This window comes from Pseudactinotalea suaedae, assembly GCF_009733815.1.
In the GTDB taxonomy this organism is placed as follows: domain Bacteria; phylum Actinomycetota; class Actinomycetes; order Actinomycetales; family Beutenbergiaceae; genus Pseudactinotalea; species Pseudactinotalea suaedae.
In genome coordinates, this window is record NZ_WNXY01000007.1 from 115344 (window position 1) to 228354 (window position 113011).

A 113011-nucleotide genomic window follows, 5' to 3' on the forward strand; every position below is an offset into this window, starting at 1 on the left:
GTGAGGCATCGTTGCTCCGTTCGTCGGATGTGATCATCGTCGCACCGGGCACCGATGGCGCGCAGGGCTTCGCACCGAGCGCGACCTACCATGCTGGTCATGACTGCCAGCCCCGACCACGAGCCCGAGGAGCAGCCGACCGCTGCGCCGGCAGCTCAGGAGGACCCCGCGCGGTCAGCCGAGGACTCCGGCGTCACCTCGCCCGGCCAGCGGCCGCTCTCGCGGGCCGCGGAGCGGTTCCGGGTCCCGCTCGGCGTGCTCGTCGCGCTGCTCGGCGCAGCCCTCGCCGTCGTGTTCGCGATCCGCCCGCTCGGTATCGACACCGGCCCGCGCGGGCTGGTCACCCAGGGCGCCGGCGTGGCGCTGTGGCTCTGCGTCGTCGCGGTCGGTGTGACGTGGGCGCTCGACACCTCGCGCCGGATGACCAACCTCTTCGCACTGGGCGGCGTGGCCTGCTACGTCCTCTTCTGGCTCTCCGGCCGCTGAGCACGCCTGAACCGCACGGTCGTCCCGGGCCGCAGCTGCGCGACCGCGTCGCAGGCCGAGGGGGTCAGCACGGCCACCACCGGGTAACCACCGGTCACCGGGTGGTCGGGGCCGAGGATCACCGGCGCCCCGCCCGGCGGTACCTGCACCGAGCCGGTCACCACACCCTCCGAGGGCAGCTCACGCGTGATCGCACGCCGCAACGGCTCGCCCTCCAGCCGCAGCCCGACGCGATCGGCGAGCGTCGAGACGCGCCAGGGCCGCCGGTACAGCTCGTCGGCCTCGGCGAGCCAGTCGGCGCGAGGGCCGATCGCGGCGTCGAGCATCACGAGCGGCGTCGGGTGCACCTCCTGCGGATGCGCGTCGCTGGTGGGCACGTCGCCCTCCTCGGGCAGCGTCGCCAGCCGGTCACCGACCGCCAGCGGCGCCGGCCCCAGCCCCGACAGCACGTCCGTGGACCTGGAGCCGAGCACGGGCGGCACGTCGAGACCGCCGCGGACCACGAGATAGGTCCGCAGGCCCCACCGCGGGGTTCCGAGCGCGATCACGGTCCCGGACGAGACGGCGAGCACGCGCGCGGCGGTGGGGACGCCGTCGAGCATCAGCGGTGCGGCGGCGCCGGTGACGGCGACCAGCAGGTCGCGATGCACGCGCACCGAGAACGCGCCGATCACCTCGAGCGCGGCCGCGTCGGGCGGGTTGCCCACGGCGCGGTTCCCCGCCACGAGCGCACCGCGGTCAGCGGCACCCGAGGGCGAGACCCCCAGGTGTGAGTGGCCCGGTCGGCCGGTGTCCTGCACCAAGGCGGACCCGGCGACCTCCAGCACCTCGATCATCGGGGCTCGAACCTCACGACGGTGCCCGCGACGAGCGGTGTCAGCGGCTCCGCGTCGGGGTCGAACAGCACGGCGTCGGTATGACCGAGCAGCCGCCACCCGCCCGGCGAGGAACGCGGGTAGACCGCGGCGTAGGGACCCGCGATCGCGACCGACCCCGCCGGCAGGCTCGGGCGGGGACTTCCCAGTCGGGGCACGTGCAGCACCGGGTCGAGACCGGCGAGGTAGGCGAACCCCGGCGCGAAGCCGACGAACTCGACGACGTAGCGCGCCCCGCAGTGGCGTCGCACCACCTCGTGGACCGAGAGACCCGTCAGGCGAGCGACGTCGGCGAGGTCGGCACCGTCGTAGTCGACCTCGATGACCACCTCGGCCGCCGGGGCCGTCGCCGCCGCGCCCGCCGGCGCCGAGTCGACGACCTCCAGGACCGCAGGCAGCAGCCCTGGATCCCGGGCCACGACGAGCACGGTGCGCGCACCCGGGACGATCTCCTCGGCGATCCCCGAAGCGTGCTCGCGCAGGTGACCGGCCAGAGCGTGCGCCGCGGCAGCGTCGTCGACCTCGATCAGCGCGGCGCGCTCGCCGGAGGGCAGCACGCGGGTCATGTCACTGCGGCGATCTGCACGCCGGCGGCCACCAGTCCCGCACGGACAGCACGGGCGATCGCGACAGCGCCGGGGGTGTCGGAGTGCACGCAGATGCTGCGGGCCGTGACGGCGACCATGGTGCCGTCGACGGCCGCTACCGCCCCGTCCCGGACCAGTCCCACCATCCGCGACGCCACCAGCTCCGGGTACCGCAGCACCGCACCCGGCTGGTCGCGCGGCACGAGGCCACCATCGGGCAGGTAGCCGCGGTCGGCGAACGCCTCGGGGATCGTGACGAGCCCGGCCGCCGCCGCCCGTCGGAGCACCACGCTGCCCGGCAGGCCGACGACGGCGAGCCCCGCCGGTCGGGCGACGCTCACCACGAGGTCGGCGACCTCCGGGTCGCCAGCGACGCGGTGGTACAGCGCCCCGTGAGGCTTGACGAAGGTGACGCGACCGCCCTCGGCGAGCGCCGCCGTCGTGAGCTGATCTAGCTGATCGCGCAGGGAGGCCATGAGCACCTCCGTAGGAAGGTCCATCGCCACGCGCCCGAAGCCGACGACGTCGGGGTACGACAGGTGCGCACCGATGCGCGCTCCGCGTGCCACGGCTGCGCGGCAGACCGCACGCATCGAGGCGGCGTCCCCGGCGTGGCCCCCGCAGGCGACGTTGGCGCTGGTGACGACGTCGAGCATCGCGGCGTCGTCACCCATGCCCTCGCCGAGGTCGGCGTTGAGGTCGATCTGCACCCGGCCATTCTGGCCCGCGCGACCGAGGCCGGCACGACATCTCGTCGCACCGGCCTCGGCATCCCGGTCCCCCGGGAGTCAGAGCGTCTCCGCGCTGACGATGAACGGCGAGGCGGCCTCGAGGACGTCCGCGCGAGCCAGTGCGGTCTCGAGCGCTCCCTGGTAGACGCCGGCTTCGGCCGGCTTGTTCTGCAGCACGCCGATGATGGCGGCGTGGCGCGCCTCGACCCCGAAGATGCTGGCCGCCGCGGTGAGCAGCTCCTTCTCGGCGAACAGCGCCGGCGCCGCACCCAGGTAGGCCTGCACACCGAGGTTCTCGAAGGTGTAGGCGGTCTCGAGGTAGCTCTCCTGGCTGGCGAAGGACTCACCGAAGTCGACCATCGGTGCGGGCACAGCGTCGCCGCCCAGTGCGGCGATGGTGTCCTGCAGGGTCATCACGTGCGTCTCTTCGTCGGTCTGGATCGTGGCGAGGTACTCCGCGGCCTTGCCGCTGAGCAGGTTCGCCTCGTTGCCCTGTCGGTAGAACTCCGCCTCGAGGTACTCCAGCGTCAACGCGTAGTTGAGCACGTCGAGCGGACCCTCGAAGTCGCCGTCGTCCGCGAACGCGAACTTCGACCCGAGCATGGTCAGTGCGATGGCACCTGGGATCGCCAGGCCGGCGTCGCGGATGAGGTTCTTGCGTGTGTACACGGTGCTCTCTCCTTAGCTCTCGATGAACTGGCCGGCGGCCTCGAGGACGTCCGCCATCGGGAGGTTGGCCTCGAACGGCGCGGGGAACGGGTTGCCACCCATGAGGTCGGCGACGACCGCGGCGTGCCGGGACTCGACGCCCGCGATGGCGGCAGCCGTCCCGAGGATCTCGGCGTCGGTGATCAGCGCAACCTGGCCGTGGTAGGCCTGCACACCGAGCTCCTCGAACATCGATGCTGTCTCGAGGAACGTGTCGCGGTCCGTGAAGGTGCCGTCGGGGAACATGAAGGTCGGTGACTCGACGGGCGTACCGCCGAGGTCCGTGATCAGCTGCGTGATGCCATCGACGTGGCCCTGCTCGTGATCGCGGATCGGGGTCACCAGCTCGAGCTCACGCTCATCGGTGAGGACTCCCTCGGAGATGCCCTGCGTGTAGAACTCCGCCTCCAGGTACTCCAACGTCAAGGCGTAGTTGAGGATGTCGATGTCGCTCGCGGTGTCGGCGAAGGCCACCGGATCGCGTCGGTTGAGCGCGACGAACGTCGCACCCACCCCGACGGCCGCTGCGCCCGCGATGAAGGTGCGGCGCGTGGACTCGGTGCGGAACTTCATCACCGGCTTCCCACCGAACAGCTGGCTGGACCGACGCGCTCGCGCCGCCCGCCCAGGGTCGACCCCGAGGGGCTCGTAGTTCTCGTGCATGGTTCTCACGCCTGCTTTCTGTCGATGATGTGCTCTCTCCGCGTGACTCCCGGCCCGAGGGTCGACGACAGCGGGGTCCTGCGTTCGATCCGGACACTCCTTCCGTCTCGGATGCTGCTGGCGAAGGAGGATCAGGTGGGTGGCGCTACCGCGTGGACGACGATGCGGTGCGTGAGGCTTCCCTCCGGGTGGCAGGCGAACAACGTCAGCCCGCGAACCGCGTCGTCCTCGGGTTGGGCGAGCACCTCGTTCGCGTAGTCCTCCACCGGCACCACGAGGACCTCGGTGACGACGTACGTCGTCGAGACACCTGCCTGGGTCGTGATCCGGACCTCGTCGCCCTCGGTCAGCTCGTCGATCTCGCGGAACGGCGCCGTGTGCGTGGTCCGGTGACCGGACACCACGGCGTTGCCCAGCTGACCCGGTATCGGGGTGCCGGTCCAGTGCCCCGGACCGCGGACGAGGGTGTCCGGGTCGACGCCGTTGCCGACCTCGACGTCGAGGTCGATCGCCGGGATCTGGAGCCGGCCGAGCACCTGGTAGGGGCCGGGGGTGGTGACGACGGACGAGACCCGCTCGGGGTCGATCGGCTGGTCGCCCGAGGTGTCGCTGAGCTGAGCCGCGAGGTCCTGGACGGTCTCGAGCGTCGGTCGCTGGTCCTCAGCGGTGGCCGCCGCGCCGAGCACGCGTTCCAGCGGCGTGCTCGGGTCGTCGACGCCCCACCCGGGGACCAGGGCGAGCGCGGTCGCGCCGAGGACGGCGGCCAACCCGGCCGCGACGCGCCGGCCGATCGGGGCGCGCCCGCCGGCTGGTCCCGAAGCGCGTCGCCGCGCTCGTGGTTGTCCCATGGTCCTGATTCGGAGCCACGGTCGCGTCGGATTGGTGCGATCGGTGTCGCAATCGCGCGCCCGTCCGGCGCGTCACTGGCGGGATAGTGGGGGTCGTGCCCGCAGGTACGGCGGCTACTCCGGTCTCACCCTCGGCGAGCCGTGGTGGGGTCAGCCGACCGCCGTGCGGTCAGCCGGGGTCCGGCGTCAGGAGACGGCGAGGCCCACAAGGTCGAGGAGGGCGAGGGCGTAGGCGTCGGCAGCGTCATCGGCACGGCCCGTGATCGGCTCGTGGCCCTCGACCTGCGCGGTGACCAGGTACTGGCCGTCGTCGCGGCTGAGGGAAACGAACGCGGCGCCGAGGAGCTCGCGCATCTGGTCCTCGCGGGGCAGCCAGAGCGTGTCCGCCGTGGGCACCGAGTCCAGCGCCCACTCGGTGGTGCCGTTGAACCCGAAGAAGTTTCCCTGCTCGTGCCGGTGCTCCTCGATCACCATCTCGGAGACGGTGAAGGTCTCGTCGGTCAGGGCCTGCTTGTCGATGCGGAACCGGTCACCGGACGTCGGCTCCCACCGCACGCCGGCGTCGCGGAGGGCTCGGGCGAGCTCGTCGGAGATCATCACCCCATTATCCGCCGACGATGGCGCAACCTGGTCATGAACCCGTTCGTCCCGAGTCGTCCTGGCTGCCGGACCTCTTTGCCGTGTCCTCCACACGCGTGTGGCACGCGCAATCGACAGGGCAAGAACCGCGCGCCTGCAACTTCCGCTGGCGGGCTCGCAGGTTTGGAGGCGAGGCGCCGCCGGCCACTGCTGCGGACCTTCCGTTCCAAGGCCCGGCATCGCGCGGCGGCGAAGCTCGTGGTCAGCTTCGACCGACCGGCGCGGGCGATGCAGATGTTCCAAGTTCATTGATCCAGATCTCCTCGATCTGCGGGTCGTCGAGATACTTCTGTAACGGCATCAGGCCGACGACGACGTCATCCGGCGCCTTTGGTTGCCCCGCTCGCATCCATGAGTCGGAGCGCCGGCTGAGCTCACCACGAGCGGCCGGCCGGGAGAGGTCTGCGCGGCGATGGCTGGGGCTGGCGGGAGCGCGAGGAACGAGCGCGGATGGATCTCGCCGCGCAGACCTCTCCCGGGCGGCCGCGCCCGCAACCACAACCGCTCTAGCCAGACGAGTCCGCAACCGCCGCCGGCCCACCGTCGAGCAGCGCCTGGAAACCCTCCTCGTCGAGGATCGTCAGACCGAGCTCGCGGGCCTTGGCCTCCTTGGAGCCGGCGCCGGGTCCGACGACGACGAAGTCGGTCTTCTTCGACACCGAGCCCGAGGCCTTCCCGCCACGGGACAGGATCGCCTCCTTGGCGCCATCGCGCGAGAAGTTCTCCAGCGAGCCGGTGACCACCACCGTGACCCCCTCCAGCGTGCGCTCGATCGACTCGTCACGCTCGTCGGCCATACGGACCCCGGCCGCGGCCCAGCGATCGACGATGTCGCGGTGCCAGTCCACCGTGAACCACTCCGTGAGCGCGACCGCGATGGTGGGCCCCACGCCGTCGACCGCACTCAGCTCCTCGACGGAGGCGGCACGGATGCGCTCCAGCGAGCCGAAGTGCGCCGCGAGGGCGCGCGCGGCCGTCGGTCCGACATGGCGGATCGAGAGCGCGACCAGCACCCGCCACAGCGGCTGGGACTTCGCCTTCTCGAGCTCGGCGAACAGCACGTCGGTGGTGGTGGTGGGACGCGCGGGCACCTTGGCACTGCCCGCGGTCCAGAAGTAGGGCTGGAGCTCCATCTCGCCCTCACCGGCGCCCTTGCCGCGCTTGCGTCGCCACACCCGCACATCCCGCACCGCCTCGGGCACGAGATCGAACAGGCCGCCCTCATCGGCGAGCACCGGCGTCTGCGGCTCGGACTGCGCATCGGCAGGGCGCCCGTGCTCCGGATCGGTCAGCGCTGTCGCGGCCTCCCAGCCCAGCGCCTCGATGTCGAAGGCGCCACGGCCCGCCAGCGCGAACACCCGCTCCCGCAGCTGCGCGGGGCACGCGCGAGCGTTGGGGCAGCGGATGTCGACGTCACCCTCCTTCGCGGGCGCGAGCGTGGTCCCGCACGAGGGGCACTCGGTGGGCATCACGAACTCGCGCTCGGCACCGGTGCGCAGCTCGACGACGGGTCCCACGATCTCCGGGATCACGTCACCGGCCTTGCGCAGCACCACGGTGTCGCCGATCAGCACCCCCTTGCGCTTGACCTCGCTCGCGTTGTGGAGGGTGGCGTTCTCGACCGTCGAGCCTGCGACGACCACGGGCTTCATCACGCCGTACGGCGTGACCCGGCCGGTGCGGCCGACGTTGACCCGGATGTCGAGGAGGGTCGTGTTGACCTCCTCCGGCGGGTACTTGTAGGCCAGGGCCCACCGGGGTGCGCGGGACGTGGTGCCGAGCTGACGCTGTGCGGCGACCTCGTCGACCTTGACGACGATGCCATCGATCTCGTGCTCCGGGTCGTGCCGGTGCTCGCCGTAGTGGGCGATCATCTCCCGCACGCCGTCAAGATCGTCGACGACCCGGTTGTAGGGCGAGGTGGGGATCCCCCAGCCGCTGAGCAGCTCGTAGACCTCCGACTGCCGGGACAGGTGCGCGGTGCTCGGGACCGAGCCGCCGGGCCAGCGCATCGCGCCGATGCCGTGCGCGAACATCCGCAGGTTGCGCGAGGCCGTCACGCGAGGGTCCTTCTGCCGCAGCGACCCGGCCGCGGTGTTGCGGGGGTTCGCGAACGGCGCCTTGCCGGCGTCGATCAGCGAGGCGTTGAGAGCCTCGAAGTCGACGACGGGGAAGAAGACCTCGCCGCGCACCTCCAGCAGGTCGGGGACGTCGTCACCGGTGAGCCGCTGCGGGATCGTCGAGATCGTGCGCACGTTGAGCGTGACGTCCTCGCCCGTGCGGCCGTCGCCACGGGTGACACCGCGGACCAGCCGGCCCTTCTCGTAGACCAGCGAGATCGCGAGGCCATCGATCTTCAGCTCGCACAGGAAGTGGGTGCCGCTGCCGACCTCGCGCTGCACCCGCGCGGCCCAGGCCTCGATCTCCTCGACGCTGAAGGCGTTGTCGAGGGAGAGCATGCGCTCCACGTGGTCGACGGTGCCGAACTCGGTCGAGAACGTGCCACCCACCCGCTGGGTAGGCGACTCGGGCGTGCGCAGCTCGGGATGCGCCTCCTCCAACGCCTCCAGCTCGGCCAGGAGCGCGTCGAACTCGGCGTCCGAGACCGTGGGGGCGTCCTTGACGTAGTAGGCGAACTGATGGTCGCGGACCTCATCGGCCAGTCGCTGCCACCGCGCGGCAGCATCGACATCGACGACCTCGGGCACGGCTTCGGTGCGCTCGTTCACGCGCTCATTCTGTCGCGAACCACCGACAGCTCGCCCGCTGTGGTGGGATGTCCCCATGACACAGCCGTGGTGGCCGGGAGCAGGAGAGCCTCCAGCTCCGGCCGCCGCGCCCGGACAAGCACCGTGGATGCCCCCGCCGGCGCAGGGCCAGAACCGCCAGCAGGGCCAGAACCACCCCCAGCAGGCGACACCGTGGGCACCACCTCCCACCCTGCAGGCGGGCGCCATGCCCCCCGGCCAGCCCGTGACGGTCGTCAACACGATGACCCGTGAGTCCGACGCCGCCGCTGCGGGCGGTCAACCCGCTCAGCGGTCAAACGTGCCCGGCCTCGGTCTCCTCACCTTCGTGCTCGTGGTGGGCGCGATCGCGTTCGCCGCCTTCGTCGCCCGGGACTGGGTCGCGGACTGGGGTAGGTCGGTCGGACCCTGCCTCGACGGCGGCGGCGCGTGGGAGTGCGTCGTCAACGACGCCTCGCGCACCCAGCTGCTGCTGCCGATCGTCGCCGTGCTCGCCGCGTTCTCGCTGGCGCGCGGCGCCGGCGTCGAACGTCAGCAGGGTCGCGGCATCGGCTACCTGTACGCCCTGCTGGGATTCGCCGCCCTCGCCGTCGCGTGGTCCCTGGGAGCGGCGGCATGAGCGTCTTCGACCCGTACAGCCAGAAGCAGCAGCCGGCGATGCCTGGCCTGAACACCGGCAGCCAGACGCAGGTCTCCACGATGGTCCCGGTCGACATCGACGGCATCCGCACCAACCGCTACCGGTCCGGCGCCCTCAGCGCCCTCGCACCGTTCCTCGGCTACTGCAGCGTGGTCCTCGCGGCCGCGATGGGGCTCGCCGGCCTCGCCGGCCGCGCGCTGTGCCTCGAGGGCCGCCTCGATGCGGCCGTGTGCGAGGCCGAGCCGAGCCAGCTGGTGCTCCTGCCTGCCGCGGTGCTGTTCTTCGGTCTCGTCTTCGCCACCATCGGTGGCAGCCTGGCCAAGAAGCGGCGCGCGTCCGGCTCGCTGGTCGCCCTGGTGCTGGGCGTCGCGGCCCTCGTGCTCGCGACCCAGTGGTTCAGCACCACGCTGCTGGGCCTGCCCTTCCCCTAGGCGTGGCACGAGCGGGCCGGGCTGACTCCCGACCTCAGTCAGCGGCGGCGACCCGCTGGGTCCGTGCGGCCCGCGAGGAGCGGTGAGTTAGCGCCCACCTCCCGCAGGGAGCGGTGAGTTAGCGCCCACGTGCGGTCGTCGCGTGGGCGCTATCTCACCGCCGCTGCGGTCGGGTGGGCGCTATCTCACCGCCGCTGCGGTCGCGTGGGCGCTAACTCACCGCGGCGCCCGGGAGAGCGAACCCCCGGAGCAGCCCACGCCGCCGCTACGAGCCCGTCGGGCGCTGGTGATGCTCGCCTGACCGAGCACCCGGCTGCCGTGGTAGACCACGATCGACTGCCCGGCGGCGATGCCGCGCAACGGTGAGGCGAGCCGCGCGAGGAGAGCGCCGCCGTCGAGCTCGACATCGGCGGCGACCGGCTCCCCGTGCGCGCGCACCTGCACGGTCACGTCGGTCAGCGACGACGGGTCCTCACCGAGCCAGACCACGTCGCCCCCGACGATCTCGTCGACGCTCAGCAGCGCGGCCGGGCCCACCACGACACGGTTCGCGGCCGGGTCGGTCTCGAGCACGTAGCGCGGCGCACCGTCGGCGGCCGGCACCTGGATCCCGAGGCCCTTGCGCTGACCGACCGTGAAGCCGTAGGCACCCCGGTGGGACCCGACGACGGCGCCCGAGGTGTCGACGATCTCCCCCGGCCGCTCGCCCAGACGAGCGGACAGGAAGCCGCGCGTGTCGCCGTCGGCCACGAAGCAGATGTCGTAGGAGTCGGGCTTGGCCGAGACCGACAGGCCGCGGGCGGCCGCCTCGGCGCGCACCACGTCCTTGGACGCGACGTCGCCGAGCGGGAAGATCGAGCGCTCGAGCCGTGCACGTCCCATGACCGCGAGCACGTAGCTCTGGTCCTTGGCGAGGTCGACGGCGCGATGCAGCTCGCGCACCGTGCCAGCAGGCCCGGCGCGCTCGACGATCCGGGCGTAGTGACCGGTGCACACGGCGTCGAACCCCAGCGCCAGACCGCGGTCCAGCAGCGCCGCGAACTTGATGTGCTCGTTGCAGCGCACGCAGGGGTTGGGGGTGCGACCGGCCTCGTACTCGGACAGGAAGTCCGCGACCACGGTCTCCTCGAACTCCTCCGAGAGGTCCCAGACGTAGTAGGGGATGCCGAGCACGTCGGCCGCGCGGCGGGCGTCGGAGGCGTCCTCGATCGAGCAGCAGCCGCGCGAGCCGTTGCGGTGCTGGGCGCGGCTGCGCGAGAGCGCCATGTGCACGCCGACGACCTCGTGCCCGGCGTCGACCGCCCGTGCGGCCGCGACCGCGGAGTCGACGCCGCCGGAGAGCGCGGCCAGCACCTTCATCGCGCACCCACCCGACCCGCGGCGCGGGCGCGCTCGAGCACGGCCGGCAGGGTCGCGAGCGCGTGGTCGACGTCCGCGTCCGTCGAGGTCCACCCGAGCGTGAACCGGACGGCGGAGCGAGCCGTGCGCTGGTCCGCCCCCATCGCGAGGAGCACGTGCGAGGGCTGCGTGACGCCGGCCGTGCAGGCCGAGCCCGACGACGCGGCGATGCCCGCGGCGTCCAGCCCGAACAGCACCGCGTCGGCGTCGGTGCCGGGGAAGGTCATCAGCAGGTGCCCGGGCAGCCGGTCGGCACCGGCGGAGCGCACGACCGCGTCCGGGACGGCCGCGAGCACGCCCGCCTGCAGCCGGTCCCGGAGGGTCGTCAGCCGCGCGTGCTCGGCGGCCTGCTCGGCGACCGCGATCCGGACGGCGATCGCGAGCGCCCGGGCGCCGGCGGCATCGAGGGTCCCGGAGCGGATGCCCCGCTCCTGGCCGCCGCCGTGCAGCACCGGCTGCAGGGCCGCGTCGCGGCGAGCGAGCAGCGCACCGGTCCCGACCGGGGCACCCAGCTTGTGGCCCGACAGCGCGAGCGTGGTCAGCCCGCTCGCGGCGAAGTCGACCGGGAGGTGGCCCACGGCCTGCACGGCGTCGCTGTGCACCGGCACCCCCGCAGCCGCGCACGCCGCTGCGACCTGCGGGATCGGCTGCACGGCGCCGGTCTCGTTGTTCGCCCACATGAGCGCCACGACGGCGGTGCGCTCCCCCGCCACGGCGAGGTACGCCGTCAGGGCGTCGAGATCCAGCACGCCCTGCTCGTCGACACCGAGCTCGGTCACCTCGGCCCCCTGGGCCGAGCCGAGCCAGTGCGCGGCATCGAGCACCGCAGGGTGCTCGACGGTGGAGATCGCCACCGCCCGCCGGGTCGCCGTCCCAGCCACCGCCGCGTGGAACGTACCGACGACGGCGAGGTTGTCCGCCTCGGTCCCCCCTGCGGTGAAGATCACCTCGGTCGGATGGGCGCCGAGGTCGGCGGCGATCGACTCCCGCGACTCCTCGAGGACGCGGCGCGCCTCCCGCCCCGGCCCGTGGACCGAGGAGGGGTTGCCGAGCCTGCGCAGGTCCTCGCCGTAGGCGGCCAGCACCTCGTCGCGGACGAGCGTGGTCGCCGCGTGGTCGAGGTAGGTCGCCGTCACGACGTACGAGTGTAGGCGGGCGTGGTCCAGCGAGCCTGCGAGCGCTGCGGCCCGGCATCGGTGGCTACCCTGCCCGTGATGAGCAGCCCCGACGATGCCCGGTTCCGGCCGGGTGGCCCTACCCCCGACGACGACGACGTCGGTGCGGGGTACAGGGAGGCGCCGCTCCCGAGGAGCTCGGCTCCACCGCCGTACGGCGCGATCGAGGAGGCGCCGGCCCCACCGCCGCGCTCCACGCCGACCATCCCGTCGCCCTCCACGCCGACCATTCCGCCGCAGCCGCGCACCCCCCGTCGTCCCCGCTCCGCCCTGCTGGCCGCGGCGGTGGTCGTGCTGCTCGGGGGCGCCGCGCTGATCGCCTCGGTGACCGAGGGGAGCGACGACGACGATGCCCCGACCGGCGGCTGGACCACGACCTCGGGCATGCCCCAGACCTGGTCCGTGACACCGGCGGATCTCAGCTCCGCGCCGTCAGGGAGCACGGAGTTCGTCAGGAACCCCGACGGGGCGTTCACCGGGCCGCGGATGATCACCGGAGACACCGCCTGGGTGATCGCCTGGACCACGGGTGACTCCGTCACCTCCGGCCTCGCTGCGATCGACCCCGCCAGCGGCGCGGTGCTCTGGGATCGCCCGCTCGCCAGGGTGGTCTGCGCGGACCAGCAGGTCGACGGCGCCCTGCTGTGTCTCGCGCTCGACGGTGACACCTGGGTCTATCACCGCATCGACGCGACGACGGGTGCTGACCTGGCCACGGCCGCGACCACGCTCGAGAACGTCCAGACGGTGCACGCCGGTGGCGAGGGCCTCGTCGTCATCGGCTCTGCCGAGCCGGCGCCGCACGCTCAGCTGTCCGGTCTCGGGCCGGACGGGACGCTGCTGTGGAGCTTCGACGTCGCGACGACCGAGAACGCCGATCTGTTGTTCACCTCCGTGTACGACTCGGCGGGCGCACCCGTCCTGGAACGCCCCCGCTGGCGCGATCTCGACGGCGGCCTCGTCATGCTCTGGTCCACCCCGGGCGTCGCGATCATCGACCCCGGCACGGGCGCGACGTTCGTCCACGAGTGCCGTGCCGCGACCCCCATGGGCGACCACTACTACTGCCAGGTGGGCGAGGACCTGCACCGCTACGCCCTCGACGGCTCGCTGAGCTGGTCGAGCCCGGGCCTGCGCCCCGCGGTCCCCGAGGACGCCTCCGACTCCCGCCTGGTCGCCCTCGGCGAGCCCACGACCAACAGGTTCGAGGTGGTGGCGCTCGACCAGCAGACCGGTCAGATCGTCGGCGACCCCACCTACCGGTTCGACCAGCAGCCCGGGATGTGGACCGGGATCATCCTGCCGCCCACGGTCAGCGCCGAGCCCGACGCCACCTTCGTCGTGGGCGACTCCACGCTGATCGCGCTCGACCCCGAGACCAGCACCCTGCTGTGGACCCTGCCCCATGACCACACCTACGTGGGTGACATCGTGCAGATCGGCGATGTCGCCGTGGTCGACACCGGCGACGCCCTGGGGCTCGACCTCGCCACCGGGCGCGTCCTGTGGGAACACCCCACCATCGGCGACCTCAGCCGCGTCGGCGACGCCCTGGTGTCCACGACCAGCACAGACATCATCCTGCTCGAGATGCCCTGAGCCACGCACCCGGTCAGCTCAGAGCGGCGGCCCTCAGTAGCCCTGCTCCTTGTCGACGACGTTGAGCAACGGCAGCCCGCGGGCGAACCGGCGCAGGTTCTCCAGCATGATCTCGACGCCGCGGCGAGCCGTCCCTGGTGTCGTCGCTGCGTTGTGAGGGGTCACGATGACGTTCGGGAGGTCCCAGAACGGGCTGTCAGGAGGCAGCGGCTCGATGCTGTGGGCGTCGAGGCCGGCGCCGGCGATGCCGCCCGACCGGAGCGCCTCGAGCAGCGCGTCGTCGTCCGCCACGCCACCGCGGGAGATGCAGACGTAGAAGCAGTGGGAGGGCATGGCGGCGAACTCGGCCGCACCGAGCATGCCCAAGGTGGCGGGCGTCCTCGGTGTCGTCACCACCACGAAGTCGCTCTGCGCGAGCATCTCGTGGAGCCGGTCGTGGGTGAAGATCTCGTCCACCCCTGCCACTCCACCGGCGCGTCGGCGCAGCCCCAGCGTGCGCATCCCGAACGCCTTGGCCTTGCGCGCCAGGTCCCCGCCGGCGTTGCCCAGGCCGATGATCGCGACGGTCCGGCCCCACAGCTCCCCGTGCACGTGCCGGTCCCAACGCCGATCACGCTGCGCCTCGACCCACCGCACGGCGTCCCGGTCGAGCATCAGCATCATCATGATCGCGTGCTCGGCCAGCGGCACGCCGCCGTTGCCTGCGCTGCTGGTCAGCACCACGGGACTGGTCCGCATCGCCTCGTGCAGCTGGGTGTCCGGGCCGGCGATCCAGCTGTGCACCCACTCCAGCTCGCGGGCCGCCGCCAGGTGCCGCGGCTCGACGGGCCCGACGATCCCCCGTGCCTGCCCGAGCTCCTCGGCCGCGTCGTCGACGTGACCGACGACGCGGACGCGATACGGGGCCGCCGCCACCTCGGCGGCTGCCACGTCCTCGTCGTCGAGATCGGCGGCGATGACGACGAGGTCAGCCATCGCTCTTGTACGTCCTCACCTCGGCGTTGGAGGCCAGGATGCGGTCCCAGTCGTACGTGACACCGAGACCAGGCCCGGTCGGCACCGCGACGCACCCGTCCTCTCCGACGGCCGACAGGTCCTCGGCGTAGTCGTCGCCGGCGTAGACGTGGGGGTGGAGCGGGTTGCCCGAGGCTGGGTCCAGCAGCCCGAGCTCGTAGTAGTTCGTGTTCCGTATCGCTGCCATGCAGTGCCGCTGCGCCGGGCCCGAGGCGTGCACCTCCATGTCGATGCCGATCGCCTCGGCGGCGTGAGCGGTCTTCATGACACCGGTGATCCCCATGTCGAGCTCGGGGTCGGCACGCAGGAAGTCGGTCGCCCCCTGGATCGCGAGCTCGACCCGCTGCTCGAGGCCACGGACGAACTCGGTCAGCAGCAGCGGGGTCCGCACCCGCTGCCGGAGGATCTGGTGACCCAGCCGGGCGTCGTCCCGCATCGGGTCCTCCCACCAGAAGGCTCCCACCTCGTCGCAGGCCGCCCCCAGCTTCAGCGCGTCGGCGAGCGTGGGTAGTCCCTTGCCGGGGTCGGTCATCACGTCGCTGCGGCCGGCCGACCCTTCGGCGGCTGCCTGCAGTGCGGCGATCTCGTCCTTGACCTTGCCGGTTCCTGGACCGTGGATCTTGTAGCCCGGGATCCCGGCGGACGCACAGGCGTCCGCGTAGTCGCGGTAGCTCTCCGGCGTCCCCAGCGCACCGAGCCCGTGACCGCCGCCCACCGTCGAGACATAGGCCGGAAGTCGCTCGCGGAACTGACCCAGCAAGGCTGCGATCGGCTGCCCGCTGCAGTGACCCATCGCGTCCCACAGGGCGATGTCGATCGCGCCGTAGCCGATCCGGTCGGTCTTGGCCAGGTTCCGGTTCACCTGGTCCCAGAACCGCTCACGATGGGCGAGCGGCCTGCCCAGGATCGTCTTGACGCAGGCGTCGACCTGCCCGACCGCCATCGGCGGTGCGCTCCAGAGCGTGACGTAGGAGCCTTCGACGCCGTCGGAGGTCCGGATCCGGACGCCGAACCGCCGCGTCGTTCGGGTCGGATGGTGGGAGCCGCCGAGCTGCTCCCCTGACGCCGCGTAGCGGTAGGCGACCGTGTGGTCGAAGGAGATGACGTCGACCTCGGTGATCGTGGACATGTGGTCCTTTCCTAGCGGGACCAGGACTACTTGAGCCCGGTCGTGGCGATGCCTTGGACAAGCGTTCGCTGGGCGAACAGGAAGACGAAGAACACCGGCACCAGCGACAGGACCGACATCGCGAACAGCGCGCCGTAGTTGCGCAGCCCGGTGGAGTCCTGGAAGGCGCTGAGCCCCATCGGCACGGTGTACATGTCCGGTGAGTTCAGGTACAGCAGCGGTGTGAAGAAGTCGTTCCACGTCCATATGAAGGTGAACACCGCCGTCACACCGATCGCGGGCATGCACAGCGGCAGGATCACGCTCCAGAAGGTCCGGAACGGACCGCACCCGTCGATGGCGGCCGCGTCATCGAGCGTCGTCGGCAGGCCGCGCATGAACTGCACCATCAGGAAGACGAAGAAGGCCTCGACAGCCAGGAACTTCGGGAGGATCAGCGGCACGTAGGTGTCGATCAGACCGAGCTGATGGAAGATAATGTACTGCGGCACGATCGTGACGTGGAACGGCAGCATGATCGTCGACATCATCAGGCCGAAGAGCGGGCCTCGCAGCCTGAACTGCAGCCGCGCGAAAGCGTAGGCCGCCAGCGTGCAGGAGATCAGGTTCCCCGCGATGCAGGCGAGCGCGACGACCATCGAGTTCAGCATGAAGCGCCCGAACGTGACCCGGAGCGACCCCCAACCGGTGAGGTAGTTCTCCAGCGTGAAGGACGGCGAGGCGTCCGGGTTGAAGATGTCGGCGTTGGAGATGAAGGACCGCGTCAGCATCCACACCAACGGGTAGATCATGATCAGGCCGAACCCGATCAGCAGCAGGTGCTTCCACCCCGACGACCCGGCCCATCCCAGCGCCTGGCGCAGCAGCGACGGGTGACGCGATCGATCCGGACCGGTGGTTGTCCGGACGGCGTCGGTCTCGAGCTCAGCTCTCATAGTGGACCCAATACTTGGCGCCGACGAAGTTCAGCGCGGTGAAGAACCCGATGACGGCGAACAGCACCCAGGCGAGCGCGCTCGCGTAACCCATCTCGAACTTCTGGAAGCCCGCCTGGAACAGGTACAGGGTGTAGAAAAGCGTCGAGTTCGCGGGTCCACCGCTCCCGGAGGAGACGATGTAGGCGCCCGTGAACGCCTGGAACGACCCGATCAGCTGCAGCACCAAGTTGAAGAAGATGACGGGCGAGAGCAGCGGCACGGTGATCGAGAAGAACCGCCGCACGCGACCCGCGCCGTCGACCGCTGCCGCCTCGAGCAGCTCGGTCGGGATCTGGCGCAGCCCGGCGAGGAAGATCACCATCGGTGACCCGAAGGTCCAGACGTTGAGGATCATCAGCGTCGACAACGCGTGCTGGGGGTCGGAGATCCATGAGCCCATCTGGATGCCGAAGCGTCCGGCGAGCTCGGGAACCAGCCCGTCGGTGGCGAACAGCTGCCGCCACAGCACCGCGACCGCGACGCTGCCTCCCAGCAGGGACGGCAGGTAGTACACCGAGCGGTACAGCGGCAGTCCCCGCACCCCCCTGTTGAGCACGAGGGCGATCGCCAGCGCGAACACCAGCTGCAGCGGGACCGAGATGAAGACGTACCTGGCGGTCACCAGCGAGGCGGCGTGGAACGAGCTGTCGGTGATCATCCGCTCGTAGTTCGCGGCCCCGATCCAGGACGGTGTCCCGCCCAGCCGGTAGCTCGTGAACGAGAGGTAGAAGGAGGCGATCATCGGCACCGCGGTGATCCCGATGATGCCGATGAACCAGGGCAGCAGGAAAACGTAGGCGGCCCGAGACGGACGGCCCCGCGGCTGCGTCCGCGCTGTCCGGCGCATCCGTGTCGGTGACAGGCTCACGACGCTCCTTCCTCGATGCCTGCACGTGCCCGCGGCAGGCGGCACGTGCAGGCATCGTCACGGCGATACACGGGTTCCTCAGTCCTCGGCCAGGACCTGCCAGTAACGTTCCTGGCCCTCCCACTCGCGCATGCCCTCCCGCACGGCGTCGAGGCGCTCCATGGTGGCGCCGTCGTAGTGGCCGAGCGACAGCCCGTCGCAGCCGCTGTCGACCGCCGCCTTGACGCTGCCGCGAAGGGTCTCCGGGGTCGCGTTCGGTCGCACCCCGAGCGCGGCGATCAGCTTCTGGTCCTCCCGCAGCGCCCGCCGGCACTTCATGAGCTTCGCGCGCTTCGTCGCGACCCCCTCGGGCGTTCCCAGCTGGTCGGAGTAGTCCGACTCGCGCACGGAGTCCACGTGCTCGAAGGCGGCCTTGAAGTCCAGGCCGGCCCGCTCGGGCGAGGCCATGTAGGTGTTGTAGCGGAACTCGACGTCACGGCCGGTGCTCGCCAGCGCCTGCTTCACGGTCGCGAACAGCTCGGTGATCGAACGCTTGCGGAACTGCAGCCACGCCATGAACGCGTCGTTCTCGATCAGCAGCGTCGACTCGGTGTAGTTCGCCTCGTCCAGCAGCTGGCGCTCGTGCAGCTCTTCGAGACCGATCCGCTTCGAGAGCCGGGCGAGGTGGCCCACCTCGTCGACGATGGCATCCCAGTCCAGGCCCTCGGCGCGTGCCTTGTCGCGGCACGCGGAGCAGAAGCAGCCGCCGGTGGCGACGCTGAGCAGCTGCTGCCATGCGGACGGACCGAACGCGTGCGTCCCGCCGTCGTCGCGGCCTGCGCCGAACATCACCAGACACGTCTGGACGTAGTCGATGTCGTAGTTGGAGGCGAGGTCGGTGAACAGCCCCACGAGGTACTCCCGGACGTCCGGGTTGTTGAGGCAGGGCAGCGCGCGCTGTGCCTCGACCGCCTCGAACGCGCCCACGATGTTGCCGAAGACGTCGCGCTGGAGCACGTCGGTGAACTGCTCACGCGCCAGGGCCGCATCGATCACGGTGTGGGAGATCTCGCACCCGGTCCGCATGCCGCGGGCGCGGGCACCGTCGATCAGCACCTGCAACCAGTCGGTCCCCTTGAGGAAGTCGCGGTCGGAGGTCATCGGTGCGATCCGGCCGTACTTGCTCGGGTCCGGGATCCAGTACGCGCGACTGTCCTCGGGCGTGTAGTACCTGCGGACCGGGTTGTGCGGGTAGAAGCGGGCGTGCAGCGGCCGCTTCTCCTTGTGCATCAACCCCACCAGGTAGGCGGAGTTCACCTCGGCCCGGCTGGCCAGGACGTCGAGAGCGTGGTCCACCCCCTCGTCGTGCAGGTCCCAGGCGTACAGGCTGGCGGCAATCTCGTTCAACGGCATGTGTGTCCTTGGTCGTGGCGGAGTGGTTGGGGTCGTGGTCAGCCGGCGAGCAGGTCGCGCGCGGGTCCGAAGATGTGGGCGACGGCGTCCTCGATGCTGGTCTGGCCGAAGGCCCAGGCATCCAAGGTCGTGGTCATCTCGCCCGTGAACGCACCCGAGGTGGGCGGGCTGGGCGGCATCGCGCGCGGGCCGGCCTCGACCTCGAAGCCGATGTAGTCGAGGAACTGCTTCTCGGCGGCGTCGAGCCCGGGGGCGATGACGTCGCGCATCGCCTGCGTCGGAGGGCTCCCGATCGTGGTGCCGACGATCTCGGCACGCTCGGGGTCGTTGAGCAGGAAGTCGACGAAGTGCAACGCCTGCTCGGGATAGGCGGTGTCCGCCGCCACGGCCAGGTTGTTCGGGAACATGAAGATGCTGTCCGTGCCCTCACCACCGCTGCCCGGCAACGGCATCAGCACCAGCTCCTCGGGCGAGAGCTTCTGCAGCTCGCCGATCTGGTTCGAGTTGCGCAGGTGGAAGGCGGCCAGGTTGCGGATCATGGGCGCCCCCTGGAAGAAGGGGTCGTCGTCGCGGTGGATGGCGGGCGGGACGGCGCCGCCGTTGGCACGCAGAGCGTCCCAGTACTGCAGCCACTCGGTGAGCGTCGCCTCGGTGAAGCCGATGTCGCCGTCGGTGCTGTAGAACTCCTCACCGCGCTGGCGGACCCAGGCCCGCATCGGGTCGTAGTAGCCCGTGGAGGTGGGCTCGTCGGTGCCGTAGAAGTCGGGCCCCAGGCGCTCGTGGGCCAGCGCCGCGTACTCGGCGTACTCCTCCCAGCTGTAGGACTCCGGGTAGGTCTTGATCGGGATGCCGAGCTCCTCGAGCACGGGGACCTTGGCGAAGGTGCAGGGAGACTGCAGGCCATGCGGCAGCGAGAACTGCCGGCCGTCGTAGTTGCCGCTGACCAGCACGGACTCCGAGAAGCCGTCGTTCTTGATCTCCTGGCCGAGGTGCTCGGTCAGGTCCATGACGTGGCCCTCGGCGACCATCTGCGGGAACAGGTTGCCGTGCACCCAGAACACGTCGGGAAGGTTGCCCGCCGACATGGCGACGCTCATCTGGGTCTCGAGCGCGCCGATCTCGCCGAACTCGACCAGGATCTCGGTGTCGGGGTTCTGGCTCATGTAGAGGTCGGCGACCTCCTGGAACCTGCGCACGCGGTCGTCCGCGCCCCAGAAGACGAATCGGAGACTGGCCTTGCCGCCGCCACCTCCACCGCCACCGTTGCCGTTGCCGCTGCTACCTCCGGACCCGCATCCTGCGAGAGCGGTTGCTGCGAGGCCCGCGGTCCCTGCGGCTGCACCGAGCCGAAGCAGGCCGCGGCGCGACAGCTGTGCGATCTGAGTTGCCACGATGTCACCTTTCGTGAGTGGGGAGGAGATCGGTGGCGTCGGCGTCGGTGCCGGTCATGAACCGCGACGTCGCGGTGGAGTAGCTGGACCCGGTCGACTCTGACGTCGAATATCCTGTACCCGGTTTACTTGTCTGTCAAGATGGCCCGACGGACAACCTGAGATCGTTCACGGAAGGGTTCGCGATGCGCGACACACGGTTCACCTACAGCGCCAACCTCTCGCTGCTGTTCACCGAGCACCCCCTGCTCGACAGACCCGCGGCGGCTGCCGCCGCCGGCTTCGAGCACGTCGAGATGTGGTGGCCGTTCGCCGCACCCGACCCCGGCGACGCCGAGGTCGATGCGCTGCTCGCGGCTGTCCAGGGCGCCGGGGTCACGCTCGCCGGGCTCAACTTCTACGCGGGCGACATGGGTGCCGGGGAGCGAGGTGTCGCCAGCCTTCCGGACCGGGTCGACGAGCTCGCGGTGAGCACCAGGACGCTCCTGCGCATCGCACAGGCGACGGGTTGTCGCTTCTTCAACCTGCTCTACGGCGTCCGGGACGAGCGCTGGACCCCGGACGAGCAGGACGCCCACGCCGTCCGCTCGATCCGCCAGGCGGCCGAGGCGGTCGCCGAGGTCGGAGGCACGGTGCTGCTCGAACCGCTCGCCATCGGTCTCAACGGCAGCTACCCGCTGACCACCCCGAGCCAGATCGTCGACCTGCTCGAGGGGCCACTGGCCGAGATCGACAACGTCGGCCTGCTCTACGACCTGTTCCACATCGGCTCGAACGGCCTCGACATCGTCGCCGAGGCGAGTCCGTCCGCGAACCACATCGCGCACGTCCAGGTGGCCGACTCCCCCGGGCGTGGGGAGCCGGGCTCGGGCGGGCTGCCGATCGACGATGCCCTCCGCGCGCTGGCAGCAGCGGGCTATCGCGGCCTGGTTGCCTGCGAGTACAAGCCGACCCGGCGGACAGAGGAGACCCTCGGCTGGATCGAGCACCAGGCGTGAGCGACCGGCTCCGGATCCTGGTCGCCGTCGACAAGTACAAGGGCTGCCTGGGAGCCGGCGACGTCGCACGGCACCTGGGCCGCGGGCTGAGCGCCGCGCTCCCCACGGCCGAGATCCGTCTGCACCCGGTCTCCGACGGCGGCGACGGGTTCTGCACCGAGCTGGTACCGCACGGTTTCACCCTGCACACCGCGGCGGTCACCGACCCGCTCGGACGGCCTGCCGAAGCAGTCTTCGCACTCGGTCACGGGAGCGCCGTGATCGAGATGGCCACCAGCAGCGGTCTGGCGATGCTCGGTTCCGCCGAGCTCGCGCCGCTGCGTGCCGACACCGTCGGGCTGGGGATGCTCATCCGGGCGGCGCTGCAGCACCGGCCGGAACGCATCGTGATCGGTGCCGGCGGCAGCGCCACGAGCGATGGTGGCGCCGGCGCCCTCGCCGCGCTCGGGATGCTGGTGCACGCGAGCGTCGATCCTGGGCTGCACGGCTACGGTCCGCAGACGCTGCTGCACCTCACCGCCGTCGATCTCACCGGATTGACGGTCGGCGGAACCCGCGTGCAGGTCGCGACCGATGTCACCAGCCCCCTGCTCGGCCCCCACGGCGCGGCCGCCGTGTTCGGCCCGCAGAAGGGCGCGACCCCCGCGGACGTCGCGACGATCGAGCAAGCCCTGAGCACCTGGGCCGACGTGCTGGAACCGGCGGCCGGTCGCTGGTTGCGCGAGATCCCCCGCGGCGGGGCCGCCGGCGGTCTGGCCTTCGGGCTCGCGGCGGCGCTGGGAGCCGAGCTGATCGACGGTATCGACACCTTCGCCGCGCTCAGCGGCCTGGCGGACGCCGTCGCCTGGGCGGATGTCGTCATCACCGGCGAGGGATCGATGGACTCCCAGACCACGTCGGGCAAGGCACCGATGGGCGTGCTGCGCTACGCCCGGGCTGCCGGTGTCCCGTGCTGGGCGGTCGTGGGCCGCAGCGGTCTCACTCAGGACGAGGTGGCCGGCCTGGGTTTCGTCGACCACGTCGCACTGACCGACCACGCCGACGACGAGTCATCGAGCATCCAGAACGCCCCGCGCTGGCTGGAGCACGTGGGCAGGCACCTCGGCGCCCACTTTCACGCGAACGAGGCGGCTGTTCCGCTAGGCGCTCGGCTCGTTCGCTAGCTTCTCGTGGCGTCGCAGCAGCTGGTCCCGGGCGCGCACGAGGTGCGCGCGGACGGCCTCGCCGGCCCGCTCGACGTCGCCGGCGCCGATCGCCTCCAGGATCAGGTGGTGCTCGCTGTCGATCGAGCGAGCGTGCAGCAGGTTGCGCTCCTGCACCTGCACCATGCAGATGTGCGCCTCCCCCATGAGCGTGGCGTGCATCCGGGTCAGCCGCGGGCTGCCGGCCGCCTCCACGAGGGCTCGGTGCATACCCACGTCGGAGCCGGCCATGCCGTCGTGGTCGCCCCGGTTCGCGAGCATCATCAGCTCGAGCGCGTGACGCTCGGCGAGCACCGGGACCGACCCGGTGGCCGCGACCCTGCGCAACGCCTCGACCTCCAGCAGGATCCGGCTGTCGTAGAGATCGGCGATGTCGTCGGCCGTCAGGATCGGTGTCCGTGCGCTGCGGTGCATCGTGCGCTGCAGGAAGCCGTCGGCGACCAGGCGTTCGACGGCGGCCTTGGCCGTGGTCCGGGCCACCGAGAACCGGTCGGCGACGAACTGCTCGGTCAGCACCGCTCCCGGGGCGATCTGCTGCGTGATGACATCGCGCCTGAGCGATTCCGCCACCGCGTCCACCAGCGAGACAGCGGTGAGCCGTGAACCGTCCGGTGCCATCCCACCCCTCCTCACCCTGCATGATCGTGACCGGCTATGACTGACTAGCCAACTTGTATGGCAGGATAGCGGCAAGTGCCACGCAGAGGAGCGACAACGATGACCACCATCGGATTCATCGGCCCCGGGATCATGGGAGCGCCCATGATCGCGAACCTGGTGGGGGGCGGTCATCGCGTCCGCGCCTACGGCAGGTCCGAGGCCTCCCGCACCCGGATCGAGGAGGCCGGCGCGGAGACCGCAGCCAGCGTGACCGAAGCAGCGCAGGACGCTGACATCGTGATCACGATGCTGCCGGACTCCCCCGACGTGACCGAGGTGGTCCTCGACGACGGCGGTCTGGGCCAGACGATGCGCGCGGGCCAGGTCTACATCGACATGAGCACGATCCGGCCCGACGTCGCGCAGCGGATCCACGCCACGCTCGACGCACGAGACGTACCGGCGCTCGATGCCCCGGTCAGCGGTGGCGAGCCGGCCGCCGTCGCCGGCGAGCTGAGCATCATGGTCGGGGGCAGCGCCGAGACGCTGGCGCACGTCAGGCCGGTGCTGGAGGCGCTCGGCAGCACCATCACCCATGTCGGCGGGCCTGGTGCGGGTCAGCTCACGAAAGCCGCCAACCAGCTCATCGTAGCCGCCAACATCCAGGCGGTCGCCGAGGCGATCGTGCTGCTGGAGGCGAACGGCGCCGACCTGACCGCATCTCTGGAGGCGATCGCGGGCGGGCTCGCCGGTTCCACCGTGCTGAACCGGAAGCGGCAGGCCTTTCTCGAGGGCGCCTACGCCCCCGGCTTCCGGATCGATCTGCACGACAAGGACCTGAGGATCGTCGGCGCCACGGCCGAGAGCTCCGAGGTGGCGCTGCCGATGACGGCCGTCGTCACGCAGCTGATGCGGGCCGCGAAGGCCAACGGCTACGGCGGCAGCGACCACTCCGCGCTGCTGGCGATGGCCCGGCAGCTGAACAACCGCGACTGAGAGAGCGCGACCCTATGCTGTCGTCACATGGCCGGGGAGTATGCGCTGACACCGTCGTCGCTGACGGACGCGCTCTACAACGCCCTCCGGATGCGGATCATCAACGGCGAGATCAAGGGCGGTGAGCGGCTCACCGAGGCGCGGGTCTCCACCGAGTACTCGGTCGCCCGTCCCACCGCGAAGGCGTGCCTGGAGCGGTTGACCGCCGAGGGTCTGCTGCGGCGCACGGCGCACAAGACGGCCGTCGTCCCGGTGTTCGACGCCGATGAGCTCGTCGATCTGTTCATCGCCCGTGAGGCTGTCGAGCTGGCGGCCGTGACCCGGCTGGTGGCGCAGGCCCGGGTCCCCGACGATGCCGTGCACGCGCAAGGAGCGATCGAGCTCGCCGCCGAGCGGCTGAGCTTCCCCGACCAGGTCGCGGCCGACATCGCATTCCACAGCGCTCTCGTCACGGCCGCAGGCAGCAGCCGCCTCGCCAAGATGCACGGGCTCATCATGGGTGAGATCCATCTGACGATGGGCCAGTTCCAGGCACACCGCAGCACCAACCCGGGCACGGTGGTCGCCGAGCACGCCCGCATCATGGAGGCCATCTCGCACGGCTCGCGCGAGGAGGCCGCCGAGGCGCTGACGGCGCACCTCGATCACGCACGGGAACGCCTGGTGGCCCAGGTCGAGCGCGCTTCCCACGAGCAGGCCTGAGGCCCGTCAGCGGCCCAGCCGCTGCCGCAGCCACGCGATCCCGACCTCGCCCTGCGCGCGCTGGAACGCCCGGACGTGCGGGATCCCCGGAGGGGGCGGCTGGACGCTGCCGTGCACGAAGTAGCCGGTGAGCCCGGCGAGCACGGCCGTGACGTCGTCCTCGGGCACACCCCGACCGACGCCCGCCTGCGACCAGATCGCCGCCGCGCCACCGGCGCCCTCCAGGACGAGGCTCGGCAGCTGCGCGAGCAGGTCCACCCACGGCGCCCCGACAGCCGCGTAGGGCCAGTCCACCAGCAGCACGCGTCCGCGCAGGCGGACCATGTTGTCGCGACGGGCGTCGAGGTGAACGAGCGAGGTCCCCGCCGCCCGGTCGCCGTAACCGGCGCTCAGCGTCGCGAGCGCGGTGAGGTTCTGCGCGACCCAGGGGTCCCAGGTGCTGAGGTCGGAGCCGTCCTCGAGCGCGGTGTGCCACCCGGTCATCGCTCCCAGCTGCTGCGGCACGCTCGGCAGCGCCGGCGGACCCTCGACGCCGGCCAGCGCGTCGTACAGGGCGAGCACCTCGGCGAGACTCCGCTCGTCCCACGGGAGCTCGACACCGCCGTCGGCCGCCTCGAAGGCGACGACCACCCAGTCGCCGTCGTCGTGGGTCCACAGCATCCGCGGCGCCGGTGCACCCTCCGGCAGGATCGCGTTGACGCGTGCCTCGTCGCGGTACAGCTGGGCGCTGCGCTCGTGGAAGTCCGTCGAGACGGCCTTGACGAACACCCGCTCACCCCCAGCCGCGGTCAGCGTCGCCGCCATGCCGGGCGAGTAGCCGCCTTCGTGGCTCTCGACGCCGACGACGGCGGAGCCGAGCCAGCTCTCGACCTCGCCACGAATGTGGTCGGGCAGCGCCGACCACGCGAGCCTGACCCGGGTCATGTCCCGGGACGCTCCGCCGTCAACGCCGGCTCGGTGCCCGCCGTGCGGCCGAGATGCGCGAGCACGGCCTGCGCGAGCTCGGTGACCTCGGGGATGATCGCGACGGCGCCGGCGAGCTCACCGGGCTCGCCATAGCCCCAGCCCGCTCCGAGGCAGTCGATGCCGTTCTCGGCGGCGCCCTCGACGTCGTGGTGGCGGTCCCCCACCATCACGATCCGTGAGACGTCCGGCACCCGCTCCGCACCGAGCTCGTCCAGGGCGTGCGCGATCACGGTCGCCTTGGTCGAGGGGACGTGGTCCGGCGGGGCGCCGTAGACGCCGTCCACGAGCCGGTCCAGGCCCCACCTGCGGCAGATCTGCCGCGCGTAGCCCTCGGGCTTGGAGGTGGCGACCGCGAGCGTGACCCCGGCCGCCCGGAGCTGTTCGAGCTGTTCCGGGACGCCCGTGAACGGCGCCGACTCCCACATACCGCCCGCCTCGAACTCGGCCCGGTAGGCGTCGATGCCCTCGAGGATGCGGTCCTCCGGCACCCCCTGCATCGCCAGCGAGACCGGCAGCGGCGGACCCACGAACCGCAGCAGCATCTCCGTGGGCGGGACCGGCAGCCCCAAGCGCGCGAGGGCGGCACCGGCGGAACGGATGATGCCGGGCGCCGAGTCGGACAGGGTGCCGTCGAGGTCGAGCAGGGCGAGCGGGGCGGTCATGAGCCCCGCGACTGGTCGAGGTGCTCACGGATCGCCGCAGCAGCGGCGGGCAGGATCTCCTGCAGGTCCCCGATCACGGCGAAGTCCGCGATCTGCACCAGCGGGGCGTCCGGGTCGACGTTGACGGCGACGATCGTGCCGGAGGCCTGCATCCCGCCGTGGTGGTGCGGCGCACCGGAGATGCCGGCGCCGATGTACAGCCGCGGCGCGATCGTGACGCCGGTCTGGCCGACCTGCGCGTCGTGCGGCTGCCAGCCCTCGTCCACGCAGTCACGGGTGGTGCCGACCGCGGCGCCCAGCACGTCCGCGAGCTCCTCGACCGCGGCGAAGTCGCCCTCGGTGCCGCGGCCGCCGAGCACCACGGTCGCCGCCTCCGCCAGCGCCGGCCTGCCCGCGGTGGGACGCACCTCGCGCTCGAGCAGCTCGAGCCCGCGCGGCAGGGTGGCGTCGACCTGGAGCGGTTCGGCAGCGGTGCTCGCCGCGCGGTCGGCGGGGGTCGCGACCACCGCGTTCGCTCGCACCGTCGCCACCGCGACAGGGCAGGTGACGGCGCAGCGCGTCTCCCACGTCCCGGCGAACACCCGCTTGCCACCGACGACCTGGTCGGTGTCGCCGTCCTCGGCCAGGGAGGCGACGTCGAGGAGCAGACCGGCGTCCAGGAGCCACGCGGCGTGCGCCGCGACCTCCTTCGCCACGAAGGAGGTGGGCAGCAGCACACGGTGGGCGCCGGTGACCTCGGCGGCGGTCGCCACCGCCCGGCCCGCAACGGCTGCGGCGTGTCGCGCGTCACCGAGCTCGGCGACGAGCGCGCGCTCCACCCCGGCCGTGCCGAGCGCGTGCAGGTCGGGCTCGGCCAGCGGCTGCAGCGACAGCACGGTCGGTGTGCCGAGCGTGCGCGCGAGCGTCACCGCCTCCAGCACCGGCCCACGGACGTCGCCGAGCGCGACGACCAGCACCTGACGAGCGGTCACCGGGCACCTCCCACGAGGTCGTTGTCGAGGAGGTACCGCGCGAGCAGGACGCCGCCCTCGCCGTCGTCGTCGGTCACGATCTCCGGGCCCGGGTGCTCCGGCCGCTGCGCGGCCTCGACGACGCGGGTCCGGGAGCCCGCGGCACCGACCTCCTCGTCCGCGAGGCCCAGGTCGGTGTGCGTGAGGACCGTGATCTCGGCTGCACGGGCGGCGAGCAGGTCCTTCATCTTCGGCAGCCGTGGGTCGTTGGCGGAGTCGGTGACCGAGACCACCGCGGGGGTGGCTGCGCGCCAGCGCTCGGTCGCGCCGTCGAGCTCGCGGCGACCGACCAGGGTCTGGCCCTCGAGCGTGAGCTCCTCGACGACGGTCAGCTGTGGCCAGCCCAGCTCGGCGGCGACGAGCGAGGGGATCACCGAGCCCAGGCCGTCGAGCGCCGCGAGACCGGTGAGCACCACGTCGACCGGCGCCTCGCCGTCGAGATGACGCACGGCGGCGGCGAGCGCGCGAGCGGTGGCGACCACGTCGCCACCGGCGAAGGCGTCGCCGGTCGCGTGCACCGCGCGGCTCGCTCCCATCGCGAGCGTGCGGCGCAGCGCGTCGACGGCGATGCTCGGGCCGAGGGTGACGGCGATCACCTCGCCCTCGCTCGAGCCGGCGAGCTGGAGCGCCGCCTCGACGGCGTTCTCGTCGACCTCGTTGAGGGCCGAGTCGTCGGAGGTGCGGACGGTGCGCCCGTCCTCGCCGAGTGCGCGCTGGCTCAGCAGCTCCGGGACATGCTTGACGAGGACGACCACACGCATGGTGCCAGCCTGCCACGTCCGCGGGCGCTCGCCCGCCCCTGAACGACGACGTCCGTCGTGCGAGCGCTAGATTGTTCCGTCAGCCGAGACCGAGGACCATGACGACGCTCACCGAACCGCCCACGACCCTGCTCGAGACGAGCCGGGCCACCTCCCCTGCGCGCCGGACGGAGCGGTTCGGCGTCCACCTGGAGGGCGACGGCGTCGACGTCGTGGTCAGCGCCCCGTTCGCCGACGCGGTGTGGCTGTGCCTGCTCGAGCAGGCGGGCGAGGGGTGGGCGGAGCGACGGGTCGCGCTGATGCCGCGCCTGCACGGACGCTGGCACGCGCACGTCCCGGGGGTCGGGGCCGGGCAGCGGTACGGCTTCCGGGTCGAGGGTCCGTGGGACCCTGCCCACGGCATGCGGCACAACCCCGCGAAGCTGCTGCTGGACCCGTACGCGCGCGGCATCGCCGGCACGGTGGAGCTGCGGGGCGAGATCTACGGGCACCCGGTCGACGACGACCTCTCGCCGTTGCCCGTCGACGAGCCGGACGGTCGCGACAGCGCACCGTTCGTGGCCCACGGCGTGGTGCTCGAGGACCGCCCAGGCGCAGGTGCTGCGAACCGGCCCGCCACCACCTGGAGCCGGACCGTGGTCTACGAGGCCCACGTGCGTGGGCTGACGCTGCAGCTGCCGGGCGTGCCCGAGCACCTGCGTGGCACCTATGCGGGGCTCGCGCACCCCGCGGCCATCGAGCACCTGCGCAGCATCGGGGTGACCAGCATCGAGCTGCTGCCGATCCACGCGAAGATGACCGAGCCGGCGCTGCAGCAGCGCGGCGTCGTGAACCACTGGGGCTACAACACGCTGTCGTTCTTCGCGCCCGAGCCGTCCTACGCCACGCAGGCCGCCCAGGAGGCCGGACCGGCCGCCGTCCTCGACGAGGTCAAGGGGATGGTGCAGCTGCTGCACGAGGCCGGGCTGGAGGTGCTCCTCGACGTCGTCTACAACCACACGTGCGAGGGCGGCATCGACGGGCCGACGCTGTCCTGGCGCGGCCTCGACGACTTCGGGTACTACCTGCGCGACGGGTCGGCGGTGGCGCGCTACCTCGACGTCACGGGGTGCGGGAACTCCCTCGACTTCCGCAACCACCGCGCGATCCAGCTGACGCTCGACTCGCTGCGGTACTGGGTGCAGCAGGTCGGCGTCGACGGGTTCCGGTTCGACCTGATGACGACGCTCGCGAGGCGCGCCGACCGGGTGGACATGGAGCACCCGCTGCTGGTGGCGCTCGCGAGCGACCCGGTGCTCAGCGGCGTCAAGCTGATCGCCGAGCCCTGGGACCTCGGGCCGCACGGCTGGCAGACCGGCAACTTCCCGCCGCCGCTGAGCGAGTGGAACGACCGGTACCGCGACTGCGCACGCACGTTCTGGCTCACGGACGCGGCTGCCATCGCGCGCGGCGGGCAGGGCCACGACCTGCGCGACCTCGCCACCCGGCTGGCCGGCTCGGCCGACATGTTCGCCCACACCGACGTGCCGGGCGGGCGCGGTCCGGTCGCGTCGGTGAACTTCGTGACGGCCCACGACGGCTTCACGCTCGCCGACCTGACGGCCTACGACGTCAAGCACAACCACGCCAACGGCGAGGACAACCGCGACGGCTCCGACCACAACCGCTCGTGGAACCACGGCGTCGAGGGGACCACCGACGACCCGGCGATCCGCGCGGCTCGACGACGCTCGCAGCGGAACCTGCTCGGGATGCTGTTCGTCTCGGCGGGGACGCCGATGCTGACCGCCGGAGACGAGGTCGCCCGCACCCAGCAGGGCAACAACAACGCCTACTGCGCCGCCGTCGACGGCAGCGACGACCGCAGGTTGTCGATCGACTGGGAGCTGTCGGAGTCCCAGCGCGACCAGCTGGCCACCGTGCAGCACCTCGCGGCGCTGCGGCGCGAGCACGTGGTGCTGCGACCGTGGCGCTTCCGCCGCCCCGACGAGTCCCGCTCCGGCCGCCCGACCCTGATGTGGTTCGACGAGACCGGCGAACCGATGCACCTCGACGTCTGGCACGACCCCCACCGCCGCATCCTGGTGAAGTACCGCGTGAGCCCGGCCCTCGACGACCGGAACCTGCTGGTCGTGGTCAACGGCGCCGGCAACGACGTGGCGGTCACCGTCCCCACCCTCGACGAGCGGTTCGAGCTGGTCTGGGACTCGGCGTGGGAACGACCTGCGGACGGTGAGCCGGACGTCGTCGACGGCGGCGACACCACGACCGTGGCCGCGATGAGCATGCGGGTCTACCTCAGCCTCTGACCGCCGTCTTCTGGTGCCTCGCCGGGGTTCCGATCCCGGGGCGCGGCGGCTCGTGCAGGCCTACAGTGGCCCTACCTCCTGCGACCGCTGGGAAGCCTGCGGTCGCAGGCCCGACGAGCACGAAGGAGCACAGCATGTCGAGCACACCTACGCCTCCGGTCGTCCCCGTTCCCGATGATGACGACGAGCCCGCCGACACCCTGGTGGACGTGGGCGACGGCGACGACCGCCAGCTGGACCCCGACTTGAACGACGACATGGTCGACAGCGCCGAGGCCGACCGCCGCGCCGCCACCGAGGGCGAGGCCGAGGGCTCCGCCGAGCTGTAGCCGGACCGGCCACCACACCGGCTCAGGGCTGCGCGCGACCTCGCGCAGCCCTGAGCGCCGCCCGCCACGCGCCGATAGGGTGCGGGACCATGGCAGACACCGACGTCGTCGTCATCGGAGCGGGCCTGTCGGGCCTCGTCACCGCGACCGAGCTGGTCGCCCGCGGCAGAAAGGTGACGCTGCTGGACGCCGAACCAGCCGCGTCCCTGGGCGGGCAGGCGTGGTGGTCGTTCGGAGGGCTGCTGCTGATCGACTCACCGGAGCAGCGCCGCCTCGGGGTCAAGGACTCCGCCGATCTCGCGCTCGCCGACTGGCTCGCCTCCGCGAGCTTCGTCGAGGGCGCCGACCGCGGCGAGGGTCCCGACCGCCACGGGTACGCGTGGGCCCGTGCGTACATCGAGCTGGCGGCGGGTGAGCTCCGGCCCTGGCTGCGCGCCAAGGGGGTGCGCTGGTTCCCGCTGGTGCAGTGGGCCGAGCGGGGCGGCCACGACGGCTACGGGCGCGGCAACACCGTCCCCCGCTTCCACGTGACCTGGGGCACGGGTCCGGCCGTCCTGGAGCCGTTCGTCCGGGCCGCGCGCGACGCCCGCGCCGCCGGGACGCTCGACGTGCGGTTCCGGCGCCGGGTCAGCGAGATCGTCCTCACCGACGGCACGGTCACCGGCGTCCGCGCCGACGTCCTCGCGCACGCCCCCTCCGGTCGCAGCCGGCCCAGCAGCCGCGAGGTGGTGGGCAGCGAGGAGATCGCGGCGGACGCCGTCGTCGTCGCGACCGGCGGCATCGGCGCGAACCATGAGCTGGTGCGGGCGCTGTGGCCCGCGGGCGCCGGCCGGCTCCCGGTCGACCTGCTCGCCGGGGTCCCGGACGGCACCGACGGCAGCGGCATCGAGCTGGCGGCGGCGGCCGGAGCCGACGTGGTGCACACGGCCCGGATGTGGCACTACCCCGAGGGGCTGCCGATGGACCCTCCCGTGTGGAGCAGGCACGGCGTGCGCATCCTGCCGGGTCCGAGCTCGCTGTGGCTCGACGCCGAGGGCCACCGGCTCCCCGCGCCGCTGTTCCCGGGCTTCGACGCGTTGGGCGCGCTCACCTACCTCACCGCTCGTGGCCACGAGCACTCCTGGTTCGTGCTGAACAAGGCGATCATGGCCAAGGAGTTCGCGTTCTCCGGCTCGGACATGAACCCCGACCTCACCGGCAGGAGCGTGCGTCAGCTCCTCAAGCGGGTCACCGGAGGCGCGACCCCGGTGATGAGGTTCTCGACGGCGTCGCCCGACTTCGTCTGGGCCGACGACGTGGCGTCCCTCGCGGCGGGGATGAACGCCTTGACCGGAACCGCGCACATCTCGACCACCGCTCTGGCGAGCGTCATCGAGGCGCGCGACGCCGCCGTCGTGAACGGCGGTGACGCCCAGCTGGAGGAGGTGCGCAAGGCGCGCAGCTACGTCGTCGACAAGCGGATGCGGGTCGCCGAGCCGGCACCGCTGACCAGGCCCGAGGACGGCCCGCTGCTCGCGGTGCGGCTACGGGCGCTGACGCGCAAGACCCTCGGTGGCCTGCACACCGACACGACCGGGCGGGTGCTGCGTCCCGACGGCGGCGTGCTGCCGGGCCTGTGGGCGGTCGGCGAGGCCGCCGGGTTCGGCGGTGGCGGCATCCATGGGGAGCGTGCCCTGGAGGGCACGTTCCTGGGCGCCTGCCTGCTGACCGGCAGGGTGGTCGGGCGGACGATCTGACGCCCCGGATCAGGCGGCGCGGTGCTCCTGCTCCAGGCCACGCCGGCTGACCGTGGCCAGGGCGGGAATCTCCGAGTCGGGTCTCAGGGTCACGTTCGGGCGCACCCGCGCCCCGGCTCCGACGACCGTGCGGCTCCCGAGCCGCGCACGCGCGCCGACGATCGCGTCCCGCTCCACGTGGACCGCGGTCGCCAGGTACGCGCCGGTCTCGATCCGCGCGCCCGACTCGATCCAGCACCCGGCACCGAGCCGGGCGCCGGCGGCGATCCTGGCGCCGGGGTCGACCCAGGCGGTCTCCTCGACACGGGCGGACGGGTCGACGTCGGCACGCATGGCGACCATGCCGCCGCCGTTGTCGTGCCGCCGGTACCGGATCACCGCACCGTTGTCGAGCTCGAGCTCCTCGTACTTCTTCTTCCTCATCAACACCCCTTGTTCTCTACATGACATAACGCACGAGACCCCTCCAGGATTCCCGAGACCGGCGGTCCCAGGTCGAGCCTGCACACCCCTCGGTACCCAGTCGGCGGGCATCGCAGTCCCGTGGGCGCGACGACCGTGATGCCGGGTGCACGGCAGCGCCTCCCATCGTCAGTAACCTCGTCCGGTGACCACCGACGTATTCGACGACGACGCGCCCGACTTCGAGCCCAGCGGGATCTCCGACCGATCGCTGCTGACGGCGCAGCTCCGCAGCGCCGAGATCGAGCGACAGATCGCCACCGACCCCTCGACGTTCCGCGTGCTGACCGGCGACCGGCCCACCGGCCGGCTCCACCTGGGCCACTACCTGGCCACGCTGTCGAACCGGGTCCGGCTGCAGGACCTGGGCGTCGAGACGATGATCCTCGTCGCCGACTACCAGGTGATCACCGACAGGGACGACATCTCCTCGATCGCCGATCGGGTGCGGGAGGTCGTCACCGACTACCTCGCCATCGGCATCGACCCCGCCCGGTCCACGATCTTCGCGCACTCGGCCGTGCCGGCGCTCAACCAGCTGATGCTCCCGTTCCTCAGCCTGGTGACCGACTCCGAGCTCCGACGCAACCCCACCGTCAAGGCCGAGCACGAGGCCACGGGCGGGCGCCCCATGAGCGGGTTGCTGCTGACCTACCCGGTGCACCAGGCCGCGGACATCCTGTTCTGCAAGGCGAACCTGGTCCCGGTCGGCAAGGACCAGCTGCCGCACCTGGAGCAGACGCGCGTGGTGGCGCGCCGCTTCAACGAGCGGTACGCGGGCGGGCAGCAGGTCTTCCCCTCCCCCGACGCCCTGCTCTCGGAGTCGGTCAACGTGCTCGGTGTCGACGGCACCAAGATGAGCAAGTCAAAGCGGAACACGATCGACCTCGCGATGACCGCGGACGAGACGGCCAAGCAGCTCAAGCGCGCGGTCACCGACTCCGACCGCAACATCACCTACGACCCCGAGCGCCGCCCCGAGGTGGCGAGCCTGCTGCTGATCGCGGCGACGCTGTCCGGGCGCGACCCCGCCGAGATCGCCGCCGAGATCGGCGACGGCGGTGGTGGCGGCCTCAAGAAGCTCGTCACCGAGGTCGTCAACGAGCACCTGCGCCCGATCCGCGAGCGGCGGCGCGAGCTCGAGGCCGACCCGGGGCACGTGGCACGGATCCTCGCCGAGGGCAACGCCCGCGCGAACGAGATCGCCGACGCCACGCTCACCGAGGTCCGCGAGGCGATGGGGATGGTCTACACCTCCTCCTGAGCGGGCTCAGACCTGCGCCGCTGCCAGACCGAGGTCGGCGACGAGCAGCTCGAACGCCTCCTCGAAGCCGCCCGTGCTGCGCAGCCGCAGCAAGGCGGAGGGGTGCGCCGTCAGCACGAGTGGTGGCGCGTCGTCGGCTCCGTCGATCAGCCGGCCTCGCTCCGCGGTCACCCGGACCGGCCGACCGAGCAGCGCACGGCCGGCCGACGCGCCGAGGGCCACGACCACCCGCGGGCGGACAGCCTCCAGCTCCGCCTCGAGCCAGGGATGGCAGGCCTCGATGTGCGCGACGCCCGGCTTCTTGTGGATGCGGCGCGGGCCGCGCTGGTCGAAGCGGAAGTGCTTGACGGCGTTGGTCAGGTAGGTCTGGTCGCGGTCGACCCCGGCTGCGTCCAGCGCGTCGTCGAGCACCCTGCCGGCCGGTCCCACGAACGGCTCGCCCTCGAGGTCCTCCCGATCTCCCGGCTGCTCCCCGACGAGCATGATCGCGGCGGTGGACGCGCCGTCGCCGAACACCACCTGCGTCGCGTCCTCCCAGAGCTCGCACCCTCGGCACGCGGGCGCAGCCCGCTGGAGCGCAGAAAGCGTGCGCTTGGCCGGAAGCCAAGGTGCGGCGTCGGTCATTCCCCGACGTTACGCCCTCAGGTGGTTCCCCACGACAACCCCGTCGACCAGGCGGTTCCGCCCGGTCACGGCACGCTTGACGCGCGAAAGGTCCTTCTCGACACGGAGTGCGGCGCGAGATGCCGACGTCCGCCCACCTGTCCACAGGTGCGGGCCGATGCACTCTCATCCACATCACCGTGAGCACGGCGAGCGACACGCGGCCGTGGCACGGTGTGCTCGACCGATGCGAACCATCATCGTCCCGCAGTCGTTGCTCGACCTCGCCAGCGAGCAGGCTGGCTTGGTGTCGACCACACAGTGCGAACAAGCGGGCGTCGGCAGCGGCACGCGCACCCGTCTGGTCCAGAATGGTCGCTGGAGGCGGCCGACGCAAGGCGTCTACTGGGTGCCGGGCGTCGTCAAGGCGCCGACGAGCACGAGCGAGAAGTGGTCCCTGTCGCACCGACGTCAGGTGATCAGGACGCTGCTCTCCGCACCGAATGACGCGATACCGGTGAGCTTGACCGCGCTCGCTGTCCACAACGTCTGGGGCCTGCCCGCGCATCTCGGATGCGAGGTCGTCTACGGTGCCGGCCGTCATGCCAGGGGCTCACGGGGTATTCGAGTCCGCCAGTTCCGGGCGACCTTCGAGACCACGACCGTCGGAGGGCTGGTGGTCCCGACCGTCAGGAGTGCGCTGGTGCAAGCCCTGCCCGAGGTCGGCCGTGATCTGGCCGTCGTCCTTGTCGACAACGCCCTCAACCGCATGATGATCAGCGAGCACGAGCTCGAGCTGATTCGGCAGGGCGTGAGGGGCAGGCGCGGAGCGGCCCACCTGCACCGAGTCTGGCCCTTGATCGACGGTCGCTCGGAGTCGCCGATCGAGACTCGAGCACGGCTGGAGTGCGTCGACTCCGGGATCCCGGCCGACGATCTCCAGGTGGAGCAGTTCGACGAGAACGGCCGATTCCTCGGCCGAGGCGATCTCGGATGGCGCCGCCGCAACGGCAGCTGGGTCCTCGTGGAGATGGATGGCATCGAGGTCCATTCGCAGGCGCGAGCAGTCTCGAGCGACCGCCGGCGGCAGAACGGCATCGCCTCGCGGTCGCGGGAGACGACGCTGCTCCGCTACCTCGCCGAGGATCTCGGCACCGGCGTCATCGTCCGCGACGTCCGCGAGGCCCTGTCGGTCTAGACGTCGGGCCGACCAGGCGCTTCCACCCGCTCACGCCGCCCATACCGGCCAGAACCACCTGCTCGGCCCCTCGGTGCAGCCAGAACCACCTGCTCGGCCCCTCGGTGCAGCCAGAACCACCTGCTCGGCCGCTCGGTGCAGCCAGAACCACCTGGTCGGTCAGGCGCTCGCCACCAGTCCGAGCTCGGTCGGCGCCGCGAGGCCCTCGTGCTTGGGCACGACCCGGACGGCGTAACCGAAGGGCCCGGACTGGCCCAGCGTGAACGACCGGGCGAACTGGTGGCGCCCGCCCTCGTAGGTGTCGGTCAGCTCGAGCGAGGCGGTGCCGAAGTCGGCGATCTCGTCGTTGTCCGCGACGAGCCCGTAGTTCATCTGCACCTCGACGTCCGCCGGGGTCAGGTCACCGAGCGAGACGAATGCCTTCACCGTCACGTGGTCGCCCACCTTGACGGCGTCGTGGAGCCCTTCGGACTCGACGTGGTCCACACGGACCGACGGCCACGCCGACCGCACCCGCTGCTTCCAGCCGGCCAGCTCGACCGCACCCGCGTGACCTGAGCCGGCCGCGCTCCGGTAGGACAGGGCCGTCGGCGCGTAGAGCTGCTCGACGTAGTCGCGGACCATGCGCGTGGCCTGGACCTTCGGGCCGAGCGTCGCGAGCGTGTGCCGCACGTTCTCCAGCCAGTGCGCGGGCAGCCCGGTGTCGTCGCGGTCGTAGAACCGCGGTGCCACGGTGTTCTCGATCAGGTCGTACAGAGCCGCGGCCTCGAGGTCGTCGCGGCGCTCGCCGTCCTCGACGCCGTCGGCGGTGGGGATCGCCCAGCCGTTCTGCCCGTCGTACATCTCGTCCCACCACCCGTCGAGGATCGACAGGTTGAGGGAGCCGTTGAGCGCAGCCTTCATGCCGGACGTGCCGCAGGCCTCGAGCGGACGCAGCGGGTTGTTCAGCCACACGTCCGTGCCGGGGTAGAGCGTCTGGGCCATCTCGATGTCGTAGTTCGGCAGGAACACGATCCGGGTGCGGACCTCCGGGTCGTCGGCGAACTGCACCAGCTTCTGGATCAGCCGGATGCCCTGCTCGTCGGCCGGGTGCGACTTGCCCGCGACCACGATCTGGATCGGGCGCTCGGGGTCGGTCAGCAGCTTCTTCAGCCGGTCCTGGTCGCGCAGCATCAGCGTCAGCCGCTTGTAGGTCGGCACCCGCCGCGCGAACCCGATCGTCAGCACGTCGGGGTGGAGGACGTCCTCGACCCATCCCAGCTCGGCCGGCGAGGCGCCGCGCCGCAGCCACGACGCGCGCACCCGCTTGCGCGCATCCGCCACCAGCCGCGAGCGCATCAGGCCGCGGAGCCCCCAGAGCGTCTCGTTCGACATGCCGTTCTCGGTCTTGAGCCAGCCGGTGCCGTCGGCGATCTCCTCGGCGCTGAAGTGCTCGGCCTGTGCCTCGGCGAACACGGGGTCGACCCACGTCGGCGAGTGCACGCCGTTGGTGACCGAGGAGATCGGCACCTCGGAGGTGTCGAAGCCCGGCCACAGCTGGGCGAACATGCCGCGCGAGACCTGGCCGTGGAGCCGGGCCACACCGTTGGCCTTCTTGGCCATCCGCAGCCCCATCACGGCCATGTTGAAGATGCCTTCGGCACCGCCGGGGTAGTCCTCCGCGCCCAGGGCGAGCACGCGCTCGACCGGGATGCCGGGGAGCTCGGCGGCCCCTCCGAAGTACTGCGCCACGAGACCGGCGTCGAACCGGTCGATGCCCGCGGGGACCGGCGTGTGCGTGGTGAACACCGTGCCGGCACGCACCGCCTCGATCGCGGCGTCGAACGAGAGGCCCTCGGCGGCGCTGCCCTCGATGAGCTCGCGAACCCGCTCGACGCCGAGGAAGCCGGCGTGGCCCTCGTTGCAGTGGTAGACCTCGGGCGCCGGGCCGCCGGTGAGCCGGGCATGCAGCCGCAGCGCCCGGACGCCGCCCATCCCGAGCAGCAGCTCCTGCTGCAGTCGGTGCTCGCTGGTGCCGCCGTAGAGCCGATCGGTGACGCGGCGCATGCCGTCGTCGTTCTCGGGCACGTTGGAGTCGAGCAGCAGCAGCGCCACCCGCCCGACATCCGCCCGCCACACCTGGGCGTGCAGCTGGGCACCGCCGGCCAGTCCGAGCGTGACGCGCGCCGGTGTGCCATCGGCTTCCCGCAGCAGCGTCAGCGGCAGGTTGTCGGGATCCAGCAGCGGGTAGGTCTCTGCCTGCCAGCCGTCACGCGTGAGGGCCTGCCGGAAGTAGCCGGCGCCGTACAGCAGCCCCACCCCGATGATCGGCGCACCGAGGTCGGAGGCGCTCTTGAGGTGGTCGCCCGCGAGGATGCCGAGGCCGCCGGAGTACTGCGGCAGCGCTGCGGTGATGCCGAACTCCGCCGAGAAGTACGCGATCGCACGAGGAAGCTCGGGCTCACCCGCCTCGGCACGGCGCTGCGTCTCGCGCTGGTACCAGCGCGGCTCACGCAGATAGGTCTCGAGATCGGCGGCGAGACCCTGGACGCGAGCCACGAAGTCGCCGTCGGCCGCCAGCTGGGCGAGACGCTCGGAGGTGAGCGCGCCGAGGAGCTTGACCGGGTCGCCGTGCACGTGCTCCCACAGCCCGGGGTCGATGGAGGCGAACATCTCGCGGGTGGGCGCGTGCCACGACCACCTCAGGTTGAGGGCGAGGTCGTCGAGGACGCTCAACGCCTCGGGCAGCACGGTCCTGACGGTGAATCTGCGGATGGCTCTCACGGCCCGGAGTGTATCCAGGCAAGATGGCCGCGCTGTTTCGCAGCGCTTCCGTCTGGGGGAGATCCGCGCGAGCCGGTGCCCTCGCTCGGGGGACATCCGCCCGAGCGGCCCACCAGGCCGGCGGGTTCTCGGTAGGTTCGTGACGTGACCGAGCACACTCCCCTGCCCACCCCGTACGCGCCCATCGGCCGGATCCCCGTCGTGGAGGTCGGCCCCCTCGCCGAGGGCGGTCGCTGGCCCACCAAGGCCGTCGTCGACGAGGTCGTGCCCGTGCGCGCGACCGTGTTCCGGGAGGGGCACGACGCCGTCGGTGCCACCGCCGTGCTCGTCGCGCCCGACGGGACCGACCACACCAGGGTCCGGATGCGCGACATCGCCCCGGGTCTCGACACCTTTTTCGCGGAGGTCGTCCCCGACGCCGAAGGGCTCTGGGGCTTCCGTGTCGAGGGCTGGTCCGACCCCTACGGCACCTGGGAGCACGACGCGACCATCAAGATCCACGCCGGTGTCGACGTCGAGCTGATGCTGGCCGAGGGCGCGCTCGTCCTCGAGCGCGCAGCCCGCACGCAGGAGGCGCTCGGCACGCTCACCCAGGCCCAGCGCGCGGTCCTGCTCGACGCCGTCACGGCGCTGCGTGACTTCTCCCGCCCGGCGGGCGCTCGCCTCGCGGCCGGCACCTCCCCGGAGGTCAGGGCCGTGCTGGACGCGGCACCGCTGCGGGACGCGGTGTCCGCGAGCGCCACCTACCCGCTGCGGGTGCACCGCAAGCGCGCCCTATTCGGTGCCTGGTACGAGTTCTTCCCGCGGTCGGAGGGTGCGGTCAAGGACCCGGAGACCAGCACCTGGACGTCGGGCAACCTGCGCACCGCTGCCGAGCGGCTGCCGGGCATCGCCGCGATGGGTTTCGACATCGCCTACCTGACGCCGATCCACCCGATCGGCACCACCAATCGCAAGGGTCGCAACAACACCCTCACCGCGCTGCCGGGCGACCCGGGGTCCCCGTACGGGATCGGGTCGGCCGAGGGCGGGCACGACGCGATCCACCCCGATCTCGGCACGGTCGAGGACCTCGACGCCTTCGTCGCGAAGGCCCAGCAGCTCGGGCTGGAGGTGGCGCTGGACATCGCGCTGCAGGCCTCCCCCGACCACCCGTGGGTCAGCGCGCACCCCGAGTGGTTCACCACCCGCGCGGACGGCACGATCGCCTACGCCGAGAACCCGCCGAAGAAGTACCAGGACATCTACCCGCTCAACTTCGACAACGACCCCGAAGGCATCTACGTCGCGATCCGCGACATGCTCGAGCACTGGGTCGAGCACGGGATCACCGCGTTCCGGGTCGACAACCCGCACACCAAGCCGCTGACGTTCTGGGAGCGGCTGCTGCGTGAGTTCGACGAGGCGCACCCGGAGGTCATCTTCCTGTCGGAGGCCTTCACCAAGCCGGCGATGATGCGCACGCTGGCCACGATCGGGTTCCACCAGTCCTACACCTACTACGCGTGGCGCAACACGGCCGCCGAGCTGGGCGAGTACCTGCAGGAGATCTCGGGCGACCTGGGTGCGGTGATGCGCCCCAGCTTCTGGCCCACGACCCACGACATCCTCACCCCGTACATGCAGCAGGGCGGCGTCCCCGCGTTCGCCATCCGGGCGATCATCGCCGCGACGGCGGTGCCCACCTGGGGCGTCTACGCCGGTTACGAGCTGGCGGAGTCGGTCGCCCGGCCCGGCGCCGAGGAGCAGATCGACAACGAGAAGTACGAGTACAAGCCACGCGACTGGGAGGAGGCGGCGCAGCGCCTCGGGCTCACCACCCTGCTGACCCGCCTCAACGAGATCCGGCGCGAGCACCCCGCGCTGCAGCAGCTGCGCAACCTCACCGTGCACGGCTGCTCCGACGACCAGGTCCTGTGCTTCTCCAAGCGCCTGGCTCCCGAGCACGCGCACGACGGCGTGGGCGAGACGGTGATCGTGTGCGTCACGACGGACCCGTACGCGACCCGGCAGGGGCACCTGCAGCTGGACATGGCCGCGCTCGGCCTGGCGGAGGACGAGGAGTTCGTCGCGCACGACGTGCTGTCGGGCCAGACCTTCGGCTGGGGCGCGAACCCGTTCGTGCGGCTCGACCCGCACGGCAGCGCCGCCCACGTCGTCGTCATCGAGCAGCGCTGAGGTGCCGCAGGCAGGTCCGGCGACCCCGGACGGGCCCGTAGGCTGGTCATCACCATCGAGCGAGGAGGTTGCTGTGACCGACGCACCAAGCTCGGGAGCGACCCGGGCCGCCGACCCGATCCCGGTTCCGCAGGAGTTGCTCGCCGCCGTGGGTCAGGGCGTCCACTTCGCCCCGCACGAGGTCCTCGGTCCGCACGCGCACGGCGGGTCGGTGACCATCCGCGCCGTGCGTCACGGCGCCGACTCGGTCACCGTGGTCACGGCCCAGGGCCGGATCCCGGCCCGGCACGAGCACGAGGGCGTCTGGGTCGCCGTCGTGCCGTCGGAGGAGGTACCCGACTACCGGCTCGAGGTGACCTACGGCGACCGCACCGACGAGGTCGACGACGGCTACCGCTACCTGCCCACGCTCGGTGAGGTCGATCAGCACCTCATCAACGAGGGCCGCCACGAGGAGCTGTGGACCGTGCTCGGCGCGCACGTGCGGCGCTACCCGACCGGTTTCGGCGAGGTCACCGGGACCTCGTTCGCCGTGTGGGCGCCCAACGCGCGCGCGGTCCGCGTGGTCGGCGACTTCAACGGCTGGGACGGCCGTGGCACGGCGATGCGCTCACTCGGCGGCAGCGGCATCTGGGAGGTGTTCGTGCCGCACGTCGGTGACGGCACCCGGTACAAGTTCGAGATCATCACGCCCGACGGCGCGGCCCGCACCAAGGCGGACCCGATGGCACGTGCGACGGAGGTCCCGCCGGCCACGGCCTCGGTGGTGACCGAGAGCACCCACGTGTGGACGGACGAGGCGTGGATGGAGCAGCGGCAACGGAACGACGTCCGCGATGTCCACGGGGGCCCGATGAGCATCTACGAGGTGCACCTCGCGTCGTGGCGGCAAGGGCTGTCCTACCGCGAGCTGGCCCGCGAGCTGGTCGAGTACGTCACGTGGATGGGCTTCACCCACGTGGAGCTGCTGCCGGTCGCCGAGCACCCCTTCGGAGGCTCGTGGGGCTACCAGGTGACCTCCTACTACGCCCCGACGTCGAGGTTCGGCTCTCCCGACGACTTCCGCCACCTCGTCGACGCGCTGCACAACGCCGGGATCGGCGTCATCCTCGACTGGGTGCCCGCGCACTTCCCCAAGGACTCCTGGGCGCTCGCGCAGTTCGACGGCAGCGCCCTCTACGAGGACCCCGACCCGATGCGCGGCGAGCAGCGTGACTGGGGCACGTACGTCTTCAACTACGGCCGCAACGAGGTGCGGAACTTCCTCGTCGCGAACGCCGTGTACTGGCTGAGCGAGTTCCACATCGACGGCCTGCGCGTCGACGCCGTCGCGTCCATGCTCTATCTCGACTACTCGCGCCAGCCGGGTCAGTGGCGCCCCAACGTGCGGGGCGGCCGGGAGAACCTCGAGGCGATCCAGTTCCTCCAGGAGACCAACGCGACGGCGTACCGGACCAACCCGGGCATCGTCATGATCGCCGAGGAGTCAACCGCCTTCCCCGGCGTCACTGCCGCGACCTCCGGCGGTGGGCTCGGCTTCGGTCTGAAGTGGAACATGGGCTGGATGAACGACACCCTCCGCTACATGGCGGAGGAGCCGATCAACCGCCGCTACCACCACGGCGAGCTGACGTTCTCGCTGGTCTACGCGTTCTCCGAGCAGTACGTGCTGCCGCTGTCGCACGACGAGGTCGTGCACGGCAAGGGCTCGTTGCTGCGCAAGATGCCCGGCGACCGGTGGCAGCAGCTCGCGGGCCTGCGGGCGCTCTTCGCCTACATGTGGACCCACCCCGGCAAGAACCTGCTGTTCATGGGCAACGAGTTCGGGCAGGACGCCGAGTGGGCCGAGTCCCGCTCGCTCGACTGGTGGCAGGGCGACGTCCCGGAGCACGCCGGCGTGCGGCTGCTGCTGCGCGACCTCAACCGGATCTACACCGCCCACCCGGCGCTGTGGGCGGACGACTTCAGCCACGCGGGCTTCCAGTGGCTCGAGGCAGGCGACGGCGACCACAACACGATCTCCTACCTGCGCCTCGGGCAGGGGCAGGTGGTTGCGGTCGTGGCCAACTTCGCGGGCACCACGCACGAGGGCTACCGGGTGGCGCTGCCGCACGGCGGCGAGTGGGTGGAGCTGCTGAGCACCGACGACGCCACCTACGGCGGCTCCGGCGTGACCAACGGAGGCCGGGTCACCGCGGAGCCGATCCCCTGGGCCGGCCGCACGCACTCGGTCGAGCTACGTGTCCCGCCCCTCGGCGCCGTGATCCTCACCCCCGCCACCTGAGCGATTTCACCGCACTTTCGACGCGGGCACGATTTCACCGCACTTTCGACGAGGCGCGCTTTCACCGCACTCTCGGGCGCGCAGCATCGCCGCGATCCTGACGGCGTGCCGCGCCCGTCGAAAGTGCGGTGAAATCGCTCCTGAGCCGGAGCGGCGATGGGGACTCGCGCCTAGTAGAGGGCGATCGCGAGATCGCGCCGGGCCTTGAGCACGGCAGGGTCGGCGGCATCGGCGAGCAGGAACAGCTCGACGAGCCGGGCGCGCGCCGCCTCCTTGTCGTCTCCGGCGCTCGCCCGGACGGCGGCCAGCAGCCTCGCGTAGGCGGCCGGCGCCTGGCCGGCGCTCACCTCGACGTCGGCCGCGGTCAGCTGCACCGCGACGTCTCCGGGTGCGGCGTCGCGCGCCGCGGTCAGCGCGGCCATGGGGTCGACCCCGTCCAGCCGGGCCATCAGCTGGACCTGCGCGAGCAGCGCCCTGGCCTCGTCGTCGGCGGGGTTCTGCTTGATCGCGAGCTCGAGCCCGGCGACGGCCTCGTCGAACGCACCGGTCTCGATCGCGTCGTAGGCGGCCTGCAGGTGCTCGGGCAGCGGCGGCTCCTCCGGCTCCTCGGCAGGCTCCGGCTCCTCGGCGACGCTGATCGTGCCGGTCACACCGTTCTCGGCGGCGACCCGCAGCAGCTCGTCCAGCACGGCCTGCACCTGCTCCGCCGGGTGCGCACCCTGGAACAGCGGCAGCGGCTGACCCTTGATGATCGCGAACGTGGTGGGGAGCGCCTGCGCACCGACCGCCTGCGCGATCTGGGGGTTGGTGTCGGCGTCGACGCGCGCGAGCTGGAACTTGCCGGCGTAGGTCGCGGCCAGCTGCTGCAGCGTCGCCGAGAGCTGGGTGCTCGCCGCCGAGCGCGCCGAGTACAGGTCCACCACCACCGGCACGGTCATCGAGGTGGTGACGGCCTCCTGGAAGGTCTCGGCCGTGATGTCGACCACGACCCCGTTCGGGGCGCTCGCGCCGCCGCCACCGGGGGTGGGGGCAGGCTTGGAGAGCGCCGAGAGGTCGACGGCGCCGCGCAGGTTGAGGCCGGAAGGAGGCTGGGTCATCGCTGTCCTCGTCGGGGTTCTATTCGGTGGTGACGGCGTCGAGCACGCGCTCGGCGCCGATCACCTGGATGGTGGCGCCATCGGCGGCCGGCGGCACGTAGAACGCCACGGTCAGATAGTAGGAGGCGGTCACCGACGTCTCGACGTCGATGCTCTCCTCCTCGCCCGCGAGCAGCGCGATCTGGCCGCCGACCGACATCTCGGAGTCGTCGACGGTGCGCTCGTAGGTCTGTGTGGAGCGGATCGCGCCGAACACGATCGCACCGCCGTCGGCTGTCCCGAGGCTGACGGGTGCCACGTCGGTGTCCGCGGCGAAGGCCTCCGTGTACTCCCCGGCGTCCTCGACCGACTCGGCGATCGCGATCCGGTCCTCGCTCACGAAGGTGCGGAAGACGTCGGCGGCGAACGTGTCCGCGTAGTCGCTCTCGGTGTCGCTGAGCGCGTCCGCGTACGCGGCGATCGTCTGCGTGGGCGTGAGCACGAGACCCTCGGCCTCGGGAGCGACCTGCGGGCTGCCCTCCGCGGCGACCGCCGTGGCGGGCGTGGTGACCTCGGGCAGCAGCCGCACCCAGGAGAACAGGTGGTACGGGCTGCGCGGGTCGTCCTGCTGCAGGCCGAGCAGCAACGGGGTGTTCATGCCGTCGGCGATCGTCGTGAAGACGAAGATCGTCTTGGGCCACTCCTCGCCGTGGCTGACGGCGATCACCTGCGGGTCGGTCGTCAAGGTCTGCAGCGCCGTCGGGGACTCGCTCTCGGCCGTGGCCTGCGCGAGCAGGTACTCGGCCTCCCGGGTCTGCAGCGCAGGCCCGGTCACACGCGGTGCCAGCAGCGCCGGGTCCTGAGCGGCGTCGGCCGCTGCGAGCGCCTCGCCGACGGCGCCGAGCACCCGGTCGACCCGAGGCTCGTCGAGCGCCGGCTGGGGTCCCTCGGGCGCGGGATCGGCCTCGACCTCGGGCACCGGGATCGCGCAGCCGGCGAGCACGGCGGCCGCCGCCAGGGTCAAGGCCCCGGCGCGCAGCACGCGGTCACGAAGGCGGTGCCTCATCGGTCACCCTCCTTCGGCTCGTCGTCCGGGTCGGTCTGGTCGGGTTCCGCGCTACCGAGCCCCCACGTCTGGCGCCACGACGCGCCCCACTCCTGCGGGTCACCCTCGTCGTCGGGGCGGACGGCGGGGATCTCGTCCGTCTCGCCGGCCGCGGGCACGTCATCGCCGGCCGCGGGCTCGTCGGCGCCGTTCCCGACGACCTCCGCCGCGTGGTCGGCCTGGCCCGCCTGGCCCGTCTGGGTCACCGGCTCGGGTCGGTCCGCCTCGGCAGCCTGCTCGTTCGCAGCCTGCTCGCTCTCCTGGGTCGAGGCAGACTCCGCCGCGACGACGGGCTCCTCGGACCTTCGTGCCGAGCGGCGCCGCCACCAGGACTCGCGCGCCGGGGGCTCCTCGTCCGACGGCGTGGCCTCCGGCGGCTGCACGGCGGCGTGCTCGTCGGTGCGCTCGCCGGCGCCGACCTCGAGGTCGGCCGGCGTGGTGCGGTCGCCCTCGTGCATGAGCGGGCTCGCCGAACCGCTGCGCACCCATGCGTCCAGCTCGCCGGCGTCGTCGGCGGGCTCGTCGACGGCGGCCTCGGGGGCCGCCGCGGGCGCTGCGTGCGCTCCCGGCGCCCGGTCTTCGGCGGGCTCTGCCTCTGCCGGCACGGCCGGGATCGTCTCGGTCTGGTCCCCGACGGCGCCCGCGTCCTGGTCCGCCGCAGCGGCGCTCTCCGGCCGGGCACCACGCCTACGGGCTTCGTCCGCGAGACGGATCTCGCGACGCGTCAGCGGCCGTTCGCCGTCGGTCGCGACGACCGCCGGAACGGCGTCGTCGACGGCGCCCGCAGCGGTCGGTGTCACCGCCGCACGGCGAGCCCGGCGCTTCTCGGCATCGGCGAGCAGCTGCATGACCAGCAGCCCCAGGCCGAGCAGGAGGACCACGCTGCCGAGGATGATGCCGGGCTGCACGAACGGGGTCTCGACCTCACGGTCCCACGTCAGCTCGACCTGGGGCGCGGGCTGGGTGCCGTCGGTGGCGACCAGCATCACCCAGCGGCCAGGGATCGCCGTCCAGGAGTAGGCCAGCTCACCGGTGCCGGTCAGCTCCTCGACCCACAGGTCGGAGCCGGTCGGGTTGGGAACGGTCTCGACCGGCGCGGGCTCCTCCGCGGCCTCGGTCGCGTCCGTCGGGGCGTCGGTGGCGTCGGTGGCGGCGTCGGTCGCCTCCGTGGCCGTCTCGCTCGGGTCGGCGGTCGCGGCGTCGCGGGAGTCGGTGTAGGCCAGGGTCTCCCAGTCGGCCAGTCCCGTGATCTCCCAGTACGGGGCGTCGGCGACCCAGGCCAGGACGTCGCTCTCGCGCGCCATCGCGAGCACGATCGGGCTGTCGGCGGCAGCACCGACGACCCGGACGTCGACGTCGTTGTCGACCGCGTTGAGGACGCCGGGAGCGGTGATCACGACGGGCACGTCCGGGGTCGCCGGCAACGTCAGCGTCACCCGGTCGTCGGGGCGCCAGATCGTGCCGGATGCGATCGCCGCGCCGATCGTGCCCAGTCCGAGCACGATGAGCACGACCGCGAAGATCCGTCTCACCACGAGCTGTTGGTTCCCTGCTCTCGTCGTGACCAACACTTCGCTGGCCGCCGACTAGGGTACGTGACCGTTCTGTGATCATGGGCATCCCGGTCCTCTCGGGACACCCGATCATGCGTCCCCGGCTACGCTTGGGGCGCTTTCCCCCTGGATACACCGAGACGCGTAGGAGCACGACGTGGCTGACGAGACTGCCCAGTTCCCGGTCGTCATGCGCGGCTACGACCGCGCGCAGGTCGACCAGAAGCTCCACGAGCTCAGCCGGCAGGTGGAGGAGGCACGCGCCGCCGCCGCGGCCTCGACAGCCGCCGAGAAGCGGCTCGCCGCCGAGCTGGCGCAGGTCAACGCCAAGCTCGCCGAGATGGAGTCGCCCAGCTACACCGGTCTGGGGGTGCGCGTCGAGCAGCTGCTGCGGTCCGCGGAGGAGCAGTCCGCCGATGTCGTGACCCAGGCCAACAACCAGGCGGCCGACGCGACCAGGAGCGCTCGCGAGGAGGCGGCGGCGCTCACCGAGTCGGCCGAGCGCGAAGCGGCCGAGATCCTGCGCCGAGCGCGCAGCCAGGCCGAGGAGATCGGCTCCGCCGCCAAGCGTGACGCCGATGGCCACCTGACCGACGCCCGCCGCCGCGCCGTCGAGCTCGTCGGCTCGGCCGAGCGTGAGGCCGCCCGCATCCACAGCACCGAGTCCGCGACCCGGGCCGAGAAGCTCGCCGGGCTGGAGCGGCTGCTGGCCGGGCTGCGCACGACCACCGAGCGCGAGGTCGCCGAGCAGCGTGTCGCCGCCGAGCGCGAGGCGCACGCCCTGGTCTCGGACGCCAGGGCGCAGGCCGAGGAGATCATCACCTCGGCCCGCGCGACGGCCACCGAGCTCGTCCGCAACGCCACCGTCGAGGCCGACGGCCTCACCGCGGAGGCCGTGCGACTGCGGCACGACACCGAGCTCGAGCTCGCCCGCGCCCGGGAGGAGACCGAGCGCGAGGCCGCCGAGCGGCACGCGCTCGCCAAGGCCGAGGTCGACAACGTGCTCAGCGAGGCCGCCAAGCACGCGCAAGACGCCGAAGGTCGGCTCGCGACCGCGCTCTCCGCCGCCGAGAAGGTGCGTGCCGAGGCCGAGCGCGAGGCCGACGGCATGCTCGACGAGGCGCGCACCAAGGCCGAGTCCCTGATCGACGAGGGACGTGCCCGGGCCGAGAAGGAACGCGCCGACAGCGCGGCTCAGATCGAGGCCGATCGCGCCACGGCGCAGGCCCAGCTCGACGACCTGCACAGCCAGCGTGAGGGGATCACCGCCTACCTCGACGAGCTCCGAGCCATGCTCGGGCAGATGTCCGGTGCGGCCGGTGCCGTCCTCGGGTCGCTGCCCACGCCGCCGGAGCAGCCGGGTGCCTCCACGCCCGAGGCCGACACCGACACCCAGCCCGAGGGCGAGGTGAGGAGCCCGGAGGAGACGAGCGTCGCCGTCGAGAACCCGACGGCGCCGACGCCCGCCGAAGAGGACCTCCCCGCGCAGGCGCGCCCGTCCGAGGACACGGCGATCATCCCGCCGGCTCGCCGCGAGTGAGCCACCCGGGCGTGACGCGGCGCCTACGCTCGCAGGGTGACTGACAGCGCAGACTGGGCCGCGCAGCGGACGGAGGCGGCCGCCGAGCAGGAGCGACGGCTGCACGCCCGCAAGGCGGTCGAGCACGAGAAGGCGCACGCGATCCTGACCGAGTTCGCTGCGGTCGCGAGGGAGCGGCTGCCCACAGAACGGCTCGTGGTCAGGGGGTACGGAGGGCGCGGCAGCGCACGCAGCGACGTCGAGGGCTGGTACCTTCGCCTGGACGGGACGATCGGGCTGGGGACCGACGGCTCGTTCTACGTGCTCACCGCCCCGCTGAGCGTGCTGGATCGGCTGCGGGGCGTGCAGCTGACCCCGACCCCTCCCCCGCTGGTCATCGGTGCCGGCGGCAAGGACGGCGACTCGATCGAACTCGTCGCGGCCCTGGAGCGGTTGCTGCCCGGCTGGCGGACCTGACCGCTCAGGCGGTCGCGCGCCGGTAGAGGTCGGTGAGCGCGGTCGCGACGGCGTCCGGGTCCTCGATCGCCGTCAGGTGCCCCGCGCCGGCGACCTCGACGACCTCGACACCGAGCGCCTCGGCCATCGCCTCGGCATCCTCCGGAGCCATGAGCACGTCCTCGGCGCCGCGCAGCACGAGCGCGGGGAGCCCGTCCGGGAGCGCGGCCAGCGCCGCGATCCGGTCGGGACGCTCGGCCATCGACCGCTGCGCCCACACCAGACCGGCCAGCGGTGCCTCGCGGAGCTGCTCGCGCAGCTCCTCGACGACGGCGGAGCGCGTCTCACGGGTCGTCTCACCGAGCAGCTTGTCGAGCATCCCCAGCGCCACCTCGCGCTCGCCGCGCTCGATGGCCGTGACCATCTCGAGCCGGGCGGCGCGGGCAGGCTCGGGATCGGCGGACGCCTTGGTGCTGAGCAGGCCGATCCCGGCGAGCAACCCCGGCGCGGCGTCGGCGATGGCCATCGCCACGTAGCCACCCATCGACAGCCCCGCGACGACCGCCTGCTCGACCCCGAGGGCACGGACAGCGCTGACGACCTCGACCGCGAGCTCCTCCAGGCCGGGCGCCCCCGCGGTGGTGCCGCCGAAGCCGGGGGCGTCCACCAGCACGACCGGCACCTCGTCGGGCAACCGCTCCGCGACCGGCTGCCACATCCGCGAGTCCAGCGGGAAGGCGTGCAGCAGCACCAGCGGCACAGCCGTGACGGGCTCGGTGGCGTGGACGGCGATCGTCATCTCATCTCCAGGGCTCGAGCGTGCGTGTCCCACCATAGGCACGGCCAACCACCGACGACACGGGTGGCCGACGTGCTTTGCTGTGCCGATGGGTGACGAGATCGCTGGAACGCGCTTCACACGCGCCGAGCGCACCCGATACCGGGAGAAGGTGCGGCGCTGTCTCGACGTGTTCGAGCAGATGCTGGCCGACGATCACTTCGACGGGACCGCCGGCGTCACGGGCCTGGAGATCGAGCTCAACCTGGTGTCCTCGGCGTTCCAGCCGGCGATGGCGAACGCCGAGGTGCTGGACCGGATCGCCGACCCCGCGTTCCAGACCGAGCTCGGTCGCTACAACATCGAGCTGAACGCTCCGCCGACCACGTTGGCGGGCGACTCCCTCGCCAGCCTGGAGGACTCGCTGAGGTCGTCGCTCAATCGCGCCGAGTCGCTCGCGACCGGGGCCGGTTCGCACATCGTCATGGTCGGGATCCTGCCGACGCTGATGCGCGAGGACCTCGAGGGCGACTGGATGAGCGAGAACGCCCGCTACGAGGCCCTGGAGGATGCGGTGCTCGGTGCGCGCCGCGAGGACATCGAGCTGGACATTTCCGGGCCGGAGTCGTTGCGGATGACGATCGACTCGATCGCACCCGAGTCGGCGTGCACGTCGGTGCAGCTGCACCTGCAGGTGGCGCCGCAGGACTTCGCGGCGCACTGGAACGCCGCCCAGCTCCTAGCGGGACCGCAGCTGGCGCTCGGCGCCAACTCCCCGTTCCTGTTCGGCCGGCGGCTGTGGGCCGAGACGCGGACCGAGCTCTTCATGCAGGCGACCGACACCCGGTCCCCCGAGCTGCGCAACCAGGGGGTGCGGCCCACGGTGTGGTTCGGTGACCGCTGGATCACCTCGATCTTCGACCTGTTCGAGGAGAACGTGCGCTACTTCCCGGCGCTGCTGCCGCAGATCTCCGACGAGGACCCCGAGGCCGTGCTGGCCGCCGGAGGTGCACCCCGGCTGCAGGAGCTGCGCCTGCACAACGGCACCGTGTGGCGCTGGAACCGCCCGGTCTACGACACCGTCGGCGGGGTGCCGCACTGCCGGGTCGAGAACCGGGTGCTGCCGGCAGGGCCGACCGTGGTCGACACCGTCGCGAACGCCGCCTTCTACTACGGCTGCCTCGTGGAGATGGCGCGCGACGACCGGCCCGCCTGGAGCCGGATGTCGTTCGCGACCGCCCGGGCCAACTTCGACGCCGGAGCCCGCCACGGCGTGGAGGCCACGTTCTACTGGCCCGGGTACGGCGAGGTCGGCTGGGACGAGCTGATCCTGCGCGAGCTGCTGCCGCTGGCCCACGCGGGACTGGCGAGGCTGGGGGTCGCCGACGACGTCGCCACCCGGTATCTCGACGTGGTCAAGGCGCGCTGCCAGCTGCGTCGCAACGGCGCGTGGTGGCAGACCGAGGCGGTCGCACGCCTCGAGAACCGTGGGCTCTCGCGCACCGACGCCCTCACCGAGATGACCAGGCTCTACACGCGGTTCATGCACACCAACGAGCCCGTGCACACCTGGGAGCTGCCCTGACCGGTTTCGACCGCTGCAGCCCCGGGGATCCATGGCGGCGACCTGGACCGCCGACGCGGGAGCAGGGTCGAAAGTGCGGTGAAAGCCGGAAGTGGGCGAAAGTGCGTTGAAAGCCCGAAGTGGGCGAAAGTGCGTTGAAATCGAGGGGGGTGGAGGTGGTCAGCGGCGCCAGCACTGGGTGTGCCAGTGCCGGCGGTCCGCCAGGCCAGCCTCCGCGCCGAACAGGTGGTCCTCGTTCCAGGCGACGAGGTGCTGCGCGCCGGGAGCGATGTCACCGCCGCAGCCGGGGCATCGATAGCTCTTGTCGCTGCCGCTGACGGTGCGCACGGTCCACCGCCTCCCCTGCCGGTCGACCTCGGTGCGGGCGGCCCCACGGGTGAACGCCTCGACGTCCAGGGGCACGTGCTCGGCGTTGTAGGGCCGCTTGCGGCTGCGCCTCATCGCGGGTGGACGGGGCCTGGTGCGATCGCGTCGTGGGCGGGCAGCGATCCGGTGGCGATGAGCTGGGCGTACCACCAGCCGGAGTCCTTCACCACGCGCTGCTGGGTGTCGTAGTCGACCCGCACGACGCCGAACCGGCGGTCGTAGCCGTAGCCCCACTCGAAGTTGTCGAGGAGCGACCACACGAAGTAGCCGCGCACGTCGGCACCGTCCTCGCGGGCGCGCCCGACGGCGTCGATGTGGTCGTGCAGGTACTGCGTCCGGTCACGGTCGCGGACCGCGCCGTCCGCGCTGACGACGTCGTGGAACGCGGCACCGTTCTCGGTGATCATCATCGGCACGCCGGGGTGCTCGCGGTGCAGCCGCATCAGCAGGTCGTGCATGCCCTGCGGGTCGATGTTCCAGCCCATCGCGGTGTACGGGCCGGGCTGCTGCACGAACTCCACCTTGCCCTCGGTGCCGACCCACGGCGTCGCGCTGCTGTTGCCGTGGCCGTCGGCCTGCTCGGGCTCGCCCTCGCCGTCGAACGCCCGTACCCGGGTGGTCGAGTAGTAGTTGACGCCCAGCACGTCGAGCCGCTGCGCGATCAGCGCGGTGTCGCCGTCCTGGACGAACGAGAAGTCGCTGACGTGCGCGACGTCGTCGAGCACGTCCTGCGGGTAGCCGGCACCCAGCAGCGGGTCGAGGAAGACCCGGTTGGCGAGCCCGTCGATGCGGCGCACCGCGTCCTGGTCGGCCTCGCTGCTGGGGTCGTCGGGGCGGATCACGTGCAGGTTGAGGGTGATCGACAGCTGCGCGTCCTCACCGAGCTCCTCACGGATCGCTGTCGCCGCGAGCCCGTGCGCGAGGTTGAGGTGGTGCACGGCCGCGAGCGCCGCGGCCGGCTCGGTGCGGCCCGGGGCGTGCACGCCCGAGGCGTAGCCCAGGTAGGCCGAGCACCACGGCTCGTTGAGCGTGGTCCACACGGTGATCGCGTCGCCGAGCTCGCGGGCCATCAGGCGGGCGTACTCCGCGAAGGCGTAGGCGGTCTCGCGGTTGGCCCAGCCGCCCTCGTCCTCCAGCTCCTGCGGCAGGTCCCAGTGGTAGAGGGTGACGACGGGGCGGATGCCCGCCGCCACCAGCGCCTCGACGAGACCGCGGTAGAACGCCACACCCTCGGCGTTGAGCGGCCCCCGGCCGCCGGGCTGCACGCGCGACCAGGAGATCGAGAACCGGTAGGCCTGCAGCCCCAGCTGCTGCATGATCGCGATGTCCTCGGGCCAGCGGTGGTAGTGATCGGCCGCCACGTCTCCGGTGTCCCCGTTGAGCGTCTTGCCCGGCGTGTGGGAGTAGGTGTCCCAGATCGACGGCGTCCGGCCGCCCTCCGCGGCGGCCCCCTCGATCTGGTACGCCGCCGTGGCCGAACCCCACAGGAACGAAGCCGGGAAGCTCCTCGTCATCACGATCCTCTCGTCAGTCGTCACGGCTGCCCGAACCAGGACGGTCCAGGTCGATCTCGGCCACACCGGCCACAGCCGAGGCGACCACGTCACCACGACGCAGCGCCCAATCTTCGCCCATCCCGCTGGCGCGCGCACGAAGCGTCCCGCCGGTGACCTCGATCTCGACGGTCGCGGCCAGCTCCAGCCCGTCCGCCGTCGGGATCTCCAGGTGCGTGCGCTGGCCCTCGGTGGGCTCGAAGACCTGCAGCGTGAGGCCGTCGACGTAGTCGTAGTCGGGCCGGTCGGTGCGGGCGCCGCGGGGCAGCACGCTCCCCGGCCGCACCAGCAGCGGGAGCGAGTGCGCGTCGTGCTGCTCGCGACGCCAGCCGCCGCCCTCGACGACCTCGCCGGTGAGCAGGCGCGTCCAGCGCCCCGGCGGGAGGTAGTAGTCGACCCACCCGTCCGGGTCGAAGACCGGCGCGACCAGCAACGAGTCGCCCAGCATGTACTGGGTGTCGATGGTGGCCGCCGCCCGGTCGTCGGGGAACTCCAGCATCATCGGCCGCATCACCGGGGTCCCCAGGCGACCGGCCTCGCGACCGGCGGCAGCCAGGTAGGGCATCAGCGTGTTCTTCAGCTGCGCGAACGTCCGGGTCACGGAGACCGCCTCCTCGTCGAACGCCCACGGCACGCGGTAGGAGTTGGACCCGTGCAACCTGCTGTGCGAGGAGAGCAGCCCGAAGGCGACCCAGCGCTTGAACACCTCCGGGTCGGGAGTGCCCTCGAACCCGCCGATGTCGTGCGACCAGAACCCGAAACCGGACAGCGCGAGCGACAGACCACCACGCAGCGACTCGGCCATCGAGACGAACGACGACTGGCAGTCACCGCCCCAGTGCACCGGGAACTGCTGCCCGCCCGCGGTCGCCGAGCGCGCGAACACCACGGCGTCGCCCTTGCCCCGGCGCCGCTCCAGCAGCTCGAACACGCACCGGTTGTAGAGCTGGGCGTAGTAGTTGTGCATGCGTTCGGGGTCGGAGCCGTCGTGCCAGACCACGTCGGTGGGGATCCGCTCGCCGAAGTCGGTCTTGAGCGCGTCGACGCCCTGGTCGAGCAGCACCTCGAGCTTGTCCTGGAACCACCGCCACGCGGCCGGGTTGGTGAAGTCGACCAGCGCCATCCCCGCCTGCCACATGTCCCACTGCCAGACGTCCCCGTTCCCGCGCCGGACGAGGTAGCCCAGCCGCGCGGCCTCCGCGAACAGGTGGGAGCGCTGGGCGATGTAGGGGTTGATCCACGCCGACACGCGCAACCCTCGGTCGTGGATCCGGGCGAGCGTCGCCTCGGGGTCGGGGAACGTCGCCGGGTCCCACACGAAGTCGCACCAGTAAAACTGCCGCATCCAGAAGCAGTCGAAGTGGAACACCGACAGCGGCAGGTCGCGCTCGGCCATGCCGTCGATGAACGAGAGCACGGTCGCCTCGTCGTAGTCGGTGGTGAACGAGGTCGACAACCACAGCCCGTAGGACCAGGTCGGCACCTGAGCCGACCGGCCCGTGAGCGCGGTGTAGCGCCGCAGGATCTCCTTCGGCGTGGGGCCGTAGATCACGAAGTAACGCAGCCGCTGCCCCGCGACCGAGAACTGGCTGCGCGAGACGACCTCGGTGCCGATCTCGAACGACGTCCGCTCGGGGTGGTCGACGAAGACGCCGTAGCCGCGGTCGGTCAGGTAGAACGGCACGTTCTTGTACGCCTGGTCCGAGGCGGTGCCGCCGTCGGCGTTCCAGATGTCGATCGACTGCCCGTTCTTGGCGAAGGCGCCGAACCGCTCCCCCAGCCCGAACACGTGCTCGCCGACCCCGAGCGTGAGCTGCTCGCGCATGTACGGCCCCTGCGGCGTCTGCAGCGACGCCAGGCCCCGCGTGACCGAGCTGGTGAGCACCCGGTCGTCGGCGAGGAAGTCCAGCTGCCACGGCGCGTCGACCCGGACCCGCGCGGTCAGCGGCCCCGCCGTCAGGCTGGCGAAGCCGCCGACGCCGTCGGCCGCCTTGACCACGACCGGGTCCGGGGCGGTGTGCAGCTCGAAGGTGGGGCCGACCTCGCGGACGCCCTGGAAGTGGTCGACCTGCACGCCGATGACGCCGTCCATCGGTGAGTCCACGCGGATCGTCAGCTGGGGCAGGTTCAGGCTGTGCCGGCGCTCGGACAGCGGTGCGGTCGCCGCATAGGCGACCAGCGCGTCGTCGGTGACCTCGACGGTCTCGACGTGCTGCGGTCGCAGCGTCTCGACACCGGGCAGGGTCAGCCAGTAGCCGTCCGTGAATCTCATGGGAGTGCCTTTCTCAGCACGATGCTGCCGCCGGGCGACAGGTGGACATGGTCGACGTGCTCGACGTCCTCGAGCACGTCCAGGTGCGGTGTGCTCAGCGGCACGTCGACCTCGGTGGGTCGGTGGTTGATCACCAGCGTGAACGGACCTCGTTGGGCGACCTCGACGCCGTCGGGGACGGCCGGGACCCGATGCGCCGGCCCGATCCCCCGGCGGGCGAGGAGCCCGAGGAGCCAGCGCTTCAGCAGCGCGGCGTCCGGCATGGTGGCGAGGTAGTGCAGGCCACCGTCGCGCGAGCGCACCAGCGCCGGCTCGCCGTCGAGGTCGCCGCCCTCGAACCGCAGCTCGCAGACCGCGCCCGGGCCGTGCAGTCGCAGCCGTTCGGCCCAGGTCTCGGCGTGCCCGGTGCCGAGGGAGGTCGGTCCGACGGCGTCGGGCACCAGCCCGGCGCCCCCCTCGGGCAGCGGCCACCACTCCTCCCCCGAGGCGTCCAGCAGGTCGGCGAACGGAACCGGGAAGCCGCCGGTGCGCACGCGTGCGTTGCCGTCGGCCACCGCGGAGAACGGGCCGAGGGCCAGGCAGCCGCCCCTGGCGAGGTATCCGCGAAGGTTCGTGACCGCCTCGTCGTCGAGCAGGTACAGCTGCGGTGCCAGCACGAGCCGGTACCGCGCGAGGTCGGCGTGCGGGTCGACGACGTCGACGCCGATGCCGGCCTCCCACAGCGGCCGGTACCAGGCGCGGAGCTGAGGCAGCACGCGGAGCCGGTCGCTGGGGACCGCCGGTTCCTCCGCCGCCCACCAGCTCGACCAGTCGAACAGGATCGCGACCTCGGCGTGCACGTCGGTCCCCGCCATCGCGGACAGAGCACGCAGGTCGCGGCCCAGCTCCTGCACGGCACGGTGCACGCGCGTGTCGGTCCCGGCGTGCGGCAGCATCGCCGAGTGGAACCGCTCCGGCCCGGTCGGCGAGGCGCGCCACTGGAACGACAGCACGCCGTCGGCACCGTGGGCCACCGCCCGCAGCGCGTCCTGGCGCATCCGTGCGGTGGTCTTGGGCACGTTGTGCCCGCGCCAGCTGACCGCGCTCGTGGCCTGCTCCATCAGCAGCCACGGGCCGCCCGCCAGCGAGCGCATCAGGTCGTGCGTGAGCGCTGCCTGCGACGGGGCGTCCGGGTCCGCCGGGTCGGGATAGCTGTCGTCGCTGATGACGTCGATCTCCCCTGCCCAGCTCCGGTAGTCGACACCGGCGAAGAAGCCCATGAAGTTGGTGGTGACCGGTCGGGCCGGGTCGACGGCGCGGATCACCGCTCGCTCGCTGCGATACAGCTCGCGCAGCGCGTCGGAGGTGAACCGGCGGTAGTCGAGCGTGAGGCCGGGATGCAGCAGGTACGGCGCGCGGAGCGGCGGTGAGATCTGCTCCCAGCTGGTGTACCGCTGGGACCAGACCGTGGTCCCCCACGCCTCGTTGACGGCCTCGACCGTGCCGTACCGGCGCTCGAGCCACCCCCGGAAGGCCCTGCCGCAGCGCGGGCACCAGCAGGTCGTGCCGAGCTCGTTGTTCACGTGCCACAGGACGACGGCGGGATGGCTCACCCAGCGTTCGGCGATCACCTGCGTGATGATCTGGGCACGTTCGCGATACGTCGACGACGAGGGGCAGTAGTGCGTGCGTGATCCGTGGTGCAGCCGATGGCCCGAGGCATCCGTCGGGAGCGTCTCGGGGTCCTCGAGGGCGAGCCAGGGCGGCGGGCTCGCCGTCGGTGTCGCGAGGTCGACCGCGATGCCGCCCGCGTGCAGCAGGTCGAGGACCTCGTCCATCCACGCCAGCTCGAAGCGGTCTCGCTCCGGCTCCAGCAACGCCCACGAGAAGACCCCGACGGTCACCAGGGTGACGCCCGCCTCGCGCATGGCGGCGACGTCCTGCCGCCAGATCTCCCGCGACCACTGCTCCGGGTTGTAGTCGCCGCCGTAGAGCAGGCCGCCCCGGGTGAGGTCGGCCAAGGACCCCATCAGCGCGCCCTGGCCGTCGACGGCCAGGAGTGCACTGCAGTCGAAGCGCTTCTCATCCGGAGAACTCCTGTCGCTCGGCACCCGCGTGAAACGGGGTCGAATGGTGTCGAAACGATGCTCGCAGGCAGTACCGTGAGGGCCGCCGACGAGGAGGTTCTGCCATGGTCACGATCGAGGATGTCGCACGCCACGCGGGGGTGGCGACGTCGACCGTGTCGTACGCCCTCAGCGGCAAGCGGTCGATCTCCGAGCAGACCAGGCAGCGCGTCGAGCGCGCCGTCGAGGAGCTCGGCTACCGCCCGCACGCGGGAGCGCGCGCCCTCGCCTCGGCGCGGACGAACACGCTCGGGCTCATGCTTCCGCTGCGCCCGGGCGTCGACGTGCGCGTGGTGATGGAGTTCGTCACCGGCATCGTCACCCGGGCGCGTGCCTTCGATCACGACGTGCTGCTCGTGACGCAGGCCGAGGACGCCGCGCTGGAACGCCTCGCGCACGGCCGGATGGTCGACGCGCTCATCCTCATGGACGTCGAGGCCGCCGACAGCCGCCTCGCCCGCGCAGCGGCGCTCGGGAGCCCCACGATCCTCATCGGCCTGCCCGACGACCCGCAGGGTCTGCAGTGCGTCGACTTCGACTTCGCGGCCGCGGCGCGGCTGGCGGTCCGGCACCTCTCCGACCTCGGCCACACCTCGATCGGCCTGATCGGGCCCCCGCCCTCCGTGGTCGAGCGCGGGACCACCTTCGCCGAACGTCTCCTCGCGGGCTTCCACGGCGGGGCCGAGCGCCTCGGCCTGACCGCGCACGTGGAGCTCACGCCACCGACCCATGCCGGCGCCCTCGCCGCCGTCGAGGCCCTGCGTCGCCTCGACGAGACGCCCACCGCCCTGATCGTGCACAACGAGGCGGCGCTGCCCTCGGTGGTCGACTCGCTCCAGATGCACGGGGTCCGGATCCCGGCCGATGTCTCGCTCGTGGCGATCTGCCCCGCCGACGTCGCGCAGTCGCAGTCGCAGCCGATCACCTTCATCGACATCCCGGCCGAGAGCATCGGCGCGGTCGCCGTCGAGATGGCGATGGCCCGTCTCGACCGGCCCGACGCACCGGTCGAGACGCGGCTGCTGCGGCCGACGCTGAGCGAGGGGTCCTCGACGGCGCCGCGGCTCACCCCTTGACCGCACCGAAGATCACTCCCTTGGTGAAGTGGCGCTGCACGAACGGGTAGATCATGAGGATCGGCACGACGGCGAGCACCATCACCGCCATCTTCACGGGCAGGCCCGTGACCGCGCCGGTGGCGACATCGACCTGGCCCGCACCCGAGCCCGGCAGCGTCACCCCCTGCAGCACGTAGGAGCGCAGCACGAGCTGCAACGGCCACTTGGCGTTGTCGTTGATGTAGAGCATCGCGTTGAAGAACGCGTTCCAGTAGCCGACGCCGTAGAACAGCGCGACCACGGCGACCACAGCCTTGGACATGGGCAGCACGATCGTGCCCAGGATCCGCCAGTCCCCCGCGCCGTCGATGCGCGCGGCCTCCGTGATCGCGGAGTCGATCCCCATGAAGAAGTTGCGCAGGATGAGCACGTTGAAGGCCGAGACCGCGCCGGGCAGGATCAACGACCAGTAGGAGTCGATCAGACCGAGGCCCGAGACCAGCAGGTACGTGGGGATCATGCCCGCGCTGAAGAACATCGTGATGATGAGCACGAATAGGATCGGGCGGTGCAGGAGCGACGAGGGCCGTGACAGGCCGTACGCGCACAGCACCGACACGGTCGTGGACAGGAGCGTGCCGACCGCGGTGATGCCGATCGAGACCAGGGTCGCCCGCGTCACGATGCCGCCGGCGAGGATCTGGCGGTAGGCCGCGAACGTCACCTCGCCGGGGACGGTGACCAGGCCACCGGCTGCCGTGATCGTCGGCTGCGTCGACAGGCTGGTGAGCACCACGGTGTACAGCGGGAACAGCACCGCGAGGCAGATGATCGCCAGCGTGACGCCCTTGGCGATCGAGCCGACGACGGTCGGCTTCTCCTGCCACGCCGGTCGGTGCCTGCTGCGCCGGCGCCGGGGCGGCCCGACGGGCAGCACCGGGGTCTCGGGCCCGGTCGGGGTGGAGACGGTCGTCATCGGGTGGCCCTCCGGTGTCGGTCGTGACGATGCGCTGAGGTGGACGGGGTGGCGGTCATGACTTCTGGTACACCCCTGCCTCGCCGAACAGGTGCGCGAGCTTGTTGGCCCCGAGCACGAGCAACAGGCTGATCACGCCCTTCATCAACCCGGCCGCGGTCGCGAACCCCCAGTCGCCGTTGATGACGCCCTGGTAGTAGACGAAGGTGTCGATCACCTCCGAGACCTGGGCCCCGACCGCTCCGCGCTGCAGGATCAGCTGCTCGAAGCCGACGGTGAGCGAGTCACCCAGCCGCAGGATCAGCAGCAGGATGATCACCGGTCGCAGCGCCGGGAGCGTGATGTGCCACATGCGCCGCCAACGGCTGGCGCCATCCATCACCGAGGCCTCGTACAGCGCCGGGTCCACGGTCGAGAGCGCGGCGAGGAAGATGATGATCCCCCACCCCGCGTCCTTCCACACCGACTGACTGGTGATGAGGAGGAGGAAGGTGTCAGGGTTCGTCATCAGGTCGAACGAGCCCCAGCCGTTCTGCGTGAGGATCTGGTTGACGAGGCCGGCGCCGCCGAACATCTGCTGGAAGATCGTCACGACGAGCACCCAGGAGAAGAAGTGCGGCAGGTAGACGATCGACTGGATCGTCGTGCGGATCGCCGGCGTGAGCACGCTGTTGAGCAGCAGCGCCAGGAAGATCGGGATCGGGAAGAAGAACACCAGCTGGAACGCGGTGATGACCAGGGTGTTCTGCACCGCGTGGAGGAAGGCCGGGCTGGTGAGCACCCGGGCGAAGTTGTCCCACGCGATGAAGGGCGACTCGATGATCCCGACGTAGGGCGAGTAGTCCTGCCAGGCGATGACGTTGCCCGCCATCGGCACGTAGGCGAACACCCCCAGCAGCAGCAGGGCGGGCAACGTCATGAGGATGAGCGACCGGTCGCGCCGGAACCTCGCCCGCAGCGACACCTTGCGATAGGCGGGTGGTGACGGACGCGGCCCTGACGCGGTGGGCTGCGGGGTCGGCGGTGCGGACGCGGTGGTCAGCGTCACTGGGCGTCCAGGATGTCCTGGTAGAACCCGCGAAGCTCCTCGCCTCCCGAGCTGCGCCACGTCTCGATCGCGGCGTCGAGGTCGTCGATCGACTTGCGGCCGCGCGAGATGTCCTTCTCGAGGTCCTCGATCGGCTGGTTGAGCGATCCGAACTGGTTCGGCTCGGTGATCTGCATGCCGAAGAACGCCGGGTCCTGCACGTACTGGGCGGCGTCGGCCATCCAGGTGCAGAACGCCTCCACGAACCCGGGGTACTGGACCTTGGCGTTCACGACGGGCGGGTCCGCGAGGAAGATGTAGGTCGGCTGCAGCTCGGTCGCCGCCAGCTCGGTCGCGGCGGGGAGGCCGTCGGCGTCGTAGGTGTAGTGGACGCCCTCGACCCCGTAGTTGATGAGGGCGTACTCCTGGGTGCCGAACGGCGAGGCCAGGAAGTTCGCGACCGCGAGCATCTCGGCGACCTTGTCCTTGTCATCGGTCGCCTTGATGAACGACAGGATGTTCGCGGGGTTGCCCTTCCACAGCACCGGCGTGCCGCCGTCGGCCGCGATCGGGGCGAACGGACGCTGCGAGTAGGTCGGGTTCCCGGAGAGCTGGCGCCCGAGCGCCTCGTGCCAGCCGCCGACGCCGTCGCTGGAGATCAGCACCTGGCCGGCCTCGAACCGCGCCTTGGCGTCACCGGAGTTGTCGGCGACGGCGTCGGGGTGCACCGAGCCCTGCGCGAACAGCGCCGCGTTCCACTCCAGCGCGGCGCGGTACTCCTCGGTCTCGATGCGGTGCGTGAGCGTGCCGTCGTCCTCGATGCGCCACTTCGGCACGACGCCGTGGATCAGTACCGCGGCGTTCCACAGGTCGTTGGCGGCCCAGCGCTGACCGTTGGTCAGCTGCGCGCACAGCTCGAGCAGCTGCTGCGCGTCGGTGGGGAGCTCGGTGATGCCCTCCTGCTCGAAGATGTCATCGCGGTAGAAGACCGCGTCCGTGATGATCTCGCCCGGGAACGGCAGCGCCTTGAGCTTGCCGTTGAAGACGCAGAACTTCCACACGTCGGTGGCGATGTTCGCCAGGTGCGGGTAGTCCTTCACGGCGTCGCCCGCGAGGAACGGGGTGAGGTCCTCGAAGAGCGACTCGACCGCCTGGTCGAACCGGGGCGGGATGTTCCAGGTGGGGATGCAGACCCAGTCCGGCACGTCATCGGCGCTCGCGAGCACCGCTGCCAGCTTGTCCCCGTAGGTGTTGCCGTCGCTGATCTGGAAGTCGATCGTGGAGCCGATCGCGGCGTTGACCGCCTCGTAGTACTTGTTGCCGTCGGTGGGCGGGATCGCTCCCCACAGCGGGGTCATCGCCGTGAAGCTCGACCCTGAGCCCGGCGGTGCGTCGAAGGCCTGCGCGAGGTCGGTCGGGATCGTCGCGAAGCCCGCCGTCGAGCCGTCGACGCTCGGGAAGTCCGGCTCGACGTAGTCGAGCGGGACGTAGGCGGGCAGCAGCTCGTCGGTCACGACGCCGGCGGGTGAGGTCGGGTCGGCACCGCCACCGCCCTCGCTGCGGCAGCCTGCGAGCGCGGCAGAGCCGAGAACGCCGGCGCCGAGGAACGTGAGGAAGGTGCGACGGCTCTGACCGCCGACGCGGGGGGCACGGGTGGACGTGATCATCTCTGAAACTCCTTCGTGACAGCGACCGCCCTCCGTCGAAGCGGTTCGACGGCCGACAATAGCGAGACTGTTCCCATCCAACAAGAGGTAGATGCACAGCTCGCCCTCACATCGTCGTGTCGCGCGGAAATCCGTGTCAGCGGAACCTCGACGAACCGCCAGACGGGCGCCTAGGCTGTGCCCGAGATGGACGTCAACGTCGTCGAACCGTTTCGACGGCGGCTCGTTCGAGCGGCTGATCCAGCTGAGCCGACGAGCCATGAACCGATGGGGTTGCCATGACACCTGCCGAGAGGGCCGACCAGCTGCTCTCCCAGCTCACGCTCGAGGAGAAGGTGGCGATGCTCCACCAGTGGAGCCCCGCCGTCGAGCGCCTCGGTCTGCCGGCGTTCCGCACCGGCTCCGAGGCCCTGCACGGGGTCGCGTGGCTCGGTGAGGCGACGGTGTTCCCGCAACCGGTGGGGCTGGCGGCGACCTGGGACCCCGAGCTCGCCGAACGCGTGGGCGCCGCCGTCGCCGACGAGCTGCTCGCCAAGCACGCAGCGGATCCGAGCATCTCCCTCAACGTGTGGGCGCCCGTGGTCGACCCGCTGCGTCACCCGCTGTGGGGGCGCAACGAGGAGGGCTTCTCCGAGGACCCGCACCTGGTGGCCGACCTCGCCACCGGCTATGCGCGCGGCCTGCGCGGAGCCGACCCGGACCGGTGGCGCACGGTGCCGACGCTCAAGCACCTGCTGGCCTACAACGTCGAGCACGACCGTGACGTGCGGTCGATGCAGGTGCGCGACCGCGTGCTGCACGAGTACGAGCTACCCGCGTTCGCGGGGCCGCTGCGCGCGGGTGTGGCCGGAGCGGTGATGCCCGCGTACAACCTCGTCAACGGCCGCCCTGCGCACACCAGCGGCGAGCTCATCGACGCCGTCCGCGCCCACGCACCCGAGGAGATCCTCGTCGTCTCCGACGCGGGCGCTCCGACGAACCTGGTCACGAGCCAGGCGCGCCACCCCGATGCCGCGCACGCCCACGCGGCGGCGTTGCTCGCCGGCATCGACTCCTTCACCGACAACGGTGCCGACCCTCGCGCCAGCCTCGCGGCTCTCCGGGACGCCCTCGAGCAGGCGCTGGTCACGGAGGCCGACATCGATCGCGCGGCACGGCGGGTTCTCCTGACCCGGATCCGGTGCATCGACGCCGAGCGGGAACCGGTGCGCGAGCTCGACGAGCTGCTCGAGGACCACGCCGCCCTCGCCCGAGAGGTGGCCGCGCGGTCCGTCGTCGTGCTCCGGGACGAGCGCGGCGGCGAGCGGCCAGACCCGACGATCGTGGCCGTGGTGGGCCCGCTCGCCGACAAGGTGCTTCCCGACTGGTACGCCGGTGTCCCACGCGTCGCGACCTCGATCGCCGCGGCCGCCGCGCAGCGCTGGCCCGATGCCGAGCTCCGGCTCGCCGACGGTGCCGATCACGTCGCGCTGCGGCTGCCCGACGGTCGCTACCTCGGCGCCACCGACGGCCGCGCCCTGGCCCCGGCGGCCGGGGGCCTCGGCGCGGCCGCGAGGCTGGGCGTGACCGACTGGGGCTGGGGCCTGCTCACGTTCACCGATCTGGCGACCGAGCGGCTGTGGACCACCGACGACCGCGCGATCGTGCGTGCGGAGGCCGAGCGTCCTCACGGCTGGGTCGTGCAGGAGAGCTTCCGGCAGCGCACGGACCAGGACGGCCTGGTGGCGCTGCAGCACGTCGGCAGCGGCCGGTGGCTGCGCCTCGACGCCGCCGAGCGGCTGGTCGCGACCGCAGCCACGCCGCAGGAGGCGACACGGTTCGTCCGCCACACGCTGCGGTCCGGCGCGGCCGCCGTCGCCGACGCTGCCGCCGGTGCCGACCTCGTGCTGTGCGCGCTCGGCAACGACCCGCACCTCCTGGGCCGGGAGACCGAGGACCGCCCGGCGCTCGAGCTGCCGCCGAGCCAGCTCACGCTGTGGGAGTCGGTGCACGAGCGCGCACCCGGGGCCGTGCTGGCGATCGTCTCCAGCTACCCCTACGCGTTCGACCTCGACGCCCGCACGGTGCTCTGGACCACCCACTCGCAGGCGGTCGGCCACGGCGTGGTCGACATCGTCTCCGGAGATGTCGCGCCGTCGGGTCGGCTCCCGCAGACCTGGTGGCGCAGCACCGCCGACGCGGGCGACCTCACCGACTACGACATCGTCGCCGGGCGCTCGACCTCCTGGTACTCGGCCGCCGACCCGCTGTTCGCCTTCGGGCACGGCCTCACGGGTTCGCGCATCGGCTACCGCGCTCTCGACCTCGTCGACCAGGACGAGACCGGCGTCACGGTTGAGGTGAGCATCCGCAACGACGGCGGAACCACCGCCACCGAGGTGGTGCAGGTCTACACCGACGCGCTCGCGCACCGGTTCCGGTTCCCCCACCGGCTCGGCGGTCACGCCCGCGTGGTGCTGGCACCCGGCGAGGAGCGCCGCGTCCGTGTCCACGTCCCGCGTGAGAGGTTCGCGTTCTGGGACACCGCCCGCGGCGCCATGACGATCGACCCGGGGCGATACGTCCTCAGCGCCGGCCCGAGCGCCCGTGAGCTCCCGCTGCGCGTCGAGATCGAGCTCGAGGGTCCTGACCCCGTCCCGCATCGGATGCCGCTGCGGGCGGCATCGTTCGACGACCTCGCGGGCGTCGTGCTCGCCGACGAGACGCCCGAACGGGGAACCGCGATCAGCGGTCCTGGATGGGCCGTGTTCGACGACGTCGACGGCCTCCCCGATCGACCGGTCGTGCGTGTCGCCCGCTCGGGACCGGGGGCTGCGAGCGTCGAGCTGGCCGTCCGTGAGCACGCCGGCGGCGACTGGTGCACCGTCGCGACCGCGGCCGTGCCCGCGGGCCTGGGGCGCTACGACTGGACCGACGTCACGACGGCCCCGACCGGGGCCACGCCACGCGTGCGCGGACCGCTGCGGGTGGTGCTCACCGGCCCGGCCAGGCTGGCTGCGATCAGCTAGCCGCCGCGCCGTCGCCGCCCGGGCGCCCACCCAGGTAGAGATCACCGAGCTGGGGGTCGGCCAGCAGCTCGGCGGCCGGGCCCCGCACGAACACCCGCCCGAGGTCCAGCACGCACCCGATGTCCGACATCTCGAGCGCACGGCGGGCGTTCTGCTCCACCAGCAGCACGGCCACGCCGGCCTCGCGAAGCCGCGACACCTGCTCGAACATGCCCGCGGTGCGCTTCGGGTCCAGCCCCATCGACGGCTCGTCCAGGAGCACCACGTCCGGGCGGACCATCAGCGCCCGCGCGAACTCGACCTGCTTCTGCTGACCGCCGGAGAGCAGCCCCGCCGTCGTGCCCCACCGCTCGGCGACCACAGGGAACACGCTCTTCACGAACTCGACCCGATCCATCACGGTGGCGCGGTCGTCGACGGTGTAGCCGCCGAGCATGACGTTCTCCTCGACCGTCATCTCGCGGAACACCGAGTGTCCCTGCAGCACGTGCGAGAGACCCCGCCGCAGCAGGTCCTGCGGCTTCGCCCCCGTCACGTCCGCACCGTTGAGCCAGACGGTCCCGCTGCGCACGCCCAGCAACCCGCTGGCGACCTTGAGAACCGTGGACTTGCCCGCGCCGTTCGGCCCCACGAGGCAGACGATCTCCCCGCGCCGCACCTCGACCGAGAACCCGCGCAGCACCAGCGCCGCCTTGCCGTACCCGGCCTGCACCTCGTCGAGCCGGAGCACCACCTGCTCGTCCGCCGGCCCGTCCGGGCCCGGCATGTCAGCTGCCTGCTCAGACACCAAGGTAGGCCTCCAGCACCTTCGGGTCCTGCTGGACCTGGTCCGCCGTCCCGGCCGCGATCGGGCGACCACGGTCGAACACCACCACGTGGTGGCACAGGTTCATGATGAACTCCATGTTGTGCTCCACGACGAGGAACGTGGTCCCCTCGGCGTTGAGCTCGGCCACCAGCGCGGCGATGCGCTCGATGAGCGCCGGGTTGACGCCGCCGGCCGGCTCGTCGAGCATCACCATCTCGGGATCAGCCATCAGGGCCGCCGCCAGCTCCAGCAGCTTCTGCTGCCCGTAGGAGATGTCCCGCGCCTCCGCGGTCTCGAGATGCTCGAGCCCGACCCTGCCGAGGATCCCCCGCGCACGCTCCACGAGCGCGAGCTCGCGCGGACGACCGAGGTAGGCCAGCGGGTGCGCCGGGTGAACCGCGACCAGCAGGTTGTCCAGCACGGTCAGCCTCGGGAACACCCGGCACAGCTGGAACGTCCGCCCCAGTCCTGTGCGAGCGACCTTGTGCGGCTGCCATCGCGTGATCTCGCGATCGCGGTAGTACACACGCCCCGAGTCGGGCTGGATCATGCCGGTCACGCAGTTGAAGAACGTCGTCTTGCCGGAGCCGTTCGGACCGATCAACCCGTTGATCTTGCCCTCGAAGAACTCGGTCGTCGCGTCGTCCACCGCATGCACTCCACCGAAGGACTTCGACAGCGCCTCGGTCCGCAGCGCGATCGCGCCACCCGCGTCAGTCATCGGACGCCCTCTCACTCGGTTCCTCGGTCACGGAGCCGCCTGCACCGGCACCCCGTGCTGCCGCCCGCTCGTCCTGCTGCGCCCTGACGTCGGCTGCGGACATCTCCCGGATCGACGTCGCGCTGGGGCCCAGTCGCCGGATCAGCGCGGCACCCAGCGCGAGCACGCCGTCCGGGGCGAACAGCACGACGGCCACGAGCAGCAGCCCCGTGGCGACCAGGTGGAACTGGGTCTCGCCGAAGTTGAGCAAGAAGTACTCGAGCGCGGAGCCGACGATGATCGCGCCCACGAGCGGACCGAACAGGTAGCGCACGCCGCCCAGCAGCGCCATCAGCGCGATCTGCGAGCTCAGCACCACGTCGAACTGGAAGATCGGGTCGAGGTCGCCGAACCAGAGCGCGTACACGCCACCGGCGATCGCCGTCAGGAAGCACGAGATGCCAAAGGCCGCCAGCTTGAGCAACGCCGTCGGGATGCCCAACGACTGCGCCTTGTCCTCGTCCTCACGGATCGCTTTCAGCGCCTGCCCCAGCCGGGACCGGTCCACCACGAGATAGCTGACCAGCACCAGGGCCAGCAGGCCGAGGAAGATGTAGAAGAAGACGCGGTGGTGCTCCGGGCGGAGCATGTCCGGGAACGGCCGTGGGACCACCAGCCCGCTCGAGCCACCCGTGACCGACCGCCAGCTCTGGAAGACCAGCAGCAGCACGAGCACGATCGCGATCGTCACGATCACGAAGGACGCGCCACGCACACGGAGAGCAGCCCACCCCACGAGCAAGGAGATCAGTCCCACCACGATCGCAGCGAGCAGGACGGCGACGAAGCTGTTGATGCCGAGGTGGATGACGGCCAGCCCTGTGCCGTAGGAGCCGAGCCCGAAGAAGGCGATGTGCCCGAGCGAGACGTAGCCCGTCAGGCCACCCATCAGGTTCCAGGCCGTGGCGAAGACGGCGAAGTTCAGCACGATCACCCCCGCGCTGAGCATGTAGGGGTTCGCGGCCAGCAGCGGCCAGGTGGCCAGGACCGCGATCACCACGACGATGCCGACCAGCGGCCCGGTCCTGCCGCTGCCGAGCGAGCGCAACCTCGCCACCGCCGTCGAGCCGGGCGGGGCGACGGCGGTCCGGACCTCAGAATCGTTGGGCAAGACGACCTCCGAAGAACCCCTGCGGCCGCAGCATCAGGGTGAGGAACAGCGCGACGTAGAAGATCGTCTGGGCCCACGTCGGACCCATCGGGATCTCCAGCAGCACCCGGATGGTGCCGAGCGCCAGCGCCGCGATCGCGGCGCCGGGGATGCTGCCCAGACCGCCGACGACGATGATCGCCATCAGCGGGCCGATCCAGTGCCAGTGCAGGGACGGGTAGATCGTCGCCTGCAGCGAGAGCGCCGCGCCGCCGATCGCCGCCGTCGCCAGACCCAGCCCGAAGCCCATCCCGGCGACCTTGGTCGTGTCGATGCCGACGAGCTGGGCCGCCTGGCCGTGCTGGATGGTGGCGCGCAGCGACCTGCCGAACTGCGTGCGCTTCATGATCAGGTAGAGCACGCCGAGGCTGAGTGCGGCCAGACCGAACGAGATGATCTGGACGACCGGGATCTGGGCCCCGAGGAAGCTGATGCTGGTCGGCCCGTACGGCAGGTTGATGCGCCGCTGGGTGCCCGTCCACACCAGCCCGAGCAGACCTTCGATCGCGAGCGCGATGCCGAAGGTCAGCAGCACCGACATCATCGTCATCGTGGTGGGGCGCAGGCGGGAGAGCAGATACCGGTGCAGCAGGTATCCGATCCCGTAGAAGAGCGGGACCGAGCCCACCAGCGAGATCATGGGGTCCAGCCCGGTGACGGAGCTGAACCACCACGCCAGGTACGCGGACAGGATGATGAACGCCGCATGGGCGAGCATCACCACCCGCATGATGCCGAAGTACAGGGTCAGGCCTGCTGCCAGGAGGGCGTACAGCCCTCCGAGCAGCAGGCCCAGGATCAGGCTCTGGAAGAGCAGCGCACCTGAGACCACAGAAGGGTCACCACTCCGGCTTCGGGTAGAGGAGCTCGGCCTGGGCCGCGTCCTCGGGGAGCACGATCGTGATCTCGCCCTCCTGGTACTGCAGGAGCATGTGGGCGCCGTCCGGACGACCGGCCTCGTCCCAGCCGAGCGGGCCGACGACGGTGTCCTCGACCGAGTTCTCGTGCAGCCAGTCGATCAGCTGCTGCTGGCACTCGCCCTGCTCGGCGCACCCGACGGCCTCGACGGCGGCCTGGACGACCTGACCGGTCGTGTAGCCGTTGGCCTCGTCCTCCTGGGGGTCCATCCCGTGGATCTCGTTGTGCATCTCGATGAAGGGTGCGTTGGACGGCCAGTCCGCCGTGAGCGAGTAGCCCGTGGGCGACAGGATGCCGTCCACAGCACCACCGATGGCCTCCGGGAACTCCGGGTTGGTCGGAGCCGTCGAGAACGCCACCATGCGCGGCTGGTAGTTCAGCTGCTGCAGCGCCAGGATCAGGTTGACGGCGTCCTGGTACAGCGAGCCGCCGACCAGCAGGTCGGGGTCGGCGTCGGCGATCTGCGCGGCGATGGCACTCATGTCGGTCGCGTTCGGCGGGTAGACCTCGTCGACGACGAGCTCGACGCCGGCCTCGACCAGCGCGTCGCGCAGACCGTAGGCGGTGCCCTGGGCGAACGGGTCGTCCATCGAGGTGACCGCCATCGTCTGCGGCCGCTCGTCCTCCGGCATCGCCAGGATGTAGTCGGCCAGGTAGTTGTAGTGGTCCGACGCGATGGCCGGTGCGGCGTAGAAGATGTTCTCGAAGCCGTTCTCGAACACCTCCGGCGCAGCGGCCGCCGGCTCCACGAACAACATCCCGTACTCCGAGGCCACACGCGAGGCGGGCACCACGAGCCGGGTGGAGAACGGCCCGAAGAGCAGGTCCACCTCCTCCTGGGCGATCAGCGACTCGTAGTCCGAGACCACGCGCGCCGGGTCGGAGGCGTCGTCGAGCACGATCAGCTCGACCTGCCGGCCCAGCAGCCCGCCGTTGGCGTTGACCATCTCGACCCAGGTCTCGTAGCCGCGCTGGACGCCCTTGCCAGGTTCGGCGAAGTCGCCGGTCAGCGGCAGCGAGACCCCGATGACGATCGGGTCGTCCGTGTCGCCGTCTCCGCCGCCGCCGCCGCCACCGTCGGTGCCCCCGCCACCGCCGCCATCACCGTTGCCGCACGCGGCCAGCAGCAACGCCGCGACGGCTGCCACCGCACCCGCTTGTGTCCACCTCTTTGTCGACATCCGATCTCCTCCATTGGTGACGGAAGCGCTCGAAAGCGCTTTCAATACAGTAGTGAGCGTTCTTCGGCAACGCAAGACATCAGCAACGACACCCGCCGCAGATCTGGTAACGATTCGGCGTCGCACCGCGAAAGTTCGACGACAGCGGCGGACCGGCCCCGGCGAGCCGTCGAGACCGGCTCTGGAAGCGCTTCCTGACCATTACGATGTGCAGCGGTCACCGTAGGGAGGTCCCGATGAGTCGACGTGCAGCCGTCCGGCTGATCGACGTCGCCGAGCACGCCGGCGTCTCGCTGGCGACCGCCTCGCGCGTGCTCAGCTCCGCGGGCGCCTACCGGGGCCGGGGCGAGGCTCGCGAACGGGTCCTGGCCAGCGCCGCCGAGCTCGGGTACGAGCCCAACCTGCACGCGCGCGCTCTGGCGGGCTCGCAGTCCTCCACGATCGCGCTGGTCGTCCACGACATCCGCGATGCCTACTTCGCCCTGATCGCGGGAGCTGTGGTCGCGGCGGCCGAGCAGCACGGCATGCTGGTGACCATCGTCTCGACCTACCGCGACCCGCAGCAGGAGGCCCGTTACCTGGCGCTGCTGAGGGCGCAGCGACCACGCGCGATCATCCTCGCCGGCAGCGGGTTCACGAACCGGTCCGCGGCAGACCCGATCCGCGAGGAGCTGCAGCGTTACGAAGGGACCGGCGGTGTGGTCGTGACGCTGGGCCGGCAGGACGCGGGGCACAGCATCATCGTCGGCAACCAGGAGGGCGCGCGCAGCCTCGCGCACGCCATGGTCGACCTCGGACATCGCGAGTTCGCCGTCGTGACCGGCCCTGCCAAGCTCATGACGGTGCGAGACCGGCTGAAGGGGTTCCGGCGCGGGCTCGAGGAGTGCGGCATCGACCTCGACCCCGCGGCCGTGATCCACGGTGCCGCCACGCGAGAGAGCGGTGGCACGGTCGCGGCACAGCTGGCCGAGGCGAAGCACCGACCGACCTGCGTGTTCGGCTCGTTCGACGTCGTCGCCGTCGGTCTCGTCGCAGGCTTTCAGCGGCTGGGCATCGCGGTCCCGGGCGAGATCTCCGTCGCCGGCTTCGGCGACGTCCCGGTGGCGTCCGACATCACGCCCAGCCTGACCACGGTGCGGCTGCCCCTCGAGCAGGTCGGCCAGCAGGCCGTCGAGCTCGCCCTGTCGCCCGACCCGGCCGTGCGGCGCTCGGTCGCGTTCGAGGGCGTGGTGATGCTGCGAGACAGCACCGCGGCTCCGCCGGCCTGACGCGCACATGATCAGCTCACGCTCGGGAACCGGTCGCGGATCAGGGAGATCACCTCGTCCGCGTCCCGCGACCACACGTCCTCGTTGAAGATCTCGACCTCGATCGGGCCCTGGTAGCCGACGGAGTCGACCTGGCGGGTCAGAGCCGCGAGATCGATGACGCCGTCCCCGGGGATACCACGACCGAACACCGGGTGCGGCTGCGGCACCAACCAGTCGCAGATCTGGTAGCTGATGACCCGTGCGCCCGCTCGTTCGAGCGAGGCAGGCAGCTGGGGATCCCACCAGACGTTGTAGGAGTCGACGGCGACCCCGACCGCCGGTGAGCCGACGGCGTCCACCATGTCCAGCGCCTGGGCGAGCGTGACGACCACGCAACGATCCGCCGTCATCATCGGGTGCAGCGGCTCGAGCGCGAGCGCGACGCCCGCCACCTCGGCCTCGACGGCCATGGCGGCGAGCCCGTCGAGCGCCATGGCGCGGGCACCGGCCAGGTCGTTGTCCTGTGCCAGCGGGCCGCAGACGATGTACAGGCAGTCACCGCCGACGGCTCGCGTGATCTCGATGGCGCGGCGGTTGGCGTCCGAGACCCTGCTCGGATCGGGCTGCGCCGTGAAGAAGCCGGCCCGGCACACGCTCGAGACGTGCAGGTCGTGATCGCGCAGCAGCGCGACGCTGCGTTGCAGGCCGAGCTCCTCGACCCTTTCCGGCCAGACGCCGATGCCGCCGATGCCGTGCCGCGCGAGCCCCTCGGCCGCCTGCGCCAGGGACCAGTCACGCACGGTGATCTGGTTGATGCTCAGCCGCTCCAGCCGTGGGGTGCTCACAGCGTCAGCTCAGGGATGTCGATCCATCGGCGCTCGTCCACCGACTGCTGCGCGGCCTCGGCCAGCTGGACGCCTCGGGCACCCTCCAGAAGGTCCCACGGGTGCGGGTTGGCGTCGTCCACGACGTGCGCCAGGAACATCTCCCACTGGATCCGGAACGCGTTGTCGAAGGTGGCGTTGTCCGGGACCTGCGCCCAGCCGGCCCGGAAGTCGATCGGGTTCGGGATGTCCGGGTTCCACACCGGCATCGGGGTGGTTCCGCGCGACTGCACCCGGCACTCGCGCAAGCCGGCGATCGCGCTGCCGTTCGTGCCGTCGAGCTGCCACTCGGCGATCTCGTCGCGGTAGGGCCGGGTCACCCACGAGGTCGTGAACTGGGCGAACACCGGGTCGTCGAACCGGAACATCCCGTAGGCCGCGTCCTCGGCGGTCGCGGTGTAGGCGTTGCCGGCCTCGTCCCATCGTCGCGGGATGTGGACCTGGGCGTGGCACAGGACCGAGCGGACGGGTCCGAGCAGGTGCCCCAGCACGTACTGCCAGTGCGGGTACATGTCGAGGATCAGGCCGCCGCCGTCCTCCTTGCGCGAGTTCCACGAGGGTCGGTTGATCGGCTGCCAGTCGCCCTCGAAGACCCAGTACCCGAAGTTCAGCCGCAAGCTGACGAGATCTCCGAAGAAGCCACCCTCGAGCAGCCGCTTCAGCTTGATGACGCCCGGCAGGAAGAGCTTGTCCTGCACCACGCCCGCCTTCACGCCGGCATCCTTGGCCAGCCGTGCCAGCTGCAGCGCATCGGCGAGCGAGGTCGCCGTCGGCTTCTCGCAGAAGATGTGCTTGCCGGCCTCGATCGCTCGAGCGACGTCGTGGAACCGACGGTCGGTGGTCTGGGAGTCGAAGTAGATGCTGTCGTCAGGGTTCGCGAGCGCCTGCTCCAGGTCGGTGGTCCATCGCTCGATGCCGAACCGCTCGGCGAGCGCGGACACCTTGGCCTCGTTCCGTCCGACCAGGATCGGGTCGACGACGATCCTGCGCCCGTCGGGCAGCGACAGACCTCCGGCGTCCCGGATCGAGACGATCGATCGCTCGAGGTGCTGCCGGGTGCCCATGCGCCCCGTGACCCCGTTCATGATCACGCCGAGTCGGACATCGTTCATCGCTCACTCCTCTGTGTGCGGTGCGGGCGATCGCCCTGCCGATCTGAAAGCGCTTTCTATCAGCGTCGACCGGCGGTGTCAAGAACGGGACCCGGGCGCTACTCGTCAGAGGTCGTGCCGGACCTGCCCCAGGAGCCCGGCGAGCGTCTGTCCGAGAACGGCCTGGCGAACATCCGGCCGGCCGCTCGCGAGTCGCTCCACCCGCTCGACCGCACGCGGGTCGCCGGTCGCGAACGGGAAGTCGGTGCCCAGCAGGAGGCGATCCGCACCGACGAGATCCGCGAGGAAGGCCAGCGCCCGGTCGTCGTGCGTCAGGGTGTCGAAGTACAGCCGCCCGAGCAGCTCGAGCGGCCGCGCGCCACCCTCAGCCCCCGAGTGGTCCCACAGCGCCTCGACCCGTCCCGCCAGGATCGGTAACGCCCCACCACCGTGCACCACGCAGATGCGCAGGTCGGAATGCCGGTCCAGCACCCCTGCGCGCAGCAGCGACACGACCGCCAGCGTCCCCTCGACCGGCGTCCCCACCAGGTCGCCGATGTGCTGCGCACGGGTCCGTGCGACCTCCACGGGGTGCCGTGGATGTGGCATCAGCACAGCGCTCAGCCGCTCGGCCGCGGCCCAGAACGGCTCCATCGCGGGGTCGGCGAGCGGCAGCCCGATCCCCGAGGTCGTCAGCAGCGCACCACACATGCCCAGCTCGGTCACCGCTCGCAGCAGCTCCCCCGCAGCCTGCTCCCCGGTGTGCTGCGGGACCATCGCCATGCCCACCAGCCGGTCCGGATGTCTGCCCACGACCTCCGCCAGGGCATCGTTGACGCGACGGATGTGACGCTCGGCCCGCTCGGGGGACAGGCCGTTGGGAGCCAGCTCGATCCACGGCGAGACCACTTGCCGGTCGATGCCACCCTCGTCCATGCGGCGTAGCCGTGCGGTGACGTCGCTGAGCACCGGTGGGAAGCCGGGCAGCGGCAGCCCGCTCGGGCCGCCGCTCGCGAGCAGCGGGGCTGGCAGCAGGTGGGCGTGCGCGTCGATCACCGCGCCCCGCGAGGCGGTTCCACTTGCGTCTTCGCTCACGCCATGGGACTCTACCCGAATTGAAAGCGCTTCCTGGAAATTGGATCGATGACGATGACTCTCTCAGGCGCCGTGACCACCTCCCGCCGGCTCGACGGCAAGGTCGTGCTCGTCACGGGCGGCGGCACGGGGCTCGGCAGCGCGGTGGCCCTGGCCGTGGCACGAGCGGGCGGCGACGTCGCCCTCACCTTCCACACCAGCGAGCAGGGCGCTCGGGAGACCGCGGCAGCGGTCCGCGAGCTCGGGGTCGGCTGCCAGACGCGCCCGCTCGACGTGCGCGACCAGCAGGACGTCGTCGGCGCCGTCGCGTGGGCGGTCGAGACCTTCGGGCATCTGGACGGCCTCGTCAACAACGCCGGAGTGATGCCCGAGCACCCGTTCCTGGAGATCACGGCCGAGCAGTGGGACGACGTGCTCCGCACCGACCTCACCGGTGCGTTCTACGCCAGCCAGGCCGCGATCCCGGTCATGCTCGAGCGTGGCGGCGGCTCGATCGTCAACATCGCCTCACGCCTCGGCCAGGTCGGCTGGCCGGGAGTCGCCCACTACGCCTCCGCCAAGGCGGGCACGATCGCGCTCGTGAAGTCGATCTCCCGCGAGTTCGGCCAGCAGGGCATCCGCGCGAACGCCGTCTCCCCCGGTGTCATGAACACGGACATGGGCCGGACCGTGATGGAGGGCGAGACCGGCCGCAAGCGCATGTCGGAGCTCCCGCTGGGCCGGTTCGCCGAGCCCGAGGAGGTCGCCGACGCCGTGGTGTTCCTGCTCTCGGACGACTCGGCGCTCTTCCTCGGCCAGACCCTGTGCCCCAACGCCGGCGGGCTGATGCCATGAGGGTCGTCTCGCGCCGCGAGGCCGTCGAGCTCGTCCAGGACGGCGACGCCCTCTGGATCGGAGGCTCCGGTGCCGGGCACGCCGTCCCGCAAGCGTTCATCGACAGCCTCGCCGAGACCTTCGCCGAGGTCGGTGCCCCACGCGGGCTCACGACCGTACGCGTGGTCGGCATCGGTGACTTCGCCGAGGTGGGCATGTCCCAGCTCGCTCTTCCCGGCCTGCACGCGCGCACGATCACGAGCAACATCGGCAACGAGCCTCGGCTCGGTGCCATGGTGCGCGCCGGCGAGATCGAGGCGTACTCCTTCCCCCAGGGCGTGCTGTCGGCGCTGTGCCGTGAGATGGCGGCCGGCCGCCCGGGCCTGGTCACCGACGTCGGCCTGGGCACCTATGTCGACCCGCGCCAGACCGGCGGCCGGCAGAACTCCGTCACGACGACGGAGCTCGTCGAGGTCGTCGAGCTCGCCGGTCGGGAGTGGCTGTTCTTCCCGGCGCTCCCGATCGACGTGGCCGTGATCAGGGCGAGCACCGCCGACGAGGACGGCAACCTCACGATGGAGGACGAGGCGGTCCACGGCGACTCGCTGGCGCTGGCGATGGCCGCTCACAACAACGGCGGGCTGGTCATCGCGCAGGTGGCCCGCCTCGCCCAACGACACAGCCTGAAGCCGCGGGACGTGCGCATCCCCGGTGCGCTCGTGGACTTCGTCATGGTCGAGCCGTTCCAGTCCCAGACCTATGCGACGACCTACTCCCCCTACTACGCCGGACAGCTCAGGCGACCCGACCCCGCCGCCACAGCTGTCGCCGGCGAGGTCGGGATGCGGGAGATCATCGCGCGACGCTCGCTGCTGGAGTTCCAGCGCGGTGACATCTGCAACCTCGGCTACGGCGTCAGCCAGCTGATCGGCGAGATCGCGGCCACCGAGGGGATCACCGGCGACCTCACGCTCACGGTGGAGCAGGGCATCTTCGGCGGTGCCCCGGCCGGCGGCCCTGACGGCGGTGCCGGCGTCAACTTCCAGGCGATGCTCGAGCAGCCCTCGATGTTCGACTTCTACGACGGCGGCGGGCTCGACATCGCGAGCCTCTCCTTCGCCGAGATCGACGCCGAGGGCAACGTCAACGTGCACGAGTTCGACGACCGCCCGCGCGGCCCGGGAGGCTTCATCAACATCGCCAACCGCACCGGGCGCCTCAACTTCGTCGGCAGCCTCACGGCGCGCGGGCTGCGCACACGCGTGGTCGAGGGCACGCTGCAGATCGAGCAGGAGGGCAGCCAGCAGAAGCTGGTCCCCCGGGTCCGGCAGATCAGCTTCAGCGCCGCCCGCGCCCGCGAGAAGGGCCAGCACGTCACCTACATCACCGAGCGCGCCGTGTTCGTGCTCGGTGAGGAAGGACTGGTGCTCACCGAGATCGCCGACGGCGTCGACCTCGAGAGCGACGTCATCGCCCAGATGGGGTTCCAGCCGCACGTGTCACCTGACCTGAAGCGGATCGACCCGCGCGTCTTCCGGTCGGGACGGATGGGGCTGGCTGCGGACTTCGCCCGGGAGGCGACCACATGACCGAGCTCGTCTCGCTCACCCTCGGCCGACGCTGCGAGGTGCGGCTGGAGGCGCCGCCGATGAACCTGGTCAGCCGTGCGCTGACCCTGCAGCTGCGCGAGGCCCTCACGAAGATCGAGCAGCACGGCGATGCCCGGGTGGTCGTGCTCTCCAGCGCGGGCGACCGCACCTTCTGCGCCGGTTCCGACATCACCGAGTTCGAGGACCTGCACGGGCAGGGTGCCGAGGGCAAGCTGCTCCTGGAGAAGCTGGTCTACCGGCAGCTCGCCCTGCTGGCGGTCCCCGTGATCGCCGCGATCGAGGGCCACGCCCTCGGCGGCGGACTCGAGCTCGCCCTCTCGTGCGACCTGCGCGTCGCCAGCGAGCACTCCCGGCTCGGGCTGCCCGAGCTGCGGCTCGGTGTCGTGCCGGGAAGCGGCGGGACCCAGCGGCTCGCACGCGTGATCGGCCTCGGCCGCGCCAAGGAGATGATCCTGCTCGGTGAGCTGATCAGCGCCGAGCGCGCCGAACAGATCGGACTCGTCAACCGAGTGGTGCCCAGCGGTGAGGCGCTCACCGCGGCGCGAGCGCTCGCCGATGAGATCGCTGCCCGCGGCCCTCGCGCGGTCAGGCACGCCAAGAGGCTGCTCGATGCCTCGGTGGACCGCCCCCTCGACGAGGGCATGGCGCTGGAGCTGGACGCGTCCGAGGACGTCTTCGCCAGCGAGGACATGCTGGAGGGTGCCCGCGCCTTCAAGGACAAGCGCACGCCGCGGTTCACGGGGCGCTGAGGTGACGAGCACGCGACTCGCAGCCCTGCTCGGTACGCCGCTGAGACGAGCCCACTCCCCGGCCATGCACAACGCGGCCTTCGCCGCCTTCGGGATCCCGGGAACGTACGTGCTGCGGGACATCGGGGCCGACGAGCTCGCCGCCGAGGTGACGCGCGCGCGGGACGAGCACTGGTTCGGGTTCCAGATCACCGCTCCGCACAAGCGCGCGATCATGCCCATGCTCGACGAGATCGAGCCGGGTGCGCTGGCGATCGGGGCGCTCAACTGCGTCGAGGTCACCGACGACGGGCGCCTCGTCGGCTTCAACACCGATGTGGTCGGCTTCCTGGCGGGTGCCGAGCAGCTGTTGGGCGGCCCACCTACGGACCGCCGCGTCGTCGTCGTCGGCACCGGCGGCGCCGCCCGATCCGCGATCTACGGGCTGGCGCAGCAACGACCGCAGCATCTCGCCGTCGTCGGACGCTCGGGCGCTGCAGCCGCTGACCTGGTGGCGGAGCTCGCCTCCGGGACCGAGACTGCGGCGATCGCTCTGGACGACCCGGTCCTCGCGAGCCACCTCGCCGAGGCCGAGCTGGTCGTCAACGCGACGAGCGTCGGGATGCTGAGCCCTGGCCCGGTCGTCGACGTCACGCTGATCGGGCAGGGGGCCGCGGTCTACGACGTCGTCTACGTCCCCCGCACCACCGTGCTGCTGGAGCAGGCGCGTGCGGCTGGGCTCCGCTGCCTCAACGGCGAGCAGATGCTGGTCACGCAGGCCGCCGTGACCTTTCAGCGCTGGACGGGTTCACCCGATCCCACGGACGTCATGCGTGAGGCCGCCGAGCCGTTGTTCGCCGATCCCCACGCTCAGCCCTGACCGCCATCACCCCACGGCCGCAGGTCGAGGTCGGTCAGCACGAGGTCCGCCTGGTACCCGGCGCGGATCGCCCCGAACGCCCGGCCGACGCCGCGGTGCCCGATCACCTCGGCCGGCACCAGCGACGCCGAGCGCACCGCGTCGTGCAGCGGCACGCCGGCGGCCACGGTGGTCCGCACCACGTCGAGCAGGTGCGCGGTGCCGCCCGCGATGGAACCGCCGTCGGCGAGCCGTGCCACCCCGTCGTCGACACTGACCCGCTGGGTCCCGAGCTGGTAGAGGCCGTCCGGCATCCCGGCCGCCGCCATCGCGTCCGTGACGAGCGCGACGTTCGCCGCCCCGACGAGCTCGAACACCTCGCGCACGAACTCGGGTGCCAGGTGGGTGCCGTCGCCCACGAGCTCGACGACGAGCTGGCCCTGCGCCGCCATGGCGAGAGCCGTCGGCACCGGGCCTGGGGCGCGGTGGTGCATCGGCGGCATGCCGTTGCACAGGTGGGTCACCGTGGCGCGCGCGGAGCGGGCGGCCTCGCCGTGCGCCGCCAGCGCGGCGACACCGGCCTCGACCGCGGTGCGCATCGTGGTCGCGTCCGCATCGGTGTGGCCCCAGGAGGGCAGCGCGCCGCCCTCGACCAGTGCCTCGAGCACGCCGCCCGGACCGAGCAGGCCAGGCGTCTCGGGCGCCACCGTCATGGTGGCCACGTGACCGCGTCCGATCGCGAGGAGCTCACGGGTCAGTGCGGCGTCGCCGTCGATGATCAGGTCGGGGTCCTGGGCGCCGCACCGGACCGTCGACAGGAACGGGCCCTCCAGGTGGATGCCGGCGATCCGACCCTCGTCAGCGGCCTCGGCCAGCAGTGCGACCCGCTCCCGCAGCACCTCGGGCGAGGCGGTGACGAGCGAGGCCACCACATGCCGGGTGCCATGAGCGCCGTGCTCGGCGACGGCGGTGCGCACCTCGTCCAGACTCCTCGCGTCGGGGAGGGACGCGCCGCCCCCGCCGTGGTTGTGCAGGTCGACGAGGCCGGGCAGCACCAGACGCTCGGGGGCCGCGGGGACAGCCGCCACGGCGTCGCCCCAGCCGGCCGCGACCGCCGAGGCGGCGTCGCCCACCCAGGCGATCACGCCGTCGTCGTCGACGACGACGACGCCGTCGGAGACGACGGCTTCAGGGGTGACCACGGCACCACGGACGGTCTGCGTCATCAGAACAACCTCGAGTCCACGTCATCGACACCGCGCATGGCGTCGTAGTCCAGCACCAGGCACCGGATGCCCCGGTCGGTCGCGAGCACCCGCGCCTGCGGCTTGATCTCCTGTGCGGCGAACACGCCCCGCACCGGGGCCAGCAGCGGGTCGCGGTTGAGCAGGTCGAGATACCGGGTCAGCTGCTCCACGCCGTCGATGTCGCCGCGCCGCTTGATCTCGACGGCGATGTGGCCGGCGGTGGACACCGGCCCGCGCGCGAGGATGTCGACCGGCCCGATCGGGGTCGGGTACTCGCGGCGGACGAGCGTGTGGCCGCTGCCGAGCAGCTCGACCTGCTCGGCGAGCAGCTTCTGCAGGTGGGCCTCCACGCCGTCCTTGACCAGACCGGGATCGACGCCGAGGTCGTGGCTGGTGTCGGCGTGCACCTCGTGCAGCTGCACCACCAGGCGGTCGTCGCTCTTCGCGTGCTGCACCGTCCAGACGGCGGTGACGCCGGCCGCCAGCTGCTCGCTGTCCGGTGCCGACTCGGCCAGCCGGCACGGGGGCGACATCCAGTTCAGCGGCTTGTACGAGCCGCCGTCGGAGTGCACGAGGACCGAGCCGTCAGCCTTGACCAGCAGGACCCGGCGGGCGAGAGGGAGGTGAGCGCTGAGCCGACCGGAGTAGTCGACCGAGCAGTCCGCAACGACGATACGCATCGGTGCTCGATGCTACTGCCCCCGACGCCGCATCGGTCACCGAAGGCCCGGCAGCGAGAGGTCAGATGACGCGGTTGTTGCGCGCGCCCGGCGGCGCAGACTCGAGCCAGGCGGCCAGGCCCTCGAACGCCGCCGGCGCCGCAGCGATCTGGAGCGGCTGCGAGTCGTGAAGGCAGCGCGCCTCGACCACGAGAGCGTCGCGGTGCGGGTCCTGCCGCACGGTGCGCTCGAGGATCACCAGCTCCTCGCGGTCCCAGGTGTGTCGCGGCCGCCGCGACAGCGACACCACGTCGTACCAGACGAGGGCCTCGCGCGTGTAGGTCGCGATGCCCGGGAGCCAGCGGCTGCCGGCGTGCAGGGCGCACTGGAACGATCCCACGCGCGCCGCGATCGAGCGCAGCCGCCACAGGAACACCAGCACCAGGGCGAGTGCGAGCAGCGCGACCACCACGAGGATGATGACCGCGTCGCGCATCGATTCAGCCGACTGAGTCCAGCGCGGCCGCAGCCGAGGCGTCGAGGACGATCGTGACCTGGTCGTGGTCGACCGAGAAGAAGCCGCCGTCGACCTCCAGCTCGACCGACTCGCCCTGGACGGGCGTGACCACCACGCGTCCGGGGCGCAGCACCGACAGCACGGGCTGGTGGCCCGCCAGCACACCCATCGAGCCATCCGCAGCGGGCGCGCTGACGGACGTGGCCTCGCCCTCCCAGAGGACGCGGTCGGGCGCGACGACCTCGACGTTCAGCGGCACCTCAGCCCAGCTCCTTCTGGATCTTGTCCCAGTTGCGCTCGAGGTCCTCGAGGCCACCGATGTTGAAGAAGGCGCGCTCGGTCACGTGGTCGTACTCGCCGCTGGCGATCTTGTCGAACGCCTCGATCGTCTCCGACAGCGGCACGGTGGAGCCGGGCACGCTCGTGAACTTCTCCGCCATGTAGGTGTTCTGCGACAGGAACTGCTCGATGCGACGGGCGCGGTTGACGGTGATCTTGTCCTCTTCGGACAGCTCGTCGACGCCCAGGATCGCGATGATGTCCTGCAGCTCCTTGTTCTTCTGCAGGATCGACTTCACGAGGTTGGCCACGCGGTAGTGGTCCTCACCGACGTAGCGCGGGTCGAGGATGCGGGACGTCGAGGCCAGCGGGTCGACCGCCGGGTACAGACCACGCGAGGCGATGTCACGCGACAGGTTCGTGGTCGCGTCCAGGTGCGCGAACGTCGTGGCCGGGGCCGGGTCGGTGTAGTCGTCGGCGGGGACGTAGATCGCCTGCAGCGAGGTGATCGAGTGACCGCGGGTCGAGGTGATGCGCTCCTGGAGCTGACCCATCTCGTCGGCGAGGTTCGGCTGGTAACCCACCGCGGAGGGCATCCGGCCCAGCAGCGTGGAGACCTCGGAACCGGCCTGCGTGAAGCGGAAGATGTTGTCGATGAACAGCAGCACGTCCTGCTTCTGGACGTCGCGGAAGTACTCCGCCATCGTCAACGCCGACAGCGCGACGCGCAGACGCGTGCCCGGCGGCTCGTCCATCTGGCCGAAGACCAGCGCGGTCTTGTCGAAGACGCCGGCCTCCTCCATCTCCGCGATGAGGTCGTTGCCCTCACGGGTGCGCTCGCCGACACCGGCGAACACGGACACACCACCGTGGTCCTGGGCGACGCGCTGGATCATCTCCTGGATCAGGACGGTCTTGCCGACGCCGGCGCCGCCGAACAGGCCGATCTTGCCACCCTGCACGTACGGGGTGAGGAGGTCGATGACCTTGATGCCGGTCTCGAACATCTCGGTCTTCGACTCGAGCTGGTCGAAGGCGGGGGCCTTGCGGTGGATCGGCCAGCGCTCGGTCACCTCGAGGGTCTCGCCCTCAGCGAGGTTGAGCACGTCACCGATGACGTTGAAGACCTTGCCCTTGGTCACGTCGCCGACGGGCACCGTGATCGGGCCGCCGGTGTCGCGCACCTCGGCGCCGCGGACCAGGCCGTCGGTGGGCTTGAGCGCGATCGCGCGGACGATGTTGTCACCGAGGTGCTGCTCGACCTCGAGGGTCATCTCGGTGCCCTCGTCGCCCAGGTCGCCGAGCCTGACCGTGGTCTTGAGGGCGTTGTAGATCTCGGGGAGCTCGTCGGGCGGGAACTCGATGTCGACGACGGGGCCGATCACGCGGGCGATGCGGCCGACAGCAGGCTTCTTCTCCTGCTCGGTGACGTCGGGGCTGACGGTGGCGGTCATGGTGTCCTGTCCTCGTTCGGTGGGGCTCAGCTGGCAGCCAGGGCGTCCGCGCCGGAGACGATCTCACTGATCTCCTGCGTGATCTCCGCCTGGCGCGCGGTGTTCTTGAGTCGGGTGTACATGCGGATGAGGTCCTCGGCGTTGTCGACGGCCGCGCGCATCGCACGCTGTCGAGCCGCGAGCTCGGAGGCCGCGGACTGCAGCAGCGCGTTGAAGATCCGGCTCCGGATGTACCGGGGCAGCAGCGCGTTGAGCACCTCGACCTCGCCGGGCTCGAACTCGTACAGCGGCAGCAGGCCCTCGCCGGGCTCGGCGACACCCTCGACGACCTCGAGCGGCAGCATCCGGATCACCCGAGGCTCCTGGGAGACCATGCTGCGGAAGCGGGTGTAGACGACGTGCAGCTCGGCCACACCGCCTTCCTCCGGCGGGGCGCCGAAGGCGTGCAGCAGGGTGTCGGCGATGTCGTCGGCGACCCCGACCTTGGGGTTGTCGGAGTCTCCGGTCCAGGTCTGCACCATCTCCACGTTGCGGAAGGTGTAGAAGCTGACACCACGACGACCGGCGACGTAGAGCGCGACCTCCTTGCCGTCCGCGCGCAGCACGTCCCGCAGCCGCTCCGCCTCGCGGAGCACGGTCGCCGAGTACGCGCCGGCCTGGCCGCGGTCGGCCGTCACGACAAGCATCGCCACGCGGTTGGTGTCGGTGCGCTCGGTCGTCAGCCGGTGCTCGACGTTGCTGTGGGTCGCCACGGCCGAGACCGCACGCGTGATCGCTCGCGTGTACGGCGCTGCCTGTCCGGCGCGCTCACGCGCCTTGCTGATGCGCGAGGCGGCGATCAGCTCCATGGCGCGGAACATCTTCTTCAGAGTCTCCGTGGACCGGATCTTCTGGTTGTAGACGCGCTGCTGGCCACCCATGCTCAGGCCCGCTTCTGCTTGACGATCTGCTCCTGGTCGATATCGACGTCCTCGGGGTTCTCGGGGACGTCGTCCGAGGTCAGGCTCTGGCCGTCGCTGGAGCGGAACGTCGAGCGGAAGCTGGCGAGCTCGGACTCCAGCTGCTCGATCGTCGCGTCCTCGAGCCTGCCGCTCTCGCGGATCGAGCCCAGCACGTCGGAGTGACGGCGCAGGTGGTCGAGCAGACCCTGCTCGAAGCGGTGCACGTCATCGAGCGGGACCTCGTCGAAGTGACCGTTGGTGCCGGCCCAGATCGAGACGACCTGCTCCTCCGCGGGGTACGGCGAGTACTGGGGCTGCTTCAGCAGCTCCATCAGCCGCGCACCTCGGGTCAGCTGCTGGCGCGAGGCCGGGTCGAGGTCCGAGGCGAACATCGCGAACGCCTCGAGCGAGCGGTACTGCGCGAGGTCGATCTTCAGCGTTCCGGCGACCGACTTCATCGCCTTGATCTGGGCGTCACCACCGACGCGGGAGACCGAGATGCCGACGTCGACGGCGGGGCGCTGGCCCGCGTTGAACAGGTCGGACTGGAGGAAGATCTGACCGTCGGTGATCGAGATGACGTTGGTCGGGATGTAGGCCGACACGTCGTTCGCCTTGGTCTCGATGATCGGCAGCCCGGTCATCGAGCCCGCGCCCAGGTCGTCGGAGAGCTTGGCGCAACGCTCGAGCAGGCGGGAGTGCAGGTAGAAGACGTCACCCGGGTAGGCCTCGCGGCCCGGCGGGCGGCGCAGCAGCAGCGACACGGCGCGGTAGGCCTCGGCCTGCTTGCTGAGGTCGTCGAAGATGATGAGGACGTGCTTGCCCTGGTACATCCAGTGCTGGCCGATGGCCGAACCGGTGTAGGGGGCGATGTACTTGAAGCCGGCCGGGTCGGAGGCGGGGGCCGCGACGATCGTCGTGTACTCCAGCGCTCCGGCATCCTCCAGCGCGCCACGCACCGAGGCGATCGTGGAGCCCTTCTGGCCGATGGCGACGTAGATGCAGCGGACCTGCTTGGTGGGGTCGCCGCTGTCCCAGTTGGCCTTCTGGTTGATGATCGTGTCGAGCGCGATCGCGGTCTTGCCGGTCTGGCGGTCGCCGATGATCAGCTGACGCTGGCCGCGACCGATCGGGATCATCGCGTCGATCGACTTGAGGCCGGTCTGCAGCGGCTCGTGCACGCTCTTGCGCTGCATCACGCCGGCTGCCTGGAGCTCGAGGGCGCGGCGGCCCTCGGTCTCGATCTCGCCGAGCCCGTCGATCGGGTTGCCCAGCGGGTCGACGACGCGGCCGAGGTAACCCTCACCGACGGCGACCGAGAGCACCTCGCCGGTCCTGCGGACCTGCTGGCCCTCCTCGATGCCCGCGAACTCACCGAGCACCACGACGCCGATCTCACGGACGTCGAGGTTCTGCGCGAGGCCGAGGGTGCCGTCCTCGAAGGTCAGGAGCTCGTTCGCCATCGTGCCGGGCAGGCCCTCGACGTAGGCGATGCCGTCGGCAGCAACGGTGACGGTGCCGACCTCCTCGCGAGCGCTTGCGGCCGGCTCGTAGGAGCTCACGAAGCTGTCCAGCGCCGCGCGGATCTCGTCCGGCTTGATCGTCAGCTCGGTCATCGTGGTGCTCTTTCTGTCGTCTGCTTCACAAAGGTATGGGGTGGTGCGCAGGCTCGCTCAGCCTGCGAGGCGGCGGCGAGCGTGGTCGAGACGGGCGGCGATCGTCGCGTCGACGACCTCGTCACCGATCTGGATGCGGAAGCCGCCGGTCACCGCAGGGTCGATCGCGATGTTGAGCTGCACGTCGCGGCCGTACGCCTGGGCCAGCGAGGCGCCGAGCCGGTCCTGCTGGGCCTGGCTCAGCGGGGACGCCGCGGTGACCACGGCGACCAGCTGGCGGCGGCGGCGGGCGGCAAGCTCGCCGATGCGCGCCAGTGCGGCGGTCAGGGTCCGCGACCGCAGCGACCGCACCGCGCGGGTGACCAGGGCCAGCGTCTCCGCGCTGACCTTGCCGCCGAACACCGAGCTCAGCAGCTGCACCCGGCGCTCGGCGCCGGCGTCGCGGTCGCCGAGCGCGAACCGCAGCTCGCGGTTGTCGGCGAGCACGCGCGTGAGGCGGAATGTGTCCTCCTCGACCTGGGTCAGATCGCCCTTGGCGTCGGCGGCGGCCAGGTAGGAGATCACGGCGAGCTCCTCGAGGGAGTCCACGAGGTCGCCGTCAGCCGACCAGCGGCTGCGCACCATGCCGGAGACGAGCTCGACGACCCGGTCGTCGACCTTGCCCTGGAGCAGCTGGGACACGACCGCGGCCTTGTCGTCGCCGTCCCGGGTGGGTTCGGTGAGTGCGCGGCGCAGCCCGGCGGAGCCGTCCAGCGCGTCGACGACGGCGAACAGCTGCTCGCCGTAGGTCGCCGCGTCAGCTCCTGCCTGCTGCAGCACCGACTCCCACGAGGTGGTAGCGGTGCGCAGGCTCGCCTGGCTGGTCGCGCGCATCAGGCCTGACCCGGTTCCGTGCCGGAGGACGCCGGAGCGCTGTCCGTGGCCTCGGCCTTGCCGGCGAGGCCGGCGTCGAGGTCGTCGAGGAAGCGATCGATCACACGAGACTGCCGGGCGTCGTCGGCGAGGGACTCGCCCACGATCCGGGAGGCGAGCTCGGTGGCCAGGCCGCCGACCTCCTCGCGCAGCGACACGACTGCGGAAGCGCGCTCGGCCTCGATCTGACGGTGAGCGGCCTCGACGATGCGCGCGGCCTCGGCCTGTGCCTTGGCCTTGGCCTCCGCCACGATCGCGGCACCATCGGAGCTCGCCTCGTCCTTGATGCCGGCCGCGACGTTCCGGGCCTCGACGAGCTCGGCCTCGGTCTGTGCCTTGGCATCGGCCGCCTCGGCCTGGACCTTCTCAGCGAGGGCGATCCCGCCCTCGATCTTCGCGGTGCGCTCATCGAGCACCGCGTTGATCTTGGGCAGCGCGAACTTGAGGAAGACCAGCGCGAGGATCCCGACGATGATCAGCGACCAGAACCAGTCGTAGAACGGCGGGATGAAGATGTCGATGCCTGATGGCGTCTCGTGTGCTGAGGTCATGGCGAGGTATCCAGGTCGTGGCCCAACGGAGTCAGAGAATGATCGCGCCGACGAAGCCGAGCAGCGCCAGCACCTCGATCAGGCCGGCGCCGATGATCATGTTGGTGAAGAGACGACCGGCGACCTCGGGCTGGCGAGCGATCGCCTGCTGGGTCTGGCCGATCATGATGCCGAGGCCGATGCCCGGGCCGACGGCCGCGAGGCCGTACCCGACGACCGAGAGGCTGCCATTGATGATGTAGTCGGACTCCACTGGTATTTCCTTCCTAGGTGGCGCTCGGGTTGAGCGTCATCGGGACCGTATGAGAAGCGGGTGCTGCGAGGGGTCAGTGCGACTCTTCGAGCGAGAAGTTCAGGTAGACGGCCGAGAGCAGGGTGAAGACGAACGCCTGCAGCCCGGCGACGAAGATCTCGAAGAGGGTGGCGGCGAAGCCGGAGACGAAGGTCAGCGCACCGACCGGCACCATCGCGGCCTCGGAGTAGAACAGCAGGGTGTGCGTACCGACGAAGGTGAGCACCAGCAGGATGTGGCCGGCCATCATGTTGGCCACGAGCCGCAGCGCGAGCGTCAGCGGACGGATCACGAACAGCTGGAGCGCCTCGATCGGGACGATGATCGGCAGCATCCATCCCGGGACGCCGGCCGGCACCAGCTGGGCCTTGAAGTAGGTGCCGCCGCCGTGACGCCGGACCCCGACCACGAGGTAGGTGACGAACACCCAGAGCGCGAGCACCAGCGGCATCCCGATGCGGGAGGTACCGGCGACGTTGAGGAACGGGATGATCCCGGCGAGGTTCATGAACAGGATCGTGAAGAAGATGACCGTGAACATGCCGACGAACGGCTTCGCGCGTTCCTTGCCCAGCGTCTGCTCGACGATCTGCACCCGGACGAAGTCCAGGCCCATCTCGAGGAAGCCCTGCAGGCGGCCGGGAACGACCTTGGCCTTGCGGACCGCCAGCCACAGGAACAGGATCATCGCCGCCATCACGACGAGCCGCACCAGCATCACGCGGTCGAGCGCCCACCAGTCGTCCGCCGTGCCCCAGATGAACGGGGTCGGGAAGAAGTCGCCGACACCGGGCAGGTGCGGTGCGTCGGCGGAGGCGCCTTCGGCGAGAAGGCTGCCTGAGCTCAGGGTCGTGGACAGCGTGCACTCCTGCGGGTCGTGGGCACGGACGCCCGCCGCACGATTGTGCGGCCAGCGCCACCGAGGTGATCTGCGGCTTGGCTACGTCAATCGTAGCGGCGTTGAACCGTGCTCCGGCGGGCGGGATCTGGCACTGACTCTACCGGATCCGTCCGGTTGCTCCGGACCGGGTCACGCCCGTTCGTCGGGCTGGTCGGCACGGTCCCCCGAGCGCGCGATCGTCTCGCCGTCGGCGCGATTCCGCCGTTCCTCGTCCGCCGGCGGCTGAGGGGCGCCAGGATCACGCTCCGGTGTGACCCTGCTCACGTCCGCGGCCAGCGGCCGGCCGGGCTCGACCGTGGGGATCCGGGCGTTGGCGATCGTGCCGATCTCGACGGCGACGGCACCGATCACCACGACGGCGAGCGTCACGAAGAACACGCCGCGGTCGTAGAAGTCCTGCGAGCGCAGCCAGAGCATCAGCACCACGACGAGGGCCATCTTGATCAGCCAGCTGCCGATCAGCACGATCTGGAGCAGCTCGGGCCCGCGGCCCACGAGGAACCGCAGCGTGGCCACGGTCGTGAAGGTGAACACCAGACCCAGACCGGCGGCGAGCAGGGCACCCCACACACCCGGGGTCTGAGCCACCAGCAGACCCACGAGCACGCCGAGCACGGCGGCCCCCGCGGTGAGCAGCAGCAGCCGTCGTTGGATCGTCCGGAACAGCGCGAGCATCGCCTCGGTGCGCACCGGCGGGTCGTTGAACATCATGGGGCCCGACATGGCCACCAGGATCCCACGACCGCCGGGATGCGGCGGTCAGCGGTTGAGGCGGGGGAACGGCTGCCGGGGCAGCCGCAGCGTGGCCCAGATCGCGAGCGCGAGCCCGATGCCGATGCCGGTGGCCAGCACCGGGACAGGGACGTTCGGGATCGCGAACGCCGCCGCGCTGAACGCGAGCACGGCGGTCCAGATGTACATGATCAGCACCGCGCGTCGGTGGCTGTGCCCGAAGTCGAGCAACCGGTGGTGCAGGTGCATGCGGTCGGGGTGGAACGGTGACTTGCCGGCCAGCACCCGCCGCACGACCGCGAGGCCCATGTCGAGCAGCGGCAGCATCAGCACCGCGAGCGGCAGCAGGATGATCACGACGAAGGCCGGCAGCGCGGTGCCGACGTCGATGCGCGCGGGGTCGATCTGACCGGTGACCAGGATCGAGGCCGCGGACATCGTCAGGCCGAGGAACATCGCGCCCGAGTCCCCCATGAAGATCCGGGCCGGGAAGAAGTTGTGCGGCAGGAACCCCAGGCACACCCCGACCACGCAGGCCATCACCGCCGTCGCGATGTTGGAGTAGTCACCGGGGCTCTGGGTGGTCGTGAGCACGTAGGTGTAGCCGAAGAAGGCGGTGCCGCCGATCGCGATCACGCCGGCGGCGAGCCCGTCCAGCCCGTCGACGAAGTTGACGGCGTTGATCGCGGTCACCACCACGAGGATCGTGACGATCAGCGAGAGCCGGGAGCTGCCGATCGTCAGCCCGAACACCGGGAACTGGATCAGCTGCACGCCCTGCCACGCCATGAAGCCCGCGGCGAGCACCTGGCCCACCAGCTTGGTGAGCCAGTCGAGATCCCAGATGTCGTCGGCCACGCCGAGCAGGCACACCACGGTCGCCGAGACCAGGATCGCCCAGGGCAGCGGCAGGCCGCCGGCCCCGTCGAACAACGGCTGCAGGAACGGCATCTGCGACGCCACGGTGAGCGCCACGGCGAACCCGATCAGCATCGCCACGCCCCCGAGCCGAGGGATGGGCACGGTGTGCACGTCGCGCTCGCGCACCGCCGTGATCGCGTTGGTGCGCAGGGCGAGGAACCGCGCCAGCGGCGTCGCCAAGAAGGTGACCGCCGCGGCGAGCGCCATCAGCAGCAGGTAGATCCTCACGGTGCGGGGGTCTCCGCGGTGGGTTCAGGGGGCTCGGTCGACGGCGCGTCGGACGGTGCCGGCTGCCCGCCGGCCGGCGTGGCCTTCTTGCGCACGCGGCGCGGTGCGATCGTCACGGCGTCCGCGGAGCCTGCGGCCGCCTCAGGCTTCGACCGGGGTGTGGCCCTGGGCTTCGCCGCTGCCCGCGGCTTGCGCGCCGGTGTCGGCTTCGCCGCCGCGACCGGCTCAGCGGCGACGACGGGCTCCGGCTGCTCGCCGGCGCCCTGCGCGGCGGCGTCCGTGTCGGCGGCGGGCGCCTCGGCCGGCTCGGGTCTGACCTCGGGCTCGGTCTCCTCGGCGGGCGTGGCTTCCTCGGCGGGCGTGGCCTCCTCGGGAGCGGAGTCCTCCTCGGGAGCGGCCTCCTCCTCGGGGACGGACGCCGCCGCCGTCGCAGTCTCCTCCTCCACCGCGGCAGGTTCCTCCGCGGGAGCGGGCTCCTTGATCCCGAGGTCCGCGGCGCTGAGCGCGCCCTCGCGAACGATCCGCAGCTCCGGGCCGGTGGCGTCCACGATCGTGGAGGCCACTCCCCCGGGTGAGGTCCCGCCGTCGAGATAGACGCGCACGGATTCACCGAGCATCGAGGCGGCCTCGGCCGCCGTCGTGGCCGCGGGCGAGCCGGTGGTGTTGGCGCTCGAGACCGCGAGCGGCCCGGTGCGGCGCAGCACCGCGAGCGCGAGCTCGTGGTCCGGCATCCGCAGCGCGACCGTGCCGTTGGTCTCCCCCAGGTCCCACTGCAGCGAGGGCTGGGCGTGCAGGATCACCGTGAGCGGGCCCGGCCAGTGCGCCGTGACCATCTCGCGGACCTGATCAGGGATGTCGTCGGCGAGACCGTCCATCGTGCGCACGTCGCCGATCAGCACCGGCGGCGGCATCTGGCGACCGCGACCCTTGGCGTCCAGCAACGCCTGGACGGCCTCGGGCTTGAAGGCGTCCGCGGCGATGCCGTAGACGGTGTCGGTAGGCAGAACCACCAGGCCACCGACGGCGAGCGCCTTCGTCGCCTCGTCGACGTGAGGCCACCAGGTGGCCGGGTCGGTGCAGTCACGCAACGCAGTCACGACCGCGATCCTCCCACGCCCGCACGCCCCAGCTCGTCGTAGGCTCGTGCGCGATGTCCACCGATGAGGCGGTAGCCCGACCGCGGCCCCGCGTCGTGCTGCCCGTGATCGCCTGGGTGGCGTTCGGTCTCGCGGTCCTCGCGAACCTGTGGGGCCTCTACGCGCCGTCGCAACCCGGACCTGCGCTGTTCCCGGGAGCCGACAAGCTCGCGCACGCCGGCAGCTTCGCGCTGGTCACGCTGACCGGGCTGCTCGCCGGCGTGAGGCCGCGACCGTTCGTGGTCGGGGTCGCCGCACACGCGGTGGTCTCGGAGGTGGTGCAGGCCACGCTGCTGCCCAGCCGATCGGGTGACGTCGCCGATCTGGCCGCCGACGTGGTCGGCATCGCACTGGGCTGGCTGGCGTGGTCGCTGATCCGGCGCCGGCGGAGAGCATCGGCGACGAGGCGGCCGGTCAGACGCGACGAGCCCGCAGGTACCGGTCCCGACCGGTGAGGTCGCGCTCGGTCGCGATCTCGACGAACGCGCCGGTCCGCTCGGCGAGCGACCGGGTGCCCTCGCCCTGGGTGTCGGCGTGCTCCATCACCAGCAGCCCGCCCGGGCGCAGCAGCCGCACGGCGGCCTCGACGACGGCGGCCGGCAGGGTCAGTCCGTCCAGTCCCCCTCCGTACAGCGCCAGGTCGGGATCGTGGTCCCGTACCTCGACGTCGTTCGGGACGGCGTCGGGCGGGATGTAGGGCGGGTTCGCGACGAGAACGGCGACCTCCCCGGCGAGAACCTGGAACAACCCGGGGTCCCGCACGTCGCCCACCTCGACCCTGGACGGTTCCTCGCGGACCGCGTCGAGGTTGGCCCGCGTCAGCCGTGCCGCCTCGGGTGCGGCGTCGACGGCGACCACCCGCGCCGGGGTCTCGTGGGCCACCGAGGCGGCGATCGCGCCCGATCCGCTGCACAGGTCGACCACCAGCGGCCGCGGCTCGCCCGCGCGAACCAGCCGGGCCACCTCCTCGATCGCCGCGCCGGCGACCACCTCGGTCTCGGGCCGGGGCACGAACACCCCCGGCGCCATCCGCAGCGTCACGTACCGGAACACCGCGTACCCGAGGATCTGCTGCAGCGGCTCGCGGCGGCGCCGGCGCTCGACGAGCTGGGTCATCGCCGCGATCAGCTCGGTCGTGACCGGCGGTGCGAGCGCGAGCTCCAGCCGAGCGGTGGGCGCGAGCCCGAGAGCCGCCGCGGCGAGCTCGAGCGCGTCGTGACGAGGCGAGGCGACCCCGGCCTCGGCGAGGACCGCCGTCGCGCCGTCGATCAGCTGCCGCATGCTCGGCAACGAGAGCCCGGGATCCCGGGCGCCGTCGGGCACGATCAGTCCTCGGCGACGCTGAGTCGCTCGGCCTCGTCCATCGCGATCGCGGAGGCGATCACCGGGCCGAGATCACCGTCGAGCACCTGGTCGAGGTTGTGCGACTTGTAGCCGGTGCGGTGATCCGCGATGCGGTTCTCGGGGTAGTTGTAGGTGCGGATGCGCTCGGAGCGGTCGACCGTGCGCACCTGGGAGCGCCGCTGCTCGGCGGCCGCGGCGTCCGCCTCCTCCTTCTGCGCCGCGAGCAGCCGGGCGCGCAGCACGCGCATCGCAGCCTCGCGGTTCTGCAGCTGGCTCTTCTCGTTCTGCATCGACACCACGATGCCGGTGGGCTCGTGGGTCAGGCGCACGGCGGAGTCGGTGGTGTTGACGCTCTGGCCGCCGGGACCGGAGGACCGGAAGACGTCGATGCGCAGGTCGTTCGGGTCGATCTCGATCTCCCCGGTCTCCTCGGCCTCGGGAAGGACGAGCACGCCCGCGGCAGAGGTGTGGATCCGGCCCTGCGACTCGGTGACCGGCACCCGTTGCACCCGGTGCACGCCACCCTCGTACTTCAGGTGCGCCCACACCCCCTCGGAGGGGTCCACGGCACCGCGGGACTTGATCGCGACCGAGACGTCCTTGTACCCGCCCAGGTCGGAGGAGGTCGCGTCGAGGATCTGCGTGCTCCAGCCCTGGCGCTCGGCGAAGCGCATGTACATGCGCAGCAGGTCGCCGGCGAACAGCGCGGACTCCTCGCCGCCCTCCCCCGCCTTCACCTGCAGGATGACGTCGCGGGCGTCGTCCGGGTCGCGCGGGATCAGCCGGGCTCGCAGCGCCTCGCTCGCCTCGGCCGCGAGCGCCTCGAGCGCGGGCAGCTCGGCCGCGAAGGACGCGTCGACCTCGGCGAGCTCGCGCGCGGCCTCCGCGTCCTCCGACGCCGCCCGCCACGCGCGATACGCCGCCACGACTCCCCCGAGCTCGGCGTAGCGGCGCCCGAGCGAGCGGGCGCGCGCCTGGTCGCCGTGGACCGCCGGGTCGGCGAGCTGACGCTCGATGTCGGCGTGCTCGGCGAGCATCGGCTCGACGACGGCGAACTCCTCGGTCATCGCGGTGCGCTCAAGCGAGCTCACCGGGCTCGGCCCGGCTGACCGAGATCAGGAGCTCGGCGTTCGAGCCGCTCTGCCGGATCCGGGCGAGCAGCATCTCGAGGGCCGCTTCCGGCTCCAGGCCACCGAGCACGCCACGCAGCTTGCGCACGGCGGCGAGCTCGTCGGCCGTGAGCAGCTTGTCGTCGTGCGCGGTGCCGGAGGCCAGCGGGTCGAGGGCCGGGAAGATCCTGCGGTCCGCGAGCGACCGCACGAGCCGGAGCTCGGAGCTCGCCGTGCCGCCGAGCTCCTCGAGGATGACCTCGTCGGTGGCCGATCCGGTCTCGACGGCGGCCGTGGCCACGATCGTGAGCGAGCCGCCGTTCTCGATGTTGCGGGCCGCTCCCATGAGCTTCTTGGGCGGGTAGAGCGCACCGGCGTCGACACCGCCGGACAGGGCTCGGCCGGACGGCGGGGCGGTCACGTTGTAGGCACGCGCCAGCCGGGTGAGCGAGTCGAGCAGGATCACCACGTCCTGCCCCAGCTCGACCAGGCGCTTGGCCCGCTCGACGGCGAGCTCGGCCACGGTCGTGTGGTCGGCGGCCGGTCGGTCGAACGGCGAGGCGATGACCTCGCCGGCCACGGTGCGCTGCCAGTCGGTGACCTCCTCGGGGCGGCCGTCGACGAGCACGACCATGAGGTGGGCCTCGGGGTGGTTGGTGGTGATCGCGTTGGCCAACGCCTGCAGCGTGGTCGTGGCGCCGGCCTTCGGCGGGGTGAGCACGAGCGCGCGCTGGCCCTTGCCCCACGGGGAGACGAGATCGACGACGCGGCCGGTGACCTCCCGGGTGCTGGTCTCGAGACGGATCCGCTCGTCCGGGTGCAGCGGCGTCAGGTCGGCGAACTCGGACCGGGTGAGCGCGTCCTCGAGCGGCCCGCCGTTGATCGAGTCGAGCCGCACCAGGGCGTTGAACTTCTGGCGCTGGCTCTCTCCCTCGCGGGGCTGACGCACGGCTCCCGTGACGGCGTCACCGCGCCGCAGACCGGCCTTCTTCACCTGGCCGAGCGAGACGTAGACGTCGTTGGCGCCGGGCAGGTAGCCGCTCGTGCGGACGAAGGCGTAGTTCTCGAGCACGTCGAGGATGCCGGCGACCGGGATCAGGACGTCGTCCTCGAGGATCTCGATGTCCTCCTCGGAGCTGGTGCCCTCGCGCCCGGGCGTGCGCCGCTTCCGGTCGCGGTAGCGGTCCCGACCCCGACGACGCCGACCTGAGCGCTCGTCGTCGTCGCTGCCGTCGTCGCCGCCGTCGTTGCCGCTCTGCTCGGGCGCACCCTGCTGCCGGCCGGCGCGGCGGCTCGCGCGGGGCGACTCCTCGCGGGCGCTGCGCTCGGTGGGCTCCGGGAAGTGGATGATCTCGTCGAGCGAGGCCATCTTCTGCTCGGACTCGTCCCCATGCTGGCCCTGCTCGGACTGCCGGTCCTGCTGGCCGCGCCGCTGCTCGGACTGCCGGTCCTGCTGACCGCGCCGCTGCTCGGACTGCCGGTCCTGCTGGCCACGCTGCTGCTCGGACTGCCGGTCCTGCTGGCCACGCTGCTGCTCGGACTGCCGGTCCTGCTGGCCACGCTGCTGCTTGGCCTCGCCGCGCTGGCCGCCCTGGTTGTCCTGGTTGTTCTGGTTGCTCTGGTTGCGCTGCTGACGGCTCTGCCGAGGCTGCTGCCCCGAGCGCGGCTCGCGCGCCTCCTCCTCGGTGCCCGTGGCCGGCGCGGCCTGCTGCTGGCGGGCGCGGCGCTGCGTCCGCTCCGCCTGCGGGGCCTCCGCGCGGTCGGGCTGCTGGGACTGCTCGGCCTGCTCGCGGCGCACGGGCTCCTCGGTGCGGGTCCCGTTCTGCTCCCGGCGCGGAGCCTCCTCGCGGGACGCCTCGATCAGACCCGGCTGCTCGGCGCGCGGCTGCTGCGCGTTGGTGCGGCGCTTCTCGCGGATCGCCTCGACCAGCTGCGGCTTGCGCATCTTCGAGATCCCGCTGATGCTCAGACGCCCGGCGAGCGCCTGCAGCTCGGGCATGCGCAGATCGGACAGCGACGCGGACTTACCGGGCGCTACGGACTCGGTGGTGTCGGTCACGACGGTCCTTCGAGGGGGTCGGGGCGGACGCGGCTACGCGTCACGATGTGCAAGAGAATCGGATGTGCAGACGACAGCGGCCTCGGTGCGAACACACCTGCACGACTTGTCGGCAGCCCGAGACTACCAGCCGCGATCACGGCGAGATCCCACGGGCGAGGCCGGAGCCGGCGCGGCTCAACGCTGCTCGAGCCTCGCGCGACCACGCGCCCCGAGGCCCAGGCGTGCGGCCCAGCGCTCCCAGGGCGGTGCGTGCTCCCAGCCGAGCCGCAGCGTGCGGAAGGCGCGGCGGAATCGCCGCCGCATCTGGGCGGCACCTCGGACCGACCGTGCGGAGACACCGACGACCAGCGAGGGCATCCGCAGCACGCGCACGGCACCCAGCGCCAACGACAGGTCGAGGTCGTCGTGGATGTCGGGGTCGGACCGGTGCACGCGGTCGCGGACCTGCCACCACACCTCGCGGCGCATGGCCATGCTCGAGCCCCACAGCACGTGGTTCGCCGCCGCTGCGTGCCCGAGCAGGTAGTAGGCGCCGAGGTAGGCACGTGCCACCACCGCGCCCAGCCCGGGCGCGAGGTCGTGGAACTCGCCGTTCCCCGTGACGGCACCGACGTCGGGGTGTCGATCCATCGCGCCGACGATCTGCTCGACCCAATCGGCCGGCGGGCGCGAGTCGGCGTCGAGGCGCGCGATGATCGTGCTCCGCGCAGCGTCGTAGCCGGTGGCTGCGGCCGGCGCGATGCCGACCGCCGGCTCCACGACCACCCGTGCGCCGTGCTCGGCGGCCACAGCCGCCGAGCCGTCGGTCGAGGCGTTGTCCACGACGACCACCTCCGCCGGGAGCACGCTCTGCCGGGCGAGCGCCGCCAGGCAGCCGGCGAGCTGGTCGGCGTCGTCGCGCACCGGGATCACCACGCTGACCGTCATCGGCCCGGCCCTCGGGTGCGCGTGCGGACGAACCGTGCGAGGAGCAGACCCGCGAGCACCGAACCGAGCAGGCCGGCGGCGAGGTCACCGATCGTGTCGTCGTAGCTGACGAAGACAGCCGGGTCGACGTAGACGTGCCCCACCCACTCGGCGATCTCCCAGATGACGGCGAGCAACGATCCCAGGCCGGTGGTGACGAGCACGACGTCGACGCTGCGGTCGAGCGCGCGACCCGCCCCGTGCGGTCGCAGCGGCGGACCCGTCAGCAGCGTGGTCGCGACCGCGGCGAGCATGCCGGTGATCACGGTGTGCGCCACGACGTCCAGCCACGGGATCTGCTGGTAGCCGCCGAGCAGCGCCGCCCACGCCGACCCCACCAGCGAGCACAGCGTCAGGGCCTGCAGCTGCCCCGGCAGCGGAGCCAGCCGCACCACCACGACGCCGAGCAGCACCAGCGCCACCAGGGCGATCGCCACCGGTCCGAACCAGAGCCCGGCGAGCAGGCTGAGGATCGCGAGCCCGCTCGCGACGTCGGCGGTGCGGCGCGCCCACGGCGGCCCCTCGACGTGAAGCGCGTGCCGCGCCTGGTCGCCGAGCACGGTCGCCTGGTCGGATGATCGCTCGCGCATCCTCAGCCTCCTCTCGCGATCCAGATGAGCAGCAGCGTGACGAGGAACCCGGTGAGCATGTTCAACCGCAGGAACCGGCGCCAGCCGCGGTTGGCCTCCTCGCACCGGTCGTCCGGCAGCGACCGGAAGGGCCAGACGCTGACGAGGTAGGGCAGCGCCAGCAGGCCCGCGAGCGACGCCGGCCACGGCGCCAGCAGCATCACAGCCCCGGCGGCGGCGTACGCCACGATCGTCCCGCGCACGGTGCGCGCGGCGCCCAACCAGGTCGCCACCGACGCGATCCCCGCCTCGCGGTCCGCCAGGATGTCCTGCACCGCGCCGAACGCCTGCGAGGCCATCCCCCAGAGGAAGAACGCGACGAGCACGACCACGGCCGTGCGGGTCACCGGGCCGTCGGCGAGTGCGAGGCCGAACACGGCCGGGCCGACGAAGTGGGTGCTCGAGGTCATCGAGTCCAGCACCGGGCGCTCCTTGAACCGCAGCCCGGGCGCCGAGTACGCGACCACGGCCAGCACCACCACGGCGAGGACCGCCGTCGAGGACCAGGAGCCCAGGACCAGCAGCGCGACCAGGAACGGCACGTTGGTGACGACCGCGGCGATCACCGTCAGCCGGTGCCAGCGCCGATCGAGGATCACCCCCTCGACGCCGCCCTTGCGCGGGTTGCGCAGGTCGGACTCGTAGTCGAAGACGTCGTTGATCCCGTACATCAGGAGGTTGTAGGGGACGAGGAAGTACAGGGTGCCCAGCACCAGCTCGAGCGACAGCCCGCCGCCGGCCATCAGGTAGGCCGCGGCGAACGGGTATGCGGTGTTGACCCAGCTGAGCGGTCGTGAGGAGCCCACCAGCTGGCCAACCGCCGAGGGTGCGGCGCTCATGTCCGGGACCCGCTCTCGTCCTTGCCGAGCAGCTGCCACAGCGCCGGCAGCAGCAGCGCGGCGGCCAGCGGCCACGCGAGGTCCTCGACAGGGGCCAGCACCAGCCGGACGCCGGTGAGCGCGTCCTCGTCGAACCGGAACAGGTCGACGGCGATCATGATGCTGTCGAACACGACCGTCAACGCCACGAGGACCAGGGCGGTGATCGCCGTCGCGGTCCACCAGGACCGGCGCGGTCGGCGCAGCAGCGCGGCCACCAGGGCGACCAGCACCGGCGGGATCAGGAACACCGACCCGAGCGCGAGGTAGCTCATCGCGACCTCCGGTGCCGCAGGGCGTTCATGACCAGGCCGTGCAGGACGAGCGTCAGGTAGCACAGGAACGTGATGAAGACGAGCTCCTCCAGCGGCAGCTCCGGCGCCAGCATGATGCCGGTCATCGCCTCGCTCTGACCCGCGCGGTAGTGGCCCGAGGCGATCGCGGCGACGTCCCAGATCAAGAAGAACGCGATCCCGGCGGCCAGCACCAGGAGCGCGCGGCGCGGGTCCCGCCACAGCACCAGGCGGTAACGCAGGTCCAGCACCACCATCCCCGCCAGCGACACCAGCAGGGCCCCGAGGTAGAAGAACGCGGTCACAGCGGCACCGCCGAGGGTCCGGCGGAACGATCCCCGCGCAGCCGCTTGAGCAGGAGCTCGGCGCTGATGAGGCACATGGGCAACCCGATCCCGGGGATGGTGCTCGACCCGGCGTAGTACAGCCCGGCCACGCGGCGGGAGACGTTGCCCGCGCGGAACATCGCGCTCTGCGCCAGCGTGTGAGCAGGCCCGAGCATGCCGCCTCGCCACGCGTTCAGGTCCTCGGCGAAGTCCGCGGGACCGATCGTGCGGCGCACGACGACCCGGTCCGCCAGGTCCCCGATGCCGGCCCAGCGAGCGATCTGGTCGATCGCGGCATCGGCGACGGCCTCGACGGCGGCGGCTCCCGTACCGTCCTGCCCGCCCCGTCCGAGCCCGGGGTCGGCAGGACCGGGGACGAGAACGAACAGGTTCTCGTGACCGGCGGGCGCCACCGACGGGTCGGTCGCGGACGGTCGGCACACGTAGATCGACGCCGGGTCGGGGACGCGGCCCTGCGCGATGGCGCCGAAGTTCTCCCGCCAGTCCCGCGCGAAGAAGAGCGAGTGGTGCTGCAGCTGCGGCAGCTCGCCTTGCACGCCGAGGAGCACCAGGACCGCGCCGGGACCGCTGGTGCGCCGGTCCCACCACTCCTGAGGATAGGTCTGCAGCTCGCGCGGCAGCAGCCGGGTCTCGGTGTGGTGCAGGTCGGCGGCCGCCACGACGACGTCGGCGTCCAGGTCCTGCTCGATCCCGTCGGCGTCGAGATAGCGCACCCCGGTGGCCCGGGCTCGCCGTCGAGAACCCCGGCCGGTCACCGGGACCGTGCGGATCTGGGACACGGTGCTGGACACGCGCACGCGCACGCCCTGCCGGCGGGCCAGGTCGGCGAGCACGTCCACCAGTCGCGTGAAGCCACCCTGCGGGTACAGGACCCCGTCGTCGAGGTCCAGCGCGCTCATGAGGTGGTACATGCTCGGTGCCTGATCCGGAGAGGACCCGAGGAAGACCGCGGGATACCCCAGGATCTGCCGGATCCGGGGATCGGTGAACCGTGCCGCCACGAAGGACTCCAACGAGCGCAGCAGCTGCGGGACGAGCCGGTGGACGTTGCCCAGCACGTCGCGGGACAGCGCGAAACCCGGCGAGGCGAACGTCGTGTAGAGGAAGCGGCGCACCGCCACGTCGTAGGTGCGTCGGGCGGAGTCGAGGTAGGTCTCCAGCGCGGCACCCGCGCCGGGTTGCAGCGACTCGAACAGCGCCACGTTCTCCTCCCGTGCCGCAGCGACGTCGACCGGCCGGTCCCGACCCTCGAAGAAGACCCGGTAGCCGGGGTCGAGCAGCTCCATCTCGAGCTGCTCGACCGTGGAGGTGCCCAGCAGGGCGAAGAAGTGGTCGAACACCTCGGGCATGAGGAACCACGACGGGCCGGTGTCGAAACGAAACCCCTCGTGGGTCCACGAGCCGGCACGACCGCCGAGGTCGGCCTGCCGCTCCAGCAGCGTGACGTCGTAGCCGTCCCGCGCCATCAGCGCAGCCGAGGCGAGCCCGGCCACCCCTCCCCCGATGACGACGGCGGAGCGCTGCCGAGCGGTCATGAGCGGCCCCCGAGAACCGCCCGTAGCACGATGCGTGCCTTCTCGAGGTCGCCGACGCGCACCCGCGTCGTGCGCAGCTGCGCCGCCGGTGTCTGCCGGAGCCGCCGGGACAGGGCCGCGAAGAGGTCGTGCGCGGCGCGGACCGCCGTCCTGCTGCTCGGGGGCAGCTCGCCGATGACTCGGTGGGCGGCCTCGAGATCGGCGTCGAGGTCGTCGAGCACGGCGTCTCGCTGGGCGTCGGTGATGTGCGCGAGATCGATACCGGGCAGGTAGCTGCGGCCCAAGGTGTCGTGGTCGGCCGCAAGGTCGCGCAGAAAGTTCACCTTCTGGAACGCGGCACCGAGCCGCGCGGCACCGGGGGCGAGGCGCTGGTACGCGGTCTCGTCGCCGCCCACGAACACCCGCAGGCACATCAGACCCACGACCTCCGCGGAGCCGTGGACGTAGGTCTCGAGGCTGGCCTGGTCGTGCTCGCTCTCGGTCAGGTCGGCGCGCATCGCGGCGAAGAAGGGCTCGATCAGGTCCGCCTCGATGCCGTACCGGCGCGCGGTGAGGGCGAAGGCGTGGACGACGAGGTTGGCACTGCGACCGGTGCGCACGGCGCGTGCGACCTCGGACTCGAGGCCGTCCAGCACCTCCGCGCGCAGCTCGACCGACAGTGCGGGCTCCGGGTCGTCGACGATCTCGTCGGCCACCCGCACGAGCGCGTAGATGTTGCGCACGTGGGTCCGCACCGGCGGGTGGAGCAGCCGCGTCGCCCATCCGAAGGAGGTGGAGTAGCCCTCGATGACGGCGGCGGCGCTCGCCTGCGCCACCTGGTCGTAGGAGGCTGCACCCCGGCGGGAGGCGGTCACGAGCCGAGCTCGCCGGCGCCGCAGCGGTGGCCGCGCCCGCGCCGGCGGTCAGGGCCGAGCCCAGCGCTCACGCGCGCACCCCCACGCCGGCGCCACCGACCGCGGCGGTCACCCGGCCGGCCGTGGCCTCGAGGTCGGCAGAGATCTCCTGCACCAGCACGTCGAACCAGCTGACCAGCCGCCCGGGCAGGCCGGCCTCGGACGCGCGGCGCAGCGCCGCGCTCAGGTAGTCGCCGGCGAGCGCCTCCACGAAGGCACGCGAGCCGCAGGTGGTGAGCAGCTCACGCGCTCGGGTCACCCCGGCGTCGTCGAGGTGCCGATCGCCCACGAAGGTGGTGAGGCTGGGCCAGGCGGAGGTGGAACGTGCGTGGGCGACGAGCGCGGTGTACTTGCCTTCGCGCAGGTCGCCGGGGCCGACCTTGCCCGTGACGGCCGGGTCGCCGAACACGCCCTTGAGGTCGTCGACGAGCTGGAAACCGATGCCGACCAGGCGGCCGGCCTCCCGCAGGGCCGCGACGACGTCGTCGTCCGCGCCCGCCAGCAGCGCGCCGGCCTGGAGGGGGAGCTGGAAGGAGTAGACCGCCGTCTTGTGCTCGCCCACGGTGATCACGTCGCCCAGCGGCAACGGGTCGTCCGCCAGCCCGAGCCCGAGCTCGACGTCGGCGAGCTCGCCGGCCGCGGTCACGTGCACGGTCGCCTCGAGCAGGTCCAGCAGCCGCTCGACGACGGGTGCGGGCGCCCCGCACGAGGCGACGGTCCGGACGGCGGCGACCAGCGCGAGGTCCCCGGCCAGGATCCCGGCGGTGTCGGCGTAGGTGCGGGTGCGCTCGGCGTCGGTCCCCGCCGCTGCGGCGTGCGCGGCGAACGTCCCGGACACGTTCGGGCGACCGCGGCGGACGTGGTCGCCGTCGATGACGTCGTCGTGGACGACGAAGGCCGTGTGCAGCAGCTCCACGGCAGCCCCGACCTGGGCGACCGGCTCGGTCAGCTTCCCGCCGAGCGCCTCATGGGTGCGCTCCACAAGCGCCGGACGAAAGCGCCGGCCACCGGCGCAGGCCTCGACCAGCGCGCTCCACAGCCGCTCGTACCCGGGTCCGAGCGCCACGGCGCGTTCGTGCCCGGCAGCCAGGACCCCGTTCAGTGCAGCATCGGCCGCGCTCATCTCACCAGCCTCCTCGCCACGTCAAGAGCGTCGGGAAAGCCCTCCTCCAGTGCCGCGAGCTCGTGCACCTGGGCGACCGCCCACGGACTGAGCACCCAGGGTGCCACGGCCACGAGGGCGCCGAGCTCCTGCGGTTCGACCCAGCGCAGGTCCATGACCTCGTCGGCGTTGGCGCGCACGGGCTGGCTCGTGACGGCGGTCAGCACGGGGCAGACCTCGTTCTCGACGACGCCGGAGGGGTCGACCGCGCGGTAGCGGAAGTCGGGAAGCACCTCGCGGATGTCGCTCACGCTCACCCCCAGCTCGTGGGCGGCATGCCGGCCGACCGCCTCCGGCACCGACTCCCCCGGGCGCGGGTGGCCGCAGAAGGAGTTGGTCCACACGCCGGGCCACGCGCGCTTGCTCATCGCCCTCCGCGTGAGGAGCAACCTGCCCTGCGCGTCGAGGAGATAGCACGAGAACGCGAGGTGCAGCGGCGTGTCCGCGCCGTGCACGGTCGCACGGCTGTGCGTTCCGATCGGACGGGCGCTCGCGTCGAGCAGCACGACCTCGTCGGTGACCTGAGCCACTGCTGGTCCAATCACTAGTTAGGCTAGTTACTAGCCTAAGGTAACATCTGGCATGTGAACCCGGAGCAGCACGTCGAGGCGGCGTCGCAGGGCTACTGGTACGGGGACGACGACCCTGTCACCGAGATCCTGTCGGCGCTGCGTGCGTTCCGTCGCGCCGACCAGGAGCTGCGCCGGCGGCTCAGCGCCGAGATGGGGATGAACGTCACCGACCTGCAGGCGATCCAGCACGTGATCGCGGCCGAGCGCGCCGGGGTGGCGGTCACCCCCCGCGACCTCACGGCGCACCTGCGGATCTCGACCGCGTCCACGACCAAGCTGCTCGATCGCCTGGTCGAGTCCGGTCATCTGACCCGACGACCGAACCCCCACGACCGCCGGTCCGTCGTCATCGTGGCGACCGACCACGCGCACCGCGAGGTCAGGGACCGGCTCACCCGGATGCACGCGTGGATGCGGGAGGTCGCCGCCGGGGTGCCCCCGGAGTCCCGGCACGCGGTCGTGACGTTCCTGCGGGAGATGGCCGCGCGCCTCGAGGCGGAGACACCACCCGAGCCGCTGACGCCGGCGCCGGCGTGAGCAGGATCGACGAGATGGACGGGGCCGACCGGCTCAGCCGGTGATCTCGACGCCCCGGCCGACCGCGAGCCGCGAGCTCCGCCACGTCGGCCCGGCGATCGCGCCGATCTCGTCCCTGCCGTCGCCCTCGACGCCGTGCAGCACGAGCACGCTCGGCCCGGCACCGGAGACGACCGCCGCGTGCCCGCGCTCGCGCAGCCGCTCCACCAGCGCGATCGACTCGGGCATGACGCTCGCGCGGTACGCCTGGTGCAGCCGGTCCTCGGTGGCGGCGAGCAGCAGGTCGGGCCGCTGGGTCAGCGCCAGCGTCAGCAGCCCGGAGCGGCCGGCGTTGGCTGCGGCGTCGCGGTGCGGGACGTGGCCGGGCAGGGTCGAGCGGGCCTTGGACGTCGACAGCCGCAGCTGCGGGACCAGCACGGTCGCCGAGATCGCCTCGAGCACGGGCAGCCGGACCGCACGCGGACCCTCGTGGTCGATCCAGGCGATCGTGGCGGCGCCGAGCAGGGCCGGGGCGGCGTTGTCGGGATGGCCCTCGAAGTCGGTCGCCAGTCCCAGGATCGAGGTGTCGTCGAGCGCCTCGGGCTCGCTGACGAGGGCGCGGGCGGCGACGAGCCCGGCGACCACGGCCGCCGCGCTCGAACCCAGCCCGCGACCGTGCGGGATCGCGTTCGTGCAGCGCAGCTCGAGACCGGCCTGCGGGGCCCCGACGTACTCCAGCCCGGCGCGGATGGCGCGGATCACGAGGTGGTCCTCGCCGTCGGGCACCTCACCGGCGCCCTCGCCCTGCACGTGGACCGAGCTCGCTCCGGTCACCGCGCGCACCTCGACGACGTCGTGGAGCGCGAGCGCCAGCCCGAAGGCGTCGAACCCCGGGCCGAGGTTCGCGCTGGTCGCGGGCACCCTGACGGCTGTGCGATCGGCGATCAGCCGCACCATCGCCAGACCTACAGACCCAGTGCCCGCACGGTGTCGGCGAGCTCCCTGCCGACCACCTCGGGCTCGACCTCGCGGCTGCCGAGGGCGGTCGCGGTGTCCTTGAGCCCGTTGCCGGTCACCGTGCACACCACGACGGCGCCGGCGGGGATGTCGCCCGCCTCGGCGCGGACGAGCAGCCCGGCGATGCTCGCGGCCGACGCCGGCTCGACGAACACGCCCTGCTCACGGGCCAGCAGGGCCTGGGCGTCGAGGATCTGCGCGTCGCTGACGGCGTCGATGCGCCCGCCGGAGGAGTCCCGCGCGTCGACCGCGAGATCCCAGGACGCCGGGTTGCCGATGCGGATCGCCGTGGCGACCGTCTCGGGGAACTCGACCGGCTCGCCCTTGACGAACGGCGCGGCGCCATCGGCCTGCACGCCCCACATCGTCGGCAGCTTCGTGGCTGGGCCGTGCTCGGCGTACTCGCGGTAGCCCATCCAGTAGGCGGAGATGTTGCCGGCGTTGCCCACGGGCAGCACGTGGATGTCCGGGGCGTCGCCGAGGGCGTCCACGACCTCGAACGCCGCGGTCTTCTGGCCCTGCAGCCGGAACGGGTTGACCGAGTTGACCAGCGCGACCGGGTGCGACTGCGCCAGCTCCCGCACGATGCGCAGGCAGTCGTCGAAGTTGCCGTCGACGGCGATCAGCGTCGCACCGTGCACGACCGCCTGCGCGAGCTTGCCTGCGGCGATCTTGCCCGCGGGCAGCACCACGGCGCAGCCGAGCCCGGCGCGCGCGGCGTAGGCCGCGGCCGAGGCCGAGGTGTTCCCGGTCGAGGCGCACACCACCATCTCGGTGTCGGTGGCGGCGACCTTGCTGATCGCCATCGTCATGCCGCGGTCCTTGAAGGAGCCGGTCGGGTTCGCACCCTCGACCTTGACGTGCACGCGCGCGCCGGTCCGCGCCGAGAGCGCGGGCGACTCCAGCAGGGGTGTGCCGCCCTCGCCGAGGGTGACCACGGGATCGCCGGCCCCGATCGGGAGCCGGTCCGCGTACTCGGCGATCACGCCGCGCCAAGGGGTAGCCATCAGTGTCCTTCCACACGCAGGATCGAGGTGACCCTGTGCACCGGTTCCAGCTCGGCCAGCTCCGCCACCGCCGCCGACAGCGCAGCCTCGGTCTGCCCGTGCGTGACGAGCACCAGGCTCGCCGCGCCTTCCTCGGTCGCGCCCTGCCGCAGCGTCTCGAGCGAGACGTCGTGCGCCGCGAACACCTGGGCGATCTCGGCGAGCACCCCGGCGCGATCAGCGGCGTCGAGCCTGATCAGGTAGCGCGTGCGCACCGAGGCCGGGTCGACGACGGTCAGCGCGGCGTACCGCGACTCGGCGGGCGGTCGGGCGCCGGAGACGTGCAGCCGTGCGGCGCTCACGAGATCGCCCAGCACCGCGCTGGCGGTGGGCTGGCCGCCCGCTCCGGCCCCGTAGAACATCAGGGTGCCCGCAGCCTCGGCGTCCACCACCACCGCGTTGTACGCGCCGTGCACACCGGCGAGCGGGTGGTCGAGAGGGACGAGCGCGGGGTGCACGCGCACCGCAAGCCCGTCGCTGCTCGCCTCGGCGATCGCGAGAAGCTTGATGACGTAGCCCATCTCGGTCGCGGCCTCGATGTCCGAGGCCGTGATCGCGGTGATGCCCGCCGTCGGGACGTCGCCGATCCTCACGCGGCTGTGGAACGCCAGCGAGGCGAGGATCGCCGCCTTGGCGGCCGCGTCGTGACCGCCGACGTCGGCGGTCGGGTCCGCCTCGGCGTAACCGAGCGCCTGGGCTCGCTCGAGCACCGAGGCGAAGTCGCTGCCCTCCCGGGTCATCTCGTCGAGGATGAAGTTGGTGGTGCCGTTGACGATGCCGAGCACCCGGGTCACCCGGTCACCCGCGAGCGACTCCCGGATCCCGCGGACCACGGGAACGGCACCGGCCACGGCCGCCTCGAAGAAGACGCCGGCGCCGTGGGTCTCGGCGGCCTCGTAGAGCTCGGGGCCCTCGGTCGCGAGGACGGCCTTGTTGGCGCTGACGACCGTGGTGCCGGCCGCGACCGCGCGCGCCAGCAGCTGCCGTGCCGGCTCGACACCGGCGAGCAGCTCGACGACCACGTCCGCGCCGTCGACGACGGCCTCGGCGTCGGTGGTCAGCAGCGAGGTCGGGACGATGGGGTCGCGCTCGACGTCCAGCGACCGCACCGCGATGCCGCTCAGCTCCAGCTCGACGCCGGCTCGTTGCGTCAGCTCCGCCCGGTGGGTCAGCAGCAGCCGGACCACCTCGGTGCCGACGGTGCCGCAGCCGAGCAGACCCACGCGCAGCCGCGCGGGCGGCTCAGACTCACTCATCGGCACCCAGGATAGGGCCACGCCATGACTCCCCGGTCCGCCGCTCGGCCGGCCCCTCACCCGAGGTCGAGCGCCAGCAGGTCCTCGATGCTCTCGCGGCGCACGATCTCCCGCGGATCGCCCTCGCCCACGGCCACGACGCCCGGCCGAGGCATCTGGTTGTAGTTGCTCGCCAGGCTCCGACCGTAGGCGCCGGTCACCGGGACGGCGAGCAGGTCACCGCGCCGGATGTCGGCCGGCAGCATGACGTCGCGGATCACGATGTCGCCGCTCTCGCAGTGCTTGCCGACGACCCGCGACAGGACCGGCTGGGCCTCGGAGCGCCGCGAGGCGAGCGCCGCCGTGTAGGTGGCGCCGTAGAGCACGGTGCGGATGTTGTCGCTCATGCCGCCGTCGACCGAGACGTAGAGCCGTTCCCCGCCCCCGTCCAGCCGCACCGGCTTGACCGTGCCCACCCGGTACAGCGTGGTCACGGTCGGTCCCACGAGCGATCGACCCGGCTCGAACGAGAGCGCCGGTGCGGCCTCACCGGTCTCGCTGGCCACCTGCGCGACGGTGCCGACCAGCCCGGCGATCAGCGCCGGGACGTCAGGGGCGTCGTCGTCGGCGGTGTACGCGACGCCGAAGCCGCCGCCCAGGTCGAGCTCCTCCAGCAGCACGCCGGTGCTCGCGAACACCTCCGAGCGCAGCCGCAGCAGCGATCGGGCGGCCTCGACGAAGCCCTCGGGAACCATGATCTGGCTGCCGATGTGGGAGTGCAGGCCCAGCAGCCGCAGCTCGGGGGTCGCGAGGATGCGTGCGACGGCCTCGAGCGCGGCACCGCTCGCGAGCGAGAGACCGAACTTCTGGTCCTCGTGCGCGGTGGCGATGTACTCGTGGCCGCCGGCGTGGACCCCGGTGGTCACGCGCACCATCACCGGCGCGGTCACGCCCGCGGCGCGAGCCCGCTCGGCCACCAGCTCGATCTCCGAGAGCGAGTCGATGACGATGCGCCCGACGCCGTTCCGGAGCGCGAGATCGAGCTCGGCCTCCGACTTGTTGTTGCCGTGCAGGCCGATCGCCGCGCCCGGGACCTCGGCCCGTAGCGCGGTGGCGAGCTCGCCCAGGCTCGCGACGTCCACGCGCAGGCCCTCGGCGTACGCCCACCGCAGCACCGCGACCGAGCTGAAGGCCTTGCTCGCGTAGTAGACCGACGTCGCGATGCCGTGCTCCTCCCCCGCTCGCGCGGCGGCGGCCACCACGTCTCGGCAACGCGTGCGCAGGTCCGGCACGTCGAGCACGTACGACGGCGTCCCGAACCGTTCGGCGAGGACGCTCACGGGGACGTCGGCGATGGTCAGCTCATCGGTCCACGCGGCGGACCGCGACCAGGGGGATGTCATGGCGGGATCGATGCCGATCAGATCTCGGGGAGGGTGAAGTAGAACTCGAAGAGCGGGTCCTCCTCGACATCGACGAACGGTCCGACCAGCGTGCAGACGATGCCCGCGTCGTCGTACCAGACGAGAGTCTCGACGCCGTCGACCTCGAACTGGTTGAGCACTCCCTCGCCGCGGCCCTCGACCTCGCCGTCCCACACCGGACCGGTGAAGTAGGCGTCCCCGAGGTCCGCCATCACCGTCGCGGCGTAGTCGGCCGCGTGCTCGGCGGTCTCGAACGCGACGGCGGTCAGCGTCGCCTCCCCGATCTCGGAGGTGTAGACGCCGCTGCCGCCTCCGAGCTGGCGGCTGTCACCGGACTCGACGTCGCTCCAGCTGCCCTGGAGCACCCAGACGGCGCCGTCGTTGCCGGTGTGCTGCTCGCCGACCACGGCCGCGGTCTGCAGGCAGACGTCGTTGGTGCACCCGGTCGCGGGGACGCCGGTGTCGGCCTCGGTGGCGATCTCGGTGCCGCTCGCGGCGTCGCCGCCGGGGTCGCCGCCGGAACCGCTGAAGATCCGCCAGGCGCCGAAGACGATCAGCGCGAGCACGATCAGGCCGCCGACGACGGCGAGGACGACCGCTTTCGTGCTGCTGCCCTGCGCCCGCTGCGGCGGGCCTCCGGGCGCTGCGGGACCGCCGGGCCCGAACGGCGCAGGCTGCTGCTGCGGAGCGGGCGCACCGAACGTCGGCGCCGCGCCGTAGCCGTAGCCCTGCTGCGCAGCCGGCTGTGCCTGCCCGTACGCGGGTCCCGGCTGACCCGGGACCGGGGGCTGCTGCGGGAACCCGCCGCCGCTCGCCTGGCCGAACCCCGGAGGCGCCGGTGCGTAGCCCGGCTGGGCGGGGGGCTGCTGGGAGGGCTGCTGGCCCCACGAGGACGGCTGCGGGAACGCACCCCCGGTCGGCTGACCGAACGCGGCGGGCGCGCCGCCGTAGCCAGGCTGTGCGGGAGCTCCTGCGTGACCGGGCTGCTCGGGTGCACCGAAGGTTGGCGTGCTGCTCGCCGGCATCGCGGGCGTGGCCTGCTCGGCCGCCGGCGCGGTGGGCTGCTGCTCGGGCGGGGTGACCGGCTGCTGGTCGGCACCCTCGTGCGGGGTGTCGCCCTCGTTCGGGGTGTGACTCACCGTCGTCTCTCCCTGTGCCGGCGTGAGCGTGCTCGCGACATCCTAGGACGAGGCCCTGGGCGCCCGATCAGCGCCGTGGAGGGATCGAAGCGGTGCCCCAACACTGGTAGGCTCGCCGATCGGTCCGCAGGCATGCTGTCGACGGTCCGCGCCCCTGTAGCTCAGTGGATAGAGCGTCTGCCTCCGGAGCAGAAGGTCGCTGGTTCGAATCCAGTCGGGGGCACCGAAGCGGAGCGAGGTTCCCCGACTCGATGACGGGAGCCGGAGCCCGGGTGCGAGGTACGAGCACCCGGATCCGGCGGCTCCAGTCGGGGGCACCAAGCCGATTCCAGGTTTCAACACGATTCTGTGCAGCCGCCGGCGGGTCGGTAGGGTCGCCAGGGTGACGAACGCCACCGCACCCACCGGGTTCCAGGTCGCCCTGCACGCCGGCTCCGACGAGGCCGTGATCACCGAGGTCGGTGCTCACCTGCGTCGCTTCGCGGTGGCGGGGCGTGATGTCGTCGTGAGCTTCGCCGAGGACGAGCTGCCACCCGCCTCCAACGGCGCGGTGCTGGTGCCGTGGCCCAACCGGATCCGCGACGGCCAGTACACCTTCGACGGCCAGGACCGCCAGCTCCCGCTGAACGAGCCGGAGCGCGGCACCGCCCTGCACGGTCTGGTCACCTGGGAGCGCTGGTCGGTCGACACCCACGACGACGCCTCGGCGACCCTGTCGCTGGACACCGTCCCGGTGCCGGGCTATCCGCACCCGCTGCGCGTCGAGGTCACGTACGCGCTCGACGGCGAGGGCGGCCTGGCCATCACCCTCACCACCACGAACCTCGGCAGCACCGCCGCCCCGTACGGCGTCGGGTTCCACCCCTGGCTCTCCCCCGGTCCCGGGTCGCTCGACGACGCCGAGCTCCAGCTCGACGCGGAGTCCTGGATCCCGACCGACGACCGGTTGCTGCCGACGGGGCGCGAGCCGCTGCCCGAGCACTTCGACTTCCGGCAGCCGCGCCGCCTCGGCGACACCCAGCTCGACGACGCGTTCGTCGACGCCACGCGCGAGGACGACGGCCTGTCGTGGCTGCGTCTGCGGGGCTCCGACGGCCGCACCGCAGCGGTCTGGATGGACGACACGATGGGCTGCTGGCAGATGTGCACCGGCGACCACGTGGCCGCGGTGGCAGCACGCCGCACCGGGCTCGCAGCCGAGCCGATGACCTGCGTCGCCGACGCGTTCCGCACCGGCGAGGACCTGATCACGCTGCAGCCGGGCCAGTCCCACACCGTGCGGTGGGGGCTGCGGCTGCTCTAGCTGCCCGCAGTCGCCGGCGGGCGGCAGCGCCGGCCAGCGGCCAGGTCACGCCGGGTCACTCAGCGGCGCAGGCGAGGTTCTCGGCGGTCAGCGGTGCCGCGCGGTGGCTCTCGAGCCAGGGCGCCGGGTCCACGGTGGTGAACTCCTCGTCGACGTGCACCTCGAGGTGCAGGTGCGGGCCGGTCGAGTTGCCGTAGGAGCCCACCTCGCCGATCACCTCGCCGGCCGAGACGTGCTGGCCGACGTCAACGAAGACGCCGTCCGGGTACATGTGGATGTACCAGGTCCAGAAGGTCTCGCCGTCGACCTCGTGCTTGAGCACGATGATCGTGCCGCTGCGACCGCCGAGGCCGTACCCGACATAGGTGACCTCGCCGGGCGCGACCGCGTGGATCGCCGTCCCGGCCGGTGCAGCCATGTCCAGCCCCTCGTGCATGCCGCCCCAGCGGTAGCCGTACTTCGAGGTGATCCTGTAGGTGCCGGTCTGCAGCGGCATCATGATCTGGACCGGCTCGGTGGTGGCGCTGGCGGCCACCTGGCCGTTCGCCTCGAGCTGGGCGCTGCCGCACTGCAGGACGTCGTCGCGATCGTCCGTGCGCCCGGTCGTGAGCAGCGTGCGGGCCGCGGCGAGCGGGTCCGCCGCGAAGGATCCGGTGGCGTCGAAGGCGTCGGTGCCGTCGACCTGCTCCGCCGCCAGCACGTCGAGCGCGCTGCTGGCCGCGAACGTCGCCGAGGCGGTGGCGTTCGTCGACGGGGTGGCTGCGCCGCTCAGCGGGATCGCCGTGGTCGCGATCGCGAGCGAACCCAGCACGGCGACACGCGGCAGCCACCGGCGGGCCAGCGTGGCGCGCAGCGACTCCGGTCGCGCGGGCGCCGCGGGTCGCACGGACCGGGCCGGTGCGACCGGGCGGGCGTCGGCGTCGCTGCTGGTCTCGTCGGCGACGGCGGCGCTGACCGGCTCCGCGACCGTGGGAGCGGGCGCAACCTCGGCGACGGCGAGAACCTCGTTCGCGGGAGCGGCCGCCTGCGCGAGCCGCTCGCGCTCGCGGCGGGCAGCCTCACGGCGTTCAGCCTCACGCAGCGCGCGACGGGTCGGGAACGCCGGGAGGGCGCTCTCGTGTTCCTCGCTCAACTGTCAGACTCCACCAGGCTGGACAACATGGGATCTCGGCTGTCCGGCCCCCGCGGCGGACGTGATATCACGGAAACGTAACGGACAAACAGCCAGGATCCAAGCGCGGGGAGAGCGATTACCACATGTTCTTCACGAGCCGGGTGGGTCAGACCACACGAACGTCGGATCCGGCGACGGGCGAACGGCCGCGTGGCGCCGCGGTGTGCGGGCCTCACCGGCGCGGCATCTGCTGGCGCTGCATGAGATCACGGACCTCTCCGACCAGCTCCTCGAGGATGTCCTCGAGAAACACGACGCCGGTCGCCGGACCGTCGGCCTCGGACACCAGTGCCAGGTGCACGCCCTTGGCCTGCATGTTCTCCAGCACGGTCTCGACCTCGTCCTCCGCGGTCGCCACCGACATCGGCCTGACGCGCCACGACGGCACCGGCGCGCGCCGCAGCTCCGGGGTGCTCGCGTAGAGCACGTCCTTGATGTGCAGGTAGCCGACCGGCGCCCCATCCTCGGAGACCACCGGGAACCGGGAGTACCCGGTCCGGGTCACGGCCAGCTCGACGTCCTCGGGGGTGGCGCCCACCGGCACGGTCGTCAGCTTCTCGAGCCCGACCATCACGGTGGCAGCGGTGGCCTCGGAGAACTCGATGGCGCCGGAGATCAGGCCGACCTCGTCCTCGAGCACCCCCTCGGCCCGGGACCGCTCGACGATCGAGGCGACCTCCTCCGCCGTGAACGCCGAGGCCACCTCGTCCTTGGGCTCGACGCCGAGCATGCGGAGCACCACGTTCGCGATCCAGTTGAGCAGCCGGATGACCGGTGAGGCGACCTTGCTGATCCAGACCAGCGGCGGGCCGAACCAGAGCGCCGCGCGCTCCGGCGTGGAGACCGCGAGGTTCTTCGGCACCATCTCGCCGAGCACCACGTGGAGGTAGACGACGATCGCGAGCGCGAGCGCGAACCCGACGACGTGCGCGGCCTCCTCGGGAGCGCCGGCAGCGATCAGCGGACCCTCGACGAGACGCGCCAGCGCCGGCTCGGCGACCACGCCCAACCCGGTCGAGCACACCGTGATGCCGAGCTGGGCGCACGCGAGCATGAGCGAGACATGCTCCATCGCCCACAGCACGGTCTTGGCGCCTCGGACGCCCTGCTCGGCGAGCGGTTCGATCTGCGAGCGCCGCGCCGACATGATCGCGAACTCGGCGCCCACGAAGAACGCGTTCGCAGCCAGCAGGAGGACGGCGATCAGCAGCCCGGTGCCGATGCTCATCGCTCCACCTCGGGCTCGACGTCCACGGCGGTGACGCGGATCGAGTCCACGCGGCGTCCGTCCATCCGCTCGACCCGCAGCCGCACGCCGGGCACCTCGACCTCGTCGGCGACCTGCGGGAGCCGCCCGAGCATCGTCATCACGAGCCCGCCGAGCGTCTCGTAGGGCGCCTCGTCCGGCA

Annotated in this window: 106 protein-coding genes, 1 tRNA gene and 1 pseudogene (2 of these 108 only partly in view); 30 read left to right on the top strand and 78 right to left on the bottom strand. The window is 71.7% G+C overall.

Going from position 1 to position 113011, the window contains the following annotated elements; all coding sequences use genetic code 11:
- On the bottom strand, nt 1-9 hold the 5' portion of the coding sequence (locus GPA04_RS12170) for a VOC family protein (protein ID WP_156224410.1). 363 nt of this gene lie to the left of the window's left edge; only the first 9 of its 372 coding nucleotides appear in the window; it begins with the start codon at nt 7-9; the stop codon falls past the left edge of the window.
- 90 nt (nt 10-99) lie between these two features.
- Between GPA04_RS12170 and GPA04_RS12175 the strand changes: the two genes are divergently transcribed.
- A complete protein-coding gene (locus GPA04_RS12175) occupies nt 100-486 on the top strand; it encodes a hypothetical protein (protein ID WP_156224412.1) in 387 nt (128 codons plus the stop codon).
- Here the strand turns inward: GPA04_RS12175 and GPA04_RS12180 are convergent.
- The 8 genes from GPA04_RS12180 to ligA all read right to left on the bottom strand — a co-directional run bounded on the left by GPA04_RS12180 (nt 456) and on the right by ligA (nt 8323).
- Nucleotides 456-1322: a 5-oxoprolinase subunit C family protein gene (locus GPA04_RS12180; RefSeq protein ID WP_156224413.1), complete on the bottom strand. Its 867-nt coding sequence runs from the start codon at nt 1320-1322 to the stop codon at nt 456-458. The two genes, GPA04_RS12175 and GPA04_RS12180, sit on opposite strands and share 31 nt — an antisense overlap.
- Nucleotides 1319-1927: a 5-oxoprolinase subunit B family protein gene (locus GPA04_RS12185; RefSeq protein WP_156224415.1), complete on the bottom strand. Its 609-nt coding sequence runs from the start codon at nt 1925-1927 to the stop codon at nt 1319-1321. The genes GPA04_RS12180 and GPA04_RS12185 overlap by 4 nt, the downstream gene beginning before the upstream one ends.
- A complete protein-coding gene (locus GPA04_RS12190) occupies nt 1924-2658 on the bottom strand; it encodes a 5-oxoprolinase subunit PxpA (RefSeq protein ID WP_241680761.1) in 735 nt (244 codons plus the stop codon). The genes GPA04_RS12185 and GPA04_RS12190 overlap by 4 nt, the downstream gene beginning before the upstream one ends.
- A 78-nt stretch (nt 2659-2736) precedes the next feature.
- Nucleotides 2737-3348 carry a ferritin-like domain-containing protein gene (locus GPA04_RS12195; protein ID WP_156224417.1) on the bottom strand — a complete coding sequence of 204 codons (612 nt, stop codon included), beginning with the start codon at nt 3346-3348 and terminating at the stop codon, nt 2737-2739.
- A gap of 12 nt (nt 3349-3360) precedes the next feature.
- Nucleotides 3361-4050, bottom strand: coding sequence for a ferritin-like domain-containing protein (locus GPA04_RS12200; RefSeq protein WP_156224653.1), 690 nt, complete (start codon nt 4048-4050; stop codon nt 3361-3363).
- Between the two features lie 131 nt (nt 4051-4181).
- Complete coding sequence (locus GPA04_RS12205) at nt 4182-4898, bottom strand: class E sortase (RefSeq protein ID WP_156224419.1); 717 nt, start codon at nt 4896-4898, stop codon at nt 4182-4184.
- Nucleotides 4899-5084: 186 nt separating this feature from the next.
- Nucleotides 5085-5495, bottom strand: a complete 411-nt coding sequence (locus tag GPA04_RS12210) for a hypothetical protein (protein ID WP_156224421.1) — start codon at nt 5493-5495, stop codon at nt 5085-5087.
- Nucleotides 5496-6043: 548 nt separating this feature from the next.
- Nucleotides 6044-8323 (bottom strand): NAD-dependent DNA ligase LigA, encoded by a 2280-nt coding sequence (gene ligA, locus GPA04_RS12215; protein ID WP_156224422.1) that lies wholly within the window; start codon nt 8321-8323, stop codon nt 6044-6046.
- A gap of 70 nt (nt 8324-8393) precedes the next feature.
- On the opposite strand from ligA, the gene GPA04_RS12220 reads away from it, so the two are divergent.
- Complete coding sequence (locus GPA04_RS12220) at nt 8394-8903, top strand: hypothetical protein (RefSeq protein WP_156224423.1); 510 nt, start codon at nt 8394-8396, stop codon at nt 8901-8903.
- Nucleotides 8900-9355 (top strand): hypothetical protein, encoded by a 456-nt coding sequence (locus tag GPA04_RS12225; RefSeq protein ID WP_156224424.1) that lies wholly within the window; start codon nt 8900-8902, stop codon nt 9353-9355. Before GPA04_RS12220 ends, GPA04_RS12225 begins: the two co-directional genes overlap by 4 nt.
- Before the next feature lie 216 nt (nt 9356-9571).
- Here GPA04_RS12225 and mnmA read toward each other — a convergent pair whose 3' ends face one another.
- Together mnmA and GPA04_RS12235 are read right to left on the bottom strand one after the other, a co-directional pair.
- Nucleotides 9572-10714: a tRNA 2-thiouridine(34) synthase MnmA gene (gene mnmA / locus GPA04_RS12230; protein ID WP_156224425.1), complete on the bottom strand. Its 1143-nt coding sequence runs from the start codon at nt 10712-10714 to the stop codon at nt 9572-9574.
- A complete protein-coding gene (locus GPA04_RS12235) occupies nt 10711-11889 on the bottom strand; it encodes a cysteine desulfurase family protein (protein WP_156224426.1) in 1179 nt (392 codons plus the stop codon). The genes mnmA and GPA04_RS12235 overlap by 4 nt, the downstream gene beginning before the upstream one ends.
- Nucleotides 11890-11967: 78 nt before the next feature.
- Here GPA04_RS12235 and GPA04_RS12240 point away from each other — a divergent pair, with 78 nt between their 5' ends.
- Nucleotides 11968-13527, top strand: a complete 1560-nt coding sequence (locus GPA04_RS12240) for an outer membrane protein assembly factor BamB family protein (RefSeq protein WP_156224427.1) — start codon at nt 11968-11970, stop codon at nt 13525-13527.
- 33 nt (nt 13528-13560) lie between these two features.
- On the opposite strand, the gene GPA04_RS12245 is transcribed toward GPA04_RS12240, so the two are convergent.
- The 6 genes from GPA04_RS12245 to GPA04_RS12270 form a co-directional block, all read right to left on the bottom strand.
- Nucleotides 13561-14502, bottom strand: coding sequence for a D-2-hydroxyacid dehydrogenase (locus tag GPA04_RS12245; RefSeq protein ID WP_156224428.1), 942 nt, complete (start codon nt 14500-14502; stop codon nt 13561-13563).
- Nucleotides 14495-15670, bottom strand: coding sequence for an enolase C-terminal domain-like protein (locus GPA04_RS12250; RefSeq protein WP_156224429.1), 1176 nt, complete (start codon nt 15668-15670; stop codon nt 14495-14497). Before GPA04_RS12250 ends, GPA04_RS12245 begins: the two co-directional genes overlap by 8 nt.
- Nucleotides 15671-15696: 26 nt before the next feature.
- Entirely contained in the window at nt 15697-16605 is a 909-nt protein-coding gene (locus tag GPA04_RS12255; RefSeq protein ID WP_162458596.1) for a carbohydrate ABC transporter permease, read from the bottom strand.
- Complete coding sequence (locus tag GPA04_RS12260) at nt 16595-17494, bottom strand: carbohydrate ABC transporter permease (protein ID WP_156224654.1); 900 nt, start codon at nt 17492-17494, stop codon at nt 16595-16597. The genes GPA04_RS12255 and GPA04_RS12260 overlap by 11 nt, the downstream gene beginning before the upstream one ends.
- 99 nt (nt 17495-17593) lie before the next feature.
- Nucleotides 17594-18907 (bottom strand): alpha-amylase family protein, encoded by a 1314-nt coding sequence (locus GPA04_RS12265; protein WP_156224430.1) that lies wholly within the window; start codon nt 18905-18907, stop codon nt 17594-17596.
- 38 nt (nt 18908-18945) lie between these two features.
- A complete protein-coding gene (locus GPA04_RS12270; RefSeq protein WP_156224432.1) occupies nt 18946-20298 on the bottom strand; it encodes an ABC transporter substrate-binding protein in 1353 nt (450 codons plus the stop codon).
- Nucleotides 20299-20483: 185 nt separating this feature from the next.
- On the opposite strand from GPA04_RS12270, the gene GPA04_RS12275 reads away from it, so the two are divergent.
- Together GPA04_RS12275 and GPA04_RS12280 are read left to right on the top strand one after the other, a co-directional pair.
- The gene (locus GPA04_RS12275; RefSeq protein ID WP_156224434.1) at nt 20484-21296 is read left to right on the top strand and encodes a hydroxypyruvate isomerase family protein; all 813 of its coding nucleotides are present in this window, start codon (nt 20484-20486) and stop codon (nt 21294-21296) included.
- Entirely contained in the window at nt 21293-22459 is a 1167-nt protein-coding gene (locus tag GPA04_RS12280; RefSeq protein ID WP_162458597.1) for a glycerate kinase, read from the top strand. Before GPA04_RS12275 ends, GPA04_RS12280 begins: the two co-directional genes overlap by 4 nt.
- Here GPA04_RS12280 and GPA04_RS12285 read toward each other — a convergent pair.
- Complete coding sequence (locus GPA04_RS12285; RefSeq protein ID WP_162458598.1) at nt 22436-23116, bottom strand: GntR family transcriptional regulator; 681 nt, start codon at nt 23114-23116, stop codon at nt 22436-22438. The two genes, GPA04_RS12280 and GPA04_RS12285, sit on opposite strands and share 24 nt — an antisense overlap.
- Before the next feature lie 99 nt (nt 23117-23215).
- Between GPA04_RS12285 and GPA04_RS12290 the strand changes: the two genes are divergently transcribed.
- A complete protein-coding gene (locus GPA04_RS12290; RefSeq protein ID WP_156224440.1) occupies nt 23216-24094 on the top strand; it encodes an NAD(P)-dependent oxidoreductase in 879 nt (292 codons plus the stop codon).
- A 27-nt stretch (nt 24095-24121) separates the two neighbouring features.
- Nucleotides 24122-24796, top strand: coding sequence for a GntR family transcriptional regulator (locus GPA04_RS12295; RefSeq protein WP_156224442.1), 675 nt, complete (start codon nt 24122-24124; stop codon nt 24794-24796).
- A 6-nt stretch (nt 24797-24802) separates the two neighbouring features.
- Here the strand turns inward: GPA04_RS12295 and GPA04_RS12300 are convergent, their stop codons facing one another.
- The 4 genes from GPA04_RS12300 to GPA04_RS12315 are packed head-to-tail and all read right to left on the bottom strand — an operon-like array spanning nt 24803 to nt 28195.
- Nucleotides 24803-25720: a phosphotransferase family protein gene (locus tag GPA04_RS12300; RefSeq protein WP_156224443.1), complete on the bottom strand. Its 918-nt coding sequence runs from the start codon at nt 25718-25720 to the stop codon at nt 24803-24805.
- Entirely contained in the window at nt 25717-26424 is a 708-nt protein-coding gene (locus tag GPA04_RS12305; protein WP_156224445.1) for an HAD hydrolase-like protein, read from the bottom strand. Before GPA04_RS12305 ends, GPA04_RS12300 begins: the two co-directional genes overlap by 4 nt.
- Entirely contained in the window at nt 26421-27395 is a 975-nt protein-coding gene (locus GPA04_RS12310; protein ID WP_156224447.1) for an electron transfer flavoprotein subunit alpha/FixB family protein, read from the bottom strand. Before GPA04_RS12310 ends, GPA04_RS12305 begins: the two co-directional genes overlap by 4 nt.
- Nucleotides 27392-28195, bottom strand: coding sequence for an electron transfer flavoprotein subunit beta/FixA family protein (locus tag GPA04_RS12315; protein ID WP_156224448.1), 804 nt, complete (start codon nt 28193-28195; stop codon nt 27392-27394). Before GPA04_RS12315 ends, GPA04_RS12310 begins: the two co-directional genes overlap by 4 nt.
- 98 nt (nt 28196-28293) lie before the next feature.
- Between GPA04_RS12315 and glgX the strand changes: the two genes are divergently transcribed.
- From glgX to GPA04_RS12330, 3 genes are all read left to right on the top strand, one after another.
- Complete coding sequence (gene glgX / locus GPA04_RS12320) at nt 28294-30504, top strand: glycogen debranching protein GlgX (RefSeq protein WP_156224450.1); 2211 nt, start codon at nt 28294-28296, stop codon at nt 30502-30504.
- Nucleotides 30505-30638: 134 nt separating this feature from the next.
- Nucleotides 30639-30833: a hypothetical protein gene (locus tag GPA04_RS12325; protein ID WP_156224452.1), complete on the top strand. Its 195-nt coding sequence runs from the start codon at nt 30639-30641 to the stop codon at nt 30831-30833.
- Between the two features lie 89 nt (nt 30834-30922).
- Nucleotides 30923-32569: an FAD-binding dehydrogenase gene (locus GPA04_RS12330; protein ID WP_156224454.1), complete on the top strand. Its 1647-nt coding sequence runs from the start codon at nt 30923-30925 to the stop codon at nt 32567-32569.
- Nucleotides 32570-32578: 9 nt separating this feature from the next.
- Here the strand turns inward: GPA04_RS12330 and GPA04_RS12335 are convergent, their stop codons facing one another.
- On the bottom strand, nt 32579-32992 hold the full coding sequence (locus tag GPA04_RS12335; protein ID WP_156224455.1) for a transferase: 414 nt from the start codon (nt 32990-32992) through the stop codon (nt 32579-32581).
- Nucleotides 32993-33176: 184 nt separating this feature from the next.
- Here GPA04_RS12335 and trpS point away from each other — a divergent pair, with 184 nt between their 5' ends.
- On the top strand, nt 33177-34295 hold the full coding sequence (gene trpS / locus GPA04_RS12340) for a tryptophan--tRNA ligase (RefSeq protein WP_194238956.1): 1119 nt from the start codon (nt 33177-33179) through the stop codon (nt 34293-34295).
- Nucleotides 34296-34301: 6 nt separating this feature from the next.
- Here trpS and GPA04_RS12345 read toward each other — a convergent pair whose 3' ends face one another.
- Complete coding sequence (locus tag GPA04_RS12345; protein ID WP_156224458.1) at nt 34302-34919, bottom strand: UdgX family uracil-DNA binding protein; 618 nt, start codon at nt 34917-34919, stop codon at nt 34302-34304.
- Between the two features lie 226 nt (nt 34920-35145).
- On the opposite strand from GPA04_RS12345, the pseudogene GPA04_RS21515 reads away from it, so the two are divergent.
- Nucleotides 35146-35292, top strand: a pseudogene (locus GPA04_RS21515) (type IV toxin-antitoxin system AbiEi family antitoxin domain-containing protein); the annotation flags it as partial.
- 282 nt (nt 35293-35574) lie between these two features.
- Nucleotides 35575-36096 (top strand): hypothetical protein, encoded by a 522-nt coding sequence (locus tag GPA04_RS12350; RefSeq protein WP_156224460.1) that lies wholly within the window; start codon nt 35575-35577, stop codon nt 36094-36096.
- 159 nt (nt 36097-36255) lie between these two features.
- Here GPA04_RS12350 and glgP read toward each other — a convergent pair whose 3' ends face one another.
- Nucleotides 36256-38859, bottom strand: a complete 2604-nt coding sequence (glgP, locus tag GPA04_RS12355; protein WP_156224462.1) for an alpha-glucan family phosphorylase — start codon at nt 38857-38859, stop codon at nt 36256-36258.
- A 144-nt stretch (nt 38860-39003) separates the two neighbouring features.
- On the opposite strand from glgP, the gene GPA04_RS12360 reads away from it, so the two are divergent.
- Together GPA04_RS12360 and glgB are read left to right on the top strand one after the other, a co-directional pair.
- A complete protein-coding gene (locus tag GPA04_RS12360; RefSeq protein WP_156224464.1) occupies nt 39004-41037 on the top strand; it encodes a maltotransferase domain-containing protein in 2034 nt (677 codons plus the stop codon).
- Between the two features lie 73 nt (nt 41038-41110).
- Nucleotides 41111-43321, top strand: coding sequence for a 1,4-alpha-glucan branching protein GlgB (gene glgB / locus GPA04_RS12365; RefSeq protein ID WP_241680762.1), 2211 nt, complete (start codon nt 41111-41113; stop codon nt 43319-43321).
- 170 nt (nt 43322-43491) lie between these two features.
- Here glgB and GPA04_RS12370 read toward each other — a convergent pair whose 3' ends face one another.
- The 3 genes from GPA04_RS12370 to GPA04_RS12380 are packed head-to-tail and all read right to left on the bottom strand — an operon-like array spanning nt 43492 to nt 47037.
- Nucleotides 43492-44418: a tetratricopeptide repeat protein gene (locus tag GPA04_RS12370; protein WP_156224468.1), complete on the bottom strand. Its 927-nt coding sequence runs from the start codon at nt 44416-44418 to the stop codon at nt 43492-43494.
- A 19-nt stretch (nt 44419-44437) separates the two neighbouring features.
- Nucleotides 44438-45463 (bottom strand): DUF8094 domain-containing protein, encoded by a 1026-nt coding sequence (locus tag GPA04_RS12375; protein ID WP_156224470.1) that lies wholly within the window; start codon nt 45461-45463, stop codon nt 44438-44440.
- Nucleotides 45460-47037: a hypothetical protein gene (locus GPA04_RS12380; protein ID WP_156224472.1), complete on the bottom strand. Its 1578-nt coding sequence runs from the start codon at nt 47035-47037 to the stop codon at nt 45460-45462. The genes GPA04_RS12375 and GPA04_RS12380 overlap by 4 nt, the downstream gene beginning before the upstream one ends.
- Before the next feature lie 175 nt (nt 47038-47212).
- On the opposite strand from GPA04_RS12380, the gene GPA04_RS12385 reads away from it, so the two are divergent.
- Both GPA04_RS12385 and GPA04_RS12390 read left to right on the top strand, forming a co-directional pair.
- Complete coding sequence (locus GPA04_RS12385) at nt 47213-48595, top strand: coiled-coil domain-containing protein (RefSeq protein WP_156224474.1); 1383 nt, start codon at nt 47213-47215, stop codon at nt 48593-48595.
- A gap of 36 nt (nt 48596-48631) precedes the next feature.
- Complete coding sequence (locus tag GPA04_RS12390; protein ID WP_156224476.1) at nt 48632-49051, top strand: hypothetical protein; 420 nt, start codon at nt 48632-48634, stop codon at nt 49049-49051.
- A gap of 4 nt (nt 49052-49055) precedes the next feature.
- Here GPA04_RS12390 and GPA04_RS12395 read toward each other — a convergent pair whose 3' ends face one another.
- The gene (locus GPA04_RS12395) at nt 49056-49829 is read right to left on the bottom strand and encodes an alpha/beta fold hydrolase (RefSeq protein WP_156224478.1); all 774 of its coding nucleotides are present in this window, start codon (nt 49827-49829) and stop codon (nt 49056-49058) included.
- 88 nt (nt 49830-49917) lie between these two features.
- Here GPA04_RS12395 and GPA04_RS12400 point away from each other — a divergent pair, with 88 nt between their 5' ends.
- Nucleotides 49918-51393 (top strand): glutamate-cysteine ligase family protein, encoded by a 1476-nt coding sequence (locus tag GPA04_RS12400; RefSeq protein WP_156224480.1) that lies wholly within the window; start codon nt 49918-49920, stop codon nt 51391-51393.
- Nucleotides 51394-51552: 159 nt separating this feature from the next.
- On the opposite strand, the gene GPA04_RS12405 is transcribed toward GPA04_RS12400, so the two are convergent.
- The 4 genes from GPA04_RS12405 to GPA04_RS12420 are packed head-to-tail and all read right to left on the bottom strand — an operon-like array spanning nt 51553 to nt 57593.
- A complete protein-coding gene (locus GPA04_RS12405; RefSeq protein ID WP_156224482.1) occupies nt 51553-51834 on the bottom strand; it encodes an Rv1322 family protein in 282 nt (93 codons plus the stop codon).
- Nucleotides 51831-53273 carry a GH1 family beta-glucosidase gene (locus tag GPA04_RS12410; protein ID WP_156224484.1) on the bottom strand — a complete coding sequence of 481 codons (1443 nt, stop codon included), beginning with the start codon at nt 53271-53273 and terminating at the stop codon, nt 51831-51833. The genes GPA04_RS12405 and GPA04_RS12410 overlap by 4 nt, the downstream gene beginning before the upstream one ends.
- Before the next feature lie 13 nt (nt 53274-53286).
- Complete coding sequence (gene yicI / locus GPA04_RS12415; RefSeq protein ID WP_156224486.1) at nt 53287-55584, bottom strand: alpha-xylosidase; 2298 nt, start codon at nt 55582-55584, stop codon at nt 53287-53289.
- The gene (locus GPA04_RS12420) at nt 55581-57593 is read right to left on the bottom strand and encodes a beta-galactosidase (protein WP_156224488.1); all 2013 of its coding nucleotides are present in this window, start codon (nt 57591-57593) and stop codon (nt 55581-55583) included. The genes yicI and GPA04_RS12420 overlap by 4 nt, the downstream gene beginning before the upstream one ends.
- A gap of 161 nt (nt 57594-57754) precedes the next feature.
- On the opposite strand from GPA04_RS12420, the gene GPA04_RS12425 reads away from it, so the two are divergent.
- A complete protein-coding gene (locus tag GPA04_RS12425; RefSeq protein WP_156224490.1) occupies nt 57755-58765 on the top strand; it encodes a LacI family DNA-binding transcriptional regulator in 1011 nt (336 codons plus the stop codon).
- On the opposite strand, the gene GPA04_RS12430 is transcribed toward GPA04_RS12425, so the two are convergent.
- The 3 genes from GPA04_RS12430 to GPA04_RS12440 form a co-directional block, all read right to left on the bottom strand.
- Entirely contained in the window at nt 58755-59723 is a 969-nt protein-coding gene (locus GPA04_RS12430) for a carbohydrate ABC transporter permease (RefSeq protein ID WP_156224492.1), read from the bottom strand. The genes GPA04_RS12425 and GPA04_RS12430 overlap by 11 nt on opposite strands.
- Nucleotides 59724-59778: 55 nt before the next feature.
- Nucleotides 59779-60642, bottom strand: coding sequence for an ABC transporter permease (locus GPA04_RS12435; protein ID WP_156224494.1), 864 nt, complete (start codon nt 60640-60642; stop codon nt 59779-59781).
- A gap of 125 nt (nt 60643-60767) precedes the next feature.
- A complete protein-coding gene (locus GPA04_RS12440) occupies nt 60768-62417 on the bottom strand; it encodes a type 2 periplasmic-binding domain-containing protein (protein WP_156224496.1) in 1650 nt (549 codons plus the stop codon).
- A 278-nt stretch (nt 62418-62695) separates the two neighbouring features.
- On the opposite strand from GPA04_RS12440, the gene GPA04_RS12445 reads away from it, so the two are divergent.
- Nucleotides 62696-65425, top strand: a complete 2730-nt coding sequence (locus GPA04_RS12445; protein ID WP_156224498.1) for a glycoside hydrolase family 3 N-terminal domain-containing protein — start codon at nt 62696-62698, stop codon at nt 65423-65425.
- Here the strand turns inward: GPA04_RS12445 and GPA04_RS12450 are convergent.
- The 5 genes from GPA04_RS12450 to GPA04_RS12470 are packed head-to-tail and all read right to left on the bottom strand — an operon-like array spanning nt 65418 to nt 70242.
- Complete coding sequence (locus tag GPA04_RS12450) at nt 65418-66191, bottom strand: ABC transporter ATP-binding protein (protein ID WP_156224500.1); 774 nt, start codon at nt 66189-66191, stop codon at nt 65418-65420. The two genes, GPA04_RS12445 and GPA04_RS12450, sit on opposite strands and share 8 nt — an antisense overlap.
- A gap of 13 nt (nt 66192-66204) precedes the next feature.
- Nucleotides 66205-66954, bottom strand: coding sequence for an ABC transporter ATP-binding protein (locus tag GPA04_RS12455; RefSeq protein WP_156224502.1), 750 nt, complete (start codon nt 66952-66954; stop codon nt 66205-66207).
- Entirely contained in the window at nt 66947-68104 is a 1158-nt protein-coding gene (locus tag GPA04_RS12460; RefSeq protein WP_241680763.1) for a branched-chain amino acid ABC transporter permease, read from the bottom strand. Before GPA04_RS12460 ends, GPA04_RS12455 begins: the two co-directional genes overlap by 8 nt.
- The gene (locus GPA04_RS12465) at nt 68088-68975 is read right to left on the bottom strand and encodes a branched-chain amino acid ABC transporter permease (RefSeq protein WP_156224504.1); all 888 of its coding nucleotides are present in this window, start codon (nt 68973-68975) and stop codon (nt 68088-68090) included. Before GPA04_RS12465 ends, GPA04_RS12460 begins: the two co-directional genes overlap by 17 nt.
- Nucleotides 68976-68982: 7 nt before the next feature.
- Entirely contained in the window at nt 68983-70242 is a 1260-nt protein-coding gene (locus GPA04_RS12470; RefSeq protein ID WP_156224506.1) for an amino acid ABC transporter substrate-binding protein, read from the bottom strand.
- 236 nt (nt 70243-70478) lie between these two features.
- On the opposite strand from GPA04_RS12470, the gene GPA04_RS12475 reads away from it, so the two are divergent.
- Nucleotides 70479-71510: a LacI family DNA-binding transcriptional regulator gene (locus GPA04_RS12475; RefSeq protein WP_162458599.1), complete on the top strand. Its 1032-nt coding sequence runs from the start codon at nt 70479-70481 to the stop codon at nt 71508-71510.
- A gap of 11 nt (nt 71511-71521) precedes the next feature.
- Here GPA04_RS12475 and GPA04_RS12480 read toward each other — a convergent pair whose 3' ends face one another.
- From GPA04_RS12480 to GPA04_RS12490, 3 genes are all read right to left on the bottom strand, one after another.
- Complete coding sequence (locus tag GPA04_RS12480; RefSeq protein ID WP_156224509.1) at nt 71522-72337, bottom strand: sugar phosphate isomerase/epimerase family protein; 816 nt, start codon at nt 72335-72337, stop codon at nt 71522-71524.
- Nucleotides 72334-73488: a Gfo/Idh/MocA family protein gene (locus GPA04_RS12485; protein ID WP_156224510.1), complete on the bottom strand. Its 1155-nt coding sequence runs from the start codon at nt 73486-73488 to the stop codon at nt 72334-72336. Before GPA04_RS12485 ends, GPA04_RS12480 begins: the two co-directional genes overlap by 4 nt.
- Before the next feature lie 105 nt (nt 73489-73593).
- Nucleotides 73594-74562, bottom strand: coding sequence for an amidohydrolase family protein (locus GPA04_RS12490; protein WP_162458600.1), 969 nt, complete (start codon nt 74560-74562; stop codon nt 73594-73596).
- Nucleotides 74563-74616: 54 nt separating this feature from the next.
- Between GPA04_RS12490 and GPA04_RS12495 the strand changes: the two genes are divergently transcribed.
- Genes GPA04_RS12495 through aroE form a run of 4 tightly spaced genes read left to right on the top strand, consistent with a single transcriptional unit; the run spans nt 74617 to nt 78593 of the window.
- On the top strand, nt 74617-75396 hold the full coding sequence (locus tag GPA04_RS12495) for an SDR family NAD(P)-dependent oxidoreductase (protein ID WP_162458601.1): 780 nt from the start codon (nt 74617-74619) through the stop codon (nt 75394-75396).
- Nucleotides 75393-76964, top strand: coding sequence for an acyl CoA:acetate/3-ketoacid CoA transferase (locus GPA04_RS12500; protein ID WP_156224513.1), 1572 nt, complete (start codon nt 75393-75395; stop codon nt 76962-76964). The genes GPA04_RS12495 and GPA04_RS12500 overlap by 4 nt, the downstream gene beginning before the upstream one ends.
- Nucleotides 76961-77734, top strand: a complete 774-nt coding sequence (locus GPA04_RS12505; protein ID WP_156224514.1) for an enoyl-CoA hydratase/isomerase family protein — start codon at nt 76961-76963, stop codon at nt 77732-77734. The genes GPA04_RS12500 and GPA04_RS12505 overlap by 4 nt, the downstream gene beginning before the upstream one ends.
- Nucleotide 77735: 1 nt before the next feature.
- On the top strand, nt 77736-78593 hold the full coding sequence (gene aroE / locus GPA04_RS12510) for a shikimate dehydrogenase (RefSeq protein WP_156224515.1): 858 nt from the start codon (nt 77736-77738) through the stop codon (nt 78591-78593).
- On the opposite strand, the gene GPA04_RS12515 is transcribed toward aroE, so the two are convergent.
- The 14 genes from GPA04_RS12515 to GPA04_RS12580 all read right to left on the bottom strand — a co-directional run bounded on the left by GPA04_RS12515 (nt 78584) and on the right by GPA04_RS12580 (nt 90919).
- Nucleotides 78584-79798, bottom strand: coding sequence for an N-acetylglucosamine-6-phosphate deacetylase (locus GPA04_RS12515; protein WP_156224516.1), 1215 nt, complete (start codon nt 79796-79798; stop codon nt 78584-78586). The genes aroE and GPA04_RS12515 overlap by 10 nt on opposite strands.
- A complete protein-coding gene (gene nucS / locus GPA04_RS12520; RefSeq protein ID WP_156224517.1) occupies nt 79798-80499 on the bottom strand; it encodes an endonuclease NucS in 702 nt (233 codons plus the stop codon). The genes GPA04_RS12515 and nucS overlap by 1 nt, the downstream gene beginning before the upstream one ends.
- A 61-nt stretch (nt 80500-80560) precedes the next feature.
- Nucleotides 80561-80974, bottom strand: a complete 414-nt coding sequence (locus tag GPA04_RS12525) for a DUF2550 family protein (protein WP_156224518.1) — start codon at nt 80972-80974, stop codon at nt 80561-80563.
- Nucleotides 80975-80978: 4 nt separating this feature from the next.
- The gene (locus GPA04_RS12530; RefSeq protein WP_156224519.1) at nt 80979-81254 is read right to left on the bottom strand and encodes a F0F1 ATP synthase subunit epsilon; all 276 of its coding nucleotides are present in this window, start codon (nt 81252-81254) and stop codon (nt 80979-80981) included.
- A gap of 1 nt (nt 81255) precedes the next feature.
- Nucleotides 81256-82728, bottom strand: a complete 1473-nt coding sequence (gene atpD, locus GPA04_RS12535) for a F0F1 ATP synthase subunit beta (protein ID WP_156224520.1) — start codon at nt 82726-82728, stop codon at nt 81256-81258.
- Nucleotides 82729-82754: 26 nt separating this feature from the next.
- Nucleotides 82755-83648, bottom strand: coding sequence for a F0F1 ATP synthase subunit gamma (locus tag GPA04_RS12540; protein ID WP_156224521.1), 894 nt, complete (start codon nt 83646-83648; stop codon nt 82755-82757).
- A gap of 2 nt (nt 83649-83650) precedes the next feature.
- Nucleotides 83651-85285, bottom strand: a complete 1635-nt coding sequence (atpA, locus tag GPA04_RS12545) for a F0F1 ATP synthase subunit alpha (RefSeq protein WP_156224522.1) — start codon at nt 85283-85285, stop codon at nt 83651-83653.
- Between the two features lie 57 nt (nt 85286-85342).
- Nucleotides 85343-86158: a F0F1 ATP synthase subunit delta gene (locus GPA04_RS12550; RefSeq protein WP_156224523.1), complete on the bottom strand. Its 816-nt coding sequence runs from the start codon at nt 86156-86158 to the stop codon at nt 85343-85345.
- Entirely contained in the window at nt 86158-86748 is a 591-nt protein-coding gene (locus tag GPA04_RS12555) for a F0F1 ATP synthase subunit B (RefSeq protein ID WP_156224524.1), read from the bottom strand. Before GPA04_RS12555 ends, GPA04_RS12550 begins: the two co-directional genes overlap by 1 nt.
- A gap of 31 nt (nt 86749-86779) precedes the next feature.
- Nucleotides 86780-87001 carry an ATP synthase F0 subunit C gene (atpE, locus tag GPA04_RS12560; protein ID WP_277754303.1) on the bottom strand — a complete coding sequence of 74 codons (222 nt, stop codon included), beginning with the start codon at nt 86999-87001 and terminating at the stop codon, nt 86780-86782.
- A 73-nt stretch (nt 87002-87074) separates the two neighbouring features.
- Entirely contained in the window at nt 87075-87758 is a 684-nt protein-coding gene (atpB, locus tag GPA04_RS12565; RefSeq protein WP_156224525.1) for a F0F1 ATP synthase subunit A, read from the bottom strand.
- Between the two features lie 312 nt (nt 87759-88070).
- Nucleotides 88071-88664, bottom strand: a complete 594-nt coding sequence (locus tag GPA04_RS12570; protein WP_156224526.1) for a Cg1360 family ATP-synthase-associated protein — start codon at nt 88662-88664, stop codon at nt 88071-88073.
- Between the two features lie 36 nt (nt 88665-88700).
- Complete coding sequence (locus GPA04_RS12575; RefSeq protein WP_156224527.1) at nt 88701-89822, bottom strand: MraY family glycosyltransferase; 1122 nt, start codon at nt 89820-89822, stop codon at nt 88701-88703.
- On the bottom strand, nt 89819-90919 hold the full coding sequence (locus GPA04_RS12580; RefSeq protein ID WP_241680764.1) for an L-threonylcarbamoyladenylate synthase: 1101 nt from the start codon (nt 90917-90919) through the stop codon (nt 89819-89821). Before GPA04_RS12580 ends, GPA04_RS12575 begins: the two co-directional genes overlap by 4 nt.
- Nucleotides 90920-90972: 53 nt before the next feature.
- Here GPA04_RS12580 and GPA04_RS12585 point away from each other — a divergent pair, with 53 nt between their 5' ends.
- Nucleotides 90973-91413 (top strand): VanZ family protein, encoded by a 441-nt coding sequence (locus GPA04_RS12585; protein WP_156224528.1) that lies wholly within the window; start codon nt 90973-90975, stop codon nt 91411-91413.
- On the opposite strand, the gene GPA04_RS12590 is transcribed toward GPA04_RS12585, so the two are convergent.
- From GPA04_RS12590 to idi, 12 genes are all read right to left on the bottom strand, one after another.
- Nucleotides 91373-92281: a N5-glutamine methyltransferase family protein gene (locus GPA04_RS12590; protein WP_241680765.1), complete on the bottom strand. Its 909-nt coding sequence runs from the start codon at nt 92279-92281 to the stop codon at nt 91373-91375. The two genes, GPA04_RS12585 and GPA04_RS12590, sit on opposite strands and share 41 nt — an antisense overlap.
- 2 nt (nt 92282-92283) lie before the next feature.
- Nucleotides 92284-93369: a peptide chain release factor 1 gene (gene prfA / locus GPA04_RS12595; RefSeq protein ID WP_156224661.1), complete on the bottom strand. Its 1086-nt coding sequence runs from the start codon at nt 93367-93369 to the stop codon at nt 92284-92286.
- A 10-nt stretch (nt 93370-93379) separates the two neighbouring features.
- On the bottom strand, nt 93380-95470 hold the full coding sequence (gene rho / locus GPA04_RS12600; protein ID WP_156224529.1) for a transcription termination factor Rho: 2091 nt from the start codon (nt 95468-95470) through the stop codon (nt 93380-93382).
- 177 nt (nt 95471-95647) lie between these two features.
- Entirely contained in the window at nt 95648-96400 is a 753-nt protein-coding gene (locus GPA04_RS12605; protein WP_156224530.1) for a glycosyltransferase family 2 protein, read from the bottom strand.
- A complete protein-coding gene (locus GPA04_RS12610; protein ID WP_156224531.1) occupies nt 96397-97029 on the bottom strand; it encodes a DUF2238 domain-containing protein in 633 nt (210 codons plus the stop codon). The genes GPA04_RS12605 and GPA04_RS12610 overlap by 4 nt, the downstream gene beginning before the upstream one ends.
- A 2-nt stretch (nt 97030-97031) precedes the next feature.
- Nucleotides 97032-97907 (bottom strand): prenyltransferase, encoded by an 876-nt coding sequence (locus GPA04_RS12615; protein WP_156224532.1) that lies wholly within the window; start codon nt 97905-97907, stop codon nt 97032-97034.
- Complete coding sequence (locus GPA04_RS12620) at nt 97904-98221, bottom strand: lycopene cyclase domain-containing protein (protein ID WP_156224533.1); 318 nt, start codon at nt 98219-98221, stop codon at nt 97904-97906. The genes GPA04_RS12615 and GPA04_RS12620 overlap by 4 nt, the downstream gene beginning before the upstream one ends.
- A complete protein-coding gene (locus tag GPA04_RS12625) occupies nt 98218-98544 on the bottom strand; it encodes a lycopene cyclase domain-containing protein (protein ID WP_156224534.1) in 327 nt (108 codons plus the stop codon). Before GPA04_RS12625 ends, GPA04_RS12620 begins: the two co-directional genes overlap by 4 nt.
- Nucleotides 98541-100121 (bottom strand): phytoene desaturase family protein, encoded by a 1581-nt coding sequence (gene crtI / locus GPA04_RS12630; RefSeq protein ID WP_156224535.1) that lies wholly within the window; start codon nt 100119-100121, stop codon nt 98541-98543. The genes GPA04_RS12625 and crtI overlap by 4 nt, the downstream gene beginning before the upstream one ends.
- Nucleotides 100118-100975 carry a phytoene/squalene synthase family protein gene (locus GPA04_RS12635; RefSeq protein WP_156224536.1) on the bottom strand — a complete coding sequence of 286 codons (858 nt, stop codon included), beginning with the start codon at nt 100973-100975 and terminating at the stop codon, nt 100118-100120. The genes crtI and GPA04_RS12635 overlap by 4 nt, the downstream gene beginning before the upstream one ends.
- A 67-nt stretch (nt 100976-101042) precedes the next feature.
- Nucleotides 101043-102137, bottom strand: a complete 1095-nt coding sequence (locus tag GPA04_RS12640) for a polyprenyl synthetase family protein (protein WP_156224537.1) — start codon at nt 102135-102137, stop codon at nt 101043-101045.
- Entirely contained in the window at nt 102134-102706 is a 573-nt protein-coding gene (gene idi / locus GPA04_RS12645; protein WP_156224538.1) for an isopentenyl-diphosphate Delta-isomerase, read from the bottom strand. The genes GPA04_RS12640 and idi overlap by 4 nt, the downstream gene beginning before the upstream one ends.
- A 54-nt stretch (nt 102707-102760) precedes the next feature.
- Between idi and GPA04_RS12650 the strand changes: the two genes are divergently transcribed.
- Nucleotides 102761-103285 (top strand): MarR family winged helix-turn-helix transcriptional regulator, encoded by a 525-nt coding sequence (locus GPA04_RS12650; protein WP_170299362.1) that lies wholly within the window; start codon nt 102761-102763, stop codon nt 103283-103285.
- Between the two features lie 33 nt (nt 103286-103318).
- Here the strand turns inward: GPA04_RS12650 and thrB are convergent, their stop codons facing one another.
- The 5 genes from thrB to GPA04_RS12675 are packed head-to-tail and all read right to left on the bottom strand — an operon-like array spanning nt 103319 to nt 109125.
- Complete coding sequence (gene thrB, locus GPA04_RS12655) at nt 103319-104218, bottom strand: homoserine kinase (RefSeq protein ID WP_194238960.1); 900 nt, start codon at nt 104216-104218, stop codon at nt 103319-103321.
- 11 nt (nt 104219-104229) lie between these two features.
- Nucleotides 104230-105288, bottom strand: a complete 1059-nt coding sequence (gene thrC / locus GPA04_RS12660) for a threonine synthase (RefSeq protein WP_156224540.1) — start codon at nt 105286-105288, stop codon at nt 104230-104232.
- On the bottom strand, nt 105288-106583 hold the full coding sequence (locus tag GPA04_RS12665) for a homoserine dehydrogenase (protein ID WP_156224541.1): 1296 nt from the start codon (nt 106581-106583) through the stop codon (nt 105288-105290). Before GPA04_RS12665 ends, thrC begins: the two co-directional genes overlap by 1 nt.
- Nucleotides 106584-106639: 56 nt before the next feature.
- Entirely contained in the window at nt 106640-107965 is a 1326-nt protein-coding gene (gene lysA / locus GPA04_RS12670) for a diaminopimelate decarboxylase (protein WP_156224542.1), read from the bottom strand.
- A gap of 17 nt (nt 107966-107982) precedes the next feature.
- Nucleotides 107983-109125 (bottom strand): hypothetical protein, encoded by a 1143-nt coding sequence (locus GPA04_RS12675; protein ID WP_156224543.1) that lies wholly within the window; start codon nt 109123-109125, stop codon nt 107983-107985.
- Between the two features lie 150 nt (nt 109126-109275).
- Here GPA04_RS12675 and GPA04_RS12680 point away from each other — a divergent pair.
- Nucleotides 109276-109348 (top strand) — tRNA-Arg (locus tag GPA04_RS12680).
- A gap of 159 nt (nt 109349-109507) precedes the next feature.
- Nucleotides 109508-110428 (top strand): aldose 1-epimerase family protein, encoded by a 921-nt coding sequence (locus GPA04_RS12685; protein ID WP_156224544.1) that lies wholly within the window; start codon nt 109508-109510, stop codon nt 110426-110428.
- Between the two features lie 55 nt (nt 110429-110483).
- Here the strand turns inward: GPA04_RS12685 and GPA04_RS12690 are convergent, their stop codons facing one another.
- The 3 genes from GPA04_RS12690 to GPA04_RS12700 form a co-directional block, all read right to left on the bottom strand.
- Nucleotides 110484-111560 (bottom strand): M23 family metallopeptidase, encoded by a 1077-nt coding sequence (locus GPA04_RS12690; RefSeq protein WP_156224545.1) that lies wholly within the window; start codon nt 111558-111560, stop codon nt 110484-110486.
- A gap of 214 nt (nt 111561-111774) precedes the next feature.
- On the bottom strand, nt 111775-112830 hold the full coding sequence (locus GPA04_RS12695) for a hemolysin family protein (RefSeq protein WP_156224546.1): 1056 nt from the start codon (nt 112828-112830) through the stop codon (nt 111775-111777).
- On the bottom strand, nt 112827-113011 hold the end of the coding sequence (locus GPA04_RS12700) for a hemolysin family protein (RefSeq protein WP_206674210.1). Its footprint extends 1132 nt past the window's final position; 185 of the gene's 1317 nt are visible here — the last part of the coding sequence; its start codon lies off the right edge, out of view; it ends in the stop codon at nt 112827-112829. Before GPA04_RS12700 ends, GPA04_RS12695 begins: the two co-directional genes overlap by 4 nt.

Coding starts and splice junctions, on each gene's coding strand:
- GPA04_RS12175 (WP_156224412.1), top strand. CDS start 100: ATGACTGCCAGCCCCGACCACGAGCCCGAGGAGCAGCCGACCGCTGCG.
- GPA04_RS12180 (WP_156224413.1), bottom strand. CDS start 1,322: ATGATCGAGGTGCTGGAGGTCGCCGGGTCCGCCTTGGTGCAGGACACC.
- GPA04_RS12185 (WP_156224415.1), bottom strand. CDS start 1,927: ATGACCCGCGTGCTGCCCTCCGGCGAGCGCGCCGCGCTGATCGAGGTC.
- GPA04_RS12200 (WP_156224653.1), bottom strand. CDS start 4,050: ATGCACGAGAACTACGAGCCCCTCGGGGTCGACCCTGGGCGGGCGGCG.
- GPA04_RS12205 (WP_156224419.1), bottom strand. CDS start 4,898: ATGGGACAACCACGAGCGCGGCGACGCGCTTCGGGACCAGCCGGCGGG.
- GPA04_RS12210 (WP_156224421.1), bottom strand. CDS start 5,495: ATGATCTCCGACGAGCTCGCCCGAGCCCTCCGCGACGCCGGCGTGCGG.
- ligA (WP_156224422.1), bottom strand. CDS start 8,323: ATGGGGACATCCCACCACAGCGGGCGAGCTGTCGGTGGTTCGCGACAG.
- GPA04_RS12220 (WP_156224423.1), top strand. CDS start 8,394: ATGCCCCCGCCGGCGCAGGGCCAGAACCGCCAGCAGGGCCAGAACCAC.
- GPA04_RS12225 (WP_156224424.1), top strand. CDS start 8,900: ATGAGCGTCTTCGACCCGTACAGCCAGAAGCAGCAGCCGGCGATGCCT.
- mnmA (WP_156224425.1), bottom strand. CDS start 10,714: ATGAAGGTGCTGGCCGCGCTCTCCGGCGGCGTCGACTCCGCGGTCGCG.
- GPA04_RS12240 (WP_156224427.1), top strand. CDS start 11,968: ATGAGCAGCCCCGACGATGCCCGGTTCCGGCCGGGTGGCCCTACCCCC.
- GPA04_RS12245 (WP_156224428.1), bottom strand. CDS start 14,502: ATGGCTGACCTCGTCGTCATCGCCGCCGATCTCGACGACGAGGACGTG.
- GPA04_RS12250 (WP_156224429.1), bottom strand. CDS start 15,670: ATGTCCACGATCACCGAGGTCGACGTCATCTCCTTCGACCACACGGTC.
- GPA04_RS12255 (WP_162458596.1), bottom strand. CDS start 16,605: ATGAGAGCTGAGCTCGAGACCGACGCCGTCCGGACAACCACCGGTCCG.
- GPA04_RS12260 (WP_156224654.1), bottom strand. CDS start 17,494: ATGCGCCGGACAGCGCGGACGCAGCCGCGGGGCCGTCCGTCTCGGGCC.
- GPA04_RS12265 (WP_156224430.1), bottom strand. CDS start 18,907: ATGCCGTTGAACGAGATTGCCGCCAGCCTGTACGCCTGGGACCTGCAC.
- GPA04_RS12275 (WP_156224434.1), top strand. CDS start 20,484: ATGCGCGACACACGGTTCACCTACAGCGCCAACCTCTCGCTGCTGTTC.
- GPA04_RS12285 (WP_162458598.1), bottom strand. CDS start 23,116: ATGGCACCGGACGGTTCACGGCTCACCGCTGTCTCGCTGGTGGACGCG.
- GPA04_RS12290 (WP_156224440.1), top strand. CDS start 23,216: ATGACCACCATCGGATTCATCGGCCCCGGGATCATGGGAGCGCCCATG.
- GPA04_RS12295 (WP_156224442.1), top strand. CDS start 24,122: ATGGCCGGGGAGTATGCGCTGACACCGTCGTCGCTGACGGACGCGCTC.
- GPA04_RS12300 (WP_156224443.1), bottom strand. CDS start 25,720: ATGACCCGGGTCAGGCTCGCGTGGTCGGCGCTGCCCGACCACATTCGT.
- GPA04_RS12305 (WP_156224445.1), bottom strand. CDS start 26,424: ATGACCGCCCCGCTCGCCCTGCTCGACCTCGACGGCACCCTGTCCGAC.
- GPA04_RS12315 (WP_156224448.1), bottom strand. CDS start 28,195: ATGCGTGTGGTCGTCCTCGTCAAGCATGTCCCGGAGCTGCTGAGCCAG.
- glgX (WP_156224450.1), top strand. CDS start 28,294: ATGACGACGCTCACCGAACCGCCCACGACCCTGCTCGAGACGAGCCGG.
- GPA04_RS12325 (WP_156224452.1), top strand. CDS start 30,639: ATGTCGAGCACACCTACGCCTCCGGTCGTCCCCGTTCCCGATGATGAC.
- GPA04_RS12330 (WP_156224454.1), top strand. CDS start 30,923: ATGGCAGACACCGACGTCGTCGTCATCGGAGCGGGCCTGTCGGGCCTC.
- GPA04_RS12335 (WP_156224455.1), bottom strand. CDS start 32,992: ATGAGGAAGAAGAAGTACGAGGAGCTCGAGCTCGACAACGGTGCGGTG.
- GPA04_RS12345 (WP_156224458.1), bottom strand. CDS start 34,919: ATGACCGACGCCGCACCTTGGCTTCCGGCCAAGCGCACGCTTTCTGCG.
- GPA04_RS12370 (WP_156224468.1), bottom strand. CDS start 44,418: ATGACCCAGCCTCCTTCCGGCCTCAACCTGCGCGGCGCCGTCGACCTC.
- GPA04_RS12375 (WP_156224470.1), bottom strand. CDS start 45,463: ATGAGGCACCGCCTTCGTGACCGCGTGCTGCGCGCCGGGGCCTTGACC.
- GPA04_RS12395 (WP_156224478.1), bottom strand. CDS start 49,829: ATGACGATCGCCGTCCACGCCACCGAGCCCGTCACGGCTGTGCCGCTG.
- GPA04_RS12400 (WP_156224480.1), top strand. CDS start 49,918: ATGGGTGACGAGATCGCTGGAACGCGCTTCACACGCGCCGAGCGCACC.
- GPA04_RS12405 (WP_156224482.1), bottom strand. CDS start 51,834: ATGAGGCGCAGCCGCAAGCGGCCCTACAACGCCGAGCACGTGCCCCTG.
- GPA04_RS12410 (WP_156224484.1), bottom strand. CDS start 53,273: ATGACGAGGAGCTTCCCGGCTTCGTTCCTGTGGGGTTCGGCCACGGCG.
- yicI (WP_156224486.1), bottom strand. CDS start 55,584: ATGAGATTCACGGACGGCTACTGGCTGACCCTGCCCGGTGTCGAGACG.
- GPA04_RS12420 (WP_156224488.1), bottom strand. CDS start 57,593: ATGGGGTCCTTGGCCGACCTCACCCGGGGCGGCCTGCTCTACGGCGGC.
- GPA04_RS12425 (WP_156224490.1), top strand. CDS start 57,755: ATGGTCACGATCGAGGATGTCGCACGCCACGCGGGGGTGGCGACGTCG.
- GPA04_RS12430 (WP_156224492.1), bottom strand. CDS start 59,723: ATGACGACCGTCTCCACCCCGACCGGGCCCGAGACCCCGGTGCTGCCC.
- GPA04_RS12435 (WP_156224494.1), bottom strand. CDS start 60,642: ATGACGTTGCCCGCCCTGCTGCTGCTGGGGGTGTTCGCCTACGTGCCG.
- GPA04_RS12440 (WP_156224496.1), bottom strand. CDS start 62,417: ATGATCACGTCCACCCGTGCCCCCCGCGTCGGCGGTCAGAGCCGTCGC.
- GPA04_RS12445 (WP_156224498.1), top strand. CDS start 62,696: ATGACACCTGCCGAGAGGGCCGACCAGCTGCTCTCCCAGCTCACGCTC.
- GPA04_RS12450 (WP_156224500.1), bottom strand. CDS start 66,191: ATGCCGGGCCCGGACGGGCCGGCGGACGAGCAGGTGGTGCTCCGGCTC.
- GPA04_RS12455 (WP_156224502.1), bottom strand. CDS start 66,954: ATGACTGACGCGGGTGGCGCGATCGCGCTGCGGACCGAGGCGCTGTCG.
- GPA04_RS12470 (WP_156224506.1), bottom strand. CDS start 70,242: ATGTCGACAAAGAGGTGGACACAAGCGGGTGCGGTGGCAGCCGTCGCG.
- GPA04_RS12475 (WP_162458599.1), top strand. CDS start 70,479: ATGAGTCGACGTGCAGCCGTCCGGCTGATCGACGTCGCCGAGCACGCC.
- GPA04_RS12485 (WP_156224510.1), bottom strand. CDS start 73,488: ATGAACGATGTCCGACTCGGCGTGATCATGAACGGGGTCACGGGGCGC.
- GPA04_RS12495 (WP_162458601.1), top strand. CDS start 74,617: ATGACTCTCTCAGGCGCCGTGACCACCTCCCGCCGGCTCGACGGCAAG.
- GPA04_RS12500 (WP_156224513.1), top strand. CDS start 75,393: ATGAGGGTCGTCTCGCGCCGCGAGGCCGTCGAGCTCGTCCAGGACGGC.
- GPA04_RS12505 (WP_156224514.1), top strand. CDS start 76,961: ATGACCGAGCTCGTCTCGCTCACCCTCGGCCGACGCTGCGAGGTGCGG.
- GPA04_RS12515 (WP_156224516.1), bottom strand. CDS start 79,798: ATGACGCAGACCGTCCGTGGTGCCGTGGTCACCCCTGAAGCCGTCGTC.
- nucS (WP_156224517.1), bottom strand. CDS start 80,499: ATGCGTATCGTCGTTGCGGACTGCTCGGTCGACTACTCCGGTCGGCTC.
- GPA04_RS12525 (WP_156224518.1), bottom strand. CDS start 80,974: ATGCGCGACGCGGTCATCATCCTCGTGGTGGTCGCGCTGCTCGCACTC.
- atpD (WP_156224520.1), bottom strand. CDS start 82,728: ATGACCGCCACCGTCAGCCCCGACGTCACCGAGCAGGAGAAGAAGCCT.
- GPA04_RS12540 (WP_156224521.1), bottom strand. CDS start 83,648: ATGGGTGGCCAGCAGCGCGTCTACAACCAGAAGATCCGGTCCACGGAG.
- atpA (WP_156224522.1), bottom strand. CDS start 85,285: ATGACCGAGCTGACGATCAAGCCGGACGAGATCCGCGCGGCGCTGGAC.
- GPA04_RS12550 (WP_156224523.1), bottom strand. CDS start 86,158: ATGCGCGCGACCAGCCAGGCGAGCCTGCGCACCGCTACCACCTCGTGG.
- GPA04_RS12555 (WP_156224524.1), bottom strand. CDS start 86,748: ATGACCTCAGCACACGAGACGCCATCAGGCATCGACATCTTCATCCCG.
- atpB (WP_156224525.1), bottom strand. CDS start 87,758: ATGCTGGTGCGGCTCGTCGTGATGGCGGCGATGATCCTGTTCCTGTGG.
- GPA04_RS12570 (WP_156224526.1), bottom strand. CDS start 88,664: ATGTCGGGCCCCATGATGTTCAACGACCCGCCGGTGCGCACCGAGGCG.
- GPA04_RS12585 (WP_156224528.1), top strand. CDS start 90,973: ATGTCCACCGATGAGGCGGTAGCCCGACCGCGGCCCCGCGTCGTGCTG.
- prfA (WP_156224661.1), bottom strand. CDS start 93,369: ATGACCGAGGAGTTCGCCGTCGTCGAGCCGATGCTCGCCGAGCACGCC.
- GPA04_RS12605 (WP_156224530.1), bottom strand. CDS start 96,400: ATGACGGTCAGCGTGGTGATCCCGGTGCGCGACGACGCCGACCAGCTC.
- GPA04_RS12610 (WP_156224531.1), bottom strand. CDS start 97,029: ATGCGCGAGCGATCATCCGACCAGGCGACCGTGCTCGGCGACCAGGCG.
- GPA04_RS12615 (WP_156224532.1), bottom strand. CDS start 97,907: ATGAGCGCCGCACCCTCGGCGGTTGGCCAGCTGGTGGGCTCCTCACGA.
- GPA04_RS12620 (WP_156224533.1), bottom strand. CDS start 98,221: ATGAGCTACCTCGCGCTCGGGTCGGTGTTCCTGATCCCGCCGGTGCTG.
- crtI (WP_156224535.1), bottom strand. CDS start 100,121: ATGACCGCTCGGCAGCGCTCCGCCGTCGTCATCGGGGGAGGGGTGGCC.
- GPA04_RS12640 (WP_156224537.1), bottom strand. CDS start 102,137: ATGAGCGCGGCCGATGCTGCACTGAACGGGGTCCTGGCTGCCGGGCAC.
- thrC (WP_156224540.1), bottom strand. CDS start 105,288: ATGGCTACCCCTTGGCGCGGCGTGATCGCCGAGTACGCGGACCGGCTC.
- GPA04_RS12665 (WP_156224541.1), bottom strand. CDS start 106,583: ATGAGTGAGTCTGAGCCGCCCGCGCGGCTGCGCGTGGGTCTGCTCGGC.
- lysA (WP_156224542.1), bottom strand. CDS start 107,965: ATGACATCCCCCTGGTCGCGGTCCGCCGCGTGGACCGATGAGCTGACC.
- GPA04_RS12695 (WP_156224546.1), bottom strand. CDS start 112,830: ATGAGCATCGGCACCGGGCTGCTGATCGCCGTCCTCCTGCTGGCTGCG.